The sequence below is a fragment of the Methylorubrum thiocyanatum genome, assembly GCA_014138645.1.
Classification (GTDB): Bacteria; Pseudomonadota; Alphaproteobacteria; order Rhizobiales; family Beijerinckiaceae; genus Methylobacterium; species Methylobacterium thiocyanatum.
Genome location: JACJIB010000004.1, coordinates 1 through 112080 on the forward strand (window position 1 = coordinate 1; position 112080 = coordinate 112080).

The 112080-nt window shown below is 70.0% G+C and carries 105 protein-coding genes, 2 tRNA genes and 2 pseudogenes (1 of these 109 only partly in view); 51 read left to right on the forward strand and 58 right to left on the reverse strand.

From position 1 onward, the window contains the following. Window positions 1-207 precede the first annotated feature (207 nt). The 7 genes and pseudogenes from HNR51_RS11230 to HNR51_RS11260 form a co-directional block, all read right to left on the reverse strand. Window positions 208-2205, reverse strand: coding sequence for a hypothetical protein (locus HNR51_RS11230; protein ID WP_182555000.1), 1998 nt, complete (start codon window positions 2203-2205; stop codon window positions 208-210). Window positions 2206-2228: 23 nt separating this feature from the next. After that, on the reverse strand, window positions 2229-3032 hold the full coding sequence (locus HNR51_RS11235) for a sugar phosphate isomerase/epimerase family protein (RefSeq protein ID WP_182555001.1): 804 nt from the start codon (window positions 3030-3032) through the stop codon (window positions 2229-2231). Next, the gene (locus HNR51_RS11240; RefSeq protein WP_182555002.1) at window positions 3029-3787 is read right to left on the reverse strand and encodes an NAD-dependent epimerase/dehydratase family protein; all 759 of its coding nucleotides are present in this window, start codon (window positions 3785-3787) and stop codon (window positions 3029-3031) included. The genes HNR51_RS11235 and HNR51_RS11240 overlap by 4 nt, the downstream gene beginning before the upstream one ends. A 3-nt stretch (window positions 3788-3790) precedes the next feature. Next, entirely contained in the window at window positions 3791-4900 is a 1110-nt protein-coding gene (locus tag HNR51_RS11245; RefSeq protein ID WP_182555003.1) for an FAD-binding oxidoreductase/lyase, read from the reverse strand. A 606-nt stretch (window positions 4901-5506) separates the two neighbouring features. Next, window positions 5507-5725, reverse strand: coding sequence for a hypothetical protein (locus HNR51_RS11250; RefSeq protein WP_182555004.1), 219 nt, complete (start codon window positions 5723-5725; stop codon window positions 5507-5509). A 598-nt stretch (window positions 5726-6323) separates the two neighbouring features. After that, a pseudogene (locus HNR51_RS11255) lies at window positions 6324-7161 on the reverse strand (IS5 family transposase). A 171-nt stretch (window positions 7162-7332) separates the two neighbouring features. Continuing rightward, complete coding sequence (locus HNR51_RS11260; protein WP_182555005.1) at window positions 7333-7926, reverse strand: hypothetical protein; 594 nt, start codon at window positions 7924-7926, stop codon at window positions 7333-7335. A gap of 80 nt (window positions 7927-8006) precedes the next feature. On the opposite strand from HNR51_RS11260, the gene HNR51_RS27000 reads away from it, so the two are divergent. Together HNR51_RS27000 and HNR51_RS11275 are read left to right on the forward strand one after the other, a co-directional pair. Then, complete coding sequence (locus tag HNR51_RS27000; protein WP_239681485.1) at window positions 8007-8972, forward strand: hypothetical protein; 966 nt, start codon at window positions 8007-8009, stop codon at window positions 8970-8972. A 27-nt stretch (window positions 8973-8999) separates the two neighbouring features. Further along, window positions 9000-9422, forward strand: coding sequence for a thioredoxin domain-containing protein (locus tag HNR51_RS11275; protein ID WP_182555008.1), 423 nt, complete (start codon window positions 9000-9002; stop codon window positions 9420-9422). A gap of 80 nt (window positions 9423-9502) precedes the next feature. Here the strand turns inward: HNR51_RS11275 and HNR51_RS11280 are convergent, their stop codons facing one another. From HNR51_RS11280 to leuC, 5 genes and pseudogenes are all read right to left on the reverse strand, one after another. Then, complete coding sequence (locus HNR51_RS11280; RefSeq protein ID WP_182555009.1) at window positions 9503-10741, reverse strand: site-specific integrase; 1239 nt, start codon at window positions 10739-10741, stop codon at window positions 9503-9505. Beyond that, the gene (locus HNR51_RS11285; RefSeq protein WP_182555010.1) at window positions 10741-10995 is read right to left on the reverse strand and encodes a hypothetical protein; all 255 of its coding nucleotides are present in this window, start codon (window positions 10993-10995) and stop codon (window positions 10741-10743) included. The genes HNR51_RS11280 and HNR51_RS11285 overlap by 1 nt, the downstream gene beginning before the upstream one ends. Before the next feature lie 12 nt (window positions 10996-11007). Then, window positions 11008-11142: pseudogene (locus HNR51_RS26960) on the reverse strand (DUF6538 domain-containing protein); the annotation flags it as partial. Window positions 11143-11230: 88 nt separating this feature from the next. After that, a tRNA-Leu gene (locus HNR51_RS11290) sits at window positions 11231-11315 on the reverse strand. Window positions 11316-11468: 153 nt separating this feature from the next. After that, window positions 11469-12878 (reverse strand): 3-isopropylmalate dehydratase large subunit, encoded by a 1410-nt coding sequence (leuC, locus tag HNR51_RS11295; protein WP_182555011.1) that lies wholly within the window; start codon window positions 12876-12878, stop codon window positions 11469-11471. A 375-nt stretch (window positions 12879-13253) separates the two neighbouring features. Here leuC and HNR51_RS11300 point away from each other — a divergent pair, with 375 nt between their 5' ends. Beyond that, window positions 13254-14225: a 2-hydroxyacid dehydrogenase gene (locus HNR51_RS11300; protein WP_182555012.1), complete on the forward strand. Its 972-nt coding sequence runs from the start codon at window positions 13254-13256 to the stop codon at window positions 14223-14225. After that, on the forward strand, window positions 14225-15097 hold the full coding sequence (locus HNR51_RS11305; protein ID WP_182555013.1) for an AprI/Inh family metalloprotease inhibitor: 873 nt from the start codon (window positions 14225-14227) through the stop codon (window positions 15095-15097). The genes HNR51_RS11300 and HNR51_RS11305 overlap by 1 nt, the downstream gene beginning before the upstream one ends. A gap of 74 nt (window positions 15098-15171) precedes the next feature. Here the strand turns inward: HNR51_RS11305 and HNR51_RS11310 are convergent, their stop codons facing one another. Together HNR51_RS11310 and HNR51_RS11315 are read right to left on the reverse strand one after the other, a co-directional pair. Then, complete coding sequence (locus tag HNR51_RS11310; protein ID WP_182555014.1) at window positions 15172-15924, reverse strand: sulfite exporter TauE/SafE family protein; 753 nt, start codon at window positions 15922-15924, stop codon at window positions 15172-15174. Window positions 15925-15959: 35 nt separating this feature from the next. After that, entirely contained in the window at window positions 15960-16214 is a 255-nt protein-coding gene (locus HNR51_RS11315; protein ID WP_182555015.1) for a hypothetical protein, read from the reverse strand. Between the two features lie 189 nt (window positions 16215-16403). On the opposite strand from HNR51_RS11315, the gene HNR51_RS11320 reads away from it, so the two are divergent. Further along, window positions 16404-17354 (forward strand): LysR family transcriptional regulator, encoded by a 951-nt coding sequence (locus HNR51_RS11320; RefSeq protein ID WP_182555016.1) that lies wholly within the window; start codon window positions 16404-16406, stop codon window positions 17352-17354. Between the two features lie 76 nt (window positions 17355-17430). Here the strand turns inward: HNR51_RS11320 and exaF are convergent, their stop codons facing one another. The 3 genes from exaF to pedF form a co-directional block, all read right to left on the reverse strand. Continuing rightward, window positions 17431-19194 (reverse strand): lanthanide-dependent ethanol dehydrogenase ExaF, encoded by a 1764-nt coding sequence (gene exaF, locus HNR51_RS11325; protein ID WP_012456567.1) that lies wholly within the window; start codon window positions 19192-19194, stop codon window positions 17431-17433. Between the two features lie 283 nt (window positions 19195-19477). Then, window positions 19478-20350 (reverse strand): substrate-binding periplasmic protein, encoded by an 873-nt coding sequence (locus HNR51_RS11330; protein ID WP_182555017.1) that lies wholly within the window; start codon window positions 20348-20350, stop codon window positions 19478-19480. Between the two features lie 14 nt (window positions 20351-20364). Continuing rightward, window positions 20365-20787, reverse strand: a complete 423-nt coding sequence (gene pedF, locus HNR51_RS11335) for a cytochrome c-550 PedF (RefSeq protein ID WP_141953851.1) — start codon at window positions 20785-20787, stop codon at window positions 20365-20367. A 196-nt stretch (window positions 20788-20983) separates the two neighbouring features. Here pedF and HNR51_RS11340 point away from each other — a divergent pair, with 196 nt between their 5' ends. From HNR51_RS11340 to HNR51_RS11360, 5 genes are read left to right on the forward strand one after another with little or no spacing between them, the layout of a single operon-like run. Next, entirely contained in the window at window positions 20984-22210 is a 1227-nt protein-coding gene (locus tag HNR51_RS11340; protein WP_182555018.1) for an ABC transporter substrate-binding protein, read from the forward strand. 47 nt (window positions 22211-22257) lie between these two features. Then, window positions 22258-23271 (forward strand): YVTN family beta-propeller repeat protein, encoded by a 1014-nt coding sequence (locus HNR51_RS11345; RefSeq protein WP_052300075.1) that lies wholly within the window; start codon window positions 22258-22260, stop codon window positions 23269-23271. After that, complete coding sequence (locus HNR51_RS11350; RefSeq protein WP_182555019.1) at window positions 23271-25376, forward strand: 4Fe-4S binding protein; 2106 nt, start codon at window positions 23271-23273, stop codon at window positions 25374-25376. Before HNR51_RS11345 ends, HNR51_RS11350 begins: the two co-directional genes overlap by 1 nt. Window positions 25377-25386: 10 nt before the next feature. After that, complete coding sequence (locus HNR51_RS11355; RefSeq protein WP_210279995.1) at window positions 25387-26361, forward strand: FAD:protein FMN transferase; 975 nt, start codon at window positions 25387-25389, stop codon at window positions 26359-26361. A gap of 15 nt (window positions 26362-26376) precedes the next feature. After that, on the forward strand, window positions 26377-27234 hold the full coding sequence (locus HNR51_RS11360; RefSeq protein WP_239681487.1) for a DUF1194 domain-containing protein: 858 nt from the start codon (window positions 26377-26379) through the stop codon (window positions 27232-27234). Window positions 27235-27324: 90 nt separating this feature from the next. On the opposite strand, the gene HNR51_RS11365 is transcribed toward HNR51_RS11360, so the two are convergent. From HNR51_RS11365 to HNR51_RS11385, 5 genes are all read right to left on the reverse strand, one after another. Then, window positions 27325-27398: transfer RNA gene (locus tag HNR51_RS11365), tRNA-Gln, on the reverse strand. A 338-nt stretch (window positions 27399-27736) separates the two neighbouring features. Next, the gene (locus HNR51_RS11370; RefSeq protein ID WP_182555021.1) at window positions 27737-28939 is read right to left on the reverse strand and encodes a glycosyltransferase family protein; all 1203 of its coding nucleotides are present in this window, start codon (window positions 28937-28939) and stop codon (window positions 27737-27739) included. An 82-nt stretch (window positions 28940-29021) separates the two neighbouring features. Next, window positions 29022-29840, reverse strand: a complete 819-nt coding sequence (locus HNR51_RS11375) for a glycosyltransferase family 2 protein (RefSeq protein ID WP_012456558.1) — start codon at window positions 29838-29840, stop codon at window positions 29022-29024. A 187-nt stretch (window positions 29841-30027) separates the two neighbouring features. Further along, window positions 30028-30819 carry a LuxR C-terminal-related transcriptional regulator gene (locus HNR51_RS11380; protein ID WP_012456557.1) on the reverse strand — a complete coding sequence of 264 codons (792 nt, stop codon included), beginning with the start codon at window positions 30817-30819 and terminating at the stop codon, window positions 30028-30030. A gap of 192 nt (window positions 30820-31011) precedes the next feature. Next, window positions 31012-31659, reverse strand: coding sequence for a response regulator transcription factor (locus HNR51_RS11385; protein ID WP_182555022.1), 648 nt, complete (start codon window positions 31657-31659; stop codon window positions 31012-31014). Window positions 31660-32360: 701 nt separating this feature from the next. Here HNR51_RS11385 and HNR51_RS11390 point away from each other — a divergent pair. Continuing rightward, on the forward strand, window positions 32361-33521 hold the full coding sequence (locus HNR51_RS11390) for a sensor histidine kinase (RefSeq protein ID WP_239681488.1): 1161 nt from the start codon (window positions 32361-32363) through the stop codon (window positions 33519-33521). A gap of 1 nt (window position 33522) precedes the next feature. Beyond that, window positions 33523-34233, forward strand: coding sequence for a response regulator (locus HNR51_RS11395; protein WP_012456554.1), 711 nt, complete (start codon window positions 33523-33525; stop codon window positions 34231-34233). Between the two features lie 114 nt (window positions 34234-34347). On the opposite strand, the gene HNR51_RS11400 is transcribed toward HNR51_RS11395, so the two are convergent. Continuing rightward, the gene (locus tag HNR51_RS11400; RefSeq protein ID WP_182555024.1) at window positions 34348-34908 is read right to left on the reverse strand and encodes a TetR/AcrR family transcriptional regulator; all 561 of its coding nucleotides are present in this window, start codon (window positions 34906-34908) and stop codon (window positions 34348-34350) included. Window positions 34909-35133: 225 nt separating this feature from the next. On the opposite strand from HNR51_RS11400, the gene HNR51_RS11405 reads away from it, so the two are divergent. From HNR51_RS11405 to HNR51_RS11460, 12 genes are all read left to right on the forward strand, one after another. Next, window positions 35134-36300, forward strand: a complete 1167-nt coding sequence (locus HNR51_RS11405) for an efflux RND transporter periplasmic adaptor subunit (RefSeq protein WP_182555025.1) — start codon at window positions 35134-35136, stop codon at window positions 36298-36300. 8 nt (window positions 36301-36308) lie between these two features. After that, window positions 36309-37439 (forward strand): efflux RND transporter periplasmic adaptor subunit, encoded by a 1131-nt coding sequence (locus HNR51_RS11410; RefSeq protein WP_182555026.1) that lies wholly within the window; start codon window positions 36309-36311, stop codon window positions 37437-37439. Between the two features lie 39 nt (window positions 37440-37478). Beyond that, window positions 37479-40550 (forward strand): efflux RND transporter permease subunit, encoded by a 3072-nt coding sequence (locus HNR51_RS11415; protein ID WP_182555027.1) that lies wholly within the window; start codon window positions 37479-37481, stop codon window positions 40548-40550. 361 nt (window positions 40551-40911) lie between these two features. After that, entirely contained in the window at window positions 40912-42246 is a 1335-nt protein-coding gene (locus tag HNR51_RS11420) for an MFS transporter (protein WP_041372174.1), read from the forward strand. A gap of 110 nt (window positions 42247-42356) precedes the next feature. Beyond that, the gene (gene cyoA / locus HNR51_RS11425) at window positions 42357-43499 is read left to right on the forward strand and encodes a ubiquinol oxidase subunit II (protein WP_041371743.1); all 1143 of its coding nucleotides are present in this window, start codon (window positions 42357-42359) and stop codon (window positions 43497-43499) included. Window positions 43500-43538: 39 nt separating this feature from the next. Continuing rightward, window positions 43539-45542: a cytochrome o ubiquinol oxidase subunit I gene (cyoB, locus tag HNR51_RS11430; RefSeq protein WP_182555028.1), complete on the forward strand. Its 2004-nt coding sequence runs from the start codon at window positions 43539-43541 to the stop codon at window positions 45540-45542. Window positions 45543-45589: 47 nt separating this feature from the next. Then, complete coding sequence (gene cyoC / locus HNR51_RS11435) at window positions 45590-46198, forward strand: cytochrome o ubiquinol oxidase subunit III (protein WP_041372173.1); 609 nt, start codon at window positions 45590-45592, stop codon at window positions 46196-46198. Further along, entirely contained in the window at window positions 46195-46590 is a 396-nt protein-coding gene (cyoD, locus tag HNR51_RS11440; RefSeq protein ID WP_182555029.1) for a cytochrome o ubiquinol oxidase subunit IV, read from the forward strand. The genes cyoC and cyoD overlap by 4 nt, the downstream gene beginning before the upstream one ends. Window positions 46591-46651: 61 nt before the next feature. After that, complete coding sequence (locus HNR51_RS11445; protein WP_182555030.1) at window positions 46652-47368, forward strand: SURF1 family protein; 717 nt, start codon at window positions 46652-46654, stop codon at window positions 47366-47368. Window positions 47369-47524: 156 nt separating this feature from the next. Continuing rightward, the gene (locus tag HNR51_RS11450) at window positions 47525-47935 is read left to right on the forward strand and encodes a hypothetical protein (RefSeq protein WP_182555031.1); all 411 of its coding nucleotides are present in this window, start codon (window positions 47525-47527) and stop codon (window positions 47933-47935) included. A gap of 178 nt (window positions 47936-48113) precedes the next feature. After that, a complete protein-coding gene (locus HNR51_RS11455; protein WP_182555032.1) occupies window positions 48114-48812 on the forward strand; it encodes a TVP38/TMEM64 family protein in 699 nt (232 codons plus the stop codon). 115 nt (window positions 48813-48927) lie between these two features. Next, window positions 48928-50481 carry a phospholipase D-like domain-containing protein gene (locus tag HNR51_RS11460; RefSeq protein ID WP_182555033.1) on the forward strand — a complete coding sequence of 518 codons (1554 nt, stop codon included), beginning with the start codon at window positions 48928-48930 and terminating at the stop codon, window positions 50479-50481. 286 nt (window positions 50482-50767) lie between these two features. On the opposite strand, the gene HNR51_RS11465 is transcribed toward HNR51_RS11460, so the two are convergent. Then, window positions 50768-51835: an asparaginase gene (locus tag HNR51_RS11465; protein WP_182555034.1), complete on the reverse strand. Its 1068-nt coding sequence runs from the start codon at window positions 51833-51835 to the stop codon at window positions 50768-50770. Between the two features lie 80 nt (window positions 51836-51915). After that, window positions 51916-52710 carry an endonuclease/exonuclease/phosphatase family protein gene (locus tag HNR51_RS11470; RefSeq protein WP_182555349.1) on the reverse strand — a complete coding sequence of 265 codons (795 nt, stop codon included), beginning with the start codon at window positions 52708-52710 and terminating at the stop codon, window positions 51916-51918. A gap of 312 nt (window positions 52711-53022) precedes the next feature. On the opposite strand from HNR51_RS11470, the gene HNR51_RS11475 reads away from it, so the two are divergent. The 7 genes from HNR51_RS11475 to HNR51_RS11505 all read left to right on the forward strand — a co-directional run bounded on the left by HNR51_RS11475 (window position 53023) and on the right by HNR51_RS11505 (window position 59477). Further along, window positions 53023-53910, forward strand: a complete 888-nt coding sequence (locus HNR51_RS11475; protein WP_182555035.1) for an N-acetylmuramic acid 6-phosphate etherase — start codon at window positions 53023-53025, stop codon at window positions 53908-53910. Between the two features lie 26 nt (window positions 53911-53936). Beyond that, window positions 53937-54950, forward strand: coding sequence for an SIS domain-containing protein (locus HNR51_RS11480; protein ID WP_182555350.1), 1014 nt, complete (start codon window positions 53937-53939; stop codon window positions 54948-54950). 105 nt (window positions 54951-55055) lie between these two features. Continuing rightward, window positions 55056-56249: an N-acetylglucosamine-6-phosphate deacetylase gene (nagA, locus tag HNR51_RS11485; RefSeq protein WP_182555036.1), complete on the forward strand. Its 1194-nt coding sequence runs from the start codon at window positions 55056-55058 to the stop codon at window positions 56247-56249. Between the two features lie 60 nt (window positions 56250-56309). Continuing rightward, a complete protein-coding gene (locus HNR51_RS11490; protein WP_141953806.1) occupies window positions 56310-56564 on the forward strand; it encodes a hypothetical protein in 255 nt (84 codons plus the stop codon). Between the two features lie 111 nt (window positions 56565-56675). After that, complete coding sequence (locus tag HNR51_RS11495; RefSeq protein WP_141953804.1) at window positions 56676-58583, forward strand: glycoside hydrolase family 15 protein; 1908 nt, start codon at window positions 56676-56678, stop codon at window positions 58581-58583. A gap of 148 nt (window positions 58584-58731) precedes the next feature. Continuing rightward, window positions 58732-58980, forward strand: a complete 249-nt coding sequence (locus tag HNR51_RS11500; RefSeq protein ID WP_141953802.1) for a hypothetical protein — start codon at window positions 58732-58734, stop codon at window positions 58978-58980. 83 nt (window positions 58981-59063) lie between these two features. Continuing rightward, entirely contained in the window at window positions 59064-59477 is a 414-nt protein-coding gene (locus HNR51_RS11505) for a PilZ domain-containing protein (RefSeq protein WP_012456532.1), read from the forward strand. A 164-nt stretch (window positions 59478-59641) separates the two neighbouring features. Here the strand turns inward: HNR51_RS11505 and HNR51_RS11510 are convergent, their stop codons facing one another. Continuing rightward, window positions 59642-60064, reverse strand: coding sequence for an HIT family protein (locus HNR51_RS11510; protein ID WP_182555037.1), 423 nt, complete (start codon window positions 60062-60064; stop codon window positions 59642-59644). Between the two features lie 182 nt (window positions 60065-60246). Between HNR51_RS11510 and HNR51_RS11515 the strand changes: the two genes are divergently transcribed. Further along, window positions 60247-61281 carry a cation diffusion facilitator family transporter gene (locus HNR51_RS11515; protein WP_182555038.1) on the forward strand — a complete coding sequence of 345 codons (1035 nt, stop codon included), beginning with the start codon at window positions 60247-60249 and terminating at the stop codon, window positions 61279-61281. A 4-nt stretch (window positions 61282-61285) separates the two neighbouring features. Here HNR51_RS11515 and ada read toward each other — a convergent pair whose 3' ends face one another. The 3 genes from ada to HNR51_RS11530 all read right to left on the reverse strand — a co-directional run bounded on the left by ada (window position 61286) and on the right by HNR51_RS11530 (window position 64878). Continuing rightward, the gene (ada, locus tag HNR51_RS11520) at window positions 61286-62368 is read right to left on the reverse strand and encodes a bifunctional DNA-binding transcriptional regulator/O6-methylguanine-DNA methyltransferase Ada (RefSeq protein WP_182555039.1); all 1083 of its coding nucleotides are present in this window, start codon (window positions 62366-62368) and stop codon (window positions 61286-61288) included. 135 nt (window positions 62369-62503) lie between these two features. Beyond that, entirely contained in the window at window positions 62504-63661 is a 1158-nt protein-coding gene (locus tag HNR51_RS11525) for a M20 aminoacylase family protein (protein ID WP_182555040.1), read from the reverse strand. Next, window positions 63658-64878: a GNAT family N-acetyltransferase gene (locus HNR51_RS11530; RefSeq protein ID WP_012456527.1), complete on the reverse strand. Its 1221-nt coding sequence runs from the start codon at window positions 64876-64878 to the stop codon at window positions 63658-63660. Before HNR51_RS11530 ends, HNR51_RS11525 begins: the two co-directional genes overlap by 4 nt. Before the next feature lie 255 nt (window positions 64879-65133). On the opposite strand from HNR51_RS11530, the gene HNR51_RS11535 reads away from it, so the two are divergent. Beyond that, complete coding sequence (locus HNR51_RS11535) at window positions 65134-65862, forward strand: SOS response-associated peptidase (protein WP_182555351.1); 729 nt, start codon at window positions 65134-65136, stop codon at window positions 65860-65862. A 9-nt stretch (window positions 65863-65871) separates the two neighbouring features. On the opposite strand, the gene HNR51_RS11540 is transcribed toward HNR51_RS11535, so the two are convergent. Further along, window positions 65872-66876, reverse strand: a complete 1005-nt coding sequence (locus HNR51_RS11540) for an alginate O-acetyltransferase AlgX-related protein (protein ID WP_182555041.1) — start codon at window positions 66874-66876, stop codon at window positions 65872-65874. Window positions 66877-67137: 261 nt separating this feature from the next. On the opposite strand from HNR51_RS11540, the gene HNR51_RS11545 reads away from it, so the two are divergent. Further along, complete coding sequence (locus tag HNR51_RS11545) at window positions 67138-68418, forward strand: glycosyltransferase family 61 protein (RefSeq protein WP_210279996.1); 1281 nt, start codon at window positions 67138-67140, stop codon at window positions 68416-68418. 75 nt (window positions 68419-68493) lie between these two features. On the opposite strand, the gene HNR51_RS11550 is transcribed toward HNR51_RS11545, so the two are convergent. Together HNR51_RS11550 and HNR51_RS11555 are read right to left on the reverse strand one after the other, a co-directional pair. Further along, window positions 68494-69807, reverse strand: coding sequence for a class I SAM-dependent RNA methyltransferase (locus HNR51_RS11550; RefSeq protein WP_182555042.1), 1314 nt, complete (start codon window positions 69805-69807; stop codon window positions 68494-68496). Then, window positions 69797-70546: a TlyA family RNA methyltransferase gene (locus HNR51_RS11555; protein WP_012456522.1), complete on the reverse strand. Its 750-nt coding sequence runs from the start codon at window positions 70544-70546 to the stop codon at window positions 69797-69799. The genes HNR51_RS11550 and HNR51_RS11555 overlap by 11 nt, the downstream gene beginning before the upstream one ends. A 225-nt stretch (window positions 70547-70771) precedes the next feature. Here HNR51_RS11555 and HNR51_RS11560 point away from each other — a divergent pair, with 225 nt between their 5' ends. After that, a complete protein-coding gene (locus tag HNR51_RS11560) occupies window positions 70772-71377 on the forward strand; it encodes a superoxide dismutase family protein (protein ID WP_012456521.1) in 606 nt (201 codons plus the stop codon). Window positions 71378-71423: 46 nt separating this feature from the next. On the opposite strand, the gene dxs is transcribed toward HNR51_RS11560, so the two are convergent. From dxs to ygfZ, 6 genes are all read right to left on the reverse strand, one after another. Further along, window positions 71424-73400, reverse strand: a complete 1977-nt coding sequence (gene dxs / locus HNR51_RS11565; protein ID WP_182555043.1) for a 1-deoxy-D-xylulose-5-phosphate synthase — start codon at window positions 73398-73400, stop codon at window positions 71424-71426. 89 nt (window positions 73401-73489) lie between these two features. Beyond that, window positions 73490-73771, reverse strand: a complete 282-nt coding sequence (locus HNR51_RS11570; protein WP_096487043.1) for an exodeoxyribonuclease VII small subunit — start codon at window positions 73769-73771, stop codon at window positions 73490-73492. A gap of 98 nt (window positions 73772-73869) precedes the next feature. Beyond that, window positions 73870-74382 carry a tyrosine phosphatase family protein gene (locus HNR51_RS11575; RefSeq protein WP_182555044.1) on the reverse strand — a complete coding sequence of 171 codons (513 nt, stop codon included), beginning with the start codon at window positions 74380-74382 and terminating at the stop codon, window positions 73870-73872. A 189-nt stretch (window positions 74383-74571) separates the two neighbouring features. After that, window positions 74572-75162, reverse strand: coding sequence for an HD domain-containing protein (locus HNR51_RS11580; protein WP_182555353.1), 591 nt, complete (start codon window positions 75160-75162; stop codon window positions 74572-74574). A 38-nt stretch (window positions 75163-75200) separates the two neighbouring features. Beyond that, complete coding sequence (locus HNR51_RS11585; protein WP_182555045.1) at window positions 75201-75842, reverse strand: DNA-3-methyladenine glycosylase I; 642 nt, start codon at window positions 75840-75842, stop codon at window positions 75201-75203. Next, entirely contained in the window at window positions 75839-76696 is an 858-nt protein-coding gene (gene ygfZ, locus HNR51_RS11590; protein ID WP_182555046.1) for a CAF17-like 4Fe-4S cluster assembly/insertion protein YgfZ, read from the reverse strand. Before ygfZ ends, HNR51_RS11585 begins: the two co-directional genes overlap by 4 nt. Before the next feature lie 134 nt (window positions 76697-76830). Here ygfZ and HNR51_RS11595 point away from each other — a divergent pair, with 134 nt between their 5' ends. Beyond that, on the forward strand, window positions 76831-78171 hold the full coding sequence (locus HNR51_RS11595; RefSeq protein WP_182555047.1) for a dihydroorotase: 1341 nt from the start codon (window positions 76831-76833) through the stop codon (window positions 78169-78171). 188 nt (window positions 78172-78359) lie between these two features. Here HNR51_RS11595 and HNR51_RS11600 read toward each other — a convergent pair whose 3' ends face one another. The 5 genes from HNR51_RS11600 to HNR51_RS11620 form a co-directional block, all read right to left on the reverse strand. Next, complete coding sequence (locus tag HNR51_RS11600) at window positions 78360-78614, reverse strand: hypothetical protein (protein ID WP_012456513.1); 255 nt, start codon at window positions 78612-78614, stop codon at window positions 78360-78362. 183 nt (window positions 78615-78797) lie between these two features. Next, window positions 78798-79253 carry a TIGR02301 family protein gene (locus tag HNR51_RS11605; protein WP_012456512.1) on the reverse strand — a complete coding sequence of 152 codons (456 nt, stop codon included), beginning with the start codon at window positions 79251-79253 and terminating at the stop codon, window positions 78798-78800. Then, entirely contained in the window at window positions 79250-79729 is a 480-nt protein-coding gene (locus HNR51_RS11610) for an NUDIX hydrolase (RefSeq protein ID WP_152278515.1), read from the reverse strand. Before HNR51_RS11610 ends, HNR51_RS11605 begins: the two co-directional genes overlap by 4 nt. After that, window positions 79726-80877: a hypothetical protein gene (locus HNR51_RS11615; protein ID WP_182555048.1), complete on the reverse strand. Its 1152-nt coding sequence runs from the start codon at window positions 80875-80877 to the stop codon at window positions 79726-79728. Before HNR51_RS11615 ends, HNR51_RS11610 begins: the two co-directional genes overlap by 4 nt. Beyond that, a complete protein-coding gene (locus HNR51_RS11620) occupies window positions 80870-81592 on the reverse strand; it encodes an SDR family NAD(P)-dependent oxidoreductase (protein ID WP_012456509.1) in 723 nt (240 codons plus the stop codon). The genes HNR51_RS11615 and HNR51_RS11620 overlap by 8 nt, the downstream gene beginning before the upstream one ends. Window positions 81593-81946: 354 nt before the next feature. Here HNR51_RS11620 and HNR51_RS11625 point away from each other — a divergent pair, with 354 nt between their 5' ends. Continuing rightward, complete coding sequence (locus HNR51_RS11625) at window positions 81947-82330, forward strand: response regulator (RefSeq protein ID WP_182555049.1); 384 nt, start codon at window positions 81947-81949, stop codon at window positions 82328-82330. A gap of 16 nt (window positions 82331-82346) precedes the next feature. Here the strand turns inward: HNR51_RS11625 and pdxH are convergent, their stop codons facing one another. Beyond that, complete coding sequence (gene pdxH, locus HNR51_RS11630; protein ID WP_182555050.1) at window positions 82347-82991, reverse strand: pyridoxamine 5'-phosphate oxidase; 645 nt, start codon at window positions 82989-82991, stop codon at window positions 82347-82349. 86 nt (window positions 82992-83077) lie between these two features. Here pdxH and HNR51_RS11635 point away from each other — a divergent pair, with 86 nt between their 5' ends. From HNR51_RS11635 to fabI, 3 genes are all read left to right on the forward strand, one after another. Continuing rightward, entirely contained in the window at window positions 83078-83629 is a 552-nt protein-coding gene (locus HNR51_RS11635; protein WP_182555051.1) for an RT0821/Lpp0805 family surface protein, read from the forward strand. A 147-nt stretch (window positions 83630-83776) separates the two neighbouring features. Next, window positions 83777-84721 (forward strand): DnaJ C-terminal domain-containing protein, encoded by a 945-nt coding sequence (locus HNR51_RS11640; protein ID WP_012456505.1) that lies wholly within the window; start codon window positions 83777-83779, stop codon window positions 84719-84721. A 284-nt stretch (window positions 84722-85005) separates the two neighbouring features. Next, window positions 85006-85833 carry an enoyl-ACP reductase FabI gene (gene fabI, locus HNR51_RS11645; protein ID WP_012456504.1) on the forward strand — a complete coding sequence of 276 codons (828 nt, stop codon included), beginning with the start codon at window positions 85006-85008 and terminating at the stop codon, window positions 85831-85833. 55 nt (window positions 85834-85888) lie between these two features. On the opposite strand, the gene HNR51_RS11650 is transcribed toward fabI, so the two are convergent. Both HNR51_RS11650 and HNR51_RS11655 read right to left on the reverse strand, forming a co-directional pair. After that, window positions 85889-86572, reverse strand: a complete 684-nt coding sequence (locus HNR51_RS11650; RefSeq protein WP_182555052.1) for an MOSC domain-containing protein — start codon at window positions 86570-86572, stop codon at window positions 85889-85891. 121 nt (window positions 86573-86693) lie between these two features. Then, window positions 86694-87680 (reverse strand): polyphosphate kinase 2 family protein, encoded by a 987-nt coding sequence (locus HNR51_RS11655; protein ID WP_182555053.1) that lies wholly within the window; start codon window positions 87678-87680, stop codon window positions 86694-86696. A gap of 159 nt (window positions 87681-87839) precedes the next feature. On the opposite strand from HNR51_RS11655, the gene HNR51_RS11660 reads away from it, so the two are divergent. Continuing rightward, window positions 87840-88436: a histidine phosphatase family protein gene (locus HNR51_RS11660; protein ID WP_141953752.1), complete on the forward strand. Its 597-nt coding sequence runs from the start codon at window positions 87840-87842 to the stop codon at window positions 88434-88436. Between the two features lie 78 nt (window positions 88437-88514). Here the strand turns inward: HNR51_RS11660 and HNR51_RS26710 are convergent, their stop codons facing one another. Beyond that, on the reverse strand, window positions 88515-88643 hold the full coding sequence (locus HNR51_RS26710; protein ID WP_276325580.1) for a hypothetical protein: 129 nt from the start codon (window positions 88641-88643) through the stop codon (window positions 88515-88517). Window positions 88644-88748: 105 nt separating this feature from the next. Continuing rightward, the gene (locus tag HNR51_RS11665) at window positions 88749-89852 is read right to left on the reverse strand and encodes a tyrosine recombinase XerC (RefSeq protein WP_141953751.1); all 1104 of its coding nucleotides are present in this window, start codon (window positions 89850-89852) and stop codon (window positions 88749-88751) included. A 112-nt stretch (window positions 89853-89964) separates the two neighbouring features. On the opposite strand from HNR51_RS11665, the gene HNR51_RS11670 reads away from it, so the two are divergent. Beyond that, the gene (locus tag HNR51_RS11670) at window positions 89965-90360 is read left to right on the forward strand and encodes a VOC family protein (protein ID WP_012456498.1); all 396 of its coding nucleotides are present in this window, start codon (window positions 89965-89967) and stop codon (window positions 90358-90360) included. 12 nt (window positions 90361-90372) lie between these two features. Here the strand turns inward: HNR51_RS11670 and HNR51_RS11675 are convergent, their stop codons facing one another. Continuing rightward, window positions 90373-90741, reverse strand: a complete 369-nt coding sequence (locus HNR51_RS11675; RefSeq protein ID WP_182555054.1) for a hypothetical protein — start codon at window positions 90739-90741, stop codon at window positions 90373-90375. A 154-nt stretch (window positions 90742-90895) separates the two neighbouring features. Between HNR51_RS11675 and HNR51_RS11680 the strand changes: the two genes are divergently transcribed. Beyond that, window positions 90896-91639 carry a hypothetical protein gene (locus tag HNR51_RS11680; RefSeq protein WP_182555055.1) on the forward strand — a complete coding sequence of 248 codons (744 nt, stop codon included), beginning with the start codon at window positions 90896-90898 and terminating at the stop codon, window positions 91637-91639. Here HNR51_RS11680 and hrpB read toward each other — a convergent pair. Further along, a complete protein-coding gene (gene hrpB, locus HNR51_RS11685; protein ID WP_182555056.1) occupies window positions 91596-94076 on the reverse strand; it encodes an ATP-dependent helicase HrpB in 2481 nt (826 codons plus the stop codon). The two genes, HNR51_RS11680 and hrpB, sit on opposite strands and share 44 nt — an antisense overlap. Before the next feature lie 182 nt (window positions 94077-94258). On the opposite strand from hrpB, the gene HNR51_RS11690 reads away from it, so the two are divergent. From HNR51_RS11690 to HNR51_RS11700, 3 genes are all read left to right on the forward strand, one after another. Further along, a complete protein-coding gene (locus HNR51_RS11690) occupies window positions 94259-94576 on the forward strand; it encodes a hypothetical protein (protein ID WP_141953745.1) in 318 nt (105 codons plus the stop codon). 184 nt (window positions 94577-94760) lie between these two features. Beyond that, window positions 94761-97508: a DNA mismatch repair protein MutS gene (gene mutS, locus HNR51_RS11695; protein WP_182555057.1), complete on the forward strand. Its 2748-nt coding sequence runs from the start codon at window positions 94761-94763 to the stop codon at window positions 97506-97508. Between the two features lie 204 nt (window positions 97509-97712). Further along, entirely contained in the window at window positions 97713-99830 is a 2118-nt protein-coding gene (locus HNR51_RS11700) for a protein-disulfide reductase DsbD family protein (RefSeq protein ID WP_182555058.1), read from the forward strand. Window positions 99831-100060: 230 nt separating this feature from the next. Here the strand turns inward: HNR51_RS11700 and wrbA are convergent, their stop codons facing one another. Further along, window positions 100061-100660, reverse strand: a complete 600-nt coding sequence (wrbA, locus tag HNR51_RS11705; protein WP_012456491.1) for an NAD(P)H:quinone oxidoreductase — start codon at window positions 100658-100660, stop codon at window positions 100061-100063. Between the two features lie 134 nt (window positions 100661-100794). Here wrbA and HNR51_RS11710 point away from each other — a divergent pair, with 134 nt between their 5' ends. From HNR51_RS11710 to HNR51_RS11720, 3 genes are all read left to right on the forward strand, one after another. After that, the gene (locus HNR51_RS11710; RefSeq protein WP_182555059.1) at window positions 100795-101673 is read left to right on the forward strand and encodes a LysR family transcriptional regulator; all 879 of its coding nucleotides are present in this window, start codon (window positions 100795-100797) and stop codon (window positions 101671-101673) included. Between the two features lie 334 nt (window positions 101674-102007). Beyond that, window positions 102008-102712 (forward strand): DUF1013 domain-containing protein, encoded by a 705-nt coding sequence (locus tag HNR51_RS11715; RefSeq protein WP_012456489.1) that lies wholly within the window; start codon window positions 102008-102010, stop codon window positions 102710-102712. Between the two features lie 152 nt (window positions 102713-102864). Beyond that, complete coding sequence (locus tag HNR51_RS11720; RefSeq protein ID WP_182555060.1) at window positions 102865-103455, forward strand: hypothetical protein; 591 nt, start codon at window positions 102865-102867, stop codon at window positions 103453-103455. A gap of 92 nt (window positions 103456-103547) precedes the next feature. Here HNR51_RS11720 and HNR51_RS11725 read toward each other — a convergent pair whose 3' ends face one another. Continuing rightward, window positions 103548-105026: an MFS transporter gene (locus HNR51_RS11725; RefSeq protein ID WP_141953734.1), complete on the reverse strand. Its 1479-nt coding sequence runs from the start codon at window positions 105024-105026 to the stop codon at window positions 103548-103550. Window positions 105027-105212: 186 nt separating this feature from the next. On the opposite strand from HNR51_RS11725, the gene HNR51_RS11730 reads away from it, so the two are divergent. Then, on the forward strand, window positions 105213-105446 hold the full coding sequence (locus HNR51_RS11730; RefSeq protein ID WP_301549744.1) for a hypothetical protein: 234 nt from the start codon (window positions 105213-105215) through the stop codon (window positions 105444-105446). Here HNR51_RS11730 and HNR51_RS11735 read toward each other — a convergent pair. The 5 genes from HNR51_RS11735 to HNR51_RS11755 all read right to left on the reverse strand — a co-directional run bounded on the left by HNR51_RS11735 (window position 105422) and on the right by HNR51_RS11755 (window position 110365). Next, complete coding sequence (locus HNR51_RS11735; protein ID WP_182555062.1) at window positions 105422-106543, reverse strand: ABC transporter permease; 1122 nt, start codon at window positions 106541-106543, stop codon at window positions 105422-105424. The genes HNR51_RS11730 and HNR51_RS11735 overlap by 25 nt on opposite strands. After that, window positions 106540-107463: an ABC transporter permease gene (locus tag HNR51_RS11740; protein WP_141953728.1), complete on the reverse strand. Its 924-nt coding sequence runs from the start codon at window positions 107461-107463 to the stop codon at window positions 106540-106542. Before HNR51_RS11740 ends, HNR51_RS11735 begins: the two co-directional genes overlap by 4 nt. Then, window positions 107460-109058: a peptide ABC transporter substrate-binding protein gene (locus tag HNR51_RS11745; RefSeq protein ID WP_182555063.1), complete on the reverse strand. Its 1599-nt coding sequence runs from the start codon at window positions 109056-109058 to the stop codon at window positions 107460-107462. Before HNR51_RS11745 ends, HNR51_RS11740 begins: the two co-directional genes overlap by 4 nt. Before the next feature lie 296 nt (window positions 109059-109354). Continuing rightward, window positions 109355-109792: a GlcG/HbpS family heme-binding protein gene (locus HNR51_RS11750; protein WP_182555064.1), complete on the reverse strand. Its 438-nt coding sequence runs from the start codon at window positions 109790-109792 to the stop codon at window positions 109355-109357. Between the two features lie 120 nt (window positions 109793-109912). Continuing rightward, window positions 109913-110365, reverse strand: a complete 453-nt coding sequence (locus HNR51_RS11755) for an OsmC family protein (protein ID WP_012456479.1) — start codon at window positions 110363-110365, stop codon at window positions 109913-109915. Window positions 110366-110503: 138 nt separating this feature from the next. Here HNR51_RS11755 and HNR51_RS11760 point away from each other — a divergent pair, with 138 nt between their 5' ends. Then, window positions 110504-111220 carry a dihydrofolate reductase family protein gene (locus HNR51_RS11760; protein WP_182555065.1) on the forward strand — a complete coding sequence of 239 codons (717 nt, stop codon included), beginning with the start codon at window positions 110504-110506 and terminating at the stop codon, window positions 111218-111220. Window positions 111221-111306: 86 nt separating this feature from the next. Here the strand turns inward: HNR51_RS11760 and HNR51_RS11765 are convergent, their stop codons facing one another. Continuing rightward, window positions 111307-112080 carry the 3' portion of an alpha/beta hydrolase gene (locus HNR51_RS11765; RefSeq protein ID WP_182555066.1) on the reverse strand. The gene runs 255 nt beyond the window's last position, so the window shows 774 of its 1029 coding nt (coding positions 256-1029); the start codon falls outside the window, past its right edge; its stop codon occupies window positions 111307-111309.

Sequence of the window (112080 nt, forward strand, 5' to 3'; positions counted from 1 at the left end):
GATCTGCTCTTCGCTGAATCGCTCTTCTTCATCGTCCGTCTCCTGCTCGACGGACCCTAGCTTCAGAATGAGGGCAGACCAGGGGGCAAGGTCACATCCGACTCCACGTCCTCGACACCCGGTCGTCAGACCTGACGCCAAAATCAGCGATAATCCGGCCATAATATAGGCCTGTTGGCAACGTGTTTGCGGCTGGGACTGAAGGCACTAAGCTCGCGCTTGTGACGGATATGTTGTACGAGCACGATTGATGGCAGCGAGTATGCTGGGAAATACAACAGTCTCATCAACGATAAAATCTTCAGGATGCGGAATGCCGTGAGCAGGTGCGGGATCTGTGCGAGGAGGGTCTAGAGGGAGATCTTGGACTTCGTCGGCAGTGTTGAAGGTCAGCGGAGCGAATGGCGGCTCCATATGCTCCGAGCTATCGTAGGCGTGTAGCAGCAGGCAGCGCTCGATATTTGTCCTACTTATGAGTATATACCCCGGAACATTGAGTGCCCAACGAAGTTTTGCGAGGCCGCCACCCATCGGGGCCACAAAGAAAGATGATTGCTGCATCCAGAATAGATTCTGGATGATTGGCATTCCAACGCAATTAATTATATGGATGTCGGAATTTTCGAAAGAAGAAATGAATTCGTTCGCCCATCTGCGCTCCTCATTCAGAGCCTCAGATCCGTCTCGGTAAATCGTGTTGAACTCCAAACTCGACGACATTCTGCCGTTAAAGATCGAGGCCGCAGCCTGCCCAGGATCGGAACTGCCGTTGATGCCGTCGAGAACGAGAATGAATGGCCCAATCGTTTGACGAAGGTAGCGCGCTAAGCGAACATAAAGGCCAAGGAATTCGGACGGCCTACGGTTGGACAGGCGTATGCCGAAGGTAATCAGCGGGGCATCAAGGCCAACCACAGATCGCACCTCAGCCAATTGAGTGTGCCATCCTTGCCTCTCGGCCGAACGACCAATAAGTTTCTGAATACGATTACGAGTCGTCCAAGTTGCGCGCTGCCCATCGCGCATCACGACGCCAATACCGCACTGAATCGCCCGGGCGAACACATTCCAGTAGCCCGTCTCACGGATGATTCTTCCGTCGAACTCTGGGTAAAGAGCTTCAACAGGAGAATACAGGTCCATTCCCGTGAAATCGCTTGAGGCGAGCAACCACGGACGAACCGGGCTCCTTTCGGCCGATTGAGCAAATCTTTCAAGAGCTTGGAATTCGTCCCAGATTGCGTGTCCGAAATTGGCTATGCCATAGGTCATGAGGCCGAGGCCAACCGTCCGGTCCGGCAACGCCCACACTCCGATCCGCGACAGACCGAACGCAACGTGCGACAGCGCATTGTTTAGCTTATTTAGCGATGCTGAGGAGTATTCTGGTGACGATTCCCTCTTAGTAATGAACAGATTGTCGTTCGGGAAATACAGGGACGCTGTGGTGCCGGGACCTTGTATGAGGTAAAATTCTATTTCTCCGCCAACGTCTTTGCAAAAATATGTTCCCCTATTTCCATCGACGTCTACTAACAGCGCTCGTTGCACGAACGCCCCTCGTTTGATGAGAGATGGGATAGCCACCAAGCCTCTCTCTGCTGAGTCTTCGATCCACCTTGTGTTGTGCTCAAGGGTTTGCCCGATATCTGATGGATGTACTTCTATAGATCCATGAAGGCCCGTGAGAAAAACGGGCTCCTCAAACGTGTCAATACAAAAAGTCTGAGCAGAGCTGCTGGCGAACGTCAGATACGTCTTCAGCAAATCGCCTCCAATCGATACGAACGTTTCGGAGCCGAAAGGGGGATCAATCGTGAGGTTATGTCTCAGCGCCTTTGCGAAAGCATTGGCCGATGCTCGCACCGCGGCGTTGAGTGCGAGATCCACGTTCTCATTCAGCCACGCCAGATCACAGACAAACCGAAGCCCTGGCGTCAGCACCCAACCAGCTGAGACGCCGTCATCGGTTCGCAGAAGTAGGATGAAGCCATGGCCGTCAAGGTCCAGGCAAGATGCTGCAGTCCAATTCGATAACAGTGTTGCAGGCCCACCTCCGTCCTGGCGGATAACTGTCCGTTTGGTCCCGTGAAGCTCAATCTGCCATGCTTCGCCGTGCTTTGACACTTTCCGGTAAGTGCCGTAACAAGTCTTCGCCTCGAAATTCTTGGCTTCGAATCCTAATGGCAGCGCAGAATTGATCATAAGTGTTCCCAGGTCACTGCATTTTATAGACGTATTGCGGAGATTGCTTCGCCAATGACTTTCAGAGGATCGTCGGCCTCCCGCATCTCAATCGCAGCCCAGCTGGAATATCCAACATCGTCTAGATTCGATAACAGTGGCGCATATATCGGCGCATCCGCTTCAACGATCGGCGCTAGTTTTGGTTTTGAGAGATGCACGTGTGCAATAATATCGTGGTGCTCTCTGATGATGTCCTGTGCACTTTCTCCGGTGAACGCCAGACAGCCGCTGTCGAAGTGAAGTCCGAAGGACGGATGGCTGACAGCCCGCACCATCGCAGCGCATTGTGCAGTCGTTGCCAGGAAGTCCCCACCATACTCTTCAGGAGCAGCCTCAAGGACAATAGTGAAGCCGGTTGCGGCTACAGCTTCCGCTAGGCACCTAAAGCGTTGCACTCCAAGCTCGAAGGCATTCTCGGATGTGAGTTGCCCACGTTGTCGGTTGCGAGGCGCGCCAAAGACGCCGGCTCCCCCTCTGCTCAAATGCTCGGCAAAAGTCGCCACTCGCACCGTATGCTTACGCATCGCTTCGAATGAAGCAGCATCGCCGAGAAGTTGGCAGTCCGGCCGGTCGAAATAGAGTGCTTGGTACGAGCTGACCTGGAGCCCAGCTTGACGAATTCTATCTCCCTCAGCTCGAGCGAGCTCCTCAGTGAGATCCTGCCAAGGCGCAAGTTTCGTAGGGGCGATTTCAAGTCCGGCGACTCTTGCGTCAGCGAGCAAGGCATAAACTTGATCGCTGAGGTCTGTTGGCCACGCGATGTTGGAGATTGAGAGGCGGGTCATTCACCGCTCTCCAAGTAGTTACCGATGCCGTTGAGAACAGACTCGCTATCGAAGTGGTAGGGATCGGTGCCCCCAAGGACACCCGCGTGGATCGTCCGCATATCATAGGAGGCAGCAGGCTTGTTCAGGTCCGCTTGGCGGAGCTTACCAGGGAAAAATCGTTGGGCGATCGCGGACATGCTGACGGGCTCCGGTGCAATGTTGACGAGGGTCAAGTTTGCATCCGTGATTCTTGCCATATCGCGCTCCAAGCGGCGGACGTCGTACCATTGGAAGCTGCCGCGAGGGTCGATCGCATCAACCATATTGTCGTAGCGCAGATCGAAGATCGCATTCTTCTTTAGCCCTCGCCCATAGAGTGCTGGGAGCCGGATAATGAGGTGATTGGCGAATGTTCTGGCAACGAAGCGTTCGAATGCTGCCCTATGGGTACCATAAGGCGCGCCCTCACTTGATGCAGGATCGCGCTCGGTGACGTCTAAGGCGGGCTGATACACGTCGATTGTCGACAGTAGCACGAAGCGGTCTGCCGTAACGTGTTTTAGGTTCTCAACGAGGACATTGATGGCAGCCTTGTCGGTCTCTGGCTCTTTGTTTGCCTTCCATTTCACGGCGGAAATACCAGCGCATACGACCTCCTGAAAATGGTAGCCGCGCATGGTTTCGCTGTTGCTGGAATTAAATAACGCGTCATACCTCCCGGCATGAATAAGATTGCCTCCGACGAAGCCGGTATGTCCAATTAATGCGCGCATATACTAGTCCAGTTTCAGCCCGATTGACTCGACCTTCGCTCGGATGGACGCAGGCAGCGACGAAGGAACGTCGGCAGCACTTTCGTCTTGATCCGCTTCAATCATCGAGAGGATTCGTTCTGTCGCAAAGAAAATCGTATCGATCTTGCCGGACATGACAGTGAACACACGCCCATCTCTGCCAACGTAGCAGCTGCGATCGTCACTATTGCCGATTGGCTTGGTTTTAATCGAAATTTGCGGCCCTATAAATTTATAGATATCAAGAAACTCTGGCACGTTCTCCTGCGCTTGTTCGATCATCAGGCTGCGCTTAGCCTCGATTTGCTCGGAGTTTACACGGTCGCGCACTGAGCGCGCTTCTTCAGACCTAGAAAATCGGCCTAAGGGCGTGTGCGGGACGCTCGATAATGTGTAGATTGTCTCGACTTCCGTAGGATAGATCGAGTACAACGGTCCATCTACAAAGGTGACCGCAGGCAGCCCAGCCGCCGCCTCAAAGTACAGAAGTAGTGTCGGCTCATAGTATGTCGATACAATATTTCTCCCGAAGTGCCCCCATGTGGCATCAATCACGTAATCGAACCGCTCTCCATTTACTAAGATGTATTTAGCGAATTGCTCGATTGATTTGATTTGAACCGACATGCTTATCACATGCCGCAAGTGGTGCTGAAAATAGTATCGAGCTTTATCGATTAGTATGACGCGCTCTTCAGCGCGTATCATTCCATCGATATTTGTCAGGCCGAGGCTGCATCGATCAACGGAACGATAAGGTATTCCCGTTGCAGTCATGATGAGCTTATATGTATCGAAATCAATAAGTGACGTATCTTTGGGGACGGCATATATATTTTCCGAGATTGGTTTGCTTAGATCTCCGTACCGTTCAATAAATCGGGAAAATCCGTCGCGCGATTGTATGCGTGTGCCTGCGTGCCTAGGATAGTGAAATCCGAGATGAAGCCTGAACTGGTTGTTCCCTGAGGCTTCATGTAAGAGCCTTTCATTTTGCTCGTACAATCGAACCGTGAAGCCCAGGGCTATCATCGACGAGGCGATATGGCAGCCATACCAACCTCCTCCGATGATCGCGATGCGCTGACTCATTCCTCGGCCTCCTGGCCCTGTGAGCAAACCCAGATGCAAGCGTCGTGCTTGCAGCCTAGGTCGTGGCTCTATCGCAGGCAGAGCCGACGGGGAAGCGCTTGCGCCGAATAGCTCAGGTTTGAGGTTCCCACGGGAGCATGCCGCCCTTCGACCGCTCACCTACACATCACGTTCGCAGGTTCATTGTTGTTCTTCGATATGCTCAGCCAATCCCAGCCTCGCAGCTGGCGCGAATGGCCGTGGTTGGCTCTAGACAAGCGATCTGACGAGGGCTGAGATAGTCCTGTTAGCGGCCTATCCAGAGGCGGATGCGCCGCCGTCGCTCGACGAGCTATCACGCGCAGAACGCCCGTGGCGGCGTCTTCAATTATTCGACATTCGTCGGTGGCCGCCATCATAGCGACAGCCTCGCCTACGTTCCTGTCGGCCGGACCGAGAGCCACTTCGAGGACATGCCTTGTCGAACCCGCACATCCTCCGTCAGCGGAACAAGGTGGCCTGTGGCGTTCCCGTGGGTGTAGATCGGGTTGTGCTCGGTCTGCGCCAACCGAGGCGGTGGGTTAATTTTTCGATCATGGCTGCCGAAGTGGGGGCGGATGATGTTCGTCATAGCCATCGTTCGTCGATGTCGGTCGCGTTGTATTCCGCGAGCGGCTGATGCTCATCGCCTTCCGCGAAGATGGCCACATCGTCGGGTCCAATGTTGTGCTTGGCGGTGCGATCCCAGCGCCGATGGATCATCACCGGTCCGCCCCAGATCCGGAAGGCGTTCCAGTAGCGGTCGTCCTTGAAGCCGATGTAGTGGACGCAGCGGGGAGGAAGCATTCCGCAGCCTACGGGCGGGGCTCGGGCTGCGCGAGAGGTTCTTGCTGCCGCCGCTCGCCCTGCGACCATGAAGACGCGCCCTGAGTCGCGGTAGCGCCTCAACTTCGCTCCAGACGCACCCCGCCCGTGCCGGGCCGAGGGGAAAGCATGTTCGGGGCAGAAGTTTTCGTGATGCTCGCAGGGATCGTCGGAGCCATTGCCTTCATGCTGGCAGGACGGCCCGCTTCCGACCGCTTCCTACCATGGTAAGGCGGATGCGCTTCAGCCGAAGAGGGCCCGATGGGGCACGACTGGATTGAGACTTGCCCGAGCGGGATGCGCGGGCCACGTTGAGGAGATGTAGCCGACCGAGGGGCCGACGAACGACAACCGGCAGAAGCCAGCGCCGAAGTGGGAAGACACCCCGCTCGGCAAGCGGGTGATGCTGTGCGTGTCGTTGGTCGTGATCGCGGCGGGTCTTTAATTTATGCTGAAGGTGCTCAGCGGCACGCAGTGGCTCGGGCTGGTCATCACACTTGCCGTCGCCTTCGTCGGGATGCTGATTGCTGGCATCTATCGCCTGATCGTTCACGGCCGGTCCTAGGGCGTCTCTGCAAAGTCATGTGAGCCAGAGCATGGTCATGCCGAGGGTGACCATGGCGAGGTAGTTGGTCGCCCGTTTTTCGTAGCGAGTGGCGATGCGGCGGTACTACTTGAGCCGGCCGATCAGCCGCTCGACCTTGTTGCGCTCGCGGTAGGCGGCCGTGTCGAAGTCGGGCTGGCGCGGTTGGTCCTTGCGGGTTGGGATGTTCGGTTCGATCCGCCGCGGCCTGTGGCGGCGACGTGCCGGCGGACTGGCATAGCCCCGGTCGCCTGCCGTCCGGCGGGGACGCAGGCGTGGGCGGCCTCGCCCTTTGCGGGGCACCGCCCCCTTGTCCATCAGGGCGTCCAAGGCGAACGGCTCGTGGCGCTCGCCCGCCGTCAGCACCGCCGTGATCGGCTTACCCCCGCCCTCGGCACGCAGATGCAGCTTGGTCGAGAAACCACCCTGGCTACGCCCGAGCGCCTCGCCCACGCCCTCGACCGTCGCCTCACCCCCCGATGGCGCCGGACCGGCGTGCCCCGGCGGCGTGCTGGTGGGCGCGCACCACCGTCGCGTCCACGAAGTGCAGGTCCCAGTCGAGCTCCCCGCGCGCATCGGCCTGCGCCTGAAGTCGCTGCAGCACCCGGTCGAACACACCGGCCTTGCGCCAGCGGTAGAACCGGCTCGACACCGTGCCGACTGCGCCGTAGCGCGCGGGTAGATCCTCCCACGGCGCGCCCGTGCGCAGGATCCAGAGCATGCCGTTGAGGACTTGGCGGTGATCCTCCGCGGGCCGGCCCGTGCGCGGCTTCTGCGGAGGCAGCAGCGGGGCGATCTGCTCCCACTGCGCGTCGGTCAGTTCAAAGCGTCGCATCCAGCCCACATGGGGCCGACCACCCAGTCTGTGAACCCTTTGCAGACACGCCCTAGCCCACGTACTCGCCAGCGGCATCGAAACTGAAGGCTCTCTCGTAGCCGAAGGCATTCCATATTTGATCGAAGATGGGCTTCAAGATTGATGCCTCGCTTTGCTCCGCATCGTTAATCACCACCTCCGGCAGGATGATAGCTTCAAGCTTCGTAGAGCGCTGTCTTTCAAACCTGTGGTTCGCCATACCCAGGGGTAGTTACCTCGCACACCTATCAGCGTGACGAAGACATAGAGCGGCATACTGATATCTTTCTCAGCCAACTTGGCTCGGTATACCCTTAGGCTCGATATTAGATCCCTCTCGACTGATGGGAGCGGAAGGCGGTTGCTTCCCTCCATGCGCCGGCCGAGCGATGAAACCGCCTCGATAGCGCCAGTGCGGAACAACATGGCGTAATCCTCAACGCTAGTCTGCTCGTCTCCACCGCTTGGGAGACTGGCTAAGCCCTCCAGCGTCCAGCGTGCGTTCGCGTAGTCATCAGCTCCAAGCGGGAGCAGGATGTCATTCGGCTTTGTGATTTCGATCCGCCGATCTGATGTGAACGCCTCAAGCGACACGACATGCAGGATCACCTTCGGGCCGGGCCACATTGAGACCACGCTGTCATCAGCGTCGATGATGCCGAGCCGTTCATTCCTGAAGCGGCGGATACTCTGGTGAAGGCCCTCGGTGGCCAGGAAGGCGGCCCGCAGCTCGCCCACGTCCATGGAGGTCTTCCCGGCATTGGTCCAGCCATAAAAGTGGCCGTGGCCGCGGAAGGTCACTCGATGCGGTCCTAAGTAGCTCCGTGGCGCCCGCAGGATCAAGAGCCCCTTGCCGTCCGTCCCCGGCAGCCACCGCAGTTCCACCCGGGCAGGCGCGGCTCAAGGCCAGTTCGCAGGATGCTCTCAAGGCGCAAGACCTCCGCATCAGGGTCGGGCAGCTCGAAGCCAGGCGCACCCGTGGCCTCGCCCTGAGCCTCCGTGATGCCGAACACGATGTCACCGCCGGCTGTGTTGGCGAGGGCGGATACGTCGGCCAGGAACTCCCGCTTGTCGTCATCCTTGCCGCCCACCGGGGCTTGCTTGAGATCCAACGTGCGGCCCTCGCGGAGACCGCCCGCCTCCACCATTGCCGCCACGTCGGCGAAGTGACGTGGCCCAACGTTCATGTGGAGGCTGACCTGGGGCAGACCAGCCTCGGTCTAGCTCCGCTCCAGACCGTGATCGCGGCGTTCGAGGCCAGCACCGACCACTTCTGTATGGTCTCGCCAGTTCGGGAGCCGGATTACCGCGTGCAGCAGCTCACCTGCGACAAGCCGGACGGTCGCCCCGCCATCTCCGCCCAACTCCGCTACGCTGACAACCTCTACGTCCTCACTGACCTCAAGATTGGCGGTCGTTCGCTCACGGGACCAGCTGCGGCTAGCTTCTTGAAGAAGGTCGTGCCCATCGAGACCATGCTCGACAAGTTCCGCATTTTGGCGATCGCGCCCAAAGTCGGCCCTGTCGACCTCGGCACGCTTACCCAGATCCGGAAGAACCTCGCGGTCACCAACCAGGGTTCATCTTGCACGCCGAAGGAGCGACAGGAGGCGATGCTCTACGACGTCGAGTGCTCGGTGAACTCCCACACCTATAGCTTCGTCCTCAAGAACAACGGCTTCGGCAACCTCGTGCTCTCCGACCTCCAGCGCGACGCCAGGCCCCTCAACAGCGGGCAGCGGGCCGACGCGTTCCGCGACCTGTTCGACGTCGACCCGAACCACCCCTGATCCGCTCGGCTCGACGAGGCTCCTCCCATGACGCGATCTGCGCTCGTTATCTTTGCGGCCCTCGTCTGCGCTGCGCCCGCTCGCGCGGCCGAGGACGCACTGAGCTGGCCCATCCAAACCCTGTCCGACGACTTCCGCGAGGTCCAGCTCGGCACCCTCGAACAGCTCACCCGAAAGTTCCTGCAGGTCGGCGGACAGACCTGCCTCTGCGAGACCGAGCGGGACAAGGGCGACGCCGTCGCACACTACGACGTGAACTGCTTCTCGCGTGGCGTAGGGGACGACTACACATTCATCCTCATGCCGAATGAAAACGAACGGCTGCACAAGAAGTACCTGGCCATCCAATACTTCAAGAAGAACGATGGACTGATGCCGCCCAAGGAGCGGGAGGCCATGTTCCGCAAGCTCGGCCGCATCCTGCCGCCCAGCCCACCCGAACGCCCCTGAGGCGACCCTTTCGATTCACCACGGTCCGACCCCGCGCTTGCGCTCCCGGATGTCGCCAAGCCGGAACCAAGGAAGACCGACTACACCTTGACCCAGGCCAACCGGTTGATCACATCAGCACGGGCCTTCAGCGACACGCCGCCGTAACGTTCCGCCACCGATTTCGCCGACCATCCACACAGCGCGTTGGTATCCTTCTCGCCGGTGTTGAGGTCCGTCGCCAGATAGCTGAAACGGTGCCGCCAGCCGTGATTCGGTGCCACCCCGGGGTCGCTCACCTGCTCGCGCCCGAACTCCGCTAGGCGGTTCTTCACCCCCTGCAATGGGCCTGTGATCCCCCCGGTCTCGTCGGGAACGAGGAACAACCGCTCCTTCCTGACGCTCGCCGCGAACTCGGGGAACCCCAGCGCGACGAGTTGCGGGTGCAACGGCACCTCCCGCAGCTTCTTCGTCTTCACCGTGCCCGCCTCTGGCGTGATCGTCAGTACCCACGTCCCGCCAGGGTGCCCGTCCAACTCGACCCTACGCAGATCCTGCTTGCGCAGTTGCACAAGTTCTCCGACCCGCGCGCCGGTGAACGCCATCAGCCACGGCACCCAGCGCTTGGCCGCGAAGGTCTCGGGCAGCTCCTCGCCTTGTTGATGCTGCAAGGCTGCCCGCAGGATCCGCACCGCCTCCTCGTCCGTGAACCACTTGTCCCGCGTCTCGGTCCTGGCGACCTTCATCACGCTGATGCCAGTGGCGGGGTTCGCCGGCAGCTGGCGGTTCGCCGCCGCCCATCCGAACACCGACTTCAGCCCGGCGAGGTCGCTGTTCTTGACCGTTTGCGGTGAGATCGGCTTACCCCCACGCCCGACGCTTTTCAGACGGTAGTCCTTGTAGGCGATCACGTCGTCAGCGGTGACACGGGTCGCGTCGTCGTGCTTCAGGAACGCCACGAGGCCGCGCATCGTGTTTGTGTACGACTCGCGGGTGGAAGCGGACTTGCCCGTCTTCTCGGCCTCCGCCCACCATCCCTCCACCAAGCCAGTCAGTGTCACCCGCGCTTTGCCCCGAACCGAAGCCGCACCGTTCCGCGGTGCCGGCCTGGGCGCTGCAATCTGCTGCGCAGCCGGTGTCCGCATCGGCGCAGTGGCCGCTGGCCGGGCATAGCCGTCAGGCATCTCGCCCCGGGCCATCCGCTGCAGGGTCAGGCTCGCGCGCTGCACCGCCGCCCCGACTGCCCGGGCGAGCTTCCTGCGGGCGTCCTCGTCGACGACGAGACCGCGCTCCCGCACCGCGCGATCAGCGCCTTCGTAGCACCACTGCTCCAGAGCCATCAGCCGCCCGAGATCCGGGACGTCGCAGGCCATATCCACGGCCGACTTCGACGCGTCGAGTGGCGGGCGGGTGAAGCAGCGCCCCCCACATCGACCGGCCAGAAGGTCTGGGCGCTCGGCTCGTCGGCATGCCGGGTCAGCCACGCATCATGCACTGCTGCCGCGATCTCGTGGGCCTCGCGCTCGCTCAGCGTCTGCGGTCCCTTCCGCAATGCCGCCCAGCGGGCTTCGAGCTTCACCAACTGCTCGGCCATCAGGCGCTTAGCCTCGGCCGGGTCCTTCGTCTTCAGGCTGAGGGTGACCTCCCGACGGCCGACGACGAGGTCAGCGGGTACGTGCCGGCGTAGGCGGTACGTGTGCGAACCCGAGCGGAGTTGGGGTCGAGGCATCGACAAGACCATGCGTGTACCCAACGGGCGTACCACGCGAGGCCCGCTAACTACATGATCTATCGGAACTTCTTTGCGGATCAGCGCTTTATGCGGCTGATGGTGCCCAGGAAAGGACTCGAACCTTCACCTCTTGCGAGACTGGTACCTGAAACCAGCGCGTCTACCAATTCCGCCACCTGGGCGCCGGACCGTTGCCGGTCGGCGATGGGGTTCGTTTAGGGGGCGGCGGCGAAGGCGTCAATCGCTGTTTCGCCGCCGATGGCCAAAAATCCCGAAGCCGGCTTTCGGCGCGGCGTGGGAGCAACAGGCCCGCGCCGCGCGTCGCGGACGACGCCTTAGCCGCGCCACTCACGGATGTCGACGAAGCGGCCGGCTACCGCTGCCGCCGCCGCCATGGCCGGGGAGACGAGGTGCGTGCGCCCGCGCGGACCCTGTCGGCCCTCGAAGTTGCGGTTCGAGGTCGAGGCGCAGCGCTCGCCCGGCCGCAGCTTGTCCGGGTTCATCCCGAGGCACATCGAGCAGCCGGGCTCGCGCCAGTCGAAGCCCGCGTCCTTGAGGATACGATCGATCCCCTCGGCCTCGGCCTGCGCCTTCACCAAGCCGGAGCCCGGCACCACCATCGCCGAGACGCCGTCATGGACCTTGCGGCCCTCGACCATCTTGGCGACGATGCGCAGATCCTCAATGCGGCCGTTGGTGCAGGAGCCGATGAACACCCGGTCGAGGGTGATGTCGGTCATCCGCATGCCCGGCGTCAGGCCCATATAGGCCAGAGCCTTCTCCTTGGACTGGCGCTTGTTCTCGTCGGCGATCTGCGCCGGATCGGGCACGGTACCGAGGATCGAGACGATGTCCTCGGGGCTGGTCCCCCAGGAGACCAGCGGGGGGAGGTTGGCCGCGTCGAGCCGGATCTCGCGGTCGAACTGCGCGCCCTCATCGGAGACGAGGCTTTCCCAGTAGCGGCGGGCCGCATCGAAGGCGGCGCCCTTGGGCGCCTTGGGGCGGTCCTTGACGTAGGCGTAAGTCGTCTCGTCGGGCGCGACCATACCGGCCCGCGCCCCGCCCTCGATCGACATGTTGCAGATCGTCATCCGGCCCTCCATCGAGAGGGCGCGGATCGCCTCGCCGGCATATTCGATGACGTGGCCGGTGCCGCCGGCGGTGCCGATCTCGCCGATGATGGCCAGCACGATGTCCTTGGCACTGACGCCCGGCGGCAGCGTGCCGTCGACGGTGACGCGCATGTTCTTGGCCTTACGCTGGATCAGCGTCTGGGTGGCGAGCACGTGCTCGACCTCCGAGGTGCCGATGCCGTGGGCCAGCGCGCCGAAGGCGCCGTGGGTCGAGGTGTGGCTGTCGCCGCACACGATCGTCTGGCCCGGCAGGGTGAAGCCCTGCTCCGGTCCGATGATGTGGACGATGCCCTGGCGTCGGTCGAGGGCGTCGTAGAACTCGATGCCGAAGTCGCGCACGTTCTCGGCGAGCGCCTCGAGCTGCGTGCGGCTCTCCGGATCCTCGATGCCCTTGGAGCGGTCCGAGGTCTGGACGTTGTGATCGACCACCGCCAGCGTCTTGTGGGGCGCATGGACCTTGCGGCCGGCGACGCGAAGCCCCTCGAACGCCTGGGGGCTCGTCACCTCGTGCACGAGGTGGCGGTCGATGTAGAGGAGGGCGGAGCCATCCGGCCCAACATCGACGACGTGGTCGTCCCAGATCTTGTCGTAGAGGGTGCGCGGCGCGGTCATGGTGCAGCTATTCTGACGGGTTGAAGGCTCCATCGCGGAAAACGCCCCGGCCGGGCCGCGGGAAACCGTGCGGCCGGATCGCGGGGAATATCCGGAAGAAGTCCTTGTGTAATGCTCCGCGGGCGATTTCGGAAGGGCAGCGGCGCACATGACAGTTTTGCCGTGCGCTCGCCGCGCCGGCCGGGCTCGGCTGGACCGGGGCGCGGCGCGGCATTACTCCGGCTCAGATCAAGCTTGCAGAGAAGCCGAGCGAGACTCGGCTTCTCTGCGTCCGGCGGACGCCCGCCGCCCCGCATTCGCGGGGGCAACCGGCGATGCGCGATCGTCATCGCCGGTTGATATCCCTGATTTGTCGAGCCGGGAGGCCGTGAGCCTGTGCCGCCAGCCGAGACCCCCGACATCCTGCTGATCCGGCAGACCCGCCCCGACGTGGCCGGCCGGCTCGCCGAGCGCTTCCGACTGCACCGGATGGAGGAGGCGCCCGACCGCGAGGCCTTCCTCGATGCGGTCGGGCCGCGCATCCGGGCGCTCGCGGTCGGTGCCATGTGCCCGATCGATGCCGCCCTGTTCGACCGGCTGCCGCGGCTGGAGATCGTGGCGAGCTTCGGCGTCGGCTACGACACCATCGACGCGGTGGAGGCGCATCGCCGCGGCATCGTCGTCACCCACACGCCGGACGTGCTCTCCGACGAGGTCGCCGACCTCGCTCTGGGGCTGCTGCTCGCCACCCTGCGCCGGATCCCGCAAGCCGACCGCTACCTGCGCGCCGGGCACTGGCGGGCGGGCAGCTTCCCGCTCACCACGAGCCTTCGCGAGCGCCGGGTCGGCATCCTCGGGCTCGGGCGGATCGGACGGGCGATCGCCCGGCGGCTGGAAGGGTTCGGCGTGACGATCGCCTATCACGGCCGCACGCCTCGGGCGGACGTGCCTTACGCCTATCACGACAGCCTGCTCGGGCTGGCGCAGGCGGTCGATACGCTGATCGTGGCCGCCCCCGGCGGGCCGGGCACGCAGGGGATCGTCGATGCCGAGGTGCTGGCGGCGCTGGGGCCTGACGGCATCGTCGTCAACATCGCCCGCGGCAGCGTCATCGACGAGCCGGCGCTGATCGCCGCGCTCCAGGCGGGGACAATCCTCGGAGCGGGGCTCGACGTGTTCGCGAACGAGCCGCAGGTGCCGCAGGCGCTGATCGACCTCGATCAGACCGTGCTCCTGCCGCATGTCGGCTCAGGCTCGCACCACACCCGCGCGGCGATGGGCCGGATGCTCACCGACAACCTGTTCTCCTGGTTCGACGGCAAGGGGCCGGTGACGCCGGTGCCGGAAACGCCCTGGACGGGCCAGTAATGAGGGGCCCAATCATGACGCGCATCGCTTTGGCCGGGGCCCTGGCGCTGTTGGCGCTGACCGCGGCCCAGGCGCAGGAGAGCCCGCCGGAGCCGGCGCCCGCGACAGCGCCTCCTGAGAGCGGGGGGGCCGTGCCGCCCGGCCTCGCGACCCTGCCCACCACCCTCGCGGGCGCGGCGGGCACCTGGGACCTCTCCCTGGAGGGCGGGCGGCGGCGCTGCGTGCTGACGCTGGCGATGGAGACCGGACCGAGCGGGCGCGCGGCGCGCTTTCCCGCAGGCTGCCGCCGGGCCCTACCGCTCATGGCCGGCATCGGCGGCTGGCTGTTCACCGGCGAGACGTTGCGCCTCGTGGACCGGAACCTGCGGCCGATGCTGATCTTCGCCCGAAGCCCCGATGGGCTGAGCCTCGGCGCCACCGCCGAGAACGGCGAGCGCTACAACCTCGTGCCGCTGCAGATCGCGGCGATGCAGCCGCCCGCCGCCGCCGGAACCGCCACCGTCACGCCAGCGGCGCAGGGCGATGCACCGCCGACCGCCACGGCGCCGGAAAAGCCGGCGGAAACCTCCGTCCAAGGGCCGGCTCCCGGCCTCTACGCCCTCGACCGCGCCGCGCAGAAGGACGTCTGCCGCCTCGACTTCTCACCGTCCCCTGACGCCGGGAAGGACACAGCCCCCGTGCGGGTGCTGCCGGATTGCCGCGACAGCGGGATCACCGTGTTCGATCCGGTGAGCTGGCGCTTCGCCAACGGCCACCTGACGCTGAAGGCGCGGCGCGGCCATGCGGTGAACCTCGTGGCGATCGGGGAGGGGCGCTGGCGGCGCGATCCCGAGATCGGCGCGCCCCTGGTGCTCCGGAAGGTCGAGCCGTAAGCGAGCCGCGCTCCGAACGCTCGTCGTCGCATCGTCTGCCCCGAAAGCCCGCCATCCCCGTTCGGGACGAGGCTTCAGAACAGCGGCCGCAGGACGAGGTGCAGTCCGAGCCCCAGCAGACCGACGAAGAAGCAGCGGCGGAACACCCGCTCGCTCACCCGGCCCCGCACCCAGCCGCCGAGGACCATCCCGAGCAGGGCCGGGACGAGGGCGATGAGGGAGGAGCCGGCGACGCTGAGCGAGAGGGCGCCGCCGCCGGCAAGCGCAACCGCGAGCGCCACGGTCGAGACGGTGAAGGACAATCCCAGCGCCTGGATCAGGTCATCCTTCGTCAGGCCGAGCGCGCCGAGATAGGGCGCGGAGGGAAAGGACGAGACGGCGGTGGCCGCGGTCACCAGCCCCGTCGCGGCACCGACGAGCGGTCCGAGCCAGCGCTCCGCGGCCGGCGGAACGTGGAGCCGCAGGGCGGCGAGGCCGACGACGGCGTAGGCGATCAGGGCGAGCCCGAGGAAGACCGTGGCCTCGGCGCCGTAATCGCCGTGAAGGATCCCCGCCGCGACCAGGGTACCGACCACGCTTGCCGCCAGCATCGGCCAGAGCCGGCGCAGCAATGTGCCGAAGCGCGGGCCCGCCGCGAGCTGCCAGACATTGGTGACGAAGGCCGGCACCACGAGCAGGGCCGCGGCCTGGACCGGCGCCATGACGAGGCTGAGCAGCCCCATGGCGACGGGCGGCAGGCCGAGCCCGACCATGCCCTTGACGAAGCCGGCGAGCAGGAAGGCCGACGCCGCGACCGCGAGGGGGAGGGGGTCCAGGGACAAGGACATGACCGCGTTCTGATCTTCCGAAGGAGGGGTGAGGGTCAGTCGTGGAGCAGCATGTCGCGCAGCGTCGCCTGCTGGGCGGCCTCCGCTTCCGTCTCCTGTGCGGAGGGCGGTGCTGCGATGGGCCCGATGGCCGGTGCCGGCCGGGCGGCCGCGCGCGGCGCGGCGCAGACGGTTGCCGCCGCATCGGAGCGGGCGATGGCGACGAGCGCGGTGAAGGCCGCGAGGAGAAGGGCGGCGGCTTCGAGGCGGGTGTCGCCCGGGCGGGTCGTGGTTTGCGCGTTCCGTGCCATGGCCCGACTGTGTCAGCGTGACAGCGCGGGACAATGCGGAAGTGGGCCGGGGCAGCCTTCGGCTCAGCCGAAGCCTATAGCGGCTGAGCTTCTGGCCGGGAGGCGCTCGTCCGCCGAGAATGCTCTCGCTTTTCGTTTCGGCATCGTCTTTTTCCCGAAAGCCGGCGACCCCTTTCGGGAGCAGACTCGATGCGCTTCGACCTGACCGACCTGCGCCTGTTCCTCCACGTCGTCGAGGCGGAGAGCATCACCCGCGGCGCGGAGCGGGCCGGAATGGCGCTGGCCTCGGCAAGCGAGCGGATCCGCGGCATGGAGACGGATGGCGGCGTGCCGTTGCTGGAGCGGCATGCCCGCGGGGTGCGCCCGACACCGGCGGGCTTGGCGGTGGTGCATCACGCCCGGCTCGTGCTGGGTCAGCTCGAACAGATGCGGGGCGAACTCGGTCAATACGCCCACGGCCTGCGCGGCCATGTGCGCCTGCTGTCGATCACCGCGGCGGCGGCCGCCTTCCTGCCCGACGCGCTGGCGGGCTTCCTCGCAGCGCATCCGAGCATCGATATCGATCTGGAGGAGCGCACGAGCCGCGAGACCGTCGACGCCCTGGCAGGCGGGCTCGCCGATATCGGCATCGTCGCCGACACCACCGATCTCGGCGCGCTCGAAACCGTGCCGCTCCACCTCGACCGGATCGTCCTCGTGGTGCCCGCAGGCCATGCCCTTGCCCAGCGCGGCGGCGTCGCGTTCCGGGAGGTGCTGGACGAGCCGCTGGTCGGCCTCAGCCACGGCCGGGCGTTGCAGACGCATCTGGCGACCCACGCCGCCCGCGCCGGCCGGCCGTTCAAGCTGAGGGTGCGGCTGAACGGGCTCGACGCGGTCTGCCGCATGGTCGAGCGGGGCGTCGGCGTGGCGATCGTGCCCGAGGCGGCGGCGCGGCGCGCGGCGGAGACGCTGGCGATCCGCGCGATCCCGATCGACGAGCCCTGGGCGCTGCGCCGCCTGCGGCTCTGCGCCCGCCGCTTCGCGGCACTCCCGCCGCATGCCCGCCAGCTCGTCGAGCACTTGGTCGCGCATCTCGGCGCGACCGAAGATCCAGGCTTCGAAAGGACTGGTCCTATCGCGGGTCCAGGGCCAGAGCCCTGAAACAGGAAAGCCGGGGCTCTGCCCCGGCTCCCCGCCAAAGGGATGATCCCTCTGGAAACCCGCGATGGACGCCGCTTCAGCGAGAGGCGAGGGCCTTCGGAAGGCGGAAGGCCCAGAAGCTGCCGCCCTGGTTGATGCCGGCGGTGGTCTTGGCGACCTCGCCGCCCCAGAGCGGCACCGCGCCACCCCAGCCGGCCGCGACGCCGATCCACTGCTCGCCGTCCTGCTCCCAGGTGATCGGCGAGGCGACGACGCCGGTGCCGACCTGGAACTTCCAGACTTCCTCGCCGGTCTTGGCGTCGAATGCCTTCAGGAAGCCCTCGGGGGTGCCGGTGAAGACGAGGTTGCCCGCGGTGGTGAGCACGCCGGCCCAGAGCGGAGCCTTGTTCTTGTACTCCCACACGACCTTCTTGGTCGCCGGGTCGATCGCCTTGAGCGAGCCGATATGGTCCTCGAAGGTCGGCTTGATGGTGAAGCCCGCGCCGAGATAGGCGGCGCCCTTCTTGTAGTTCACCGGCTCGTTCCAGATGTCCATGCCCCACTCGTTGGAGGGGACGTAGAACAGCTTCGTGTCGGGGCTGTAGGCGATCGGGTTCCAGTTCTTGCCGCCGAGGAAGCCCGGCGTGGCGTAGACCGACTTGCCCTTCTTGCCGTCCTCGGACTTGGCCGGGTCGCCGGGGCGGTTGGCCTCGTCGTAGATCGGGCGGCCGTTCTCGTCGATGCCCTTGGCCCAGTTGATGTTGGACACGAACGGCGTGGCCGACAGGAACGCCCCGTTGGTCCGGTCGAGGACGTAGAAGAAGCCGTTGCGGTCGGCGGTGGCACCGGCCTTCACGGTCTTGCCGTCCTTCTGCATGTCGAAGGGCACGAACTCGTTGACGCCGTCGTAGTCCCAGCCGTCATGCGGCGTGGTCTGGAAGCCCCAGACGATCTCGCCGTTGTCGGGGTTGATGGCCAGCCGCGAGGCCGACCACTTGTTGTCGCCCGGGCGCAGGGCCGAGTTCCACGGACCCGGATTGCCGGTGCCGAAATAGATCAGGTTCAGTTCGGGATCGTAGGTGCCGCCGAGCCAGGTGGCGCCGCCGCCGAACTTCCATGTGTCGCCGGGCCAAGTCTCGTTGGTCTTGCCGGTCATGGTCGAGGGCTTGCCGTTCAGCTCGCCCATATGGCCCTCGATGACGGGGCGCTTCCACACGATCTCGCCGGTCTCGGCATCGCGCGCCTCGACGCGGCCGACCACGCCGAATTCGCCGCCCGACACGCCGGTGATGATCTTGCCCTTCACGATCATCGGCGCGGCGGTGTAGCTGTAGCCGGACTTGAAGTCGTCGATGTCCTTGCGCCAGACGACCTTGCCGGTCTTCTGGTCGAGCGCGACGAGCTTGGCGTCGAGCGTGCCGAAATAGACCTTGTCCTTGTAGAGCGCGGCGCCGCGGTTCACCACGTCGCAGCAGGGCAGGATGCCCTCGGGCAGGCGGGCGTTGTATTCCCACTTCTTCTCGCCGGTTCGCGCATCGACGGCGTAGAGGCGCGAATAGGAGCCGGTGACGTAGAGCACGCCGTCCTTGACCAGCGCCTGGCTCTCCTGGCCGCGCTGCTTCTCGCCACCGAAGGAGAACGACCAGGCCGGGACGAGGCCCTTGATGTTCTCACGGTTGAGCGTCTTGAGCGAGCTGAAGCGCTGTGCCTGCGGGCCGAGGCCGTAGGTGACGACGTCTTCGGGCGTCTTGGCGTCGTTGAGGATGTCCTGCTCGGTCACCTCGGCGATCGCGGGAAGGGCGAGGCCGACGCTGAGGGCGGCGAGCCCCACCGCCGCCAGGAACTGGTTCCGCATTCTCATCGGGCATGTCCTCCATCGTACCGGACCCGGTTTTCCGGGACCCGCGGGGCTTTGCCGTCCCGCAGAATCGGCGGGGCGCCCCTTGGATTCGGAGCGTAGAGCGCTTCTCAGGAAACGCTTATTGGCCATTGGTCGAAGGTCGGCGGAGCGCGTTCGCAGGACTTGTGCAAACAAGAGCAAATGCCGCCGCAAGCAACGGTGCACCGAGAGCATTCCCGGGCGAACTGACCCGCAGGTCGCATGGCGATCCGGCGCTCATCGCTCCGATGAGCGTGGAACGATTTCAATACCCTTGCGGCGGCGCGTAGGTGACGCCGTAGGTCGCGCAGATCGTCTTGAGGCGTCCCTCCTGCGCCAGGGCGGCGAGGGCGTCGCCGACCGCGTAGGCGAGGTCGCGGGAATCGCTGCGGACCGCGCCGCCGATCTCCCACCGCGTCCGCACGAGGCCGGGGATCGGCACCTCGACCACGGGGTTGTCCTCCCCCGCAACGCCGGCCGCGGCGAGCGCCGCCTCGATGCCGGCGCGGGTGCCGGCGAGGATCGGGGTCTCGCCCGCGAGATAGGCTTTCGCCGCCTCGTCGAAGCTGCGGAAATGCCGGACCTGGCCGCGGAAACGGCCGCCTTCGGCGTTCATCAGCAGGCTGTCGGAGGCGCTGGTGCCCTCGACCGCGACGGCGTTGCCCTCCAAGTCGCGCACGCCCTCGAAACCCTCGATCCGGCCGCGATGGTAGGCGAAGGCGAGGCGCTGCTCGAAATAGGGATTGGTCAGGAAGATCTGCTCGTTGCGGGTCGCGAGGATGCGGTCGTGGGGGACGTGCAGCATCAGGTCGGCGAGCGGCGTTCCCGCGAGATCGCCGCGCCACAGGTTGAGCCGGAAGTCGCCGTCGACGTTCTCGCCGGCATCCACCACCCGCAGGTCGAGCTTCAGCTTGAGCCGCTCGGCGATCGCCCGGGCGAGGTCCGCATCGATGCCGCGGGGGCCCGCCTGTGCCGCCTCGGAGAAGGGGCGGTTGTCGTCGTAGATCGCCACGCGCAGAACGCCGGAGGCCATCACCTCGTCGAAGGGACGCGCGAATACCGGCCCGATTGCGAACGCTCCGGCGACGGTCAGGCCCGCGAGGGCGGCGGCGAAGCCGCGGCGGGACAGGGCACGCATCGGCGACAGGTGTCCTACTCCTCGTGCTTCGACTCGATATAGGTGCGGATCGACCACAGGGCCTCCTGCGACAGCACGCCCTCGAAGGCCGGCATCTTCATCACGCCGTTGGTGGTCGCGCCGTGGCGGACGCGCTCGACGAAGTACTCGTCGCCCTCCTTGCCGAGCGGCAGGTAGCGCAGGTCCGGGGCCAGCCCGCCCGAGATCACCTGCAGGCCGTGGCAGCGGGCGCAGTTCTGGTTGAAGCCGGAATCGCCGATGGCGATCGCCTTGGCGTCGCCGCGATAGGGGTTCTCCTCGCGCCACGTCTCGCCCAGCGGCGCGAGGCCGGTGGTGTCGACGGGCTGCGGCTGCACGTCGCCGTGGCCGAGGGCGGCGGACACGGACAGGACAAGGCCGACGGCAAGAAGCCCGCCCTTGAGGGGTGCAGCCTTCATTCTCATTCCTCCCATTCTTAGGCTCATTCTTAGGAAGGACGGTTAGCAAGCGGGCCCGGCCGAACCCATTGTGCTTTGGTACGGGGCCGGGAGGGCGGTGAGCGGCAGCCGCCGCTAGCACCTTGGTCCAATACCGGCAGCGCCCCGTTCGCCGGTATCACTCGTCCAACAACAATCGGGAGGCGAGCAGGGCGCGATGCTGGCGCGGCTCGGGACACGGCAAGGCGGCCCTCTCCGGGTGACGCCGCCGCGGCGCAGGACGCGCCGCGTCGGCCTGATCCTGCTCGGTCTGCTGGCCCTCCCGGCGCAGGCCGAGCCGCTGGCGATCCACTATCTCGAGCGGCGCATCGAGCGCCCGACGCCCCTCAACAACGAAGACCCGATCCCCGACGACGAGGGGCTGAAGGGCGCCGAACTCGGGCTGAAGGATTCGAACGCCACCGGCCGCTTCGTCGCCCTGAATTTCACCCTCGACAGCCGCGTCGTCGAACCCGGTGAGGATCTTCGCGCCGCGTTCCGCGCCCTCGGCGAGCGGCCCCGCTTCGTCGTGCTGAACGCGCCCGCCGAGGACGTGCTGGCGCTCGCCGACATGCCCGAGGCCAAGGGCACCGTGTTCCTCAATGTCGGCGCGCCGGATTCACGCCTGCGCGAGGCCGATTGCCGGCCGCGCCTGCTCCACGTTCTGCCTTCGCGGGCGATGCTCGCCGATGCGCTGGTGCAGTTCCTCGCCTACAAGCGCTGGACCCGCATCCTGCTGCTCTCCGGCCCGGCTCCGGCGGATGCCCTCTATGCCGAGGCCCTGAAGACGAGCGCCAAGAAGTTCGGCGCGCGGATCGTCGCCGAATCCCGCTTCGACCCGCAGGGGGGCGACACCCGCGACACGGCGCTGCGCGAATTCGTGCTGCCCACCCGCGGTCCCGAGCACGACGTGGTCGCGGTCGCCGACGAGGCCGGGGCGTTCGGGGCGAACCTCGTCTACAACACCGCCGCGGCGCGTCCGGTCATCGGCACGCAGGGGCTCACGCCGGCCGCCTGGGGCCGCCCGGTCGAGGCCTGGGCGGCGGTGCAGCTCCAGAGCCGGTTCCGCCGCCTCGCCGGCCGGGCGATGCGCCCGATCGATTATGCCGGCTGGATGGCGGTGCACGCGCTCGGCGAGGCGGCGGTCCAGGCGCGCAGCACCGATTCCGACACCGTGGCGGCACTCGTGCTCTCGCCGCGCTTCGAGGTCGGCGGCTTCAAGGGGCGGCCCCTGAGCTTCCGCGCCTGGGACGGACAATTGCGACAGCCCGTCTTCCTGCTCTGGCCGGGCGCGGTGACCGCCACCGCTCCGATCGAAGGCTTCCTGCATCACCGCACCGAACTCGACACGCTCGGCCCCGACGAGCCGGAGAGCGCGTGCCGGGCCTTTCGGAAGCCGGGCTGATGCGCGTGCCGTCCGCTGACGCCGTAACCGAGAGTGGGACCCGCCTCATGAACCGCGCTGCGACCGCACGCCTCCTCCTCTGCGCCGGCCTGCTCGGTCTCGCCGGATCGGCAAAGTCGCAGGAAATCTTCGTCTCGAACGAACGCGACAACACCGTCTCGGTGATCGACGGAGCAACCCTCGAGGTCACGCGCAGCTTCCCCGTCGGCCGGCGCCCCCGCGGGCTCACCTTCTCGCGCGACGGCCGGACGCTCTATGTCTGCGCCAGCGATTCCGACGCGGTGCAGGTGATCGACCCCGATACGGGCGCGCTGCGCCACAACCTGCCCTCCGGCGAGGACCCCGAGCAGTTCGCGCTGGCCCCCGACGACCGCACCCTGTTCATCGCCAACGAGGAGAACGCCACCACCACCGTGGTGGACGCGCAGACGCGAAAAGTGCTGGCCCAGATCGATGTCGGCATCGAGCCCGAGGGCATGGCGGTGAGCCCGGACGGGAAGACCGCCGTCACCACCTCCGAGACCACCAACATGGTCCACTGGATCGACGTGCCGACGCTCACTGCCACCGACGCGACCCCGGTGGGCCAGCGCCCGCGCGCCGCCGCCTTCTCCGCGGACGGGCGGATGCTGTGGGCCTCCTCCGAGATCGGCGGCACGGTCGCGGTGATCGACGCCGCCACCCGCAAGGTGGTCGAGACCATCGAATTCGCGGTGAAGGGCATCGCCGCCGACCGGCTCCAGCCCGTGGGCATCACCCTGACCCGGGACGGACGCTTCGCCTTCGTCGCGCTCGGCCCCTCCGACCGGGTCGCGGTGATCGACGCCAAGACCTACAAGGTCGTGAATTACATCCTCGTCGGCCGACGGGTCTGGCAGCTCGCGATGACGCCCGACGAATCGCGGCTCTTCACCACAAACGGCGTGTCGGGCGACGTCACCGTGATCGACGTGGCGACCCAGCGCCCGATCCGCAGCGTCAAGGTCGGCCGCTTCCCCTGGGGCGTCGCCGTGCGCCCCGCTTCCGGCACGCCCGAGCGGTCGGCGGGCGCCGCCCCGTGATGGCGGCTCGACGCGCCACGGACCTCCTGCGGCCGGCACTCCTCGCGCTTCTCGCCCTGCTCCTGGCCGTCCCGCTCGCCGCGGCGGGCACGCTCGACCGGGCCGGAATGGAACGCTACTTCCCCGCACCGCTGGTGGTCGGCGAGCGCGACGCGACGCTGCCGGTCTGGCCGATCCTGAAGCAGGAGGCCGGCAGCTACGAAGTCTTCGCCTATGCCTTCGAGTCGATCGACCTCGCACCGATCCCCGGCTTCGGCGGCACGCCGCCCGATCTCCTGGTGGCGCTCGCCCCCGACGGGACCTTCCGCGACGTGCGGGTCGTCTCCCATCACGAGCCGGTCTTCCTCGAAGGTCTCGGCTCGGAACCGCTCTTCGCCTTCGTCGAGCAATATGTCGGGATGTCGGCCCGCCGCCCGATCCGGGTCGGGCGCCCGAACGCCCGCGGCTCGGGCGCCGCGCCCCAGACCACGGTCGACGGCATCTCGATGGCCACGGCCTCGACCCGGGTCATCAACGAATCGATCCTCGCCGCCTCCCTCGCCGTGGCCCGGGCGAAGCTCGGCTTCGGGGCCGCCAATGTCGGGTTGAAGGTCGAGGCGCGTCCCGATACCGGCGAAACCCCGACGGTGGCCGAGCTGACCGCGCGGGGCTGGCTCCGGCGCCTCACCGTCAGCAACGAACGGGCCGAGACCGCCTTCCGCGACGCGGGCGTGGCGGGCGCCGGTGACGGACCGGCCGCGGCGCCGCTGATCGATCTGACCTTCGCCTATCTCAACGTGCCGGCGATCGGCCGGACCCTGCTCGGGGCCGAGCGTTTCGCCGCGCTGACCCGCGAACTCGGCCCCGGCGACCATGCCGTGATGGTGGTGAGCCACGGTCCCGAGACCCCCCTCGGCGAGGATTTCGTGCTGGGCTCGATCCCCGACCGGCTGACGGTGACGCAAGGGGGCCTCGCCGTGAACGCCCGGGACATGGCGATCGAGCGGCGCGGCGCCGCGCCCGCCCTGCCGGACGGAGCCTGGACGATCCTGCGGATCACGGGCGCGGCGGGCTTCGACCCCTCCGCCCCCTGGACCCTGACGACGAAGCTCGTGCGCGAGCGCGGCCAGATCTTCCCGGAAAAGATCGCCCGCGAGTTCTCCGCCGATTACGCGCTGCCCGCCGATCTCTTCGTCCGCGAGGCGGCGGAGGCGGGACCGAGCTGGACCGATCCGTGGCGGGCGCGCGGCGTCGAACTCGGCATGATCGCGCTGGCGCTGGCCGGGCTGGTGCCGGTGCTGGCGCGCCAGCGCGGGCTCGTGGCCGACCGGCGCCGCTTCCCCATGTTCCGGCTCGCCTACCTTGCCTTCACGCTCCTCTTCATCGGCTGGTACGCGCAGGCGCAGCTCTCCATCGTCACCCTGGTCGGCCTCGTGCGCGCCGCCACCGTGACGCACGACCTCGCCTTCCTGCTCTACGACCCGCCCTCGCTGCTGCTCTGGGCCTTCGTGATCGCCACGCTCTTCGTCTGGGGCCGGGGCACCTTCTGCGGCTGGCTCTGCCCCTTCGGCGCATTGCAGGAATTCGTCGCGTGGTTGGCCAAGCCCCTGCGCATCCGTCAGGTCACGGTACCGCCGCGGCTCGACCATACCCTGCGGCTGGCGAAATACGTGGTGCTGGCCGGCATCCTTGTCGCGGCGGCGACAGGCTCGCCGCTCGCCGACAGCCTGTCCGAGGCCGAGCCGTTCAAGACCGCAATCACCCTGTATTTCGTCCGTGCCTGGCCGTTCGTCGCCTACGCGCTCGGCCTGCTCGTCCTCAACCTCTTCGTCTACAAGGGGTTCTGCCGATACCTGTGCCCGCTCGGCGCGAGTCTGGCCGTCCTCGGCCGGCTGCGGCTGCTCGATTGGATACCCCGGCGGGCCGAATGCGGCAGCCCGTGCCAGCTCTGCAAGGTGCGCTGCCGCTACGGCGCGATCCGCGCTGACGGCCGCATCGACTATCCCGAGTGCTTCCAGTGCATGGATTGCGTCACGATCATCCACGATCCCGGGCAATGCGTGCCGGAGGTCGTCGCGCGCCGCCGCGGACGGCGGATCGCGCTGCAGCCGGTCGCGGCGGAGTGAGGCCGTGCCGATGACGCCCCCTCCGTCCCGGCGCCGCGCCCTCCTCGGCATGGCCGGGCTCGCCGGCCTCGCGGCCCTGAGCGGCCCCGCCGCCTTCCGGACGCTCGCGGCCGCGCGGGGCCTCGCGACCCGCACCCGCGCCGGCCTCGCCTTCGGCACCACCGTCGCGCTCACCGCCGCCGGCACCGACCCGGCCGCGCTCGACGCCGGCCTCGCTGACGGGTTTGCCGCCATGCGCGCGGTCGAGGCCGCCGGGAGCCTGTTTCGCGCCGACAGCGCCCTGTCGCGCCTCAACCGCGAGGGGCGGCTCGACGCGCCGCCGGCCGACCTCGTGGCGATGCTGCGCTTCGCCCTCGACCTCGCGGAGCGGACGGACGGGGCCTTCGATCCCACCGTGCAGCCGCTCTGGCCGGTCTGGTCGGATTTTTCCGCACGCGGCGAGAGGCCGGATCCGAGCGCCCTGCGCGACGCGCTCGCCCGGATCGGCTGGCGCCGGGTCGCGCTCACGCCGGAGCGGATCGTTCTGGAGCCTGGCACGGCGCTGACGCTGAACGCCCTGATCCAGGGCCACGCCGCCGACCGGGTCATGGCGGCCCTGCGCGCACAGGGCATCGCGGACGCCTTCGTCGATACCGGCGAGTTCGGCGCCATCGGCGCCCATCCCGACGGTGCGCCGTGGCAGCTCGGCATCGCCGATCCGCGCCGACCGGAGGCATTGTCGGCGGTGATCGCCCCGTTCTCGGGCTTCGCCGCGACGTCGGGCGATTACGGCATGAGCTTCTCACCCGATCGGGCCGACCACCACATCTTCGATCCCGCCACCGGACGCTCTCCGCGCGGCCTCGCCTCCGTGACCGTCACCGCCGGAACCGGCCTCGTCGCCGACGGCCTGTCGACGGCCTGCATGGTGCTCGGGTCCGAGGAAGGGGGCCGGCTCGTGGCCGGGTGGCCGGGCTGTACCGTCCGCTTCACCGGCAAGACCTGATTCCGAGCCCCGCTGATGTGGCCATTCCGATCCCGTCCCCGCCGGCTGCGTCCGGCAACCGGCCACCGCGTGGGCTCCGGCCGGGGTCTGCGCCGCCTCGCCCGCATCGGCCTCGCGGCTGCCGCGGCGCTCCCGGCCCTCCAGGCCGCCGGGGGCGCGCGGCCCGAACAAACGGCCGCGGTCGCCCTCGTCGTCTCCGTCGACGTGTCGCAATCGGTCGATGACAGCCGCTTCCGCCTGCAGATGGAGGGCATCGCGGAGGCGCTCGAGGATCCCGGCGTGATCGCGGCGATGACCGGCCATCCCGGCGGCACCCTGTTCGCGATGGTCACCTGGGCCGACCGCGCGGGCCTGGCCCTGGGCTGGCGGCGGATCGCCACCCGCGCCGACGCCCTGGCGACCGCGGCCCAGGTCCGCGCCACACCGCGGCAGTCGGGCGAATTCACCTGCCTCGGCCAGATGTTCCGCACCGTCACGGCCAGCGTGATCCCGGCCCTGCCGGTGCCGGCCGAGCGGATCGTCGTGGACGTCTCGGGCGACGGCATCGACAACTGCACCGATCCGGACGATCTCGAGGCCGAGCGGACGGCGCTGCTCGCCACCGGGGCCACGATCAACGGCCTGCCGATCCTGGTACCGGGCGAGAACGACGTGGTCGGCGCCGGTGCCTACCGGGCCCCCGGCTACGGGCTGCGCGCCACGCCGCTGCCGCAGGAGCGGACGGATCTGGCGCAGTGGTACGGAGCCCACGTCGTCGCCGGGCCCGGCGCCTTCCTGCTGAAGGCAGCGGGATACGGCGATTTCTCGCGCGCCCTGCGGCGGAAATTCGTGATCGAGGTCAGCGGCCTCGCGGCCGGCAAGCGCGAGGAGTGACGGCACACGTTGCCGGGCGGGTCAAACCGCGCAATCCGATCGGACAATGGAAAAACCCGCCGGATCGATGATCGGGCGGGTGAACATGGATGGCTGGGGGACCTGGATTCGAACCAGGACTAGCGGAGTCAGAGTCCGCGGTTCTACCGTTAAACTATCCCCCACCGGAGCCCTTGCATCGCAGGCCGGATCGGCCGGATGCGAACGGGGAACCATCTGCCGGATCCCCGCGCTCGGTGCTGGCGTCAGATAGGCTGTGAGGCGCGCCGCGTCAACACGGATGAGAGCGGGATTGTCGGAGTGCGGCCAAGTTGCCACGCTGACCCGGGGGCGAGACTCTCCGGCAAGGATGCCCGCACTCCGGCAGCGCGGCGGCGCCAATCCGGAGAGGGCTGCGTTCGGAGCGCGGTCCGACGGAGCGGAACCCGTCTCGTCGAGGGGCCGGCGCGTGGACCCGAGGCGCGGGAGGCTCCGGCCTGAGGCGATCCGGTCGGATACGGCCCTAGGAGGGGTGCCGGTGGCCGGCTTCGGCCGGGATAAGCGCTTCCTCCGGCGGAGCGGAGGGGGCGGGGCGGGGGGCCGGGCCCAGCGCCAGCGTCTCGGCGATCACGTAACGGGCCAGCGCGTCGAAGGTGTAGACCCGTGTCACCAGGGCCTGCGCCGCGGCGGTCATCCGATCGACCGCCGCGTCGTCGGTGCGCAGCAGGCTGTCGAGGGCGCGCTCCAGATCCTCCTGCGGATCGAGGTAGAATCCCTCGCGGCCGTGCAGGAAGGGTTCGATGCCGGTCAACGGGCGGGTGTCGAAGATCGGCACGCTGCCCAAAGCCGCCACCTCGTAGTGCCGGTAGCAATCCCAGCCGACACCGCCCGGCGACAGGCAGAACCGGCTCCGGGTGATCGCGTCGGCGAAGGCCTCCCGGCTCAGGCGATGGGTCGGCGCGTGGACGCGCCAGCCGCGGGTAGCGAGCCGCGGCAGGATGCCGGCCAGGGTTTCGCGGAAGGCGATCCCCTGCGCCGAGCCGGCATAGAACAGATCATAGCGGCGCGCGGAGGCCGGGACCGGCGGCTTCAGCGCCGCGGCCTCGATTCCGAGGGCGAAGGGGCGCAGCTTGGCCCGGAGGGCGAGGCAGGCGGGGTCCTGCCGGGCATGGCCGGCGCAGGCGCCGCGGGGCAGCACCGTCTCGAGGGTGTTCCACGGGTTGGCGGCGAGTTCGCGCTTGAAGAACAGGTCGCAGCGCCGGAGGAAGGACCGGTCGCGCGGGTGGATCGTGAGATGGTCGGTGACGTCGAGGATCGCGAGCCGGACGCGGGGCCCCCGGGCGGCGAACAGAACGAGCCCGCGGAAGGCGAGTCCGAGCAGGCTCAGGGCCGCGTGGACGGGCATCGCGCGCCCGGCGCTGTTCACGGGGCCGACGCAGCGGGCCACGACGATGTCGTAGTCCTGGACGAGACAGGCATGGCCGATGCCGGCGACCCGGCGCGCCAGCCTCAGCACCCGCGCGGCCAAGCTGCCGGACCGCGGCGCGCGCGTGCGGACATCGGCCCAGCGCAGCCGGGTGTCGAGGAACGTCGTGCGCTCGGGAAAAGCGTTGGTCACGAGCGGCATCAGGCCGAACTCGAGGATCCGCGGCGGATCGGGCCGGGCCTCCGACGGCGCCTCCGACGCCTTCGACGTCGGGCGGGAGCGGTCGTTCAACGTCTCCATGACGGCTCCGTGGCGGCTGCGGGGCCGCGCCTGCGACGGCCCCCGCCCTTCCGGCGGGATCGAGGGGAGCCCGTGCGGGACATCAGAAATGAGCGTGGGGCTGAAGCTTCAGCCGGCTGCGGCCGAGATCGAGCTGCTTGCTGACGAGCCAGTCCGGGTTGCGGGCGTTGAAGTAGCCCTTCAGCGCGTAGCGCCAGAACCGCTCCTCCGCGCGGGAGGACGGCCCGTGCACGGCTTTCACGCGGGCGACTTCACCCAGCGCCCGCGCCTTGTGGGCGAGGTTGGCGCTGTTGTTCTGCCCCGTGCGGCGGAAGCAGGCCACCGGGCGGCCGACGCGGGCATAGGGCTCCCGCGCCAGGGCCCGGCAGAACATCTCGTAGTCGCCGCAATCCTTGAAGGCGTGATCGAACCCGCCGAGTTCGGCGTAGAAGTCGCGCGAGATGTAGGTCGCCATGTGCATCACCGGGTTCCAGCCGAGGCACACGAGCATGCGCGGCGTCATCCAGTTCGGCGGGGCCGCGAGCCCGCCCAGGCCCCGGCCGCGCCCGTCGATCCAGCGGATGCCGCCGACGACCCAGCGCCGACGGCTGCCCCGGTAGGCCGCGACCACGGCCTCCAGGCCGCCCGGGAGCAGCACGTCGTCGGCGCCGAGAAAGCCGAGCAGCTCGCCGGACGCGGCGAAGGAGCCCTTGTTGATCGCGTCGAAAATGCCGCGATCCTTGCCCTGGAGCACCGTGGCGCCGAGGCTTCGGGCGAGTTCCACGGTGCCGTCGGTGCTGCCCGCATCGACGATCATGTGCTCGACCTCGATGCCGTTGCGGGCGCTGGCGCGCGAGGATTCGATGCATTCGCGCAGGTATTCGACGCCGTTGAGCGTCGGCGTGACCACGGACACCTTCATGGCCGTCTTCCTCGTTCTGGCTCGTTTCTGATTTCGATCGCACAAAGGGCGTAGAAGGGACGCAGGGAGGAGCGCCCTCGGGAGGGCGCGCAGGCGCATCCGCAGCAGCATCCGCACGCGCATAGGGTCCCGCGCGCGAGATCTTGGGGACGGACGGCGCCGGGGCCCTTGCGGCGCCGCGCGAGCGTCAGGCGACGGCCGCCAGAGCGCCCGACGACAGGGCGTTGGAGGAGAAGCTGTCGCGGCCGCCGACCAGGGGGAGGGGCGGGACGAGGCCCCCGAACCGCTCGGTGGGGACGCTGCCGTTGCTGACGATGCCCTTGTTCATCGCCCAGACCGCGGCCTGCGTCCGGTTCTTCACCCGGACCTTGCGCAGGATCGCCTTGACGTGGACCTTCACCGTGGCTTCCGCAATGTCGAGATTGCGGGCGATGACCTTGTTGGACTCGCCGAGTGCGAGGCCTTCGAGGATGTTGACCTCGCGGCTCGACAGGGAGGAGAGCGAGGTTCCGTCCGCACGCTGGAGTCCGGTGAGCGCGGCGACCGGGCCGGGGGCCCGCACCGGCTCGGCCGCGAGGCACAGGCGTCCGAGGAAGCTCATCGGCAGCACCGCGCAATCGGCGATCACCACCTCCAGGGTCTTGAGAAGATCGGCTGGGGAAACGTCCTCGGTCAGATAGGCCGAGGCCCCGAGCTGAAGGCTGCGTAACATCAGCCCTTCGGTGTCGCGCAGCGCGAGCGCGACGATCCGGACCTCGGGCAGCGCCTCGGCGACCTGCCCGATCATGCCCGCCGCCTCCTCGTCGATGACCACCAGCGCCAAGCGTGCCGCCGCGAGCCCCGACTCCAAACCCGACAGGTGCAGCGCAGGGCTGGCTGCGACCTGCCGTACCGTGAAGCGCGTACCGGACAGAAGCGCAACCAAGCTCTCTCTGACCATGCGATTGTCGCTGACAATCAGCGTGTCGATATGTTCCATCGGAGCTACTCCCCTCATCTGCCGACAACCTCCCGCGCCCGATACTCCCGACCGCCACGTTCTATTCGGGTCGTTCGCACAGTCATATTGTGCGCCGCAGGATGTTAGGCACAAATTAACTAGACCGAATGGAAGCTTTCCTGTCATGTCAGAAAAAACTTGGACACCCCAACAGGACCTATCCCATTGGTACTAGACTTGACCCTTCAGGATGGTCGGCGCCAGGAGAGCAGCCTCTGTGCGATTTCTGACTCCGAGCATTCGGATCACGGCGGAGACATGAATCTTCACCGTTGCCTCGGCGATGCTCAGGGCCGCCGCGATCTCTCGATTGGATAAGCCCTTGCCGATCAGGGCCAGAACCTCGCGCTGACGAAGAGTCAGTCCGAACGTCCGCGTTCCGCGCTCGGGCTGGCGCATCGCCGGCGCGGCGGCCGTCGGCTTCACGGCGAGGATGGCGTCGGGGGCGTAGAGCCGGCCCTCGAGGGTCGTGCGGATCGCCTCGAGCATCTCCTCGTGGCGCTGCCGCCGGAGAACCAAGCCGTGGAAGCCGAGGCTCAAGGCGTCCTGAAACAGGTCGGCCGAGGCATGGGGGACGACGAGCAGGAGGCGCACGGCTCCGGCCGCACGCTTCAGCGCGGCCAGATAAGTCGGATCACCAGCGGGAAGGAGACGCGACCCGACGATGACGAGGTCGGTCTTCAGTGGAGATCTGAGAGCGTTGATCAGATCGGAGGGGTTGGAGACTTCGACGACAACGCCACTGAGATTCGATTCCAGACTCCTGCGCAGCACAGTGCGGAAGCTTTTCTGCTCATCTGCGATGATGATCCGCAACATAACCGCGCATATACTCCCAATTTGGGCGACATCGCTCCAGACCGCTTCGTGACAAGGCGATGTCTGCCGGAATCATTGCACGGAGCATTCATCGAAGTCTTCGACACACGAGCAACCCGCCAATGCGACAATGCGGGCAACGCGGATCAGACTACGATACTTCGATTATGTACTTTCGGGCGGCTTTGTTACCGCACCGCAGGATGCGAACCGGTTAATGCCTAGCATACAGGCCGCAGGCAACAAGTTACCCTCAAGAGATTACCCTATATAGGCGCAAATTATTTTGTACTATCGACTCAGCAGCGCATTCAGACGGCAACTTGCGATTGGCCTCCGGTCATCGATTGAATACGACCTTCGGACTATCAACAATTAGGTATCCGCGAACCTCTTTTGTTATATACCGCGCTGCAGCGGAAGCCTATCCTACAATCCTACGGTGGCTCGGGCGGAATTGATCTGATGCTCCGATTATAACTCGGATGGATCATCCTGCCACGGTTGCCGAAGGTGAGGGGGGCGTCGATGTCTTCAGTAATCGCGGCAGCCGACTTCGATTCGACCAAGATGCCGGCGTGCGCACGAGCACGCCGAAATCGCCCCGAACCTGTTTTAATGAGTCCCTCATATGATAGAACGACGCAGTTAAGTGTGCGAAGCCGCTGACGCGTCGAGGGCCTCCGTCGATGGATCAGGGCGTGGCAACGACGGCGGCTCGTCCGTCTCCGCTGACGGTGGAGGCGGAACGGGCTCTGGAAGCGGTCGGCGATCCAATCCTGATCGTTGCCCGGTCCGGATCCGTCGCCTACGCCAACGCACCCGCCCGCCAACTCCTGACGCAGGTGGATTCCGCCCGGCTCCACATCGCCGGCAAGGCGTCGACGGCGTTCCTGACCCGGGCCAGGGCGACGCGGACGCCGGTGCCCGGCGTGATCGCGCTCAAGCGGGGCACAGGGGTGCGGCGCTACCGCTGCCACGGCTGCCGCCTGAACCGGGAGAGCATCGATCCGCTGGTCCTGCTGCGGCTGCTGCCCGCGCGCGACACGCGCTTCAACCTTCTGGCGAGCGAGGCGGTCAGGCTGCGGCGTGAACTCGCCGAGCGGGAGCGCTATCAGCAGCGCCTGCAGACGCTGCTGTGCGAGCGCGACCTGCTGCTCGCGAACCTGCGCAGCACCGCGCAGGCCCGCGCCCGGGCCGAGCGCGACCGGGACGCGGTCCTGGCCCGACTCTACCGGGCGCATCAGGCGGAGCGGGAATGCCTCGCCCGCGAGCTGCACGACGAGGCCGGCCAGCAGCTTGCATGGCTGAAGCTCCGTCTCGACCGCCTGCGGCGCGCGCCCTCGCCGACGGAAGTCGAGGCGATGCTGAAGCAGGTCGATGCGATCTCCGCCAGCCTCCGGCAGGTGGTCCGGGAACTGCGCCCGGGCACCCTGACCGAACTCGGCCTCACCCTCGCCCTCGGCGGCTTGGTGCGCGAATGGTCCGACCAGAGCGGCATCGCCATCGAGTTCCAGCTTTCCGGAACACGGACGCCTCTGACGCCGGAGATCGAGGTGACGATCTTCCGGCTCGTCCAAGAGGCGCTCACCAATGTGGTGAAGCACGCGCAGGGGACGCGCCACGTCTCCGTGACCCTGCAATACGCGGAGGCCGGCGTCACCCTGGCGGTCGAGGACGACGGGCCCGGCTTAGCGGCCGAGGCCATGACGGAAGAGCATCGCGCGGAGAGCGGGTTCGGACTCACGGGCATGCGCGAGCGGCTGACGCTGCTCGGAGGGACGCTCGTGATCGAATCGTCTCCCGGCGGCGGGACCACGATTTTGGCACGTTTGCCGATGACGCCGATAACAGGGGGATGATGTGGGAACGGCGAAGACACGGATCAGGGTTGCCCTGATCGACGATCACCCGATTTTTAGAAGCGGTGTGCGCGGCTTGCTGGGAGAGACGGCCGGCATCGAGGTCGTCGGAGAGGCCAGCGACGGCCGGCACGCCCTCGACCTCGTGCATCGGACGCGCCCCGACGTCGTCGTCATGGACATCACCATGACCGGCCTGAGCGGCCTCGCGGTGGCGCGTGCGCTGCGCGAGGCGGGCTCCGCGGCGCACATCATCTTCCTCACGGTCAACGAGGATCTGGCCTTCGTCGACGAGGCGCTGAGCGCGGGCGCCCAAGGCTACGTCCTGAAGCGTTCCGCCGGCACCAGTCTGCTGGAGGCGATCGAGGCGGTTGTCTCCGGCGGTCGCTACATCGATGCCGAGATGCGCGCTCCGCCTGCTCCTGCCAGCCGCACGGAGGCCGGCCCACCCGTCCCCCAGCCCGGTGAGGAGGGCGGTCTCACCGCCCGGGAGCGCGAGGTGCTCCGGCTCATCGCCCTCGGCCTGACGATGAAGGAGGTCAGCCTCGCCATCTCGATCTCGGTGGCCTCGGTCGATACCTACAAGATCCGCGGCTGCAAGAAGCTCGGTCTCCGTTCCCGCGCCAGCATCGTCCGCTACGCCCTCGGACAGGGCTGGCTTGAGACCGAAAATAAGCGACTTTCGTCGGATCGGCCACCATCCTTGGTGTGACTTTTTCAAAAACACCGTTTCGTTCTCGACGCCTCCAGATCCGTTCGAAGCCGTCCATGACCCGATCATGCGCCCGATTCCGCTCTCGGTGCGCCATTTCAGCCGGGTTGCTGCTCAGTCGAGTTCTCGTGCCGCGCGCTCCAGCGCGCCCAGCAGCGGTTCGACCTGCCCCTGGCTCAGATCGTGGAAGCCGAGGGTCCGGCCCATCACGATGCCGAGCAGCGCGAAGAACAACGCCGCGCCGACGCCCGACGGCCCTTTCGCCGCATCGAATCGCGCCAGCCGCTCGGCCACGAAGGCACGATAATCGGCGAGCGCCTCCGGATTCTCGGCCGAGGCCAGGAGCAGGGCGCGGGTGAACTCGTCCTCCTCGCAATAACTGCGGCGCAGGTGCTCGATCATGCCGAGTGCCAGCCCCGCAGGCCCCGGCGGATGCTCCGCCTCGCAGGCGGCGATCCCGCTGCGCAGCTCCGCAAGCTTGCGGGCGACGAGGGCGAGGATCAGCGCGTCCTTCGAAGCGTAATGGTGCAGCACGCCGCCCTTGCTCAGACCCGCCTGTGCCGCCACCGCGTCGATGGTCAGCGCCCGCCCGCCGCCCCGGCGCAGCACCGCGCCCGCCGCGTCGAGAATCACTCCCGCACGGTCATCGCGCCGGCTGCGCGTCCTCTGCGACATGGTCGCCCCTGCTCCCTCACGCCGTCCAGGGCACCATAACCGGCACCTCGCCCTAAATCACTGCCATACATCGGCTTTCCGGCGGGACCGGAAAGGTCTTCCGAGGCAGGCGAGCTTAAAAACCGTCTGGACGGTCGGTACGATAGGCGATAAGCCTGCACGGCGAAAGCCACCCGGCCGGAATACGGCCGCACGCCTCGTCCCCGCCGCCCGGAAACTCGGCCGATGTCCCCAGGGCTCCGCTCCGTCCTCGCCGCCACGGTCGTCCTCTCGGCTCTCGTCGCGCCTGTCCTCGCGCGCGCGGCGCAGCCGGGGGAGGCACCGGCCGCGCCCGCCGTTCCGGAGGCGGAAGACCCCTCTCTCGTGCTGGTGCGGGTGGTGAAGGCGACGAAGGGGCCCGTCACCTCGGACGTGGTGCTCACCGGCGACATCCAGGCCCAGGCCCAGACCAACGTCGCCTTCCGCACCAACGGCAAGGTCGCCGAACGCCGGGTCGAGGTCGGCGATCACGTCGGCGCCGATCAGGTGCTCGCGGTGCTGGAGCCGCTGACCCAGCGGGCCAATCTCGACAATGCCCGCGCCGCCCTGGTCTCGGCGGAGGCGCAGCTCACCCAGGCCAAGGTGACCTTCGAGCGGCAGAAGCAGCTCATCAGCGGCGGCTATACCACGCGGCCCTCCTACGACAACGCCGAGCAGCAATTGCGCACCTCCCAGGCCGCAGTCGATTCGGCCAGGGCGGCGCTCGGCACCGCCGAGGAGCAGCTCTCCTACACCGAGCTGCGCGCGGGCGTGCCCGGCATCGTCATGAGCCGCACCTTCGAGGTGGGGCAGGTGGTGCAGGCGGGCCAGGCGGTCATGGTGCTGGCCCAGGACGGACCGCGCGACGCGGTGTTCAACGTCTACGAGGCGCTCACCGCCCATCCGCCCGGCGACAAGACGATCCACATCACGCTCCAATCCGATCCCGCCGTGGCGGCGACGGGCCATGTCCGCGAGATCTCGCCGACGGTGGATGCGGCGAGCGGCACGGTGCGGGTCAAGGTCGGGCTGGAGCGGACGCCGCCCGCGATGTCGCTCGGCGCCGTGGTGATCGGCCGGGGCCGCTTCGCCTCGCGCGAGGCGGTGGTGCTGCCCTGGTCGGCGCTCTACCGCTACGACGACCGCCCGGCGGTGTGGATCTACGACAGCGCCGCGCGAACGGTCTCGGTCCGCCGCATCGAGATCGACCGCTACGGCTTCGACGACATCGTGCTGAAGGCCGGCGTCGAGCCCGGCGAGACGGTGGTGACCGCCGGCATCCAGTTCCTGCGTCCCGGCCAGCGCGTGGCGCTGGCGGCGCAGGACGCCGGCCGGGCCCCCACGCAATCCGCGGCGGGGGAGGGCGGACGATGAGGCCGACGATGAGGCGGGTGCTTCGTGTCTGCGCCGTCGTTGCCGGCGCCGGTTCGCTCGCGGCCTGCCAGCCGTCGCAGGAGACGCCCGCGCCGCCGCCGGTGCGGCCGGTCCTGACCACCCTGGCGCAGCCCACCGACAGCGAGATCTTCGGCCCCTTCGCCGGCACGGTCGAGCCGCGCTACCAGTCGCAGCTCGGCTTCCAGATCGGCGGACGGGTGGTGGCGCGCGACGTCACCGTCGGCGACGTCGTGAAGAAGGGCGATCGCCTCGCCGCCCTCGATCCGATCGTGTCGCGGTTCGATCTCAGCCGCGCCGAGGCGGAACTCGCCGATGCCAAGGCCCAGGCCGAGAACGCGACGGCCACCGAGGCGCGCACGAGGCGGCTGATGGAGGGCGGCAACGTCACCCAGGCCCAGCTCGACGCGGCAGTGGCCCGGCGCGACACCGCCCAGGCCCGCCTCGCCCAGGCCGGGGCCAGCCTGCAGAAGGCCCGCGACCAGATCGGCTACACCGAGCTGCACGCCGATTTCGACGGGGTCGTCACCCAGCGCCTGGCCGAGATCGGGCAGGTGGTGAGTCCGGGGCAGGGGATCGTGGCGCTGGCCCGGCCCGAGACCCGCGAGGCGGTGGTCGACATCCCCGAGACCCTGGCCGGCGCCATGCCCAAGGACGGGCTGTTCACCGTCGTGCTCCAGAGCGCACCGGAGATCACCGCCCGCGGCCGGGTGCGCGAGGTCGCGCCCTTCGCCGAATCGGGCACCCGCACCCGGCGCGTCCGCCTCACCCTGGAGGAGCCGGGCCCCGCCTTCCGGCTCGGCGCCACCATCACCGTCGCGCTGGAGCGGCACACCGAGCGCCGCTTCGTCCTGCCCGCCACCGCGCTCCTCGATGCGGACGGGCGCCGCTCGGTCTGGATCGTGCCGGAGGCCGCTCAGCCGGGGGACGCGGAGGCGGGCGAGCGGCAGGTTGAGCGGCACGTCGCGCGCCGGGAGGTCACCCTCGACGGGGACGGGCCGGACCGGCACGGGCGCATCGCGGTGCGCACGGGGCTGAAACCCGGCGAGCGGGTGGTCGTGGCGGGCGTCCACTCCCTGCGCGACGGCCAGGCCGTCCGTCTGGCCGACGACCGGAACTGAGCCGGAAACCGGCAAGACAAGCTGCAAGGGTTTTCGCGCGTGAAGGACTTCAACCTCTCCGACTGGGCGCTCGGCCACCGTTCGCTGGTCTGGTTCCTGATGCTCGTCTGCCTGGTGGCCGGCGTGATGGCCTATTCCCGGCTCGGCCGCGAGGAGGATCCGCCCTTCGCCATCAAGACCATGGTGGTGCAGGCGAGCTGGCCCGGCGCCACGATCAAGGACACCCTCGATCAGGTCACCGACCGGATCGAGAAGGAACTCCAGCAGATCAACGCGCTCGATTACGTGCGCAGCTACACCACGCCGGGGCAGGCGACGGTCTTCGTGCAGTTCCGCGACACCACGAAGAAGGAGGAGATCCAGCCCGCCTTCTATCAGGTGCGAAAGCGGCTCGGCGACATCCAGCACACCTTTCCGCAAGGGGTGCAGGGCCCGAACTTCAACGACGAGTTCGGCGACGTCTACGGCAACGTCTACGCCTTCACCGCCGACGGCCTGACCCACCGGCAATTGCGCGATTACGTCGAGGGCGTGCGCACCGAGGTGCTCAAGGTGCCCAATATCGGCAAGACCCTGCTGATGGGGGTGCAGGGCGAGACGATCTATCTCGACTTCTCGACCCGCAAACTCGCGGGCTACGGCATCGACCTCCAGGCGCTGATCAAGGCGCTGCAATCGCAGAACGCGGTGGCCGCCTCCGGCGTGGTCCAGGCGGGCCCGGAACGGGTGTCGTTGCGGGTGAGCGGGCAGTTCACGTCCGAAGACTCGCTGCGCAACGTCAACCTGCGCTTCAACGACCGCTTCTTCCGCCTCGCCGACGTCGCCGAGATCTCCCGCGGCTACGAGGATCCGCCGGCCGCCCTGTTCCGCGTCGACGGCCAGCCGGCGATCGGGCTCGCCATCGCCATGCGCCCCAATGCCAACCTCCTGAAGTTCGGCGAGGATCTGAAGGAACGCATGCACGTCATCGAAGGCAAGCTGCCCATCGGCGTCGGCATCCACCTCGTCTCGGACCAGCCCAAGATCGTCGAGGAGGCGGTCGGCGGCTTCACCAAGGCACTGGTCGAGGCCGTCGTCATCGTGCTGGTGGTGAGCTTCGTCAGCCTGGGCCTGCGCGCCGGGCTCGTCGTCGCGGTCTCGATCCCGCTCGTGCTCGCCATCGTCTTCGTGGTCATGCAGATCATGGGCGTGACGCTGCAGCGCATCTCGCTCGGCGCGCTCATCATCGCGCTCGGCCTGCTGGTGGACGACGCGATGATCACCGTCGAGATGATGGTGGCCCGCCTCGAACTCGGCGACAACCTGAAGAAGGCGGCGACCTTCGCCTATACCTCCACCGCCTTCCCGATGCTCACCGGCACCCTGGTGACGGTGGCGGGCTTCCTGCCGATCGGCTTCAACGGCTCGTCGGCGGGCGAGTACACCTACTCGCTGTTCGTGGTGATCGCCGCCTCACTGCTGGTCTCCTGGGTGGTCGCGGTGCTGTTCGCGCCGCTTCTCGGCGTCACCATCCTGCCCAAGACCATGAAGCACCATTCGGAGAAGCAGGGCCTGTTCACCCGCGCCTTCATGGCGACCTTGCGCGTCGCGATGCGGCTGCGCTGGATCACGGTGATCGCCTGCGTGGTCCTGATGGGACTGGCGGTGGTCGGGATGGGCCACGTGCAGCAGCAGTTCTTCCCGTCCTCCGACCGCTCGGAGGTGCTCGTCGACCTGACCCTGCCGCAGAACGCGACCATCGCCGAGACGCGGGTGCAGATGGACCGCTTCGAGGCGAACCTGAAGGACGACCCCGATATCGAGCGCTGGTCCTCCTATGTCGGCCAGGGCGCAGTGCGCTTCTACCTGCCGCTCGACCAGCAACTCGCCAACGCCTTCTTCGGGCAGGTCGTGATCGTCACGAAGTCCCTGGAGGTGCGCGACGCGGTAATCAAGCGCCTGCAGCGGATCGGCCGGCGCGACTTCGTCGGCACCGATGTGCTGGTGCAGCCGCTCAACCTCGGCCCACCGGTCGGGCGTCCGATCCAGTACCGCCTCTCCGGACCGGACGTGCAGGAGGTGCGCCGCCTCGCGCTCACCCTCGCCGACGTGGTTGCCACCGACAGGCGGCTGGCGGTGCCCACCTTCGACTGGAACGAGCCCGGCAAGGTGCTGCGGGTCGAGATCCTTCAGGACAAGGCGCGCCAGCTCGGCGTCACCAGCCAGGACATCGCCGGCATCCTCAACGGCATCGTCGGCGGTCAGGCGATCACGCAGGTGCGCGATTCGATCTACCTCGTGAACGTGGTCGGCCGGGCCCGCACCGTCGAGCGCACCTCGCTCGACACGCTCCAGAGTCTCCAGGTCGCCCTCTCCAACGGCTCGGTCGTGCCGATCCTGGCATTTGCCAAGATCGACTACGACCTCGAGCAGCCGATCGTCTGGCGCCGTGACCGGGTGCCGACGGTGACCGTGCGCGCCACCATCAACGACGCGACCCAGCCGCCGACCGTCGTCGCCGCGCTCCAGCCCGCCATCGACGCCTACATCAAGGCGCTGCCGGAGGGCTACACGCTGGCGACCGGCGGCGCGGTCGAGGAGGCCGGCAAGGGCCAGGGGCCGATCGCCGCCGTGGTGCCGGTGATGCTGCTGGCCATGGCCTTCTTCCTGATGATCCAGCTCCAGAGCTTCCAGAAGCTCTTTCTGGTGTTCTCAGTCGCGCCCCTCGGCCTGATCGGCGTGGTGCCGGCCCTGCTGCTCTTCGACAAGCCGATGGGATTCGTGGCGATCCTCGGCATCCTGGCGCTGATCGGCATCATCGTGCGCAACGCCGTGATTCTGGTGAGCCAGATCGAGGAATGCGAGGCCGAGGGGTTGAGCCCCTGGGACGCCGTCGTGGAAGCCACCCGCCACCGCATGCGGCCGATCCTGCTCACCGCCGCGGCGGCGAGCCTCGGCCTGATCCCGATCGCCCGCGAGGTGTTCTGGGGCCCGATGGCCTATGCGATGATCGGCGGCATCCTGGCGGCGACCGCCCTGACGCTGCTGTTCCTGCCGGCCCTCTATGTCGGCTGGTACCGGATCAAGCCGCCGCCGCGCGGCACCGCGCCGCGCCCGGCCGCCGGCCACTGAGCGGCCGGTTACAGCGCCCGCAGGCGGGTGCGGCGGACGCGCACGGCGCATCCGCCACGCTCGCGATCCGCGTTCGTGAACAGACGACGAAGAGAATCGCCGAATGCCCTATGATGGTTTTCCGACCATCGGAGGAGGCGGATTCGGTGATCCCACCTGACCTATTATGCAGTTCGCGCGGGGATTCGCGTCCAGTACGCGCGTAAATGTACAATCTCTGCTCTGGTTGCATGGCGGGCCTGTGCGACCCTCCGCGACGCCAAATTCTCTTTGCGGATGTCAACCCATCCGCTAGGCACGTGCCGAACGCCGCGGCAAGGCGGCGGCCTCGATGTACCTTCAGGCGAGCCGGCTGCCCGCGATGACCACCGACCACGCCACGGCCAATTCCCACCCGCTCGAGCGCGACGCGCAGGTGGCCATGAGCCACCACGACGTCAGCCCCAACGACATCGCGCTCGGCGTGGTGATCGGGCGGGCCTCGGAATATTTCGACTTCTTCGTGTTCGGCATCGCCTCGGTGCTGGTGTTCCCGAAGGTGTTCTTCCCCTTCGCCGACCCGCTCAAGGGGACGCTCTACTCGTTCGCCATCTTCGCGCTCGCCTTCGTCGCCCGCCCGATCGGGTCGATCTTCTTCATGTGGGTCCACAAGCGGCACGGTCGCGGGGTGAAGCTCACCGCCGCCCTGTTCCTGCTCGGCGGCTCGACCGCGGCGATCAGCTTCCTGCCGAGCTACAACTCGATCGGCGCCGTCGCCATCGAGTTGCTCGCGGCGCTGCGCGTCGCGCAGGGCTTCGCGCTGGGCGGCGCCTGGGACGGCATGGCCTCGCTGCTCGCGCTCAACGCGCCGCGGGAGCGCCGCGGCTGGTATGCGATGATCCCGCAGCTCGGCGCGCCGATCGGCTTCATGGTGGCGAGCGCCCTGTTCGCCTTCTTCGTCGTCAACCTCACCGAGGCCGACTTCACCGATTGGGGCTGGCGCTTCCCGTTCTTCTGCGCCTTCACCATCAACGTGGTGGCCCTGTTCGCCCGCCTGCGCCTCGTCGCGACGCCGGAATTCACCCGGCTGCTCGACAAGGGCCGGCTGGAGCCCGTGAGCGTCGTCGACCTCGCCCGCCACCACGCCCTCGACGTGTGGATCGGCGCCTTCGTGCCGCTGGCGAGCTTTGCCCTGTTCCACCTCGTGACGATCTTCCCGATCGCGTGGCTCGCCCTGTCGAGCGAGCGCTCCGCCGGCGACTTCCTCATGGTGCAGTTCTCCGGCGCCCTGATCTGCGCCGGCGCGGTCGCCGCCTCCGGCCTGATCGCCGACCAGATCGGACGCCGCAACGTGCTGCTCATCAGCGCCGGGCTGATCGCCGTCTTCGCCTGCGGCAGCATCCTGGCGCCGCTGATCTTCGGCGAGAACGCCATCGGTCAGACGATCTACGTCAATATCGGCTTCATGCTGCTCGGCCTGTCCTACGGCCAGACCGCCGGCGCGGTGACGTCCCGGCTCGGGGCGCGCTACCGCTACACCGGCGCGGCGCTCACCTCCGACCTCGCCTGGCTGTTCGGCGCCGGGTTCGCCCCCCTCGTGGTGCTGTACCTCTCGACCGAATACGGCCTCGCCATGGTCGGCGTGTACCTGCTGTCCGGCGCGCTGGCGACGCTGCTCGCCCTCGCGCTCGACCGCTCCGAGATGCGCCAGATGTGATGTTTTCCTTTCGCCGGCGGGCCAAGCCCGCCGACGGAAGCCGAACCGTATCGTTGCCGTGCGGGCCAGAGACCCGCGCGGCCCTTGCGATGGAACGAAGATTCGTGGCCATGACCGCCGACCGTTCATTGAGAGCCCGTGCCGGGGCCGGCTCCGCGCGCCGGATCCTGCGGAGCCTTGTCCTGCTGCCGCTGTTCGGCCTTCTCGCCGGCTGCAACCTCGTGGTGATGCAGCCCTCCGGCGACATCGCCATGCAGCAGCGCAACCTCGTCCTCGCCTCGACGGGCCTGATGCTGCTCATCATCGTTCCGGTGATCGTGCTGACCCTGCTGTTCGCGTGGCGCTACCGCGCCTCGAACACCGCGGCCCGCCACGATCCCGACTGGGACCACTCGACCGGGCTCGAGGTGGTGATCTGGACCGCGCCGCTGATGATCATCATCGCGCTGGGTGCGCTGACCTGGATCAGCACCCACACCCTCGACCCGTTCCGGCCGCTCTCGCGCATCGAGCCCGGCAAGCCGGTCGCGGCGAATGTGAAGCCGCTGGAGGTGCAGGTCGTCGCCCTCGATTGGAAGTGGCTGTTCTTCTACCCCGAATACAACGTCGCCACCGTCAACGAGCTGGCCGCGCCGGTGAACCGGCCGATCCAGTTCAAGATCACCGCTTCCTCGGTGATGAACGCCTTCTACGTCCCCGCGCTCGCCGGCATGATCTACGCCATGCCGGGCATGCAGACGCAGCTCCACGCCGTGATCAACAAGGCCGGCGAGTATGAGGGCCTGTCCTCGCACTACAGCGGCAGCGGCTTCTCGCGCATGACGTTCAAGTTCCACGGGCTTGAGGGCGACGGCTTCGACCAGTGGGTTGCCAAAGTGAAGCAGCAGGGTTCGGACCTGACCCGCGATGCTTATCTTGAACTCGAGCGCCCGAGCGAGCGGGTGCCCGTCACCTACTATTCCTCGTTCGCCGACGGGCTCTTCGACAAGATCGTCGGCATGTGCGCCGTGCCCGGCAAGATGTGCATGCACGAGATGATGGCCATCGACGCCAAGGGCGGCGCCGGCAAGGAGAGCCGCGAGAACGCCGAGCGGCTCCAGTACGACAACCGCCACACGCAGCGCGGCGACGAGCCGCCGGGCGCGACGACGCCCGCCTCGCACCGCGCGCCCAAGAGCGAGTCGCCCGACGCCGACAAGACCCACGAGGGGAGTGGCCAAGGCCACTCCGCTCCCGACCAGACCAACAACTGATCCGTCGCCGCCTCAGGATTCACGGACGAGCCTCATTCCATGTTCGCAAACACGGACCTGCAGCACCTGCTGCTCGGGCGCCTCACCCTGGAGGACATCCCGTTCCACGAGCCGATCCTGCAAGTCACTTTCGCAGGCGTCGCCATCGGCGGGATCGCGGTGCTCGCCGCCATCACCTATTTCCGCTTCTGGGGCCCGCTCTGGCGCGACTGGCTGACCTCGGTCGACCACAAGAAGATCGGCATCATGTACGTGGTGCTCGCGCTCGTGATGCTGCTGCGCGGCTTCGCCGACGCGCTGCTGATGCGCTCGCAGCAGGCGATCGCCTTCGGCGCCAACGAGGGCTACCTGCCGCCGCACCACTACGATCAGATCTTCACCGCCCACGGCGTGATCATGATCTTCTTCGTGGCGATGCCCTTCGTCACCGGCCTGATGAACTACGTCGTGCCGCTGCAGATCGGCGCCCGCGACGTCGCCTTCCCATTCCTGAACAACTTCTCGTTCTGGATGACGGTCTCGGGCGCGGTCACGATCATGATCTCGCTGTTCGTCGGTGAGTTCGCCCGCACCGGCTGGCTCGCCTATCCGCCGCTCTCCGGTGCGGACATGAGTCCGGGGGTCGGCGTCGACTACTACATCTGGGGCCTGCAGATCGCGGGCATCGGCACGACGCTGTCCGGCATCAACCTCGTCGCGACCATCGTAAAGATGCGCGCGCCCGGCATGTCGATGATGAAGCTGCCGATCTTCACCTGGACCTCGCTGTGCACCAACGTGCTCATCGTGGCTGCCTTCCCGATCCTGGGCGCCGTTCTCGTGCTGCTGACGCTCGACCGCTACGTCGGCACGCACTTCTTCACGAACGACCTCGGCGGCAATCCGATGATGTACTTCAACCTCATCTGGATCTGGGGCCACCCGGAGGTCTACATCCTCATCCTGCCGGCCTTCGGCGTCTTCTCCGAGGTGACCTCCGCCTTCTGCGGCAAGCGCCTGTTCGGCTACACCTCGATGGTCTACGCGACCGTCGTCATCACGATCCTGTCCTACCTCGTGTGGCTGCACCACTTCTTCACGATGGGCTCGGGCGCCAGCGTGAACTCGTTCTTCGGCATCACGACGATGATCATCTCGATCCCGACGGGTGCGAAGATCTTCAACTGGCTGTTCACGATGTATCGCGGCCGCATCCGGTTCGACGTGCCGATGCTGTGGACCGTGAGCTTCATGGTCACCTTCGTCATCGGCGGCATGACCGGCGTGCTGCTCGCCGTGCCCCCGGCCGACTTCGTGCTGCACAACTCGCTGTTCCTGATCGCGCACTTCCACAACGTGATCATCGGCGGCGTGCTGTTCGGCATGTTCGCCGGCGTGAACTACTGGTTCCCGAAGGCCTTCGGCTTCCGCCTCGACGAGTTCTGGGGCAAGGTCAGCTTCTGGTTCTGGACCATCGGGTTCTACGTCGCCTTCATGCCGCTCTACGTGCTCGGCCTGATGGGCGTCACCCGCCGCGCCCAGCACTTCGACGATCCCTCGCTCCAGCCCTGGTTCGTCGTCGCCGCCATCGGCGCCGGCCTGATCGCGCTGGGCATCGGGGCGATGATCGTCCAGTTCGCGGTCTCGATCAAAAACCGCGAGAAGCTGCGCGACGTCACCGGCGATCCGTGGCAGGGCCGGACGCTGGAATGGGCCACCTCCTCGCCGCCGCCGGACTACAACTTCGCCTTCACGCCCGTGGTGCACGGCCTCGACGCGTGGTGGGAGATGAAGGCCCGCGGCTTCCAGCGCCCCATCTCGGGCTACAAGCCGATCCACATGCCCAAGAACACCGCCACCGGCGTGATCCTGGGCGCCATCAGCATCGCCTTCTCCTTCGCGATGATCTGGTACATCTGGTGGCTTGCCGCCCTGGCCTTCGTGGCGACCCTCGTCGTCGCGATCGGCCACACCTTCAACTACAACCGCGACTTCTACATCCCCGCTGACACGGTCGCCCGGACCGAGCAGCGGCGGACCGAGGCGCTGGCGGCGCGGGTCTGAGCAGCATCATGGCAACCCACGCGACCCACACCCTCGTCGGCGAACGGATGTCCGACGCCGACGCGCCGAACTTCCTCGATCTCGAGGGCGAGCATCACCCGGAAGGGAGCACGATGCTCGGCTTCTGGATCTACCTGATGAGCGACTGCCTCATCTTCGCGGTCCTGTTCGCCACCTACGCCGTGCTCGGCCGCAGCTACGCGGCCGGGCCCTCGCCCAAGGACCTGTTCGACCTGCCGATCGTGGCGGTGAACACGTCGATGCTGCTGTTCTCCTCCATCACCTACGGCTTCGCCATGCTGGCGATGGAGAAGGACGACCTGTCCAAGACCCAGCTGTGGCTCGCGGTCACCGGCCTGTTCGGCGCGGCCTTCGTCGGCCTCGAATTGTGGGAGTTCTCCCACCTGATCCACGAGGGCGCCACGCCGCAGCGCAGCGGCTTCCTGTCGGCGTTCTTCACCCTGGTCGGAACCCACGGCCTGCACGTCACCTTCGGCCTGATCTGGCTCGTCACGCTGATGGTCCAGACCCGGTGGAAGGGCCTGATCCCGGAGAACAAGCGCCGGCTGATGTGCCTGTCGATGTTCTGGCACTTCCTCGACGTCATCTGGATCGGCGTCTTCACCTTCGTGTACCTGATGGGAGTCCTGCAATGAGCGGGGCAGCGCACGCCGACGATCACGCCCACGGCCATGGCGGCCACGGGCAGGATGCTCACGGGCACGGCTCGTTCAAGGATTACGTGACGGGCTTCGTGCTCTCCGTCATCCTGACGGCGATCCCGTTCTGGCTGGTGATGGGCAACGTCATCGAGGACAAGGTCGTCACCGGCGTCGTCATCCTGGCGCTGGCCGTGGTGCAGATCGTGGTCCACATGATCTACTTCCTGCACATGAACACGAAGTCGGAGGGCGGCTGGACCTTCCTGGCGCTGATCTTCACGATCACCCTCGTGGTCATCACCCTGTGCGGGTCGATCTGGGTCATGCACCATCTCAACACCAACATGATGCCGATCTCGGCCGAGGAGATGCGTCACGCCCCCTGACGCGTCCCCGGACCGTGCATCCCCGAACCCCGCCGGCCCCGCGACGGGCCGGCGGCGCCCGTTGCTCGCCCGGATCGTGCTGGTCCTGGCGGGCCTCGCCCTGACCGGCGTGTTCCTCGGCCTCGGCACGTGGCAGGTCGAGCGCCGGGTCTGGAAGCTCGCCCTGATCGACCGGGTCGAGGCGCGCATCCACGCCGAGCCGGTCCCCGCGCCGGGGCCGGAAGAATGGGCCGGCCTCACCGCGGCTTCCGCCGAGTACCGCCGGGTCCGGCTGACCGGCCGCTTCGCCCACGACCGCGCCACGCTGGTCCAGGCCCTGAGCGAGCGCGGCGCCGGCTTCTGGGTGCTGGTGCCGCTCGTCACCGATCGCGGCTTCACCGTCCTCGTCAATCGCGGCTTCGTGCCCACGGAGGCGCGCGAGCGCTCCGCCCGCGCCGCCGGCGAGCCGGAGGGAGAGGTCACGCTCACCGGCCTGCTGCGCCTGTCCGAGCCCGGCGGCGGCTTCCTGCGCCGCAACGATCCGGCAGCCGACCGCTGGTACTCCCGCGACGTCGCCGCCATCGCCACGGCCCGCGGCATCGACGGCCCGACCGCGGTCGCCCCCTACTTCGTCGATGCCGACGGCGCCCCCAATCCCGGCGGCCTGCCGATGGGCGGGCTCACGGTGGTGGCGTTCCACAACAACCACCTCGTCTATGCGCTGACATGGTACGCGCTGGCTCTGATGACCGCCGGTGCCCTGATCTTCGTCCTCAGGCAGCCGTCCGCGGCGCGGTGAGCGCCGGCACGTCCGCGCTCAGGAAGATGTTTTTAATCCGCCGGCGTGAAATCCTTTTCGAAAACATTGCTTAGGTTATTATTCCGGCTGGGATCCGGCTGTAGACCGAATAGCGTCGCGAATCGCGCCTTCCATCCCGGAATGAGCGGAGCTGCTATGGAAGTCGCCCTCGGCAGAGCTGGGCCCGACGGCCTCGTCCGTCCCGACAGGGAGGAAGCCTCCCGCCGTGTCCCGCAGCCCCTCGCAACTCTCGTCGCGGCCATGGAGCGCACCCTCGCCACGCTGGCGGGGGAGGAGGGCGGGCGCAACGAACTGCATGCCCTGCGCAACATCCTCTCCGATCTCTGCGTGCTGACCGAGGAGACGCCGCCGATCCGGCGTGCCGTGGATCGCCTCGTCGCCGCCGGGGATCGCCTCGGCGAGTCGGTGGTCGCGCCGCGGGGTTACGAGCGCCGCTGGCGCGGTCCCCGGCTGGGCAAGGCACGCCAGGCGCTCGCCGCCCTCGAACGGGCGCTGGCCGGGGCGCGGCCGAGCCGGATCGCGGTGCGGCTCGACCGCGACTGGTGAGGAGCGGACCGCGCGTCCGGCCACTGCGCTGAGGGTGGGAGCGGCGGCCGGGAGCAGCGCGTACGGTCGCCCGAGAGTCGTCCGGGGGCAAAAACGGCCGAGCTTGGCGGGAACAGTTACGCCGGCCAACGGTTTGGGGACGCGGGCGACCAGCGCGCCGACCCCTTCGAGCCCCTGAATGGACAAGACCAGCCGCCCGGCCCACACGAGGCCGGTCCAGACATGGGCCGCCATGGCCGGCGCCGCCGCCCTGGCGGTCGCGGCGTGGTATCTCCTGCCGGTCGAGGAGGGGCTGCGGGCCTTCTCCGACTGGGCGAACGGCCTCGGCCCGTGGGGCCTCCTCGCCTTCGGCGTGCTGTTCTTCCTCGCCACCCTCCTCGTCGTGCCGGGCACGCCGCTCACCATCGCCGGAGCCGTGGCCTTCGGCTGGGCGGTGATGCCGGTGGTGCTGGTCTCCGCGACCCTGGGGTCCTGGCTCGCCTTCGTGGCGGCCCGCACGCTGCTGCGTGACCGGGTGCGCCGGCTGATCGAGCGCCGGCCCGCGCTCAACGCCACCGTCGAGGCGGTGGGCGACGGCGGCTGGCGGCTCATGACCCTGATGCGGCTCAGCCCCTTCGTGCCGTTCAACGCCCAGAACTACGTCCTCGGGGTGACGGATGTCCGCACCCCCGCCTATCTGGTCTCCACGGTGATCGGCATGCTGCCGGGGACGGTGGTCTGCGTCTATCTCGGCGTGATCGGCCGCCATGCCGGCAGCGACGAGCCGACCCACTGGATCACCCTGGGTCTCGGGCTGCTCGCCACCCTCGCGGCGGTGGAACTCACCCGGCGGCGGGTGCGGGCGAAGCTCGAGGGCGGAAGGGCCGGGGCCCGATGAGCGGCTCCGGTTCGGCACCGATCCGGCGGGGCCGGGCGACGCCCGCGCGAATGCTTAATCGGATGCCGGGGCGAGGGAACCCGCCGCCGTCAGGGCGCGATCGGTCGGAATGCGGATGAGGATGGATCTCGGAGTGGGTGAAGGATCGGCCGAGAGCTGGCTGCGGCCCGGGCTCACCTGCTGGCGCCGGGAGCGGGCGCGGCGGGCGGCGGTGCTGCACGACGGCGCCGCCTATTTCGCCGCTGCCCATGCCGCGCTCCTGCGGGCCCGGAAGAGCGTCACCCTGATCGGCTGGAGCTTCGACCCCCGCGCGCGTCTGCTGCCGGGGACGTCGCCCGATGCCGGGGAGACCCTGGCGGAACTGCTGCGGCGCCTGAAGGCCGAGCGGCCGAACCTCGCCATCCGCATCCTGATCTGGGACATGCCCTGGCCGATCTCGGCGGGCAACGACCACACGCCCGACAGCGTGCGCGCGAGCCTCGGGCCCGACATCGACTTCCGCATCGACGGGACGCTGCCCTTCGGCGCCTGCCAGCACCAGAAGATCCTGGTGATCGACGACGCGATCGCGTTCAGCGGCGGCAGCGACTTCGAAGTGAACCGCTGGGACACGCCGGCCCATCGCGACCGCGATCCCCGCCGCCGCCTGCCCTCCGGCGAGGACTACCCGCCCCGGCACGACGTGATGATGCTGGTCGACGGCTCCGCCGCGGGGGCGCTCGCGGAACTGGCCCGCGAGCGCTGGCGCCGCGCCACCGGCGAAACCTTTCCGCCCGCCGCGGCCGGCTCCGATCAGGATTCCGATCAGGATTCTGATCAGGATCCTTGGCCCCCCGCCCTCGCGCCCCATCTCACCGACGTGACGGTGGGCCTCGCCCGCACCGATCCGCCGCTCGCCGGGCGCCCGGCCGTCACGGAGAGCGCCGCGCTCTACCGCGCCTCGATCCGGGCGGCGGAGCGCTTCATCTATCTGGAGAACCAGTACCTGACCTCGCCGGTGGTGGCGGAGGCGCTCGCCGCCCGCCTCGCCGAGCCGGAGGGGCCGGAGATCGTCATCGTGCTGTCCGAGCGCAGCCCGAGCGGCTTCGACCGCCTGACCATGGACAGCGCCCGCCGCGGCCTGATCCGCCACTTGCGCCGCGCCGACCGGTTCGACCGCCTGCGGATCGTGGCGCCGCATACGGAGAAGCGCCGGCCGATCCTGGTCCACGCCAAGGTCGCGATCATCGACGAGCGCCTGATGCGGATCGGCTCGACCAACCTCAACAACCGCTCCTTCGGCTACGACACCGAGTGCGACCTCGCCGTCGAGGTGCCCGCGGGCGACACGGAGGCCCGTGCCGCCCTGCGCCGGCTGCTGATCCGGCTGCTCGCCCATCACGGCGGCTGCCCACCGGACGTGTTCGCTCAGGCCTTCGAGGCGCGCGGCTCCCTGCGGGCGGTGCTCGACGATCCCCGGCTGATGCCGGGCTCGCGGATCTGCCCGCTCATCCCCTCCCGCCGCGGCCCCGTGGCCCGCCTCGTTGAGGCGTTCCATCTCGGCGATCCGGCCAGCCCCGCCGATGCGTGGCGGCCCTGGCGCCGACGCAAGGCGATGCGCCGGGTCGCCGACGCCGCAGTCTCGGAAGCCGGCGCGTCGCCGCAAGGGGCAACCCTGGAGGTGTCATAAGTGCCCCTTCGAGCGTCCTCTTCCGGCAAACTCGTCGGTCCTCATGCTGAGGTGCCGCGCGAAAGCTCGGCCTCGAAGCCCGCCTGAACGGTCGATCCGAGGCACAGGTCTGCTTGGGGAAGCGCCGTGGCGTGCTTCGAGGCGGCTGGCGCAGCACCTCAGCATGAGGAGCGTTGTGGACGCCAGAATGCGCCGAGGGGGAGGGCCCAAGAAAGCGGACCAGAGCGGACCAGAGCGGCCCCACGAAGTCGGGCGATCGGTCCGCTAGCGGCGCCGTCGACCGAAGCTACCGGTCGAACACGGCCTGCAGCGCCGCCCGGTCCTTGCTCGCAGGCAGTGCTAGGAGGGTGAGGATGCGTGCCTTGTCCGGCGTGAGGTCGCCCGCGAACACCGCGCCAGCCTTGCGCAGGGTGTTGCCGCCGCCCTTGAAGCCGTAGACCGGGAGCGCACGGCCGTCATGGACCTTGGTCGCCACGATCACCGGCACGCCCTTGGCGATGACCTCGGCGATGGCATCGTGCATCTCGGCGTTGACGTTGCCCCAGCCATAGGCCTCGACGACGATCGCCTCGGCCCCGCTCTCGGCGGCGTGACGCACCTGGGAGCCGTCGGCGCCGGCATACATCGCCACGAGATCGACCCGCGGCAGGCGCTCGGGCAGCGGCAGGGTCTGGCGTCGCAGGGAGCGGCGGCCGAACACCACCCGGTCCTCGTCCACGTAGCCGAGGATGCCGGCCTCGCCCGAATTGAAGGTCTCGACGTTGCTGGTGTGGGTCTTGCGCACCTCCCGCGCCGCATTGATGCGGTGGTTGAGCGTCACCGTCACGCCCTGGCCCGCCGCGCCCTCCGCCAGGATCTGGCGCGCGGCGTTGAGGAGGTTGCGAGGGCCGTCGGCGTCGGCGTCCGAGGCGTTGCGCTGGGCGCCCACCAGCACCACCGGCTTGTCGCTCTTCAGGGTCAGATCGAGGAAATAGGCGGTCTGATCGAGAGTGTCGGTCCCGTGCAGGACGATCGCCCCGCGGATGCCCGGATCGGCGAGCAGCGCGTCGAGCCGGGCGGTCAGCGCCGGCCAGCGGTCCGGGCCCATATAGTCGCTCGGCACGTTGCTGAATTCGGTGACCTCGATGGTGGCGATGTCCTTGAGCTTCGGCACCGCCGCGACGAGATCCTCGCCGGACAGGGCCGGGACCGGCGCGTGGGTGTTGGGGTCGAGCTTCATCGCGATGGTGCCGCCGGTGGCGACCACGGCGATGCGCGGCGGCTCGGCCAGGGCCGGCGCGGATCGCGTCGCAGCTGTCAGCGCGATCAGGCCGGCGAGACCGAGAGCGGTCCGGTATCCAAGCGTCTTCGTCATCGCGCGGCGCATCCTCTCACCTGACACGGCCGGTCGTCCGTGCCGGCCCGGAGCAACCCTGCGCGCACCCACGCCGAGCCTCAAGCGGAGTCTCGGGCCGGCCCGATCCGGATCTCCGCCAGGACCGGCAAGTGGTCCGAGGCCAGCCGCGCGAGCGGGGTGTCCACGACCGTGATCCGATCGACCCTCACGCCCTCGCTCACGAAGACATGGTCGATGCGCAGCAGGGGCAAGCGGCTCGGGAAGCTCGCTGTGCCGCGCCGCCATCGGCGCTCGCCGGTGAGTCGGCGCGCATCGGTGAGGCGCCGGCCCAGCCGGCGGTAGGCCCGCGACCAACCGGTGGCGTTGAAGTCGCCGAGCAGCACCACCGGCTCGCGGCAGGCCGGGTCGCCGAGCCAGTCCGGCCCGAGCAGCGCCTCGGCTTGAGCGATCCGCTCCGCCCCGAGCAGCCCGAAATGGGTGGTGAGCACCTGAAGCCGCGCCGTGCCGACCGTGATCTCGGCCCAGAGCGCCCCCCGCGGCTCCAGGCCGGGGCGCCGGACGAGGCCGGGCAGGGCGTCCGCCCGGCGCAGCCGCGACGGCAGGTGGGTCAGCAGGGCATCGCCGTAGCGCTCCTCCTCGACATGGAGCGCCGGATGGAAGTGCGAGGACATGCCGACCAGCCGGGCGATCGCCTCGGCCTGATCCAGGCCGCCGGTGCGCGCGCGCCCGACATCCACCTCCTGGAGGGCGACGATGTCGGGCTCCAGCGCGGCGATCACCCGCGCGACCCGCTCCGGCGCGACCCGTCCGTCGGTGCCGCGGCAATGGCGGACGTTGTAGGTGAGGAGGCGCAAGGGCCGCGAGCCCGCCGGCTCCGGCGCACCCGCCGCGATGCCCGGCCGCTCGGCGACCTGCCCCCCGATGTCTTCCTCGACTGGCCCCTCGTGCACGTCCTCTCCCCCGGCCGGTGTGCGGCGCGTCCGTCGGCGAAGAGACGGAGAGGCGCGCGCCAACCGAACGCCGGGCCGGGCCAACCGATCCCTGACCGGGCCGGGCGCGATGCGGCCCGATCCCGCCCTGCGCCGTTTTCCTCTCGCGGCGGAACCGCACCGGGGATGACCTCTTTCGAAGAGGCGAGGCGATTGACGCCCCGCCGAGAGTGGGACCGGATGGACGACGATGCGGACGAGAGGGGCAGGGCCGTCATGAGGACCGAGGACGCCAGCGCCCGCTACGTCGATCTCGACGCCTGGGGCGGACTCGATATCCTCCAGGCGCTCTGGGAGGGCCAGCTCGCGGCGGTCGCGGCGGTGGGGCCGGCCCTGCCCGCGCTCGAGGCGGCGGCACGCGCCGCCGAGCCCGGCCTGCGCGAGGGCGGACGGCTGGTCTATGTCGGGGCCGGCACCTCGGCCCGGATCGGCGTCCAGGACGGGGCGGAGCTGCCGCCGACCTTCGACTGGCCGGAGGCGCAGCTGGGCTTCGCCATCGCCGGGGGGGAGGGGGCGCTCCTGCGCGCCGTGGAGGATGCGGAGGATTCCGGTGCCGACGGCGCCGCCTGGATCGCCCGAGCCGAGGTCGGCCCCCGCGACGTGGTGGTGGGGCTGGCTGCCAGCGGCATCACGCCCTTCACCGTCGAGGCGCTCAAGGCCGCCCGCACCCGCGGCGCCGTCACCATCGGCATCAGCAACAACCCCGAAGCCCCGATCCTGCGCGAGGCCGCCCATGGCATCCTCGCCGCGACGGGGGCCGAGGTGCTGGCCGGTTCCACCCGGATGAAGGCGGGCACCGCGCAGAAGGTGATCCTCAACCTGTTCTCGACGCTGGTGATGATCCGGCTCGGCCGGGTCTATCGCGGGCGCATGGTGGCGATGCGCGCGACCAACCGGAAGCTGCGCGCCCGCGGCGTCGCCATGGTCTCCGAACTCGCCGGCTGCCCGGCGGACACCGCCGCCGACGCCCTGGCGCGGGCCGAGGGCGACATCAAGCGCGCGGTGCTGCTCGCGGGGGGCATGAGCCAGGCACGGGCCGACGACCTGCTCCTGCGCCACGACGGCAGTCTGCGCCGGGCACTTCGCGAGGTGGGGCGATCATGAGCGCGACGACCTTGGACGCGACGATCTTGGGCGCAACGACCTTCATGGCGCGGGAAATCGCCGAGATTCCCGCCGCCGCCGACGCGGTGCTGGCAGCGGGCGAAGCCGCCCGGATCGGCAAGGCGCTCGGCGCCAGGGATTTCCCGTTCGTGGTCGTGTGCGGGCGCGGAAGCTCGGGCCATGCCGGGGTGCATCTGCGCTACCTCATCGAGACGCGGCTCGGCCTGCCGGTCTCGGCCGCCGCGCCCTCGGTGGTGACGGGCTATGCCCGGCCGCCCCAGGTCGCGGGCGCGCTCTTCGTCGTGGTCTCGCAATCGGGCCGCTCGCCCGACCTCGTGGCGGCGACGGAGGCCGCGCGGGCCGGCGGGGCGCTGACGCTCGCCCTCGTCAACGATCCCGATTCGCCGGCCGCGCGGGCGAGCGACCTCGTCCTGCCGATCCTCGCCGGGCCGGAGCGGGCGGTCGCCGCCACCAAGACCGTGACGAACTCGGCCATCGCGGGGGCCGCCCTGGTGGCGGCCTGGGCCGGCGACGGGGATCTGGAGCGGGGCCTTGCCGCCCTGCCGGAACGGCTCTACCGCGCCCTTTCCCTGGACTGGTCGGCGTGGAGCGCCGACCTCGACGGCGCCCCGGCGGCCTTCATCACCGGGCGCGGTCACGGGCTCGGGCCGCTGCGGGAGATCGCCCTCAAGCTCGCCGAGACCCTGCGCCTGCCGGCACTCGGCTACTCGGCGGCGGAGCTGCGCCACGGTCCCCGCGCCTCCCTCTCCGCCGCGACGCCGGTCCTGGCCCTGCGCCAGGCCGATCCGCTCGCTGAAGGCGTAGACGAACTCGTGCGCGACCTGACCCGCGACGGCCTGCGGGTCCATGCCTGCGGCGGTCCCCTCGGCACCCTGCCCTGGCTCGGCGACGGCCACCCGGCCTGCGATCCCATCGCCATGCTGGTGCCGGCCTACCGCGCCATCGAGGCGGAGGCCCGCCGCCGCGGCCTCGACCCTGACAAGCCGGCCGGCCTCACCAAGGTCACGGAGACGCTGTGATGACGCGTTCGGGTCTTGAGAAGGCGAGCCTTTTCGCCGGTCCGGGGCAGGGCCCTGAATGGATGCCGGGGCGCGGCCCCGGCACCCCGCCAAAGGGATGATCCCTTGGGATCTCAAGATCATTACGCGCTGGCAGCAGGGCGGGTCTTCGACGGTGAACGCTTCCTGCGCGACCGCACCGTGGTGGTGCGCGAGGGGCGGATCGCCGATCTCGCCGCCGAACCGCCCGCGGGCTTGCCCGTGACGCGCCTGGCCGAAGGCACGATCCTGGCGCCGGGCTTCATCGACCTGCAGGTCAATGGCGGCGGCGGGGTGCTCCTCAACGACAATTCCAGCGTGACCGGCATCGCCCGGATCGCGGCAGCGCACCGGCGCGGCGGCACCACCGCGCTCCTGCCGACCCTCATCACCGACACCCGCCCCGCCATCCGCGCGGCGATCGCGGGCGTCGCGGCCGCCATCACGGCGGGCGTACCGGGCATCCTCGGCATCCATCTGGAAGGGCCGTTCCTGAGCCCGCAGCGCATCGGCATCCACGATCCCGCGCGGCTGGCGGAGTTCGGCCCCGGCGATGCGGCGCTGCTGACCGGATTGGGCGCGCGCGGCCTCACCCTGGTGACGTTGGCGCCCGAGCGGGTGCCGCCCGGCGCGGTGGCCGATCTCGTCGCCCGCGGCGCCCGCGTCTGCGCCGGGCACACGGCGGATACCGGCGCCGCGATCCGGGCGGCGCTCGGGGAGGGGCTGACCGGCTTCACCCACCTGTTCAACGCCATGTCGCAGCTCGGACCCCGCGAGGCCGGCGCCGTCGGCATCGCCCTCGCCGAGGCGGCCACCTTCGCCGGAATCATCGCCGACGGTCACCATGTCGGCGACGACCAGCTCCGGCTCGCCCTGCGCCTCAAGGGAAGCGGCCGGCTGATGCTCGTCACCGACGCCATGCCCCCCGTCGGCGACGGGCGGGCGGACGCGTCCTTCACCCTGTTCGGCCGCCGCATCACCTGCGTCGGCGACCGCCTCACCGGCCCGGACGGCACGCTGGCCGGCGCCGCGATCACCATGGCCCAGGCCGTGCGCCACATGAGCAGCCGTGGGGGCGCCTCACTCGAAGAAGCCCTGGCCATGGCCGCGCTGACGCCGGCCCGGTTCCTCGGGCTCGACGCGCGGCTCGGCCGGATAGCCCCCGGCTACGCCGCGGATCTCGTCGCCCTCTCCGACGACCTCATAGTGCTCGGCACTTGGATCGGCGGCAAGAGCAGCGAGGAGAGCGGCGAGGAGAGCGGCGGGGAACAAGCCCCCTGAACCGCGGTTCGCTCCCTCACAAAGCCCCAGCGGGCTGTGATGTCTCGAAGGATTCGAACCATGAAGCTTCCGCTTCGAAGCGGCCTCGTCGCCCTTGCCGCGACGCTCTTCCTGGCCGTGGCCGGCCCGGCCGGCGCGCAGGATGCCAGCAGCAATGCGGGCAGCGGCCTCTCGCCGTCATCGAGCGCCACCGGCAATGACCGCTCCGCCGGGGTCAACAACGGCAACTATCGGCGGCCCGGCGGCTACGGCACGCGGCGTGCTCACCGCCCGGTCAAGAAGCGGCGGATGATGCGCGGCGCCCCGCGCTTCTGAGCGCGATTCGCGCTCGGTCATCCGGATCCGCTCGCCGGTTCGCCGATGTCGCAGGGTCGAACCCTGCCCGCCTCGGAACGTTGGCGCGGCGCCACTCGACCGGAAGCGACCGTGACGGACAAACCCATCGCCGACTACGCCGTGATCGGCGATACCTGCACCACGGCCCTGATCGCCCGCGACGGTTCCCTCGACTGGCTGTGCTGGCCCCGCCACGACGGGCCGGCGGTCTTCCTCGCCCTGCTCGACCGCGAGCGCGGCGGCACCTGCCGCCTCGCCCTCGACGGTCTGACCGAGGTCACGCGCCGGTATCTGCCCGGCACCAACATCCTCGAGACCACCTTCGTCACCGCCACCGGCCGGGCGGTGCTCACCGATTTCATGCCGCTCCATCCCCACGAGGCCGTGCCGGAGGAGGGGCCGGACGGCCATGCCCAGGGCCGGGTGGTCCGCCGTCTCGCCTGCATCGCCGGCCGCGTATCCGGCCACTGGTTCCTGCGTCCGACCTTCGACTATGCCCGCGCTCCGACCGAAGCGGTGGTGGCGAGCGAGACACAGATCCGCTTCCACGGCGGCGGCGACGCGATCCGCGCCGCCTGCGCCGTGCCGCTCACCCTCCGCGAGGGCGCGGCCGAGGGCGGATTTGCGCTGACGTCCGGCGCCCGCGCCGACCTCGTGATCGCCCACGGCGCCAAACATCACGGCGCCGAGAGTGAGGACGACGCGGCGGGGGAGGGGCTCACGGCCGAGGTCGATGCCTCGCTCGCCGCCACCCGCGCCTATTGGGAGGCCTGGTCCGACCGCTGCACCTACGAGGGGCCCTACCGCGAGTCGGTCCTGCGCAGTGCCCTGACCCTCAAGCTCCTCACCCACGGCCCCTCGGGCGGGATCGTCGCCGCCGCGACCGCGGGGCTGCCCGAGGCAGTGCCGGGCAACCGCAACTACGATTACCGCTACGTCTGGATGCGGGACGCGAGCTTCACCGTCACTGCCTTCGTCAATCTCGGCTACGACCGCGAGGCCGCCGAGTTCCTGCGCTTCCTGCGCGAGGCCGATACGAGCCGGGGCCGCGACCTCCACCTGATGTACGCCCTCAAGGGCCCGGTGCCGCAGGAGGAGACCCTCGATCACCTGCGCGGTTGGCGCGGCGTCGCGCCGGTGCGGATCGGCAACGCGGCGGCGGACCAGGACCAGTACGACATCTACGGCGAGTTCCTCGTCGCCCTCCATGGCTACCTCGAGGCGGTCGAATACGACCCGCCGGTGAAGGTCAACGACCACCTGCCCGAGGCCCTCGGCCACCTTACGGGTCACATCCTGCGCGCCCGCCATGCCCCCGACCACGGCCTGTGGGAGATGCGGACGGAGAAGCGCCAGAGCCTGCACACCAAGGCGATGCTGTGGGTCGGCCTCGACCGCGCCGTGCAGATCGCCCGCGCCGATCCGAAGCACCGCCTCGCCGACGCGGCGACGATCGCGACGTGGGAGCGGGCCGCCGCCGAGATCCGGGCCGAGTACCATGCGCGCGGCTGGAATCCGTCCCGCGGCGCCTACACCATGGCCTACGGCTCGGACGATCTCGACGCGGCGGTTCTGCGCGCCGCTCTGTTCGATGCCTTCGACCCGCACGATCCGCGGGTCGCGGCGACCCTGGAGCGGGTCGCCGCGGAACTCGGCGCGGGCGACCTCGTCTACCGCTACCGGATCGAGGACGGGCTGGAGGGCGACGAGGCGACCTTCACCGCCTGCGCCTTCTGGCGGGTCGGCTGCCTCGCCCTGGCCGGCCGCAACGCCGAGGCCGCTGCCCTGTTCGAGCGGCTGCTCGCCCGCGGCAATGATCTCGGCCTGTTCGCCGAGGAGATCGACGCGCGGACGGGCGAGCAGCGCGGGAACCTGCCGCAGGGCTTCACCCACATGGCGGTGATCAACCACGCCGTCCGCCTCGCCGCCGCGCGCGACGGCCAGACCCGGACCGACGAGCCCGATTGCCGGGCCGACGCCCAGACCGTCCCGGCCTGAGCCCCGCGGACGGACACCGCGCGGCGTTCGCGCGAGACCGGCCTCCGTCCTCCCGGAGGATTGATCGGTTCGATGCCGCGCGACACAAACCGGACCGATTGTCGGGTTAACTCTCTTCGCGAGGGTGCAGCGTTGCGAAGGCGATCCGATGCGAAGCTACAACCTGTTCCGCCGCCGGGGCCAGGAGTCTCTCCTGTGCGCGGTGCCGGAGAGTTGCGCCGTGCCGCGCTTCGTCGGCGGGCGCCGCTGGACCTTCGGCGGCCGGATCGACGCCGGCGCGAACCCGCCCCCCGGCTTCGACGACCGCGCCGCGGCGACCGCCGTGCGCTTCAACGGCTTCTACCTGTTCCAGTGCCTCGACGAGGGCGGCACGCGCCGCGGGGCCGACGACCCGTGAGGGCGGGCGTGATCGCGTCGAGCATTCCTTAACGGCCGGAATGCTAGACCGGGCGGGCCGTTCGGAGGGGCCGGAGACCGATCATGATCAGCGAGAAGCGCCAGGAGACCCGCAAGCGGACCTTCCTCAAGGGACGGATCCACTTCAACAAGGGGGCCTCCAGCATGGATTGCCTCATCCGCGACTTCTCGGAGATGGGCGCACGGCTGGAGCTGAGCGAGACCAACACGCTGCCGGAATCGTTCGACCTCTACATCCCGCAGAAGGAGATCACCCTCCGCTCGAACCTGCGCTGGCGCCGCGGCGACGCGGTCGGGGTCGCCTTCTCCGAGGCGCACAAGCCCGCTGCCGAGCCGGCCCCCGCCGCGGTGACGGATCCGTCGCTCGCCGTCCTGCTGCGCCGCATCGGCGAGCTGGAGGCCGAGAACGCCGCCCTGCGCTCGGTGCTCGCCACGATGGGCGCACGCCCCGAAGCCGGGACGCCGACCCTCGCCTGAGGCAAGGGGCGGTTCCGATCACCGGGACGACGTGCGAGCCTGTTTTCCTGACTTCGTAATTTTCCGAAATCCGGCAGCCGCATTCGTGTCTCTCACAAAACTTCCGCCGCGCTGTCCTCGCCAGAGCGAGAACGGTCGGTGACCGGGAGTTTTGTGAGGCACTCTTAGTCCAGGGCCGCCCGGATGCGCGCGGCGTGCTCGGCGAGCACGGCGTTGTCGGCCATGCCGCCCTCGTGGCGCTTCAGCGGCACGCCGTCGTGCCGCGGCACGAGGTGGAAATGCAGGTGGAACACCGTCTGCCCGCCCGCCGGCTCGTTGTACTGGAACAGCGTCAGCCCGTCCGCGTCGAACGCCGCCTTCACCGCACGCCCGACCCGCTGCACCGTGCCGATCAGAGCCGCGAGCGTCTGCGGCTCGGCATCGAGCAGCCCGCGCGAGGGCGCCTTCGGGATCACCAGAGTGTGGCCCTCGCCCTGGGGCATCACGTCCATGAAGGCGAGGCTGTGCTCGTCCTCGTAGACCTTGTGGGCGGGAATCTCCCCGCGCAGGATCTTTCCGAAGATGTTGTCCGGATCGTAGGGCGTCATCGCACGGTTCCTCGCAGAAGCGGGCGGCAGGTTGCACAGGCAGCCCCGCGCCGTCCACCGCCGGAGCCCGGATCCGGGCGTCCGTCCAAAGCCGTCCCGGCGGCCGGCCGTCACCGGGCAACCTTGGCCTCCACGGCGGCGTTGAGCCCCCCGTGACGGCGATGCGCGCCGGGGAGCGGAACATGGCCGAGAGCACGGGTGCGATCTACACGGCGGCGGGCGCCAACCTCGCCATCGCGGCGGCGAAGTTCGTCGGCGCCTTTCTCACCGGTTCAACGGCGATGCTGGCCGAGGGCGCGCACTCGCTGGTGGACACCGCCAACCAGCTCCTGTTGCTGGTCGGGCTGAAGCGCGCGAAGAAGCCGGCGGACGCCAAGCATCCCTTCGGCTACGGGCGCGAGGTGTATTTCTACGCCTTCATCGTCGCCCTGTTCATCTTTCTCGGCGGCGGCATCTTCGCGATCTACGAGGGCGCCCACAAGATCGAGCATCCCGAGCCCGCCGCCGACGCCACCGTGTTCGGCGTCCAGCTGTCCGGCTTCTGGGTGAACGTCTCGATCCTGGGCTTCGCGATCCTGGCGGAGGGGTATTCCTGCCTCGTCGCGGTCAAGGCGTTCTGGGCCGAGAAGGGCGAGCGCAGCGCGATCACCGCGATCCACCGAAGCAAGGATCCGTCGCTCTACACCATCCTCGTCGAGGACGTCGCCGCGCTGATCGGCCTCGTCATCGCCATGACCGGCGTGGTGCTCGCCCACGTCCTCGACATGCCGGTGCTGGACGGCTGGGCCTCGATCGGCATCGGCCTCGTGCTGATCGGCATGTCGATCTTCCTGATGATCGAGACCCACGGCCTGCTGATCGGCGAGGCCGCCGACCCGGAGGTGGTGCGCACGATCCAGGCGGCGGTGCGGGAGGAGGCCGCCGTGCAGCACGTCAACGAGGTGCTGACCCAGCATCTCGGCCCCTCGGACATCCTCGTGAACCTCAGCCTCGACTTCGCCGACGACGTGCCCGCGGGCGAGGTCGAGCGGACGGTCGCCCGGCTGGAACAGCGCATCAAGGCCAAGAGCCACAACGTCACCCGCGTCTTCATCGAGATCCAGTCGCGGAAAGGGCCTACCGCCGGACGCGCACCGGCCGCGGCACCCAAAGATTCGGACATGGGATCGGACACGGGTTCGAACGCGGCCCCGCCCGGCTCGGCCGTGCCGGCCTGATCCCCTACCGCTCCCCCTCGCGGGCGAGCAGCGCCGCCTTCCGCGCCGTGCCCCAGCGATAGCCCGACAGCGCCCCGTCCGAGCGTACCACCCGGTGGCAGGGAATCGCCACCGCCAGCGCGTTGGCGCCGCAGGCCATGGCCACCGCCCGCACCGCGGCCGGTGCGCCGATGGCGCGGGCGATGTCCGCGTAGGTCGCGGTGGTGCCCGCCGGGATCGCCCGCAGGGCCTGCCACACCCGCTGCTGGAAGGCGGTGCCGCCGATATCGAGGGGCAGGGCGAGGCCGGCTCCGGGCGCCTCGATCAGACGGACCACTGCGGCCACCGTCGCGGCGAAGTTCTCGTCACCGGCCGCGATCTCCGCCCTGGGGAAGCGCGCCGCGAGATCGCGCCGGAGCGCCTCGGCCTCGTCGCCGAGGAGGATCGCGCAGATCCCCCGACCGGTCGCCGCCACCAGCACGAGCCCGAGGGCGCAGGGTGCGGTGGCGAAGGCGATGCGCTCGCCCGCGCCGCCCTTGCGGTAGGCCGACGGGCTCATCCCGAGCCGCTTCGCGCCGTCGGCATAGAACCGGCTCGGCGCGCCGTAGCCCGCCGCGTAGAGGCTCCCGGTCACGGATTCGCCCGCCGCGAGGCTGTCGGCGGCGCGGCCCGCGCGGTGGGCCTGCCCGTAGGCCTTGGGCGTCACCCCCGTCACGGCCTTGAAGGTCCGGTGGAAATGGAACGGGCTCAGGCCCGCCGCCCGGGCCAGCGCGTCGAGGGAAGGCGGCGTCTCCGCCGCCTCGATCAGCCGGCAGGCACGGGTGATTTTTTCCGCCTGCTGCTCGGACAGGGCCGGCTCGTCCGGCCGGCAGCGGCGGCAGGGCCGGAAGCCCGCGGCCTCGGCCTCCGCGGGATCGGCGTGGAAGGAGAGGTTTTCCGGTCGCGCCGCCCGCGACGGACAGCCCGGCCGGCAATAGACGCCCGTGGAGCGCACCGCGTAGACGAAGCGCCCGTCGAAGCGGGCATCGCGCGCGGAGACGGCGGACCGCATCCGCGCCTCGGTGAGCGGCGCTTCGTCGGGGGCGATGGCGTCGAATTCGGCGAGCACGGGCTTCCTCCGGGACGGGCGGATGAGGCGATCCTGACGGATCAGCGTGGCGCGCGCATCCCGTCCCTTGCGGTCAAATCCCGATGCCGTCGCAAGCCCCCTCTCCCCGCATGCGGGGAGAGGGAGGCCCATCCTTCACGCCGACGCGCGGCGCTCCACCATCCGCGCGAGATAGGCCGCGCCGAGCGGGATCAGGCTGTCGTCGAAGTCGAAGCTGGCATTGTGCAGGCCCGGCCCCGGCTTGGCCCCGAGCCAGGCATAGGCGCCGGGCACCGCCGCGACCATGTCGGCGAAATCCTCGCTGCCCATGCGCGGCACGGTGTTGGCCTCAACCTTGTCGGAGCCGAACAGCTCCGTGGCAATCTCGGCGGCGGCGGCCGCCTGTTCGGGATGGTTGTCGAGCACCGAGAACACGTCGCGCAGATCCACCTCGATGGTGGCGCCGTAGGCCGCGGCGAAGCCCGCCGCCAGTTCGCGGATGCGGGTGGCGATCAGCTTGCGCAGCTCCGCATCGAAGGTGCGCACGGTGCCGGCGAGATGCGCCCCCTCGGGAATGACGTTGTAGGCCGCGCCCGCGTGGAATTGCGTGATGGAGACCACGGCGGATTTCAGCGGGTTGCTGTTGCGGCTGACGATGGACTGCATCGCCTGGGCCAACCCCGTGGCGATCACGATCGGGTCGATGCCCTGATGCGGCATCGCCGCGTGCGCGCCGCGGCCGGTAATGCGGATGTCGAAGAAATCGGCCGCCGCCATGATCGGGCCGGGCTTCACCTGAAGGACGCCGTGCGGCCCGTGCGGCGCGTTGTGGATCGCGTAGATCTCGTCGACCGGGAATTTCTCGAACAGGCCGTCGGCGATCATCGCGCGGGCGCCGCCCAGGCCCTCCTCCGCCGGCTGGAACACGAATACGGCGGTGCCGTCGAAGTCGCGGGTCTCGGCGAGGTAGCGGGCGGCACCGATCAGCATCGTGGTGTGCCCGTCATGCCCGCAGGCATGCATCTTTCCCGGCACGGTGGAGCGGTAGGGGAGGTTGGTCTCCTCGGTGATCGGCAGGGCGTCCATGTCGGCGCGCAGGCCGATCCGGCGGGCGCCCGGCCGCCCCTGCAGAACGCCGACCACGCCGGTCTTGCCGAGGCCCCGGTGCACCTCGATGCCGAATTTTTCGAGGTGTTCGGCGACGATGCCGGAGGTGCGGACCTCCTCGAAGCCGATCTCGGGATGGGCGTGGAGATCCCGCCGCAAGGCGGTCAGCTCGTCGGCGTATTCACGGATGCGGTCGATCGCGTTCATTCGCTGGAATCCTCGCAGGTTCGGCGGAAGGGCGACATCGCCTCGTATTCGGCGATCGCCGCGCGCACGTGGCTGCGCTCCCGCTTCAGATAGTCGGCGACGGCGCGGGCCAGCGCCGGATCGGCGATGTCGTGGGCCGAATGCATCGGCACCGGCCGGTAGCCGCGGGCGAGCTTGTGCTCGCCCTGGGCGCCGGCCTCGACCCGCTTCAGCCCCCGCGCAATCGCGAAGTCGATGGCCTGATAGTAGCAGACCTCGAAATGCAGGAAGGGGTGATCCTCGATGCAGCCCCAGTTGCGCCCGTAGAGCGCGGTATCGCCGATGAAGTTGATGGCTCCCGCAATCGGCCGGCCCGCATTCCGGGCGATGACGAGCAGGATGCGGTCGGCCATCCGCTCGCCGATGAGCGAGAAGAACGTTCGGTTGAGGTAGGGCCGGCCCCATTTGCGGGCGCCGGTATCCTGGTAGAACGCGTAGAAGGCGTCCCAGTCGGCTTCCGAGATGTCGGCGCCGGTCCTGTGCTCGACGGTGATCCCCTCGCTCAGAGCCTCCCGCCGCTCGCGCCGGATCGCCTTGCGCTTGCGCGAGGCGAGCGCCCCGAGGAAATCGTCGAAACCCGCATAGCCCTCGTTCACCCAGTGGAACTGCTGGTCGGTGCGCGGCAGCATCCCGAGGGCCGCCGCCTGCTCCGCCTCGCGCGCCCGCATGAAGGTGACGTGGACCGAGGAGGCTTCCGTCTCGGACCGCAGGGCGCGCAGGCCCGCGACGAGGGCCGCGGCCGCCGCGTCGGGATCCTCGCCGGGGGCGATCAGGAAGCGGGGGCCCGTCACGGGGGTGAAGGGCACGCTCACCTGGAGCTTCGGATAGTAGCTGCCGCCGGCCCGCTCGTAGGCATCGGCCCAGCCGTGGTCGAACACGTACTCGCCCTGGCTGTGGGACTTCAGGTAGCAGGGCGCGGCGGCGACGAGCCGTCCCTCGCGCTCGACGCGGACATGCAGCGGCAGCCAGCCGGTGCGGCGGGAGACGCATCCCGCCTCCTCCAGCGCCGAGAGGAAGGCGTGGCTGGTGAAGGGGTTGAAGGTCTCGTCGCCGGAGGCGAGGGTCTCGGGGGAGGTCGCGAGCGCGTCCCATTCGGCCGCGTCGAACCGGGCCATGCCCGGCACGGCGCGCACCTGCAGGACGGGCTCGGACGCGTTCGCCGTCGCGGGGGTGGTCATGGGCGCCAAGGTAGGGCGTCCGGGCGCGGATGTGGATACCGGTTCTGCACAGGCGAGGCGCGACATACTGGGACGGCTCCGACACGCGCCCTCATCCCGAGGTACGGAGCGAAGCGGAGCCTCGAAGGATCCTTCGAGGCCCGCTGGCGCGGGCACCTCAGGATAAGGGGGAGGGGTGGATCTCCGTCGTCATCCCTGTGGCCGAGGCCGGATCCCGCCTTGATCCCGAACCGGCCCCGCGCCCATATCCGCCTCATGTGCGGACGCTTCTTCATCGGCCAGCCGCCGGAGGTCTACCGCGCCTTCTACGGCTACTCCGAACAGCCGAACTTCCCCGGCCGCTTCAACGTGGCCCCGACCCAGCCCGTGCCCGTGGTGGTGCGGGAGCAGGGCGAGCGGCATTTCCGGCTGATGCGCTGGGGCCTGTGGCCGGCTTGGCTGAAGGACCCGTCGGGCTTCCCCGTCCTGTTCAACGCCCGCATCGAGACGGCCGCCGAGAAGCCGGCCTTCCGCGGGGCCCTGCGCCACCGCCGCTGCGTCTTCCTCGCCGACGGCTTCTACGAATGGCGCCGCGACGGGGAGGGCCGGACCGCGACGAAGACGCCCTTCGCCGTGCGCCGGGCCGATGGGGCGCCGATGGCGTTCGCCGGCCTGTGGGAGCCCTGGATGGGGGCGGACGGCTCGGAGGTCGACACTGCCGCCATCGTCACCTGCTCGGCCAACGGGACGCTCAGCGCGATCCACGAGCGGATGCCCGCGATCCTGGCGCCGGAGGCGATCGCGCCGTGGCTCGACGCGGCCGTGGATGCCCCCGAGGCGGCCCGCCTGTGCCGGCCCTGCCCCGATGCGTGGCTCCGGCTCGATCCCGTGAGCGAGCGCGTCAACAGCGTGCGCAACGACGATGTCGGGCTGCCCGAGCCGGTGGCCTCGGCCGCACCCGCGGGCCGGACGACGGCCGCCTCGCTCCAGGGCGAACTGTTCTGAGCGCGCCCGTCAGGCCGCGGCACTGCCGCCGACCGCCTCCTCGCCGAACCGTTCGGCGGCGTAGGCCTCGAGGTCGAAGTCGTCGTCGGGCACGCGGAACATGAACCGTTCGGCGATCTCGGTCAGCAGGATGTCGGGCCGCACCCGCTCCACGTAGGGCCAGTCGATCGCGGTGCTCCAGACGAAGTGCACCTCGGCGAAGGTCTCGGCCAGCATGATGGTCAGCATCAGCGGCGCGAAATGCGCGTAGGAATCCCCGAACAGGACGAGGCGGCGCGGGTCGCGGGGCGCGGCGTTGCGGTAGATCACGTGCGAGCCGACATGGAGCGTGTCCGCCCGCCCCGCCGCCTCCCGCGCGGCCACGACCGGGCTCGCATAGTGGCGCACCGCGTCGCGTTGGAGATCGTGGATCCGGGTCCGCTCACTGCGGGGCGGATCGAACCGGCTGCCGAGATCGCCGGAGATCTCGGTCTCGCGAGAGCCGCGCTCGGCGAGGTCCGGGCAGGGCGCGGCACCCAGGGCGCGGCAGATCTCGCGATAGGCGAGATGGCAGCCGGCGAAGGTCCAGTGGCTGTCGGTGCGGTAGAACAGGTCTTCGCCCCCGCGGGCCGCCCGCATCGGCCCGACGAGGTCGACGCAGGTCCGCCGCAGGATGCGGGTGACCGGCCAGTCCCGCAGCCGGCCCTTCAGCCGGGAGAGCCAGCGGCGGCGCGGCAGGCCGCGGATCAGGCGGCGGGCCGGGGAGAGGCGGGGATCGACCGCGATCCCATCCAGGAAATCGTCGTAGATGCTGAGCTTTTCCGGGACGACGACGTGGCGGTAGGCGATGCCGAGCCCGTGTGCCCGCGTCGCGCGGGCGGCGATAAGCCGGCGCCACAGCTCGCTCTGGTGGGCCATGAAGCCCGACTCGTTGAACTGGGCGATGACGTTGTTGCTGCCGGCGACGAGAAAGAGCCAGCCGTCCTTGCCGATATGGATGTGATCGGTGGTTTGATCGGTGGCCGTGTCCGACACGCAGTCCCGCCCTTCCTCAACCGTCTTCGCCGATGCCGAACGTGTGGGCGGGCCGGGGCTCCCTACAGGCCTCCGCGGTCCCAAGGCAAATCGGGCCGGGAGCGGAGGACATGCGTGCGCATCATCGCGAAGGCTGGTCTCCGGCTTTCGCGATGATGCAGAGACAAAAGCCTCGCGCCTTGTCCCGGATCCGATATCCAGGACGATGCGCAAGTGAGGTTGAAAATCCCTTGAGCGGACGTCGATCCGCGAGGAGCCGGTTTGGACGGGTCGAGTGTGGGCGGGGCGCGTGTGGACGGGGCGGGAGCGGAGGCGGCTGCGGCGCATGCCCGGCTGATCGAGGACAACCTCGTCCTCACCTGCGCGGCGGAGCGCCTCTATTCCGACGGCGGGTTTGCCGGCGATGCCGCCCTGCTCGACCGGCTGCGGGGCCGCGTGAGCCGGCAGACCCAGGTGCTCGGCGAGGTGTTCCCCGGCTTTCCCGCCCACGATCCTGCGCCGCCGCGCCTGTTCGGCGGCAGTGACGCCTTCCGCGACAAGCAGGGCGCCGCCCTCGCCGCCCGGCGCCCGGCCGGGCCGCCGACGCTCCTGTGCGAGACCCGCGACGTCCACCTCGCCGGCAACGCCCTGTTCCACGTCGAGGACGGCCGGCCGCAGGTGCTGTTCGAGACCTATCGGCCCCAGGAGCGGCACGTGGTCACCGGCCCCGGCCCCGATTTCGGGCGCGTGGACGAGACGATCGACGGGGAGGAGCTCGTCTTCCTCCTCAACTCGGCCGGCTCGTTCAATTACGGACACTGGCTGATCGACGACCTGCCCCGGCTGCGCGGCCTCGCGCGGCTGCGCGAGCGCCATCCGCGGGAGCCGGTCACCGTGGCGCTCGTCTCCTATTTCCCGCATCTCGACGCGGCGCGGCGGCACTCGATCGAGCTTCTTCTCGGCCGCCGACGCGGCGTCTCGATCCGCTTCCTCGACCGGTCCAAGACCTACCGCTTCGCCCGCCTGCACCACACCACGCCGTGCAGCCTGCCGAGCACGGGTAAGTCCCCCTACGCCATGGACGATCTCACCCGGCAGATGCGCGCGCGGACGCGCCTGCCGCGCGGGCTGTTCGCCCTGCGGGCGCTCACCGGTCGGGGACGTCGCCTGTTCGTCGATCGGCATCCGGGGCGGGGGCGGGGGCTCGCCAACCGCGAGGCGGTGCTCGCTCGGCTGCGCGACCTCGGCTTCGAGGCGTTCGACCCCGAACTCACCAGCGTGCGGCAGCAGGTGGTTCGCTTCGCGGGTGCCGAGATCGTGGTCGGCATCGCCGGGGCGGGCATGGCCAACACGGTGTTCTGCCGGCCCGGCACGCCGGTCATCCACCTCGTGCCGGAGGGCTGGGAAGACCTCTTCTACGGCGAGATCGCCACCGCCTGCGGCCAGAACTATCGCGCGGTCTTCGGCCCGCGGATCCCGTCGGACGCGCCCGAATATCTTCGGGATTTCGCGATCGATCCCGAGCCCCTGTGCGCGGCTCTCGCGGCTGCGGGTCTGCGGTAAGGTCCCGGGTTTCCAAAGGGATCATCCCTTTGGCGGGGCGCCGGGGTGGAACCCCGGCTTCCCTTCAACCAGGGCTTAGCGCGGGCGCCGCAGCGTCTTCCCCGCCGGCTTGCGCGCCGCCTTGCGGAACACCCCGACCAGCTCGACATGGGCCGACCATGCGAACTGATCGACCGGCGTGACCCGCTCCAGCCGGTAGCCGCCGGCGATCAGGGTCGCCGCGTCGCGGGCGAAGGTGCCGGGATCGCAGGCGACGCCGACGACGAGGGGCACCTTCGATTCCGCGATCCGGCGGGCCTGCGCCTCGGCCCCGGCCCGGGGCGGATCGAACACCACGGCGTCGAGCGCATCGAGTTCCGGGCCGAGCAGGGGGCGGCGGAACAGGTCGCGGGCCTCCGCCGTGATCCGGGCATAGCCGGCCCCGGCCCGGTAGGCGCGGGTGAGGGCGGTGATCGCCGCCGCCTCGCCCTCGGCGGCGTGGACCTCGCGGCCGCCCGCGGCGAGGGCCAGGGCGAAGGGACCGCTGCCGCAGAACAGGTCGCCGACGCGCCGCACCTTAGCCTTCCCCTCGTCCATCGCCTCCAGCACCAGGGCGGTCAGGGTCGCCTCACCGGCCTGCGTCGCCTGGAGGAAGCTGCCGGGCGGGGGCACGCGCCGGGCCGGCCCCTCGCCGATCTCGGGCGGGCGGCGCTCGACCACCACGTCGCCATGGATCGAGAGCCGGGCGAGATCGAGTTCGCCGGCGAGCCGGGTCAGCACGCCGCGCACGCCCTCGCTCACGGGCCCATGGCCGCGGATGTCGATGTCGAGCCCGGTGACGGTGGCGGTGGCGGCGATGTCGAGGGGCTTGCGCCCGTGCCCGAGCGGGGCGGCCAGCGCCTCCGCCACCGCGGGCGCCCGGTGCAGGCCCGGCACGGTGATCGGGCAATGGTCGATCGCCACGAGCGCGTGGCTGCGCGCCGCCATCAGCCCGGCCTTCGCCCGGCCCTCGATCTCGCGCACATGCAGCGTGATGCGGCGCCGGCCGGCACCGCGCGCATCGACGAGCGGCGCAAGCTGCGTCTCGATCCGCGCCTGCGCCAGCGCGCCGGCGACCAGACCGCGCTTCCATTCGGCGTAAGGGGCGGGGGCGAGGTGCTGCACGGCGCAGCCGCCGCAGGCGGAGAAGTAGGGGCAGAACGGCGCGATGCGGTCCGGCGAGGCCTCCTCCACGGCGATGAGCGTGCCGACGCGGTCGCCGCGATGCACCCGCACCCGCTCGCCGGGCAGGGCGCCGGGCACCGCCAGCCCGCCCTCGGTGAGGCCGTCGCCGCGGGCGCCGAGCCGGGCGATGGTCAGGGTCTCTTCGACCGGGGATTCTCGGGTTACGTCGGACATGTCATTCATCATGAGCGGAGCGCCTCGCGGCGACCAGAAACTCGCGGTTGCCGTCGCCGCCCTCGATCGGGGAGGGGATCGGTCCCGATACGGTGAAGCCGAGGCCGACGAGCACGGCGCGCACGCCCTCGCAGACCTCGGCATGAACCTCCGCGTCGCGCACGATCCCGCCGCGCCCGACCCGCTCGCGACCGGCCTCGAATTGCGGCTTGATCAGCGCGGCGAGCGCCGCCTCCCCGGCGAGCTGCGCCGCCACCGCCGGCAGGACCAGCCGCAGGCCGATGAAGCTGACATCGATGGTGGCGAGCCGCGGCGCGGGCTCGATCGCGCCGGGGGCGAGGGTGCGGATGTCGGTGCCCTCCAAGCTGGTCACCCGCGGGTCGGCGCGCAAGGCGGCGTCGAGCTGGTCGCGGCCGACATCGACGGCGTGGACATGGGCGGCGCCGCGCCGCAGCAGCACATCGGTGAAGCCGCCGGTCGAGGCGCCGACGTCGAGACAGCGCAGGCCGGCGGGGTCGAGGCCGAACGCGTCGAGCGCGGCCGCAAGCTTGAGGCCGCCGCGGGAGACGTAGGGGTGGGGGGCCGAGGCCTCGATCCGCGCGCCCGCGCCGATGAGGTCCGAGGGGCGGGTGACGAGGGAGCCGTCGGCGCGGACGAGGCCGGCTTCGATCGCCGCCCGCGCCTGCGCCCGGCTGCGGAAATGCCCGTGCTCGACCAGGAACCGGTCGGCCCGCAGCCGCTCGCCCGTCATCGGATCTCCCTTCCGGAAAACGCCCGGCCGCGTCATGGTGACAGAGATGGAAGCGGCTTGTCCCCTGTCGAAAGGTGCCGCTTCGCGTTACCTACAGCATCGCCCGAGACGGGGCGGGCCGGAACCGCCGGCCGCGGTAGCCCGGATCTCGTACCGCCTCAAGCGGTGGCGCGGCGCCGGACGGGGTGCAGCAACGGAGTGAGTCAGTTCATGAGAGGTGCCATCATGCGAGGGGCCACGACGCCTGCCATTCGACGCCTTCCGCGTTCGATCTCCTTTGCCGCGGCCCTGATCGCGGGCCTGGCCGGACCCGCCTTCGCGCAGGACGCCAAGGAGGCCCCGAAGGAGCCGGCTCCCGCCAAGACGGAGGCGGCCGGCGCGCCGCAGACCTATGAGAGCGGGATCACCAACGGCAAGGGCGAGACCATCGGCAAGATCATGATCCGCGACGGGGCGAACTCGCTCGTGATGCGGGTGATGATTGGGGCCGGCGGCCTGCCTCCGGGCTGGCACGGCATCCATTTCCACGCGGTCGGCGACTGCTCGGACACCGAGAAGTTCGAGAAGTCGAAGGCCCACGTGAACCACGACCAGAGCAAGCACGGCCTGCTCAACGCCGACGGTCCGGACGAGGGCGACCTGCCCAACGTCTTCGCCAACGCCGACGGCTCGGTGAATGCGGAGGTGTCGAGCGAGACCCCGCTGACCGGCGAGGGCGGCCTGCGCGATGGCGACGGTTCGGCGCTGATCATCCACGCCAACGAGGACGACCACACCAGCCAGCCCATCGGCGGCGCGGGGCCGCGCATCGGCTGCGCGGTGATCAAGTAGTCTCCGAAAGCCCTCCCCCGTCGAGGGGGAGGGTCGGGTGCGGCGGTTACCGCTTCAGGTTCACCACGCTGCCTTCGCGCTGCACCGCCTTTTCCGGCAGGGCGGCGCGGACGGCCTTGAGGATGCCCTCGGCGTCGAGACCGGCCTCGGCGTACATCTTCTCCGGCTTGTCGTGGTCCTGGTAGACGTCCGGCAGCGTCAGCGTCCGCACCCGGACCCGGCCCGCATCCAGAACGCCGCGCTCCGACAGCAGGTGCAGCACCATCGCGCCGAAGCCGCCGACCGAGCCTTCCTCCACCGTCACCAGAACCTCGTGGCTGTTGGCCAGATCCACGATCAGCTCGGCATCCAGCGGCTTGGCAAAGCGCGCATCCGCCACGCTCACCGCAACACCCTCCGCCTCCAGCGCGTCGGCCGCCTTCAGCGCCTCCGACAGGCGCGTGCCCAGCGACAGCAACGCCACCCGCGCCCCTTCCGGACGGCGCACCACACGCCCGCGGCCGATGGCCAGCGGCTCGCCGGTCTCCGGGAGCTCGACGCCGACCCCCTCGCCGCGCGGGTAGCGCAGGGCGATCGGCCCCAAGTCATGCGCATGCGCGGTGGCCACCATGTGCACCAGCTCGGCCTCGTCGGCGGCCGCCATCACCGTCATGTTCGGCAGGCAGCACAGATAGGCCAGATCGAACGCGCCCGCATGGGTCGCCCCGTCCGCCCCCACCAGACCGGCCCGGTCGAGGCAGAACCGCACCGGCAGGTTCTGCAAGGCCACGTCGTGCACGACCTGATCGTAGGCCCGCTGCAGGAAGGTCGAGTAGATCGCCACGAACGGCTTGTAGCCCTCGGTCGCCAGACCGCCGGCAAAGGTCACCGCGTGCTGCTCGGCGATGCCGACGTCGAAGGTCTTATCGGGATGCGCCTTGCCGAACAGGTCGATGCCGGTGCCGCCGGGCATGGCCGCGGTGATCGCCACCACCTTCGGATCGGCATCCGCCGCCTTGATCAGGCTCTCGCCGAACACCCGCGTATAGGCCGGGGCGTTCGCCTTGGCCTTGGCCTGCACGCCTGAGACCACGTCGAACTTGACCACGCCGTGGTAGCGGTCGGCCGAGGCCTCGGCCGGGGCGTAGCCCTTGCCCTTCTGCGTCACCACGTGGAGCAGGATCGGACCCTGATCCGAGTCGCGCACGTTCTTCAGAACGGGGAGCAGGTGGTCGAGGTTGTGCCCGTCGACCGGCCCCACATAGTGGAAGCCCATCTCCTCGAACATCGTGCCGCCGCCGACGATCAGCGAGCGGGCATATTCCTCGGCCGCCGCCGCGCGCTGGTAGAGCGCCTTCGGCAGCAGTTTTCCCAGCTGCTTGGCGGTCTCGCGCAAGCTCCGGTAGGTGCCCCCCGAAGCGAGCCGTGCGAGATAGGCCGACATGGCGCCGACGGGGGGCGCGATCGACATGTCGTTGTCGTTGAGGATGACGATCAGGCGCGAATGCAGCGCGCCGGCATTGTTCATGGCCTCGTAGGCCATGCCCGCCGACATCGAGCCGTCGCCGATCACCGCGATCATGTTGCGGCGCTTCCCCGGCGCCTCGCCCTTCGCCTTGGCCTCGGCATCGTCGAGATCGCGCGCGACCGCCATCCCGAGCGCGGCCGAGATCGAGGTCGAGGAATGCGCCGCGCCGAAGGGGTCGTACGGGCTCTCCGAGCGCTTGGTGAAGCCGGACAGGCCGCCGCCCTGGCGGAGCGTGCGGATGCGGTCGCGGCGGCCGGTGAGGATCTTGTGCGGGTAGCACTGGTGGCCGACGTCCCAGACGATGCGGTCGTCGGGGGTGTCGAAGACGTGGTGGAGCGCCACCGTCAGCTCGACCACGCCGAGCCCCGAGCCGAGATGGCCGCCGGTGATCGACACGGCGTCGATCATCTCGGCGCGCACCGCGTCGGCGACCCGCTGCAGCTCGCTCTCCGGCAGAAGCCGGAGACGATCCGGCGTCTCAAGACCCTCGAGGATCGTCGTGTCCGCTAGTGCCACCGGACCAGCCTCATGCCCGAAGTGAAGAAAAGCGCGCAAAGCTTTGCGTGCGATGAGTTTCGTTGGAAGTGAACCCGCACCCGGCCCGCCTACTCGACGTCGAGCGGGGCGGTGCCGGCGGCCCGCCCGTCCGGGCCGATGGCGATCTTCTGGATCCGCGCCTCGGCCCGCTTCAGCAGGGTTTCGCAGTGACGCTTGAGCGCCTCGCCGCGCTCGTAGATCGCCACCGACTCATCGAGGGGAACGTCGCCGCGCTCCAGCCGGCGCACGATCTCCTCGAGCTGCTCCATCGCACGCTCGAACGGCAGATCGTCCGGCGTCTGCGCCGCAGCGGCGTCGGGTGCAGATCCGTCGGGTGTCTGATCGTTCATCCGGATTCCCTTTGGGGCGGGTTATGACGGGCGACGTGCGGTCGCACAAGTCCGGGTCGATTGCGTGCGACCGATCTCCGCGGTCCGCAGACGTCAGGTCACGCCAGGGTGAATTGGAACGGCGTTCCCTCGAAGGCCTCCGCCCCGCGCCCGATTTCGGCGATGGCCGCGCTCATCCGTCCCTGGCGTCCGAGCAGGCGGTCGGCGATCTCCACGAACAGGCGGTTCGGCGTGGCGCTCGGCGCGAGCCGCCGCAGCTCCCGCGCGAGTTCGGCCTCGTCCCGGTCCGGCTGCAGGGCGCAGGAAGCGGCGAAGGCCGCGGCCGTCGAGCGGCTGATCCCGGCATAGCAGTGGAGCACCATCGGTTTTTCGCGCGGCCACGCCGCCACGAAATCGAGCACGGCCCGGACATGCGCCTCGCCCGGCGGCAGGTGGCCCTCCATGGGCGCGACGATGTCGCTGAACCCAACCCGCAGGTGGTGCTCCGGGCGGATCGCGGCCGGGCGCTCGACCGTGCTGCCGAGGGTGGCCAGCGTCACGAGATGGCTCGCGCCGGTGGCGGCGACGGTCTCGGGCAGACGGGAGAGGGGGCAGATGTGGAGGGTGGGCATTGTCTTGCCAATCTCACACGGTTTCCGGCTAATCGGTTCGTTTCAACCGACCCAACGTCATTCCGGGGCGCTGAAAAGCGAACCCGGAATCCACGGCCGGCCTCGACATGGCCGTGGGCCCCGCGTCACGGGTGGATCCCGGGTTCCGCTGCGCGGCCCCGGGATGACGGAGGAGCCGGTATCGAGGCATCAACTGAAAACGGCCGACGCACCGCGCTGGAGCGTCTCGAAGCGGGCGAGATAGCACGCCTCCGCCTCCGCCGTCGGCCATCCGGCGATCAGCCGCTCGATCTCCCCGCGAACGGGCTCGGGCAGGGCCGGCGGGCAGCCGAAGATCCCGTCGGCCTCCGCGCCTGAAAAGCCCGCGAGCCGGGTCGCCTCGATCGCGGCGGCGATCCGGTCGGCGCGCTTGACGAGGCGCGAGAGGGCCGGCGAGGGGGCGGAGAGGCCGAAACGCTGGCGGATCGCCGCGAGCAGGCGCCGCTCGACGCTGCGATAGGCATCGCCGATGGCGGCCTTGAGCGGCGAGATGATGTCGCCGATCACGTATTCCGGCGCGTCGTGCAGCAGCAGTTCGAGGCGCTCCGGGCCCCCGAGCCGCGGATCGAGGGCGCCGCCGATCGCCTCCACCAGCAGCGAGTGCTGTGCCACGGAGAAGACGTGCGGCCCCGCCGTCTGCCCGTTCCAGCGGGCGACGCGGGCGAGCCCATGGGCGATGTCGGTGATCTCGACATCGAGCGGCGAGGGGTCGAGCAGGTCGAGGCGGCGGCCCGACAGCATCCGCTGCCACGCCCGCGGCTGTTTCTTCGCGGGGACCGTCACGGATGGCGCCCCTCACGCAACGCGGCACCGAGGGTGGCGCAGGCGGCGTGGCGGTGGCAGCCGGTGAGATGGTCGTTGACCATGCCGACCGCCTGCATGAAGGCGTGAACGATGGTCGGGCCGCAGAAGGTAAAGCCCTTCGCCTTCAGAGCCTTGCCCATCTTTCGCGACAAATCGGTTTCGGTGGCGATCTCGGCGCGGGTGGCCGCGTTTGTCTGGATCGGGCGGCCGTCGCAAAAGTCCCAGAGAAAGGCCGAGAAGCCCGGACCCGCCTCCTCGATGGCGAGCCACGCCCGGGCGCCGGCGATCGCGCCGCGGATCTTGGCGCGGTTGCGGATGATGCCGGTGTCGCCCATCAGCCGCTCGACATCGGCCTCGGTGAAGCGGGCCACGCGCTCCGGCTCGAAGCCTTCGAAGGCCCGGCGAAACCCCTCGCGGCGGCGCAGGATGGTGATCCACGACAGGCCCGCCTGGAACCCGTCGAGGATCAGCTTTTCGTACAAGGCGCGGGAATCGGTCTCCGGCACGCCCCACTCGGTGTCGTGATAGGCGACATAGAGCGGGTCGTGCCCTGGCCACCAGCAGCGCGGGCAGCCGTCGGCATGGCCGGTGATCAGTCCGGAGGCGGCTTCGCTCATCCGGCCGCGGCCGTGTCGGTGGGGAAGGCGAAGGTCGCGAAATCCGGCTTGCCCACGGCCGCGACGGTGCCGCCCGCCCGCACCGGCTCGTCGGCGGCCAGCGCATCGCCGAGACGGTCGAGGCGGATGGTGGCGAGCCCGCGATGGCCCGCGGCACTGCCCGTCGTGCCGAGGCTGCGGGCACCGGCCGTCACCTCGGTGCCGGGCGCCGGGGCCGGACCGTCGCGGTAGACGATCGGCAGGATGCGGGTGCGGGCGGTGCCGCGGTGCTGCATCCGCGAGACGACCTCCTGGCCGACATAGCAGCCCTTCTTGAAATCGACGCCGCCGAGCTGGTCCATCAGCGCCTCGTGCGGGAAGGCGTCACTGAGCGCGAAGTCGCGCCCCCCCTCCGGCACGCCGAGGCCGATGCGGTGGGCGTGGTAATCCTCCTCCGTCGCGTCCGCCGAGAAGGCACCTTGCGAAAAGTACAGCCGCTCGCCCAAAGCGGGGAGGCGCCCGTCGCGCACCCGCACCGTGTCGGCAGCCGTCTCGGACCCGTCCCACGCGGCCGCGACGCCGAGCGTCGGGTCGGCGGCCACCGTCACCTTGGCCCGCAGGCGGTAGAGACCGAGCCGCTTGAGGAGATCGGGGACGCGCTCGGCGGCCACATCGAGCCTGAAACCGTCACCGCCGTCGCGAGAGAGCAAAAAATCGAACTGGATCTTGCCCTGGGGCGTCAGCAGCGCGCCGAGCCGCGCCTCACCCTCGGGAAGCGTCTCGACATTGCAGGTGAGGATGCCTTGCAGGAAGGCGGTCGCATCCGGCCCCGACACGGCGACGACGGCTCGGTCCGGCAGCAGGGCGATCGGCATGGCATCTCCTTCGGGGCGCGGGCGAGGCACGGGTGGCGTTGCGCGTGTGGGACGCCTGACATAAGCCGCGGCTATCCTCGTCTCAATCGCACCCTTGCGCACCCCTGCGCACCCTCGCGAACCGGGAGAGCCCGATGGAAGCGCCTTTCGACCTCGTCCTGTCCGGCGGCACGGTGGTGAACCACGACGGCGCCGCCCTCGCCGACCTCGGCATCCGCGGCGGACGGGTGGCGGCCATCGGCGACCTCGCGGGCGCGGCGGCGCAGGAGCGGCGGGACTGCCGCGGCCTGCATCTCCTGCCCGGCGTAATCGACAGCCAAGTGCATTTCCGCGAGCCCGGCCTCGATCACAAGGAGGATCTTGAGACGGGCTCGCGCGCAGCGGTGATGGGCGGCGTCACGGCGGTGTTCGAGATGCCCAACACCAACCCGCAGACGACCAGCGCCGCGGCGCTCGCCGACAAGGTCGCCCGCGCCCATCACCGGATGCATTGCGACTTCGCCTTCTGGGTCGGGGGCACCCACGAGAACGCGGCGGAGGTGGCCGAGCTGGAGCGGCTGCCGGGGGCGGCCGGGATCAAGGTGTTCATCGGCTCCTCCACCGGCTCGCTCCTGGTCGAGGACGATGCCGGCGTGCGCGCGATCCTGAGCCGCATCCGCCGCCGGGCCGCCTTCCATTCGGAGGACGAGCCGATGCTGCGCGAGCGCAAGGAGCTGCGCGTGCCGGGTGACCCGTCTTCGCACCCGGTCTGGCGCTCGCCAGAGGTAGCGGTGAAGGCCACCCGCCGCCTGATCGCGATCGCGCGGGAGACGGGCGCGCGCATCCACATCCTGCACATCTCGACCGCGGACGAGATGCCGATCCTGGCGGACGCCAAGGACGTGGCGAGCGTCGAGGTGACGCCGCACCACCTCACGATCGACGGCGGCGAGGCCTACGCCCGGCTCGGGACGCTGGTGCAGATGAACCCGCCGGTGCGTGACGCCGGGCATCGCGACGGGATCTGGCGCGGTCTTGGCGACGGCGTCGTCGACGTGCTCGGCTCCGACCACGCGCCGCACACGCTCGAGGAGAAGGCCAAGCCCTATCCGGATTCCCCCTCGGGGATGACCGGCGTGCAGACGCTGGTGCCGATCATGCTCGACCACGTGAATGCCGGACGGCTCTCGCTCGCCCGGCTCGTCGATCTCACGAGCGCCGGCCCCAAGCGCCTGTTCGGCATCGCCCGGAAAGGGCGGCTCGCCGTGGGCTACGACGCCGACGTGACGGTGGTGGACCTCAAGCGCCGCGAGACCATCCGCAACGCGTGGATCGCCTCGAAATGCGGCTGGACGCCCTATGACGGCGTCACCGTCACCGGCTGGCCGGTGGGCACCGTGGTGCGCGGCACCCCGGTGATGTGGCAGGGCGAATTAACCAACCCGTCCCGGGGCGAAGCGGTCGTGTTCGAGGAGGCGCTGCCGGCCGCGGGTTAACGACCGGCCGGCCCTCTCACCCAAAACCTCACGCTGAAGCGCTGGGAAGCGGCCTCGAGGGGTCTTCCCGTGCGCGATCGCTGGACGATCCTTCGAGGCCTCCGTTTCGCGGCGGCACCTCAGGACGAGGCGGCGTATGGGATGTGCGGTGTCGCGGCGACACTCGCCCGCGCGGCCGGCGTCGCCTCTCAGTGCTGAAGCGTCGTGGTGAAGCCGCCGCCGCGGATGCGCTCGGGCAGGGATTCGGCGTAGCGGGCGGTGGCGTCCTCGCCATAGGTCGCGACCAGTTCCTGGAACGCCGCGAACAGGGCGGCCTGAGCCATGCAGTCGCCGTCGATCCCGTCGAGACAGCCTTCGGCGAAGGCCTCCGTCACGAGTCCGAGCGCGAGGCGCTTGCTCTCCGCATCGACGTCGAAGGGAGCGGTGTCGGAGTCGTGGATCATGGCGGGTGGCTTCACTTCTCGGCCGGAACAGTGCCGGCAAGACATCGCCACGATACGGCAGCCTTCACGGGCCGGGAAGCAGGGAATTGCGAAGAGGTTAATGCGACCGCGCGATTGCGAAGGTTTTTTGCAACGGACCGGCACTGTGGCGCGCCTGCCACAAACGCTTCTGCCCGGCGACATCTACCCCCCGAACCGCCCGGCGATGGCATGCGAGAGCCGTTCGCCCTCGGCGATGTAGCGGCGGGCCGCCTCGCCCGCGGCGGGGGTGCAGATCCGGTAGGTCAGGCTGTAGCCGCGAAAGCCCCGGTTATAGGCGCCGGCCAGCCGGTCGCGGCGATTCGGGGTGACGCCCTCGGTGTCGAGGATCGCCTTCATCCGCGCCGGCCACTCGGCGGCGTCCGGCTCGGTGCAGAGGCTGCGCAGGAAGGCGAGCGCCCCGACGATCTCGGACAGCCGCATCAGGTCGCGGTCGTAGGGCGCGGGCGGCGGCTCGGCCGGGGGCGGCGGCTCCTTGTCCTTCTCGGACGGCTTCGGGGCGGACTTGGCCGTGCCGGAGCGCTGCTGCGCGAATGCCTCCGCCGCAGGCGTGAGGGCGAGCAGGGCGGCGAGAGTCAGGCGAACGAGTCCCGTTCTCATACCGAACCTTCTGAACCTTCCACCGAGCCCACGCGGGAAAACGCCTCACGCAGGGTGTCGATCAATCCCGGCGTCGTCTGCAAACCCTCGACCTCGTCGAGCCTCGCCCAACGCACGGCGAGCGCTTCCGGCCCCGGTGCCGGCTCGACGGCGCGCCAGAGCGCGGCGTGGGGATGGATCACGTAGTGGTGGCGGATGCGGCCGGCCTCGTCGCGCAGGATGATCTCGGTCGGCGTCAGGCTCGGGCCGACCACCTCGGCGCGCACGCCGACCTCCTCCTGCAACTCGCGCAGCGCCCCCGCGGCGAGGGTCTCGCCCGCCTCCACGAGGCCGCCGGGCAGGGTCCAGACGCCGCGCATCGGCTCGTTGGCGCGGGCGGCGAGCAGCACGCGCCCCCCGCGGATCACCGCGATCGACACGCCGATCAGCGGGCGGGCCGGAAACAGCCGCCCGTCCTCCTGCCCCGCTTCGTTCACGGAACCGACACCGCGACGAGGCGTCCGTCGGCCAAGCCCACGAGGATTTTCTTCGCGGTTCCGCCCGCGTCGAGCACGGCGAGGCCGTGGGCGGCCGGAGCGGGCAGGGGGATGCGCGCACGCTCGACGGGGCGGCCGTCCTTCAGCGCCACCACCGCGACGGCGCCGCGGCCCGCCGCCGGCAGGGCGAGGTCGGGCGGGTTGCCGCCGCGGGGGACGAGGGCGGCAAGCTCCGCCTCCTCGCCCGCCGCCGCGCCGGCATATCCCGGCGCCTCGCCGGCAAGAGTGAGGGCCCCTTCGGTCAGGGCCCCGTCGGCGATCCGCCAGAGCTGGAGCACGCCCTCGCCGTCGGGGGCGCGGATCGTGGCGATCTGCGGCGTGCCGGTCCCGGAGAAATCGGCGAGGCCGGCGAGCGCCAGCGGCGCCGTGCCCGGCCCTTGGCCCGCCTGGGGCGGCGTCTGCGCGGCAAGCGTCCAGGCCCCGTCCTTGCCCTTCACAGCGAGCGCCAGGCCGGAGCCGGCCGCGCCCTGCGCGGTCACGGCGACCACCGCCGGGCGGCCGTCGAGGCGGGTGATGCGCGGCGTGCGGCCGGCAAAGACCCGGTCGCCCCCCGGCGCGAGGGTGTGCGTCGTCACCGGCACCGCCTTCGGCTCGGCGGTGACGCCGAGCGGCTGGCGTTCGCGTAAGGTGAGCACCGTGCCCTGCCCGGGCGCGCCGCCGAGCGCGCGGGTCGGTCCGGTGAGATAGGCGCTCAAGGGTCCGTCGAGGGCGCGGCGCGAGCCCGGCACGGCGCCGCGCGGCGTCTCGGCGGCGGCAAAGCCCTTAATCGCCTCGGCGCCGATCAGCGTGGTGCGCAGCGTCGCGCCGTCGAGGCTGAGCACGGCGCCGCCGCCCTCGCCCCAGACCACGACGACGGGCGGCGGCGCCGTGCTGGCCGTGGCCTTCGGGTCGGCGCTGGCGGGCGCGCGGGCGACCGGCAGCAATCCGGAAGTCGCCACCGAGAGGGCCACGTCGCTGCCGGGGCCGCGCATCGCCTTGACGGCAAACGGCAGCGCCACCGGCTCGACCCCGCTCCCCTCCTCCGCCGCGAGGGCGGGGAGGGCGATCAGCGACAGCAGGGCGGCGAGAACCGCCCGGCGGTCAGACATGCTGGCCGCCGTTGATGTGGAGTTCGGCGCCGTTCACGTAGGAGGAGGCCTCGGTGCAGAGGAAGTAGATCGCCTTGGCGACCTCGTCCGGGGTGCCGAGCCGGCGCTGCGGGATCTGCTGCACCAGCTTGTCGGTGCCCGGCGACAGGATCGAGGTGTCGATCTCGCCCGGCGAGATCGCGTTCACGCGCACGCCGAGTGGCCCGAAATCCGCGGCCATCTCGCGGGTAAGGCCGGCGAGCGCCGCCTTCGAGGTGCCGTAGGCCGCCCCGGCGAAGGGGTGGACCCGCGAGCCGGCGATCGAGGTGACGTTGACGATGGAGCCGCGCGCCCGGGTCAGCTCGTCGGTGAGGCCCCGCGCGAGCAGGATCGGCGCGAAAAAGTTCACCTGGAAGACGCGGGCCCAGTCCTCGTACTCGGTGGTCAGCGCCCCGAGCCGCTCGCCCTCCGGGCCCTTGGGCGAGATGCCGGCATTGTTGACGAGCGCGTGCAGCAGGCCGCCCTCGGCGGCGAGCCGCTCGGCCACCTCGCGCACGCCGCGCACGGTGTCCTGCGCGTCGGCGAGATCGACCTGAAGGTGGTCCTCCGGCCCCATCTCCCACGGGCAGTTCTCGGGGAAGGGATGGCGCGAGCAGGTGATGACCCGCCAGCCCGCGGCGGAGAAGCGCTTGACGGTGGCATGCCCGATGCCGCGGCTGGCGCCGGTGAGCAGCATCACCCGTCGACGTTCGTTGGATGAGGCCAAGGCCGGTTCCTCGCTGCCCGCGACGCGGCCCGCGAAAGAGCGGGCCAGGGCGGATCTTCGCCTCAAGGGATAAGCCGCGCCCCGCCGGAAATCCAGGGCCGCGCTGCATTGCGAAAGACGGCGTGGGGATCGGCGGGACGGATCGCCGCCGGGGCGGCGCGCAGCCCCTCATGCAATCGGCGCTGGGCTCCCGGCCAAGCCATGAGTTGGCCTACGTTTTGCGCGCTTGTCCTGTGTCCGCCTTCATGCGACCCGGAGTGGGACGCGCGTTCTCGGGACCGTGCCGACGGATCGAGCCAAGGACGAGCGAAAGATGCGACGCGCGTGAGCGAGGCGGAAGCGAAATCGACCGTCCTCGTCGTGGAAGACGACGCGGTGATCCGTCACGCCGCGGTCGCGATGGTGACCGATGCCGGCTTTGCCGTGCGCGAGGCCACCAACGGCAACGAGGCGATCCGCATCCTCGACGACGGGCTGGACGCGGGCGAGGCGGTGTGTGTCGTGGTGACCGACATCGACATGCCGCTCGGGATCGACGGCATCAAGCTCGCCGCCTGCATCAACCGGCGCTGGCCGGGCATCGGCATCGTCATCACCTCCGGCAAGGTGCGGCCCGCGCCCGGCGACGTGCCGAACGACGGGCTGTTCATCCGCAAGCCCTACACCGAGGAAGGCCTGATCGCGGCGATCCGCTCGGTGATGCCGTGACCGAAGCGCCCTCCCGTCAGGGATAGAGCCGCGCACGGGTCCAGCCGTCGCCCGCGCGGGTGAAGCGCACCCGGTCGTGCAGGCGATAGGCGCCGTTCTGCCAGAATTCGAGTTGAACGGGAGCGATGCGGAAGCCGAGCCAGTGCTCGGGGCGCGGCACCGGGCCGTTCTCGTACGTCTCCGACAGGGCGGCGACCTCGGCCATCAGGGTCGGGCGGTCGGTCAGCGGGCGCGACTGCTGGCTGGCAATGGCGCCGATGCGGCTGTCCCGGTGACGACTGGCGAAATAGGCGTCGGCCTCCTCGCGCGTCACGGGGGAGACCGGGCCGCGGGCGCGGATCTGCCGGCCCAGGGACTTCCAGTACAGCACCGTCGCCGCCTGCGGATTGGCCATGAGCTGCTGGCCCTTGGCCGACTCGGCATTGGTGTAGAAGACGAGGCCGCGGTGATCGAGCCCCTTCAGCAGCACCACCCGCACGTCGGGCAGGCCGTCCGGTCCGGCAGTGGCGAGCGCCATGGCGTTGGCGTCGCAAGGCTCGGAGGCTTCCGCCTCCGCCATCCACGCGGCGAACAGCGCCCAGGGGTCTGACGACAACGTGAAATCCTGCGGGTCGACCGGCGGCGCGCCCGCATCACCCTCTCTTAACCGATCGATGGCCATTTTCGTCCCTGTGGCAGCCGGGTCGGGGGGCACCGACGTGGGCAGCACACCCCGCCGGACCCCCGTCTGTCTCGAGTTCAGGTGTAATGCGTCTGCGTCCGTGTAAAGCCCTCGGTAAGGCCGTCGCCCGAACGCTCTGCGTCCGGGAGGGCGCCGCGACACGCGGGCCGGCGACACGACACGGGATCGCGGGCCGGGTCGCGGGCCTCCTGACGCTGGGTCTCGCTGCCCTCTCCTGCGGCGGCTGCAGCGGCCCGATCCTCTCGTTCAAGGCGGAGGAGGCGTCGGCCGCACCGGAGCCGCTCGTCACCGGCAGCATCCCGAAGCGGCCCGCGAGCTTCGGACGCGACCTCGACGGCGAGGATTGGCGCCGGGCCCACGCGGCGCTCTCCGTCGCCCTCGATCCGCAGGGCAACGGGCGCCCCGTGAAGTGGGAGAACCCGGAGACCGCCATGCGCGGGGCGATCAACCCGACCGGCCTGCCCTACGTCGCGGGCGACGAGATCTGCCGCGACTTCCTCGCCACTGTCGTCGGCGGCCCCAACAGCCGCTTCGTGCGCGGCACCGGCTGCAAGCCCTCCGGCGGTGAGTGGGAATTGAAGCGGCTGCGCGCGTCCAACGCCGGCGCCAAATCCTGACGGTCCACAGGGGGCCGCGAAAAAGCGATCGCGGAACGGTGAGATCGTGTACAGGGGTGTTGCAGAACCGCAACGCCCTTCCCACGTTGTCGCCACGCGGCCAAGGCCGTATCCCTACACGGTTGCGACCCCCACAAAAGAATCCCGATGCGAAACCCCTACGACGTTCTGGGTGTGCCCAAGGGCGCGGGTGAGGCCGAGATCAAGAAGGCCTTCCGCAAGCTCGCCAAGGCGTATCACCCCGACAGCAACAAGGATCCGAAGGCCGCCGAGCGCTTCGCGGAGGCGAACACCGCCTACGAGATCCTCGGCGACAAGGAGAAGCGCGCGCAGTTCGACCGCGGCGAGATCGACGCCGAGGGCAAGCCGCGGGCGACCGGCTTCGAGGGCTTCTCCGGCTTCGGCGGCGGGCGCGGCGGCGGCGGCTTCGATTTCGAGGGCTTCACGCGCGCACGCGGCGGGGCCGGCGGGGCGGGTCCCGGCGGCGTCGGCGAGGACTTCATCAGCCACATCTTCGGCGAGGCGTTCCGCGCCGGCGGGGCGGGGCCCGGCGGGTTCGGGCGCGGCGGTCCGGTCCGCGGCGAGGATGTCGCGGCCGAACTCAGCGTCACGCTCGAACAGGTGGCGGGCGAGGAGAAGATGCGCATCGGCCTGCCGGGCGGGCGCGACGTCGACGTGATGATCCCGAAGGGCGTCGTCGATGGCCAGACCATCCGCCTGCGGGGTCTCGGCGGCGCGGGCGGCCCCCGCGGCGAGCCCGGCGACGCGCTCCTGACCATCCGCGTCCTGCCGCATCCGCTGTTCAAGGTGGACGGGGCGGACCTGCGCGCCACCGTCGATCTGCCGCTGGAGGATGCGGTGCTCGGCGGCGCCTTGCGGGTGCCGACGCTGACGGGCGCCGTGGAGATGAAGGTGCCGGCGATGACGAGTTCCGGCCGCACCTTCCGCCTGCGCGGCAAGGGTCTGCCGAAGAAGGACGGCAGCCGCGGCGATCTCTTCGCCACCACCGCCATCGCTCTGCCGGCCGACGACGATGCGGCGCTGACCGAGTATGCCCGCCGCCGCCGCGAGGCGAGGGCCGGGACGGCGTGAGGCGCGGCCTCGAAGCGCTCAGGCCGACGGTGATGCTGCCGAATGGCCGGCGCCAAGCGCGCCCGCGGAGCGGGCCTCGGCCCTGTGCCGGGGCGTCGCGCGAAGCGGGGGCCTGAGGCCGCGGCGGCGGTCCCGGTGATCGAGGCCAGGCGACAAACAGGGGTCGCTGCCAAGCGATCCCGAACGCCTTGAGGCTTCCCCCTCCGGCCACCCTCCGCTAAGGAAGCCCCCGGCGCAGGGCCGTCCCTCGAGAGGCGCCCGCGCGGCCGAAGCGAAGGTGACGCATGTCGGAACAGAAGCCGGGCGGGCTGCTCGCGGGCAAGCGCGGGCTGGTGCTGGGAGTGGCCAATAACCGCTCGATCGCCTGGGGCATCGCCCGCAGCGCCGCCGCGCACGGAGCGGAACTGGCCTTCACCTATCAGGGCGAGGCGCTGAAGAAGCGCGTCGAGCCGCTGGCGCGCGAGCTGAACGCGCACGTGGTCGGCCATTGCGACGTGACCGACCCGGCCTCGATCGATTCCGCCTTCGCGGCCACCGCCGAGGTTTTTCCGGAAGGGATCGATTTCGTCGTCCACTGCATCGCCTTCTCCGACAAGGACGAGCTGACGGGCCGCTACCTCGAGACCTCCGAGGCGAACTTCACCAAGTCGCTCCTGATCTCCTGCTACTCGTTCACCGCGGTGGCGCAGCGGGCGGAGAAGATCATGCGCGAGGGCGGCTCGATGCTGACCCTGACCTATTACGGCGCCGAGAAGTGGATGCCGCACTACAACGTCATGGGCGTCGCCAAGGCCGCGCTGGAAGCCTCTGTGCGCTACCTCGCCGCCGACCTGGGTCCCAAGCAGATCCGCGTCAACGCGATCTCGGCCGGACCGATCAAGACGCTGGCGGCCTCGGGCATCGGCGACTTCCGCTACATCCTCAAGTGGAACGAGTACAACGCGCCGATGCGCCGGACCGTGACCATCGAGGAGGTCGGCGAGACGGCGGCCTATCTGTTCTCCGACATGTCCCGCGGCATGACCGGCGAGATCCTGCACGTCGATGCGGGCTATCACGTCGTCGGCATGAAGAACCCCGACGCGCCGGACATCACCCGCGAGCGGGATTAGCGCATCGTCTTTTTCCGAAAGCCGGCAACCACCTTTCGGGACGATGCTGGAGGGTTCAGCCCTCTTCCCCGAGCCGGCGGCGCCAATCCTCCACCGCGCCGCTCGCGAGCCTGCGGGCGGCGATCCTGCGCCAGGACTCCGCGAGGGGCGCCAGGGCGGCGATCGCGCGCAAGGCCGCCGTGTCGAGGCGGTCCACGTAGAGATGGTGCAGGAGCCGCGACAGCGGCCAGTCCGGATGCCGGCGCTCGACGAGGGTCAGCGTCGCGCCTGCCGTCACGAGGCCGGGCTCGATCACCCGATAGTACCAGCCGGTTCGTCCGCTGGCCTGAACCCGCCGGGCCATGTCCGGCACGCCGAAGCGCAGGTTCAGCTTGAAGCAGGGCTGGCGCGCCTGCGAGACCTGGAGGAGGGTGCTGCCCGCCCGCCACAGGTCGCCGACGCAGACGTCGCGCTCCGTCAGCCCGAGACCCGAAAAGTTCTCGCCGAAGGCGCCGGGCCGTTCCAGCAGATCGGGCAGGCCGGGCAGGTCCGCGCGCCACGCCGCGGCATGATCGAGGGCGTAGTGGTGGACGGCCTTGTCCGGCCCGCCATGGACGCGGTGGTCGGCCTGCTCGTCGCCCGCGAGCCCGAGCGGCCCCACCGCGACGGACCCCTCCACGGGTGCCTTGGCGATGGCGCTCGTCGCCGTCCCGAGAGGTGCGACGCGCCCGGTGAGCACGGCCCCGATCACCACCTGCACGGCTCAGTCGTCCTCATCAGGCAAGTCGCCGGCCGCTTCTTCGAACCGAAAGCGACTGAGCGTCAACCGAGCTGGACGACGATACGTAAAAAGCTCGCCGGAAGTGGAACGCGGTCAAAGATCAATCCGGCACCGTGATCCCCTCCAGCCCCTTGCGCGGCTCGGGAAAGCGCGGGTCCATCGCCTCCAGGGTGTCGGCGATGGTGCGGGCGACCATGACGTTGCGGGCCCATTTGCGGTTGGCCGGCACCACGTGCCAGGGCGCGTAGGGCGTCGAGCAGCGGGTGAGCGCGTCGTCGAAGGCGGTCTGGTAGGCGTCCCAGCTCTTGCGCTCCATGAGGTCGGCCGGGTCGAACTTCCAATGCTTCTCCGGGTCGGCGAGGCGCGCCTCCAGGCGTTCCTTCTGCTCGTCCTTGGAGATGTGCAGGAAGAACTTGAGGATCACGCACCCTGAGAGCGTCAGCAGCCGCTCGAACTCGTTGATGAGCCCGTAGCGCTCGCGCCAGGTCTCCTCCGGCACGAGCCCCTTCACCCGCACCACCAGCACGTCCTCGTAATGGCTGCGGTTGAACACGCCGATCAGGCCGCGTCCCGGCGTGCGCCGGTGGTAGCGCCAGAGGAAATCCTGATCGAGCTCCTCCGGGCTCGGCACCTTGAACGACCAGACCCGGCAGCCCTGGGGGTTCACCCCCTCCAGAACATTGCGGATGGTGCCGTCCTTGCCGCCGGTATCGATCGCCTGGAACACCACGAGCAGGGAGCGGCGATGCTCGGCATAGAGCTTCTCCTGCAAGCTCCTGATGCGCGTGCGCTGCGCGTCGAGGGCGGCCTTGGCCTCGGCCTTGTCGAGCCCGCCGGTGGCATCGGGATTGATCGCGGCGAGGCTGAAGGCCTGACCTGGCCCAACGGTGACGATGCCCGGCGCGGCCGGCGGCGGGATCAGGTGGAGATGCGGCGACAGGCTCGGCGCCGTGCCGCTGCCCGCGATCGCGGCGCGAGCCCACCCGGCGAAGGACGGCGGATGGTCGCTCCACGGCGCCTGCGACCTTGTTTCCTCCGCTTTGTCATCCCTCGCGCCGTTGCCATCCTTGCCGTTCTTGCGTGCCATGCCGAAGATTACCCGCTCACGAGCCGATCACGAGGCCGCCGGCGCGGCCCCGCAGGAAGGGAAAAGCTTGGAGCCCCAACAGATGCGCCGCCTTCGCCGTTCCCGATCCGGCGCGTCGGGGTTCCCGAGGGGATGGGCCGGTTGCGGCGGGGCGGCCGCATGAGCGCAGTGCCGACCATCTGGTTCGTGCGCCACGGCGAGACCGACTGGAACGCGGAAGGGCGCCTCCAGGGGCATCGCGACACCGATCTCAACGCCAGGGGGCTCGCCCAGGCGGCGGAGGCGGCCGAGCGGCTGCGCCGCATCGCCGGGGCGGACCTGCCCACGGCCGATTACGTGGCGAGCCCGCTCACCCGCACCCGGCGGACGATGGAGATCCTGCGCGCGGGCATCGGCCTGCCGGCGGCGGGCTACCGCGCCGACCTGCGGCTGCGGGAGATCGGTTTCGGTGCCTGGGAGGGCCGGACCTGGGCCGAGATCCGGCGGCGCGACCCGTCGGGCGCCGCCGCGCGCGACCGCGACCGCTGGGGCTACCAGCCCCGCGGGGAGGGGGCGGAGAGCTACGCCATGGTCGAGGCGCGGGTGGAGGAGGTGGTGGCGGAGCTACGCCGCCCGACCGTGATGGTGGCCCATGGCGGCGTCGCCCGGGCCCTGTTGGTCATCCTCGGCCATCTCGACATCTACGCCGCCCCGCGGCTCGGCATCCGCCAGGGCAGCATCCTCGTCATCGAGCCCGCCGGCTGGCGCTGGGCATGACGGGCGCCCGAGGCGGGGCGCGCGGCCTCCGCCGTGTCCCGTCCCGATGGGCCGCGATGGGGCGGACCCGTGGGTCCGTCAGGCCCGGGCGGCGCGGCCGCGGGCGAGCAGCCGCACGGCGGTGACGGGGAGGAGCAGCGTCCTCACCGTGGCGGTGACGGCGAGGACCGCGAGGACCGGCAGGATCGCGAGACAGATTCCGCTCACGCGCATCGGACACTCCTTGAAGCTGCTGACCCGGCGGCTTGCGACCGCCCTGTTGATGACAATCCGCCACTCAATCGCGGCAAGACCAAGGTAAACGGAGCGCAATCACGCATTTCTGCGCTCCGAGGGGACGCTGGAGCGGACAACATATCCCGCGCGGGAGCTTGGGCTTTGCTCTGAATCAGTGCCGTCCGGCGGCCCCGATGTTTTTTCGCGCCGCGGCTCCGGCAGCCGCCGGGCGCGGGGATGGGCGTCCTCGAAGGCACTCATCAGGCGGGCGGCATCGACCTTGGTGTAGATCTGCGTGGTCGAGAGCGAGGCGTGGCCGAGCAGCTCCTGGATCGCGCGCAATTCCCCCTGGCGGGCGAGCAGGTGCGTCGCGAAGGAGTGGCGCAGGGCGTGCGGGGTCGCGCTCTCGGGCAGGCCGAGCGCGCCGCGCAAAGCCGCCACCGCGTACTGGACGACGCGGGGCGAGAGCGGACCGCCCTTCACCCCGACGAAGAGCGGGCCCTCCGGATCGAGGGGATGCGGGCAGAGCGACAGGTAGGCGGCGACCGCCTCGGCCACCGCCGGCAGCACCGGCACGGCGCGGACCTTGCCGCCCTTGCCCGTCACCCGCACCTCGTCGATGCCCGGCACCGGCGCGTCGCGGGCGGCGAGCCCCAGCGCCTCGGAGATGCGCAGGCCCGAGCCGTAGAGCAGCGCGATCACCGCCGCGTCGCGGGCGAGCACCCAGGGCTCGCGGCTGTCATCGGGGCGGGTTCCGGGTGCGGTCATGGCCAGCGCGGCCGGCACCGGCAGCGGGCGCGGCAGGCGCCGCTCGACCTTGGGCGAGCGCACGGCGCCCAAAGCCGCGACGCTGCCGTGTCCCTCGCGCTCGAGGAAGCGGGCGAAGGAGCGCAAACCCGCCAGCATCCGCATCAGGGAACGCCCGCCGATGCCCTCGGCCCGGCGCGCGGCCATGAAGGCGCGCAGGTCGCGGGGTTTGAGGGCGATCAGCCCGGCGATGGTCGGCGTGCCGAAGCGGGCGGCGCGGTAGGCGAGGAACTGGCGGAGATCCCGCTCGTAGGCCTCGACGGTGTTGGCCGCCATGCGGCGCTCGCGGGCGAGCGCCTCGCGCCAGCCGAGCATCGCCGCGCGCAGGGCGGCGTCGCCCGGCGGCAGCAGGGCCTCGGCATCGACGGCGTGAGGGGACGCGGCGCGCATCATCGGCGGCAGCAAGCGCCCGGTAGGGTTGATGAAGGGTAAACGGCCAAGACCCTTTCCACCCGGCCGTCCTCGCGCCAGATGTGCGCCCATCCGCCAAAGGGAGAGAGGGCCGATGGCCAAGCCCGTCCACACCATGATCCGCGTCCGCGACGAGGCGCGCTCGCGCGATTACTACGCCCGCGCCTTCGGCCTCGAACCGGCCGACCGCTTCGACTTTCCGGACTTCACGCTGCTCTACCTGCGCGACCCGTCCTCGCCGTTCGAACTCGAACTGACGGTCAACAAGGACCGCTCGGAGCCCTACAATCTCGGCGACGGCTACGGCCATCTCGCCTTCGTGGTCGAGGACGCGGAGGCCGAACATGCCCGCTTCGAGCGCGAGGGATTCCCGGTCACGCCGGTCAAGACCCTCAAGCACGGCGAGACCGCGCTCGCGACCTTCTTCTTCGCCACCGACCCGGACGGCTACAAGATCGAGGTGATCCAGAAGGGCGGCCGCTTCGCCTGACACCTCAGGGCTTTACGGGGTCTTCTCCAGCCGCTCCAGGGCGGCCAGCGCCTTCTCGCAGGAGGCCGGAGAGGGCGCCGGCAGGCTCGTTTCCAGGCGCATCGCGTCGTCGAGCGACAGGACGTAGCGCTCCTCGGTGAGCGCCCGGCCGACCGCCGCCAGCATGCGCGCGCGGCCGGCCCGCAGCACGCGCTCGACCCGCTCGCGCTCGGCACCGCAGGCCAGCGCCCGACCGAGGGTCTTGCCCTCGCGCTCGCCTTCGGCCTGGGGAATGACCAGCGGCCGGGCATGGCCCGCATCGGGCGGCGTCTGCGCCCAGGCCGCGAAGGCCGCGAGGACGGCGAGCGTGAACGCGCAGACGCGACAGACCGCTGAACGCATCGAACCGTTTCCTTCCTGTCTCGCGCCTGTCTCGCGCTCGTATTGCGACGTGCCGTCTCGAAGATCGCGCGGCCGTGACAGGCCGCGTGCGTTCCCTCACGCTCTCGGGAGCGAATCTCGGCCACGGTCAAGCTGGAAACGACAGGGGGCGGCAATGAGTCCTTCCGGCAGCGTGGCGGTGGCGACGGACAGTGGGGTCGAGAGGGCGCGCGAGAAGGCGCGCCGCGGACGCATCCCGTTGAGCCTCAAGCTCGCCTATTCGGCCTTCATGGCGGTGCTGGTCCCGGTCTACCTCTTCCATTACGGGCCCACGAACTTCCTGTATTTCTGCGACATCGCCCTGATCCTGACCCTCGTCGGCCTCTGGATGGAGAGCGCGCTGCTCGTCTCGGTCTGCGCGGTCGGCATCCTCGCGCCGCAACTGCTCTGGAACGTCGATTTCCTGGTCCAGGCCACGGGCCATCCGCTGACCGGCATGACCGCCTACATGTTCAACGCGCAGACCTCGCCGTTCCTGCGGGGGCTGTCGCTGTTCCACGGCTGGCTGCCGTTCCTGCTCGTCTACCTCGTGTGGCGGCTCGGCTACGACCGCCGCGCCTGGGGCGCTTGGTCGGCGCTGGCCGTCGTCGTCCTGTGCGTCTGCTTCTTCCTGATGCCGCCGCCGCGGCCCGATCCGGGTCTGACCCCGGTCAACATCAACTACGTCTGGGGCATGAGCGACCATGCCGCCCAGACCTTCATGCCGGCCTGGGCGTGGTTCGCGGGCCTCGCCGTCGGCATTCCGGCGCTGATCTGCTGGCCGACCCACCGGCTCCTGATCCGGCTGATGCCCGAGGCGCCCGCCCGATCCCCGATCACGTCCCTCTCGGCTTCGCCCGCCGGGTCGGGGCCTCGCTGAGCGGGTCCTCCGGCCAGGGGTGGCGCGGGTAGCGGCCGCGCATCTCGGAGCGGACCGCGGCCCAGGAGCCGCGCCAGAAGCCCGGCAGGTCGCGGGTGATCTGGATCGGGCGGTGGGCCGGCGAGAGCAGGTGGAGCACCAGCGGCACGCGGCCCCCGCCGAGGGTCGGGTGCCGGTCGAGACCGAACAGCTCCTGCACCCGCACCGCCAGCACCGGCTCGGGGCCGGATTCGTAATCGACCGGGATGCGCGAGCCCGTCGGCACCTCGATATGGCTCGGCGCCTCCGCCTCCAGGCGGGCGCGCAGGGTCCAGGGCAGCAGGCCCTGCAGGGCTTGGCCGAGATCGTCCGCGGTGACCGCCGCCAGCGCGGTGCGGCCGACGAGGGAGCGCGCCAGCCAGTCCTCGACGCTCTCGGCCAAGGCCGCGTCGGAGAGGTCCGGCCATTCCCCGCCCTCGGCCTCGTGGAGGAAGCGGATCCGCGCCCGCCACTGCGCCAGGGCGGGCGTCCAGGGCAGGCGGTCGAGGCCGAGGCCGGCGATGCCGCGGGCCAGCACCCGCGCCGCTTCCGCGTCGGCGGGAACGGGCATCGTGCGCTCGTCCAGCGTGACGGCCCCGAGCCGGCGGCCCTCGCGGGCGCGCAGCGCACGGGCCTCACGGTCGAAGCTGACGCTGCGCACGGTCGCGATGCGGTCGGAAAATAGCGCGTCGATGGACTCGGAAGACATCGCGGCCGCAGACAGGATGCGGGCGGAGGCCGCGGCGCCGGTGAGGTCGGCGACGACGATGAAGGGCTCGCGGGCGAGCGGACTCGCCGGATCGACGAGGCCGGCGCGGCCATTGGCCATCAGGAAGGCGCCGTCGCGGCCCCGCGCCCGCGCCACCCGGTCGGGATAGGCGAGCGCCAGCAGGGCGCCGGGCTCGGCGAGCGCCGGATCGGGCTCGGCCACGGCCCCCGCTGCCTTGGCCGCCTGCCGCGCCCAACCCTCGGCGAGGCGGCGCATGTCGGCGGCCCGGCCGCCACGGTCGCGGCGGAAGCGGTCCAGGCGCTCGGCGAGATCGACCGCATCCCCGCCCAGCCCGCGCTCGACCAGCACCGCGGCGAGATCCGCGGCGGCGCGGGCCTGGCCGGATTCGGCGGCGCGGGCGACCATCCGGGCGAGCCGGGGCGGCAGCGGCAGGCTGCGCAGGGTGCGGCCGGTGGCGGTGAGCCGCCCGTCGGGATCGAGGGCGCCGAGATCGGTCAGCATCGCCCGCGCCTCCGCGAGCGCCGGCGCCGGCGGCGGGTCGAGGAAGGGCAGGGCGGTCGGGTCGGTCACGCCCCAGGCGGCGCAGTCGAGGGTCAGACCGGCCAGGTCGGCGGACAGGATCTCCGGCCGGGCGAAGGGTTCGAGGGAAGCGGTCGCCGCCTCCGGCCAGAGCCGCCAGCACACCCCCGGCTCGGTGCGCCCGGCGCGGCCCCGGCGCTGGTCGACCGAGGCGCGCGAGGCCCGCGCGGTGACGAGCCGGGTCATGCCGTTGCCGGGCTCGTAGAGCGGCACCCGGGCGAGCCCGGAATCGACGACGATGCGCACGCCCTGGATCGTCAGCGAGGTCTCGGCGATGGAGGTCGCCAGCACCACCTTGCGCCGCCCCGGTGGCGCCGGGGCCACCGCCCGGTCCTGCTCGCCCGGGGTGAGCGCGCCGTAGAGGGGGGCGAGGTCGGTGTCGTCGGGCAGGCGCTCCGCCAGCCGCTCGGCGGTGCGGCGGATCTCCGCCTGGCCCGGAAGGAAGGCCAGGACCGAGCCGGGATCGGCCCGCAGCGCCCGCAGGATCGCGGCGGCCATCGCATCCTCGATGCGCTCGCCGCCCTCGCGGTCGAGATGGCGGGTCTCGACGGGAAAGGCACGCCCCTCCGACTCCACCACCGGCGCGTCGCCGAGGAGCCCCGCGACGCGGGCGCCGTCGAGGGTCGCCGACATCGCCAGGATCCGCAGGTCCTCCCGCAGCGCGCCCTGCGCGTCGAGGGCGAAGGCCAGCCCGAGGTCGGCGTCGAGGGAGCGCTCGTGGAACTCGTCGAACAGCACGGCGCCGATGCCGGCCAGTTCCGGATCGTCGAGGATCATCCGGGTGAACACGCCCTCGGTGACGACCTCGATCCGGGTGCGGGCCGAGATCTTCGAGCCGAGCCGCACCCGCAGGCCGACCGTCTCGCCGACCCGCTCACCCAAAGTCGCGGCCATGCGCTCGGCCGCGCCCCGCGCCGCGAGCCGCCGGGGCTCCAGCAGGATGATTTTCTGCGCCCCGAGCCAGGACTCTTCGAGCAGGGCAAGCGGCACGCGCGTGGTCTTGCCGGCGCCGGGCGGGGCCACGAGCACGGCGGAGGCGCGTTCGGACAGGGCCGCTCGCAGGGCGGGAAGGGCGGCCTCGATCGGGAGCGTGGGGACAGGCGAGGACATGGTCCGCGAGGTGCCGCGGTTCGGGTCCGGGCGCAACTGTTTCGCTAAGGTTCTGCCGTCTCGGACCGCGGGTCGAGACCCACGAAGATTTGTTAACATATCTTGGGATTTTTCGGAACGGACGGACGGATCGCGACTTGTGGGCTTGGCGTGCGGCACGTGCACGCGACGGAGACACGACGATGCGTATTGCCCTGACACTCGCAGCCGGCGCGCTGCTCGGCAGCCTTGGCCTGGGAGCGGTGTCGGCCTCCGCCGCCCCCGCCATGCCGGCGCCCGACGCCATCGCCGGCCGCACGGCCGAGACCGTGCGCGACCAGCACCACGACCATTGGCACCGCCCCCACCGGAGCGTGCTCGGTCACCACCATTCGACCAAGGCCGAGCGCCACCGCCGCCGGATGAACACCCACCATCACGGCAATCCGAACGCCCGCAACCCGGAGCGGCCCGGCTACCAGCAGCAGCTCGGCGGCACCACGGGCGGCCCGCGCTACTGAGCGCGCCGATCCGCCGACCGCTTCTGGGGCCCGCCCGGCACGATGCCGGGCGGGCCTCCGCCGTTCTCGGGTCGGTCCCGCGGCCACCCGCGCTTGCGACGGCTGGGGAGAGCGCCCACTTGTCCACGGACTTCACGGTTGCCCGGCGGTGCCCGGCCGGGGCGGGGCTGCTAGCCTCTCTCCCATGCCCAGCCCCAAACGCTCCCAACCCCTCGAACGGCGTGCCCAGGCGGCGGATACGGTGACCTCCTCGCCCCTCGACATCCCCGGCGCCACGCCGATGATGGCGCAGTACATCGAGATCAAGGCCGCCAATCCGGACTGCCTGCTGTTCTACCGGATGGGCGACTTCTACGAGCTGTTCTTCGAGGATGCGGAGATCGCCTCCCGCGCGCTCGGCATCGTCCTGACCAAGCGCGGAAAGCACGGCGGCGCCGACATCCCGATGTGCGGCGTGCCCCTGGAGCGGGCCGACGACTACCTGCACCGGCTGATCGCTTTGGGCCACCGCGTCGCCGTCTGCCAGCAGACCGAGGACGCGGCCGAGGCCAAGAAACGCGGCCCGAAATCGGTGGTGCGGCGCGAGGTGATCCGCCTCGTCACGCCGGGCACGCTCACCGAGGACCGCCTGCTCGACCCGACGCGGGCCAACCTGCTGCTCGCCATCGGCCGGCGGAAGGTCTCCGACACCCGCGACGCCTACGGACTCGCTGCGCTGGATATCTCGACCGGCCGCTTCTCCTTGAGCGAGGTGGAGGGCTCCGAACTCGCCGCGGCCATCGCCCGGCACGAGCCGCGGGAGATCGTGCTCTCGGAGGTCATCCACGCCGATCCAGGCCTAGCCAAGCTGTGGCGGGAGACCAAGGCCGCGGTCGTGCCGCTGGCCCAGGGCGAGCTGGAGCCGGCCTCGGCCGAGCGGCGCATCCGCGAGCAGTTCGGCGTCAAGACGCTCGACGGGTTCGGACATTTCAGCCGGGCGGAGATCGCCGCCGCCGGAGCGGCTTTGCTCTATCTCGAACGGACGCAGCTCGGCACCCGCGTGCCGCTCTCCGCGCCGAGCCGGGAGGCGACGGGGGCGACGCTCGCCATCGACGCGGCCACCCGCGCCAACCTCGAACTCACCCGCACCCTGTCGGGCGAGCGCAAGGGCAGCCTGCTCGACGCCATCGACCGCACGGTGTCGGCCGGCGGCGCCCGGCTGCTCGCCGAACACCTCGCCGGGCCCCTGACGGACCTGACGAAGATCGGACGGCGGCACGATGCCGTCGCCTTCCTGGCGCAGGACGGCGCGCTGCGGGTGCAGCTTCGCGACGCGCTGCACGCCGCCCCCGACATCGCCCGGGCGCTCTCGCGGATCGGCCTGAACCGGGCCGGCCCGCGCGACCTCGCGGCGCTCCGCGACGGGCTCGCCGCCGCCGCGACGATCAGCGAGCGGCTGTCGTGCGAAGACTTACCGGACGGGCTCGCCCGCCTCGCCCGCCGCCTCGACAAGGCCGACCGGGCGCTCACGGAAGAACTGGCCGCCGCGCTCAGCGACGACCTGCCGCTCAACCGCCGCGACGGTGGTTTCGTGCGCGCGGGCTACCACGCCGAGATCGACGAGGCCCGTCTCCTCGGCCAGGATTCGCGAAAGGTCATCGCCGCGCTCCAGGCGCGCTATGCCGAGGCCACCGGCTGCCGGACGCTCCGGATCAAGCACAACAATGTGCTCGGCTACTACATCGAGGTGCCGCAGGCGGTGGGCGAGGCCTGCCTCAAGGGCCTGATGCAGGACTTCGTGCATCGCCAGACCATGGTCGATGCGATGCGCTTCACCAGCGTCGAGCTCGGCGAGTTGGAATCGAAGATCGCGGGCGCCTCCGACCGGGTGCTGGCGCTCGAATCGGCGGTGTTCGATGCCTTGAGCGCGCGGGTCAGCGAGGGCGCGGAGGCGATCGCCGACATCGCCGAGGCGCTGTCGGGCCTCGACGTGGCGGCGAGCCACGCCGAACTCGCCGTCGAACTCGCCTGGACCCGGCCGGTCATCGACGAGAGCCTCGCCTTCGAGGTCAAGGGCGGGCGCCATCCCGTCGTGGAGGCGGCGCTGACGAAGGCGGGCGAGGCCTTCATCGCCAATGCCTGCGACCTGTCCGGCGACGAGGCCGGGCGCATCCGCCTCGTGACGGGCCCGAACATGGGCGGCAAGTCGACCTTCCTGCGCCAGAACGCGCTGATCGCCGTGCTGGCGCAGATGGGCGCCTTCGTGCCGGCGGCCTCCGCCCGGCTCGGCGTGGTCGATCGCCTATTCTCCCGCGTGGGCGCGGCCGACGACCTCGCGCGGGGCCACTCGACCTTCATGGTCGAGATGGTCGAGACCGCCGCGATCCTCAACCAGGCGACGCGCCGCTCGCTCGTGGTGCTCGACGAGATCGGGCGGGGCACCGCGACCTTCGACGGCCTCTCCATCGCCTGGGCCTGCCTGGAGCACCTGCACGAGAAGAACGGCTGCCGGGCGCTGTTCGCCACCCACTTCCACGAGTTGACGGCGCTGAGCCAGCGCCTGCCGCGCCTCGACAACGCGACCCTGAAAGTGGCCGAGGATCGGGGCGACGTGGTGTTCCTGCACGAGGTGGTGCCGGGCGTGGCCGAGCGCTCCTACGGCCTGCAGGTCGCCCGCCTCGCCGGCCTGCCGCCGAGCGTGGTGGCACGCGCCGGCGCGATCCTGAAAGGTCTCGAAAGCTCCGAGCGCGAGCGCCCCGCCCGCCGCAAGATCGACGACCTGCCGCTCTTCGCAAGCCTCGCCGCCGCACCGCCCCCGCCGCCGGAACCGGTGAAGCCCGAGCCCGACGACCGGCTCGGCCGATTGATCGACGACCTCGATCCCGACGCGCTGACCCCGCGCGAGGCGCTCGACGCGCTCTACCGGCTGAAGAAGGAGCGGGCCGCGGGGTGAGGGCGGCTCCGACGCGCGCGGCGCGGTCCGAGGCCGCGGGACCGTGCGGCTCACGGGACGGAACAGGTCTGCTATAGAGCCTTGCGCAGATGCCGGCCCCGCTCCGGCCCGACCGTCGTCTCTTCCCCTCGCGATCCTGGGCCAGCCCGGGATTGGGAGATCGCACGGGGGAGGGGGCACCGGGCCGCTCGGAAACAGATCTCGATGCTCCGTCTCGTCCTCGCCCTCCTCCTGACGCTCAGTGCTCCCGGCCTCGCCGCGGCGCAGGGGGCGATGACGGCGGTGAAGGCCAAGGATCTCGTGCGGGCGAGTCTGGTGGCCGAGCGCGAGGCGCTGGTGCCCGGCGGCACGGTGATGCTCGGCCTGCACATGGCGATGAAGCCGGGCTGGCACGTCTACTGGCGCAATCCCGGCGATTCCGGCCTGCCGCCGGAGATGGCGTGGCGCCTGCCGGAGGGCTTTGCCGTGGGCGCCGTGCAGTGGCCGGTCCCGGAGCGCATCCCGGTCCAGACCCTGATGAATTTCGGCTACGAGGGCGCCGTCACCCTGCTGGTGCCGCTCACAGTGCCGGAGAACGCCAAGGTTGGCGGGACGGTGCGGCTCGCCGGCACGCTCTCCTACCTCGTCTGCGAGGAGATCTGCATTCCGGGTTCGGCGGAACTGAGCCTCGACCTGCCGGTGGCGAGCAGCGCCGAGCCCGCCTCGGGCCAAGCCGCCCTGTTCGCCCGCGCCCGCGCCGCCCTGCCCGAGGCCGCGCCCGGCCCCCACCGCACCACCCGCGCGGGCGACCGGCTGGTGCTGCATCTCGACCGGCCGGGCCTCGCGGGCGTCAGCGGCGCGGCGTTCTTCCCCTATGCGGAAGGCGCGCTCGACAACGCCGCCCCGCAGGATCTCGCCGTCGACGAAGCCGGACTGCGCCTCACCCTCACGCCGGGGGACGCGAAGGCGGCGCCCGAGGCGCTCGCCGGCGTGCTCGCCTTCACCGAGGACGGCACGCGCCGGGCCTACGCCCTGGGACCGGAACCCGCGCCCGCGCCGACGGCGTCCGCTCTCGCCGCACCCGAGGCGCCCCCCGCCCCGGCGAGCGAAGAAACCCTGACGCTGTGGAGCGCCGCGGGTCTGGCGCTTCTCGGCGGGCTCCTGCTCAATCTGATGCCCTGCGTCTTTCCCGTGCTCTCGATCAAGGTGCTCAGCCTCGTGCGGCAGGCGGGCGAATCCGCCACCCGCGTGCGGCTGCACGGGCTCGCCTACACCGCGGGTGTGCTCGCGAGCTTCCTCGGACTCGCCGGGCTGCTGATCGCGCTGAAGGCCGGCGGCGCCGGGATCGGCTGGGGCTTCCAGCTGCAGTCGCCGGTGGTGGTGGCGCTGCTGGCCTACGGGCTGTTCGCCATGGGCCTCAGCCTGTCGGGCGTGGTGCATCTCGGCGGCGGGATCGCCGGGCTCGGCGACGGCCTGACCCGGCGGGCGGGCTATCAGGGCTCGTTCTTCACCGGCGTGCTGGCGACGCTCGTCGCCACGCCCTGCACCGCGCCGTTCATGGGCGCGGCGGTGGGCTTCGCCCTGACGCAATCGCCGCTCACGGCGCTCACCGTCTTCGCGAGCCTCGGCCTTGGGCTCGCCCTGCCGTTCCTCATGCTCACCCTGTTCCCGCAGGCGCTGCGCCTGCTGCCCCGGCCCGGCGCCTGGATGGACGTACTGAAGGGCGCGCTCGCCTTCCCCGTCTACGCCACCGTGGCGTGGCTGGTCTGGGTGCTGGCGCAGCAGGTCGGGCCGGACGGGCTGCTCGCGGGGCTGACCGGTCTCGTGCTGGTGGCGCTGGCCGCCTGGGCCTGGGAGCGCGCCCGCCATGCGGGGCGGCTCGGCACGGGTCTCAGCCGCGCGGCGGCCCTCGTCGCACTCGCCGCCTCCCTCGGCCTCGTCGCGATCCTCGACGGCGACCGCGCCACCGCGCGCACCGCTCTGGCCCAGGGCGAGGAAGCGTTTACACAGGCCCGCCTCGACGCGCTCCGCGCGGAGGGACGCACGGTGTTCGTGGATATGACGGCGGCGTGGTGCATCACCTGCCAGGTCAACGAGCGCACCGTCATCGCCCGCGCGGGCGTGCAGGCGGCGTTCCGGGCGGGACAGGTTGTCTACCTGAAGGGCGACTGGACCAACCAGAACCCGGAGATCACCCGCCTCCTGGAGCGCTACGGCCGCAGCGGCGTGCCGCTCTACCTCGTCTATCGCGGCACAAGCGAGGCGCAGGTGCTGCCGCAGCTCCTGACCGAGGGAATCGTGCTCGCGGCGATCGGACAGAAGGACGTCGCGGCGGCGCAGTAGGGCCCTATCACGGTTCAGCCCATCCCCTCTCCCCGCACGCGGGGAGAGGGCCGCGACGACCCCGTCGTCGGCGCGGCGAGGCGGCAGCCGAAGGTGAGGGGGCTTGGCCGAATGAGCCTCATCCTGAGCCGCCCCCTCACCGCCGCTCCGGCTACGCCTCCGCTTCCTGTCTGCACGACAAGGTGCAGACAGGCCTCTCCCCGCACAGCGGGGAGAGGGGGGAGCCCTGATCAGCCCGCGAGCTTGGCGGCGATGCCCGCTACGTGGCGGCCCTGGAAGCGGGCGCCGTCGAGTTCGACCTGGGAGGGCTGGCGCGAGCCGTCGCCGTCGGCGATCGTGGTGGCGCCGTAGGGCGAGTTGCCCTTCACCTGCTCGACGCCGTTCTGGCCCGCGAAGCTGTAGGGCAGGCCCACCACCACCATGCCGTGGTGGAACATCACCGTGTGGAAGCTCGTCAGCGTCGTCTCCTGGCCGCCGTGCTGCGAGGCGGTCGAGGTAAAGGCCGAGCCGACCTTGCCCACCAGCGCGCCCTTGGCCCACAGGCCGCCGGTCTGGTCGATGAACTGCTTCATCTGCGAGGCCATGTTGCCGTAGCGGGTCGGCGTGCCGAAGATGATCGCATCGTAATCGGCCAGTTCCTCGACGGTGGCGATCGGCGCCGCCTGGTCGAGCTTGTAGTGGAACTGCCGGGCGACCTCTTCCGGCACCAGTTCCGGCACGCGCTTGACCGCGACCTCGGCCCCGGCCTCGCGGGCGCCCTCGGCCACGGCGTTGGCCATCTGCTCCACATGCCCCCAGGACGAGTAATAGAGCACCAGAACCTTCGCCATCGTCGTCTCTCCCGTTCATGGGGCCCGCAGATCGGGCCCGAGCGTCGAATGCACCACTCCTATGGAGGTTCGCGCCATTTGCAGAAACGCCCTGCCGTGCAAGATTGCTCTTGCATCACTGCAAGGAGTTTCCGGTGCCGGTGGCCTGGGACGAGTTCCGCCTCGTGCGGGCGATCACCGAGCGGGGGGCGCTGGCCCCGGCCGCGGCGTCTCTCGGCATCAATCCTTCCACCGCCTTCCGCCGGCTCGCCGCCATCGAGGCGGAGCTCGGCACGCGCCTGTTCGAGCGCCACCGCTCCGGCTACGTGGCGACGCCCGCGGGCGAGGCGATGGCCGTGGCTGCCGCGCGGATGGAGGAGGAGGTCGCCCGGTTCGACCGGGAGGTCGCCGACCGGGCGCAGACCCCCTCGGGGCTGCTGCGCGTCACCGCCGCGGCGCCCCTGGTCACCGACCTGCTGATGCCGATGCTCGGCCGCTTCCGGACGCGCTACCCGAAGGTCCAGATCGAACTCGTCGTCTCCGAGGAGGCGCTGAACCTGTCCCGCCGCGACGCCGACGTGGCCTTGCGCGCCACCCGCGACCCGCCGCCGAACCTCGTCGGGCGGAAGCTCGCCACCATCGCCTGGGCGGTCTACGGGCCGGCACGGGGGGACGCGGACGGCGCGAATGCCGTCTGGGTCAGCCCGAGCGAGGCGGTGGCCGGCGGCCTGTTCGCGCGCTTCGTCGCCGCCCGCGCCGGACCGGAGCGAGTGGCGATGCGCCTCAACACCGTGCAGGGCCTGTGCGAGGCGATCTGCGAGGGGATCGGCATCGGCCCACTGCCCTGCTACCGCGGCGACCGGATCGCCGGCTTGCGCCGCCTCTCGGGACCGGATCCGGAACTGGCCGCCTCGCTCTGGCTCCTGACCCATCCGGACCTGCGCCACGCGGCGCGGGTGCGCGCCTTCATGGATCACGTGGCCGCCGAGGTCGCGCCGCTGCGCCCAGCCCTCGAAGGGCGCCAAGCCGGATGATCCTCAGAGGTCAGAGCCGTCGCTCGAAGCCGTGTCAGCGGCTTCGCGGCGCAAAGAGCGCCGCGCGGAGCGGGAGCCTCGAGCCCGCGGAGGCAGGCGCCGGCGATTGAGGCCCGTCAGAAAACCAGGGTGATCGCTTCAAGCGATCGCCCTGGTCCGAGCGCTCGACGCAATTGCGCAACGCCCGGTCCCGCCTGTATAAGAGGCAATCCCCTCATTCATCGCGACATGGGATCCTTCGGGCCTGACCGGGCCGGAGGCCGCGGGAAAGCCTTTTGCAAAATCCCGCGTCTGTCCTGCCGCGAACCCCGAAAACCGCCTGGAGCTTTGTCCGATGTCCCAAGGTCCGCTGATGCCCAAGGCGACCGCCGTGTGGCTCGTCGAGAACACCTCGCTGGCCTTCGAGCAGATCGCCGACTTCTGCAAGCTGCACCCGCTCGAGGTGAAGGGCATCGCCGACGGCGAAGTCGCCGCCGGCATCAAAGGCCTCGACCCGATCACCACCGGCCAGCTCACCCGCGACGAGATCGAGAAGGCGCAGAAGTCGCCGAACTACCGGCTCAAGGTCGCGGTCTCGAAGGTGAAGCTACCTGAGGTCAAGCGCACCACCAAGGGCCCGCGCTACACTCCGCTGTCGCGCCGCCAGGACCGGCCGAACGCGATCCTCTGGCTGATCCGCAATCATCCCGAGCTGAAGGACGCGCAGGTCATCCGTCTCGTGGGCACCACCAAGGCGACGATCCAGCAGATCCGTGAGCGGACCCACTGGAACTCCGCCTCGCTCCAGCCGATGGACCCGGTGACGCTGGGCCTTTGCTCGCAGATCGACCTCGACTTCGAGGTCCAGCGCGCCGCCAAGGACCGCCCCGCCGTGCTGCCGACCGACGGCGGCGCCAAGCTCCTGCCCACCGAGATCTCGACCGCCCCGGCCGCCGCGGAGCGCGAGGAGGAGCGCGACGAGGAGGATCTCAACGCCGACGCGGTCTTCGCCAAGCTCAAGGGCATGAGCCGCATCGACGAGGACGACGACGAGGACTGATCGTCCCGGCCTCGGGCCGCGTCCGGGCCGAGAACCCGCCGCCCGCGGACGGCATCAGGCCAGATGAAAGAAACTGCTCGCCCACTCGCGCTAAATGAGAAATAATGCCATCCGGCCGCTCCCGCGGAGCGGCGGCAGCGCGAGGACGTGGCATGATCCACGGTGGCCTGACCGAGAGTGGCTCTCCCCCGAGCGGCTCGAATCCCGGCGGCCTGGCGGAGGGCGGCATGACCGATCCCGCCCTGTCCGATCACGCCCCGGCGGCGCTCGACCGGCGAGCGGGCACCGATCGATCCGGCGAGCCGGTGACGCTCGCCGAATCCCTGATGAGCGAAGCGGGCTGGGGGCCGGAGAATTTCGGGCGTGAGGGCCCGAACCCGCCCTACCTGCGCATCGGCGGCAAGCTGTGGGTGTCGCTCACCGAATTCGAGCCCTGCTTCGCCTCGTTTCGCCGGGATCGCGGCCCGTTCCGCTCGAAGGTCGCGATCGCCGACCATCTCGCCAAATACGACGCGATCATGATCGATCCCCTGGCCTTCGAGGAGTGCTTCGGCCCCGGCGAGGGCACCGAGACGGTGTTTCCGTTCGGGGCATGGCTGACGATCCGCGGCGTCGGCTTCGGCGGGCTGGAGCTTTGGGGCAAACGCCAGGGCGCCGTGACCCTGCCGCTCGACGCGCTGGCGGTGGCCTCGGCGATCTGGCTGCGGCGAAAGGGATCGGAGCCGCAATCCGGGCCGACGTAGACTTCCGAGTTGTATTTTCGATCGATTGCCATTCCCTCTCCCCCGTGCGGAGAGAGGGAATACGCGTCCTATCGAGCGGCTTTTCCGCAGGCTCACGCCGCGGCCAGCGGCTTCGACACATCCTCCAGCGACTTGCCCTCGGCCGCGGTGCCCCAGATCGCGCCGACGACGGCCGCCACCGCCATCAGCGCCGCGCCGATGAGGTAGCCGACCAGCACGAGGTCGCGCGAACCGGTCTCGACCAGGGTGCCGAACAGGAGCGGGCCTGAGACGCCGCCGATACCGGTGCCGATGGCGTAGAAGGCGGCGATCGCCAGCGCCCGGATCTCGAGCGGGAAGGTCTCGGCCACCGTCAGGTAGGCGGAGCTCGCCGCGGCCGAGGCGAAGAAGAACACGCCCATCCAGGCCATGGTCTGGCCCCACGGGCCGAGCAGGTCGGCCCGGAAGACGAGGCCGACCACCGCCAGCAGCACCGCCGAGATGCCGTAGGTGGCCGCGATCATCGGGCGCCGCCCCACCGTATCGAACAGGCGGCCCAGCAGCAGCGGCCCGAGGAAGGAGCCGAGCGCGAAGGGCAGGAGATACCAGCCGACATCGCCGCCGGGCACGTCGTAGAAGCGCTCCAGAACCAGAGCGTAGGTGAAGAACAGCGCGTTGTAGAAGAAGGCCTGGGCGATCATCAGCGCGAGGCCGACGACGGTCTGGCGCCGGCTCGTGACGAACATCGCCTGCGCCACTTCCGCGAGCGGCGTGTGGCTGCGGACCTTGAGCCTGAGGCGGCGCGACGCGTCCGGCGGAGGCAGGGTGATGCCCTCGTCCGTAAAGCGCTTCTCGATGCCCGTCACCACCCGGTCGGCCTCCGCGGCGTAACCGTGGGTGACGAGCCAGCGCGGGCTCTCGGGGATCCAGGTGCGCAGGAGCAGGATCACGAGGCCGATGCCGCCGCCGACGAAGAAGGCGATGCGCCAGCCCCAGGCCGGGTCGATCCATTCGGGCCGCAGCAGCGCGATCGACAGGAAGGAGCCCAAAGCCGCGCCGATCCAGAACGAGCCGTTGATGACGAGGTCGGTCCAGCCGCGCACGCGGGCCGGGATCAGTTCCTGGATGGTGGAATTGATCGCGGTGTACTCGCCGCCGATCCCCGCCCCCGTGAGGAAGCGGAACAGGCAGAAGCTCCAGATATTCCACGACAGGCCGGTGGCCGCGGTGGCCATGAGGTAGAGGGCGAGCGTGATGAAGAACAGCTTCTTGCGCCCGATCCGATCGGTGAGCCAGCCGAAGCCGACCGCGCCGGTCACGGCGCCGATCAGGTAGGAACTCGCGGCGAGGCCCACGTCGAACTCGGTGAACGACATCGGCGCCTTGCGCAGGGCGCCGACCAGGGCGCCGGCCAGGGTGACTTCGAGCCCATCGAGCACCCAGGTGATGCCGAGCGCGACGATGACCAGGGTGTGGAAGCGGCCGAAGGGCAGGCGGTCGAGCCGGGCGGAGATGTCGGTGTCGATGACCGTGCCGGCCGCGACGCGCTCCGGGGCAACCGCCCCGGCCTGACCTTCCGCTCGGCTCGTCATTGCCCCTCCGTTTACCCTGACTCGGTAAAAGTGTTCGCAACCCCGGCCCGGTGAGGGCGGGCGGCGGCGTTCGGAAACGCTTCAGGTTGCGGAATGGCCCCATCCGCCGGGCCACCCGCCATGACTTTTTTCAAGCGTCTTTCCGTCCGAACCCTGTTTCCTCCGATCGCCGCCGGACTGGCCTCCATGGGCGCCGTGATCGCGATCTCCACTCTGGCCAGTGCGGGTGGAGCCGAGCGCTGGGCGCTGCGGCCCAAGGCCCTGAGCGCACCGGCCGCGCCGGCGGCCGCGGGCTCCGCACCGGTCGAGCCCGCCCCCGCCCTGCGCGGGTCGCGGGCGATCCCCGTCTCGGACCTGCCCGGCGAGCGACGCACGGTGCGCATCGTCTACCAGGGCTACCTGCCGGCCGAGTCCCGCTGATCCAAGCCCCGCTGGAGCCTCGGGTCGAGCGCCTCGCCGAGGCCGTCGCCGAGCCGGTTCAAGGCCACCAGGGTGACGACGAGGAAGCCCGCCGGTGCGGCGAGCATCCAGGGCGCCGATTCGAGCGCCCGCGACCCTTCGGCGATCAGCACGCCCCAGGAGGTCGCCGGCTCCTGCACGCCGAGACCGAGGAACGACAGGAAGCTCTCCAGCAGGATCACCCGCGGCACCAGCAGGGTCGCCGCCGCGATGATCGGCCCGAGCATGTTGGGCACGGCGTGGCGCAGCAGGATCGTGCCCGTGCCCGCCCCCAGGGCAATGGCCGCTCGGAAGAAGTCGCGGCTCTTCAGGGAGAGCGTCTGGGTGCGGACGATGCGGGCCATGTCGAGCCACTCGACCGCCGCCACCGCCACCAGCACCAGCCACAGCCCGGCGCGGAAGAACACCAGCAGCATGATGACGAAGAAGACGAAGGGCAGGGCGTAGAGGATGTCGAGGACGCGCATCATCAGCGCATCGACCGTGCCCCCGGCCAAGCCCGAGACCGCGCCGTAGGCGACGCCGATGAGGAGCGCGGCGAGCGCCGCGGTGAGCCCGATCAGCAGGGAGACCCGCCCCGCCGCGAGGCAGCGGGTGAGCAGGTCGCGCCCCAGCGCATCGGTGCCGAGAAGGAAGTACAGCCTTCGGATCGGCGCCTCGACCACGAGCCGGCGGCCGTCCGCGGACCGCTCCAGCACCTGCGCCTCGCCGAACAGTCCGGAGCGGGGCAGCAGGCGGAGGGAGCGCTCGTCGATGGGTTTGGGCGCCGTGAGCGTCAGCCGCACCCGCTCACCTTCCTGCGCCACGTCCTCCAGGGAGGCCCGCATCCGGAAGGCGAGGCGTTGAAGCGCCGGGCGCAATTCGTCGGAACGCGGATGGGCGGCGAGGCTCGGGGGCACCCGGACGAAATCCGGATAGATCCGCTCCGGTGGGTGGCCGGTCAGGAACGGGCCGATCAGGCAGGCGAGCGCGACCAGCATGAGGCTCGCCAGCGCGGCGAGCGCCGGACGGTCGCGGGCGAGGCGGCGGCGGGCGCGATGAGCCAGCGCCGCGCTCATGCCGAGAGCCTCACCCGCGGATCGAGGGCGGCGGCGATCAGGTCGGCGATCAGGTTGAAGACGATCACCAGAACGGCCACCAGCACCACCGTGCCCATCACCAGGGTGTAGTCGCGGTTGAGCGCGCCCTCGACGAAGTAGCGCCCGATCCCGGGCAGGCCGAAGATGGTCTCGACCACGACCGAGCCGGTCATCAGCCCCGCCGCCAGCGGCCCCAACGTCGCGACGACGGGAAGCAGCGCCCCGCGCAGCGCGTGCCGGGCGATGCGGGCCCGCGACAGGCCCATGGCGCGCTGCGTGCGGATATGCGGCTGGATCAGCACCTCGCCGAGCGAGGCGCGGGTGAGGCGGGCGATGCCCGCCGCGTGGGGCAGGGCCAGCGTGAGAACCGGCAGGACAAGGTTTCTCGGATTCCCGTCGGCCCAGCCGCCGATGGGGAGCCACGCCAGCCCGAGGCCGAACACGATCTGGAGCAGGGGCGCGGTGACGAAGTTCGGCACCGCGAGCCCGAGGGAGGCGGCGAGCCCCACCCCCCGGTCGGCGATCCCGCCGCGGTCGAACGCGGCGAGGCTTCCGAGCGCCAAGCCGAGGCCCAGCGCGAGAACGAGCGCGAGGCTGCCGAGCGTCAGCGAGACCGGCAGGCCGCGGGCGAACAGGTCGGTGACGGTGAGATCGCGAAAGGTGAAGGAGGGGCCGAGATCGCCCCGCAACAGGCTCAGGAGGTAGCGCCCGAACTGCACGATCAGCGGCTGATCGAGGCCGTAGACCCGGCGCAGGTTCTCCATCGCCGCCGGCGGCAGGGGCCGCTCCAGATCGAACGGGCCGCCCGGCGCCAGCCGGATCAGGAAGAAGCTGCCCGCCACCACGAGGAACAGGGTCGGCAGGCTCTGGGCGATCCGGCGCAGGATGAGGGCGATCACGGATCGAGCCGGAGGTAGCGGGTGGGGGCGACGTTGCGGATATTCGGGTGCATCCCGTGCAGCCGCGGCGAGACCAGCGCCTTCGAGCGGTAATGCAGCAGCGGCAGCCAGGGCAGTTCGTCGAGCACGATTTTTTCCGCGTCGAACAGCATCCGCGCGCGGGCCTGAACGTCGCGCTCCCCCGCCGCCCGCGTCAGCAGCCCGTCGAAGGCCGGGTTCGACCAGCGCCCGGCATTGAACCCGTCATTGCCGGTGCGCAGCAGGAACAGGAAGTTCTGCGGATCGGAATAGTCGGCGACCCAGGACATCCGGGCGAGGTCGAAGGTGCCGCCGTCGCGCAGATAGGCGAAATGGGTCTTGGCGTCGGTGGAGACGAAGCGGGTCTCGACGCCGATGCCGCGCCACGCGTCCGCCAGCGCGATCGCGGTGTTGCGGTTGTTGTCGGTGACGTTGAAGCGGTACTCGATCGCCAGCGGGTTGCCCGGCCCGTAACCGGCCTCCGCCAGCAGCCGCAGCGCCTCCTCCTCGCGATCGATCGGCCCGTCCTCGCGCCCCGGCAGGAGCGGGGGCGGCAGGGCGTTGTCGAGGCCCGGCGGGCAGAAGGAATAGGCCGGGGCCATGGTCTGCCCCCATACGATGTCCGCCAAGAACTCCCGGTCGATGGCGATCGACAGGGCGCGGCGCACCCGGACATCGTCGAAGGGTGCTTTTCGCAGGTTGAAGGCGATGGCGAGCAGGCCGAGCCCCGGCCCGAGCTGCACTTGGGTGCCGAAGCGCTGTGTCAGCGAGGCGATCTGATCGGCGGGCAGATCGGACAGCGAATCGATCTCACGGCCCGCATAGCGCCGCACCGCCGCGGCGAGGTCCGGGGTCGGGATGACGTCGACCCGCTCGATCGGGATCGCGGCGGCGTCGCGGTGATGCGGATTCTTGGTCAGGGTGATGCGGTCGTTCGGCACCCAATCGACCAGGGCGTAGGGGCCGTTCGAGACGAGGTTGCCGGGCCGCGCGAAGGCATCGCCCCAGCGCTCCAGCGAGGGGCGGTGGACCGGCAGCGAGGTCTGGTGGGTGAGGAGTTCGAGGAGATAGGGCACCGGCTCGGCGAGCCCGATCTCCAGCGTCCGGGCCTCGGGGGCGGCGACCGCGAGGGTCTCCGGCGGCTGCTCGCCCGCATTGACGGCGGCCGCCCCGCGGATCGGGAACAGCACCTCGGCGTATTTCGCCGCCGTCTTCGGATCGAGGATGCGGCGTAGCGAGAACAGGAAATCCTCGGCCGTGACGGCATCGCCGTTCGACCAGCGCCCGTCGGGCCGGAGATGGAAGCGGTAGGTGAGGCGGTCGTCGGAGACGGTCCAGCGCTCGGCCATGCCGGGGATGATGGTGCCGCGGTTGTCGTAGGTCAGCAGTCCCTCGAACAGGTCGCGCAGGATGTGCGCTTCGGCCACCGTCGAGGTCTTGTGCGGGTCGAGAGTCTCGGGATCGGCGTCGTTGCCGCGTCGATAGACGGGGGAGGCCGCCCGCGCGGGCGCGGGGAGGGCGAGCCCGGCGGCGAGCGCCGCGCCGGTCTGCAGGAGGGTGCGGCGGGGGAGGGTCATGGAACGGACCGGGCGCCGAGCGGACGCGGCGTCTCGTTGTACGCACGGGCCGTCGCTTCAGCCCGCTCTCCCCGCACGCGGGGAGAGGGCTTCGGCGACCTCGTCGTCGCCGAAGCGAGGCGGCAGCCGATGGTGAGGGGGCGGTGCCGGAAAAGCCTCATCCGGGGATACCCCCTCACCGCCGCTCCGGCTTCGCCTGCGCTTCCCGCAGGCACGACGGGGTGCCCGCGGGCCTCTCCCCGCCAAGCGGGGAGAGGGGAATTCCAGCATTCACGTCGAAGCGACACCGGAGACGCTCACGCCCCCGTATCCCCCTTCAAACCCGCCGCCTCGATGCCGGCCAGCGCGCAGATCTCGTCGTTGTCGGAGGTGTCGCCGGAGATGCCGACCGCTCCGAGCAGGCGCCCGTCGGAATCGCGGATCAGCACGCCGCCGGGCACCGGCACCAGCGCGTCCGGGCCGACGAGGTGGCTCACCGCGGCGACGAAATGCGGCTGCTCCTCGGCGCGCTTGGCGATGGCCCGCGAGCCCAGGCCGAGCGCCAGCGCGCCGTTGGCCTTGCCGCGGGCGATCTCGGCCCGGCGCAGGGAGGTGCCGTCCTCGGCGGCCAGGCATTTGAGGGCGCCACGGGCGTCGTAGACGACCACCGCCAGCGGCTTCAGGCTCCGTTCGCGGGCGGTCTTCAGGGCGGTCGCCACGAGGGTCTGGGCGGCGGCGAGCGTCAGGTCGGTCATCCGGATGTCCTCGAAGGGGCAGGTCGCAGGGGCAAGTCGAAGGGGTAAGTCGAAGGGGCAAATCGTCGTGAGGACATGCACCGGCGGGGGCGGTTTCGCCAAGCGGTGCGGAGCTTGGCTTCAGGCGACCGTCACCTCGGTGCGCACGGAATTGGCGATGAAGCAGGTCTCGTGCGCTTGCGTGTGGAGCGCGGCGAGCCGTTCCGCGTCGGGCGCCGCGCCAGCCCAATCGATGCGCGGATGCAGCACCACCCGCGTCACCGCCTGCCGGCCGGGGGCGATGTCTTCCATTCGGCCCTCGGCATGGTCGCGGTAGGCCTGCGCGACGAAGCCGGCCAGCCGCGCGACGTGGAGGAAGCTCAGCATGTGGCAGGAGGAGAGGGCCGCCACCAGCATCTCCTCGGGATCGACCGCCGCCGCGACCGCCCACTTGCCGACGACGTGGGGCGAGGCCGAGCCGGCGAGCTCCACCCCGCCGTCGAAGCGCAGAGTGTGGCCGCGGCTGTAGCGCCCGGCGGAAAAGTCCTCGCCCGCGGCGAGCGTCCAGCGGACATCCGCGGTGTAGGTCGCCATGCTCGGCCTCCTCGTTTTCGGCGCTCAGCCTATCCGCGGCGCGAAGCCCGGCAAAGGCGGGATGCTTCAGCCCTGGCCGGCGAGCGAATGCGGTCTAGTTGCGGCCTCCGATCCAAAAAACAGCAGGAAGCCGCCGCCATGGCCGAGACTTCGGAGCGCCCTTACGTCCTGTGCCACATGACCACCTCGGTCGATGGGCGCATCAAGGTCCGGCGCTGGACCACCATCGACGCGGATTCGCACTACGAGGTCGTCCACAAGCGCCTCGGGGGCGATGCCTGGATGTGCGGGCGCATCACCATGCAGGGCTACGCCGACAGCGCCGAGCCGCTCACATCCGCACCCGCCGAGGAGCCCGTGTCGCGCGAGGATCACGTCGCCCGCACCGATGCCCCGGGCTACGCGGTGGCGCTCGATGCCCGCGGCGCGATGGATTGGGGCGCGCGCAACGACATCGAGGGCGATCACGTCATCGTGCTCACCACGGGACAGGCCTCGGACGACCGTCTGCGCCGCCTGAAGGCCGGGGGCCAGTCCTACATCATCGCCGGCGAGCGCGCGGTCGACTTCGCCCTGGCGCTGGCCAAGCTCAAGCGCCTGTTCGGCATCGAGCGGCTTCTGGTCGAGGGCGGCGGGCGCATCAACGGCTCGATGCTGAAGGCCGGGCTCGTGGACGAACTCAGCCTGCTGCTGGCGCCCGCCGTCGATGGCGTGATCGGCACGCCCGCCCTGTTCGATTTCGAGGGCGGGGAGGCGGACTCCATGGGCTCGCGCCGCCGCCTCACCCGCACCGCCTGCGAGCCGTTCGACGACGGCACGGTCTGGCTGCGCTACCGGATCGAACCGGTCGGCTGATACGGTTTCGCTTGATCAAAGCGAAGACCGTATCAGCAAGCCCGCGCGGCGCCTGAGCGACGTCCAAATCCACCATCCCGAAGGGATCAAACGGATTTGGTATGATCCCGTTTCTCGCGGTGGGCGGCGAGGAAGGCGTCGTAGGCGCCCGTGACCGCCGCCCGGTCCTCGAAATGCGGAAAGGCGCCGGTGGGGAGCCGCAGGATCGTCCAGTTCGGACGCCCCGCCACCTCGCCGACATGGCGGTAATCGACGAAGTCGCCGCGCGCCCCGTGCACCATGAAGACGGGCAGGCGCAACGCCTCGTAGACCCGCGTCGTGTCGTCGGGGAACAGGTAGCCGGAGAGGAACGAGAACGGCGCGTGCTCGGCCCCGGGCTGGCGGGCCGAGAGCTGATCGTAGGCGAACAGGCCTTCGTCGATGTCGCGGCTGCCCCAGGTCTTTTCCAGGAAGAAGCGCATGCTCGGACGGCTCACCAGGGCGTCGAAGAGCGGGCGGCCCCAGAGCGGGAAGGCGGCGAGCCCACGGGCCAGCGGCTTGCCGCGGTTGGCATCCTCCGGTCCGCGGCCGGAGAGGCGGGCGTCGAAGCCGGTCGGGCTGATGAGGCCCAGCGTCGAGAACAGGTCCGGCCGCTCCAGTGCGGCGCGGGCGAGATAGGCGCAGGGCAGCGAGAGCGCGATGGCGTCGAGCGCCGCGCCGCCGTGACGTCCGGCGATCTCGGCCGCCGCATCGAGGATCGCGTCGGTCATCAGGCGGGGCGTGTAGATCCGGTCCGCCCGCTCGGAGAAGCCGAAGCCCGGCAGTTCGAGCGCGTAGACCGGGCGTCGGCCCCGGTAATGCTCGTAGAGCGGCTTCACCTC

What these genes read in the sequence shown, in the direction of transcription:
- HNR51_RS11230 (WP_182555000.1), bottom strand. Translation starts at nt 2,205, where the DNA reads ATGATCAATTCTGCGCTGCCATTAGGATTCGAAGCCAAGAATTTCGAG.
- HNR51_RS11235 (WP_182555001.1), bottom strand. Translation starts at nt 3,032, where the DNA reads ATGACCCGCCTCTCAATCTCCAACATCGCGTGGCCAACAGACCTCAGC.
- HNR51_RS11240 (WP_182555002.1), bottom strand. Translation starts at nt 3,787, where the DNA reads ATGCGCGCATTAATTGGACATACCGGCTTCGTCGGAGGCAATCTTATT.
- HNR51_RS11245 (WP_182555003.1), bottom strand. Translation starts at nt 4,900, where the DNA reads ATGAGTCAGCGCATCGCGATCATCGGAGGAGGTTGGTATGGCTGCCAT.
- HNR51_RS11250 (WP_182555004.1), bottom strand. Translation starts at nt 5,725, where the DNA reads ATGCTTCCTCCCCGCTGCGTCCACTACATCGGCTTCAAGGACGACCGC.
- HNR51_RS11260 (WP_182555005.1), bottom strand. Translation starts at nt 7,926, where the DNA reads ATGGACGTGGGCGAGCTGCGGGCCGCCTTCCTGGCCACCGAGGGCCTT.
- HNR51_RS11275 (WP_182555008.1), top strand. Translation starts at nt 9,000, where the DNA reads ATGACGCGATCTGCGCTCGTTATCTTTGCGGCCCTCGTCTGCGCTGCG.
- HNR51_RS11280 (WP_182555009.1), bottom strand. Translation starts at nt 10,741, where the DNA reads ATGGCTCTGGAGCAGTGGTGCTACGAAGGCGCTGATCGCGCGGTGCGG.
- HNR51_RS11285 (WP_182555010.1), bottom strand. Translation starts at nt 10,995, where the DNA reads ATGGCCGAGCAGTTGGTGAAGCTCGAAGCCCGCTGGGCGGCATTGCGG.
- leuC (WP_182555011.1), bottom strand. Translation starts at nt 12,878, where the DNA reads ATGACCGCGCCGCGCACCCTCTACGACAAGATCTGGGACGACCACGTC.
- HNR51_RS11305 (WP_182555013.1), top strand. Translation starts at nt 14,225, where the DNA reads ATGAGGGGCCCAATCATGACGCGCATCGCTTTGGCCGGGGCCCTGGCG.
- HNR51_RS11310 (WP_182555014.1), bottom strand. Translation starts at nt 15,924, where the DNA reads ATGTCCTTGTCCCTGGACCCCCTCCCCCTCGCGGTCGCGGCGTCGGCC.
- HNR51_RS11315 (WP_182555015.1), bottom strand. Translation starts at nt 16,214, where the DNA reads ATGGCACGGAACGCGCAAACCACGACCCGCCCGGGCGACACCCGCCTC.
- HNR51_RS11320 (WP_182555016.1), top strand. Translation starts at nt 16,404, where the DNA reads ATGCGCTTCGACCTGACCGACCTGCGCCTGTTCCTCCACGTCGTCGAG.
- exaF (WP_012456567.1), bottom strand. Translation starts at nt 19,194, where the DNA reads ATGAGAATGCGGAACCAGTTCCTGGCGGCGGTGGGGCTCGCCGCCCTC.
- HNR51_RS11330 (WP_182555017.1), bottom strand. Translation starts at nt 20,350, where the DNA reads ATGCGTGCCCTGTCCCGCCGCGGCTTCGCCGCCGCCCTCGCGGGCCTG.
- pedF (WP_141953851.1), bottom strand. Translation starts at nt 20,787, where the DNA reads ATGAAGGCTGCACCCCTCAAGGGCGGGCTTCTTGCCGTCGGCCTTGTC.
- HNR51_RS11340 (WP_182555018.1), top strand. Translation starts at nt 20,984, where the DNA reads ATGCTGGCGCGGCTCGGGACACGGCAAGGCGGCCCTCTCCGGGTGACG.
- HNR51_RS11345 (WP_052300075.1), top strand. Translation starts at nt 22,258, where the DNA reads ATGAACCGCGCTGCGACCGCACGCCTCCTCCTCTGCGCCGGCCTGCTC.
- HNR51_RS11350 (WP_182555019.1), top strand. Translation starts at nt 23,271, where the DNA reads ATGGCGGCTCGACGCGCCACGGACCTCCTGCGGCCGGCACTCCTCGCG.
- HNR51_RS11355 (WP_210279995.1), top strand. Translation starts at nt 25,387, where the DNA reads ATGACGCCCCCTCCGTCCCGGCGCCGCGCCCTCCTCGGCATGGCCGGG.
- HNR51_RS11360 (WP_239681487.1), top strand. Translation starts at nt 26,377, where the DNA reads ATGTGGCCATTCCGATCCCGTCCCCGCCGGCTGCGTCCGGCAACCGGC.
- HNR51_RS11370 (WP_182555021.1), bottom strand. Translation starts at nt 28,939, where the DNA reads ATGGAGACGTTGAACGACCGCTCCCGCCCGACGTCGAAGGCGTCGGAG.
- HNR51_RS11375 (WP_012456558.1), bottom strand. Translation starts at nt 29,840, where the DNA reads ATGAAGGTGTCCGTGGTCACGCCGACGCTCAACGGCGTCGAATACCTG.
- HNR51_RS11380 (WP_012456557.1), bottom strand. Translation starts at nt 30,819, where the DNA reads ATGGAACATATCGACACGCTGATTGTCAGCGACAATCGCATGGTCAGA.
- HNR51_RS11385 (WP_182555022.1), bottom strand. Translation starts at nt 31,659, where the DNA reads ATGTTGCGGATCATCATCGCAGATGAGCAGAAAAGCTTCCGCACTGTG.
- HNR51_RS11400 (WP_182555024.1), bottom strand. Translation starts at nt 34,908, where the DNA reads ATGTCGCAGAGGACGCGCAGCCGGCGCGATGACCGTGCGGGAGTGATT.
- HNR51_RS11405 (WP_182555025.1), top strand. Translation starts at nt 35,134, where the DNA reads ATGTCCCCAGGGCTCCGCTCCGTCCTCGCCGCCACGGTCGTCCTCTCG.
- HNR51_RS11410 (WP_182555026.1), top strand. Translation starts at nt 36,309, where the DNA reads ATGAGGCGGGTGCTTCGTGTCTGCGCCGTCGTTGCCGGCGCCGGTTCG.
- HNR51_RS11420 (WP_041372174.1), top strand. Translation starts at nt 40,912, where the DNA reads ATGACCACCGACCACGCCACGGCCAATTCCCACCCGCTCGAGCGCGAC.
- cyoA (WP_041371743.1), top strand. Translation starts at nt 42,357, where the DNA reads ATGACCGCCGACCGTTCATTGAGAGCCCGTGCCGGGGCCGGCTCCGCG.
- cyoB (WP_182555028.1), top strand. Translation starts at nt 43,539, where the DNA reads ATGTTCGCAAACACGGACCTGCAGCACCTGCTGCTCGGGCGCCTCACC.
- cyoC (WP_041372173.1), top strand. Translation starts at nt 45,590, where the DNA reads ATGTCCGACGCCGACGCGCCGAACTTCCTCGATCTCGAGGGCGAGCAT.
- cyoD (WP_182555029.1), top strand. Translation starts at nt 46,195, where the DNA reads ATGAGCGGGGCAGCGCACGCCGACGATCACGCCCACGGCCATGGCGGC.
- HNR51_RS11450 (WP_182555031.1), top strand. Translation starts at nt 47,525, where the DNA reads ATGGAAGTCGCCCTCGGCAGAGCTGGGCCCGACGGCCTCGTCCGTCCC.
- HNR51_RS11455 (WP_182555032.1), top strand. Translation starts at nt 48,114, where the DNA reads ATGGACAAGACCAGCCGCCCGGCCCACACGAGGCCGGTCCAGACATGG.
- HNR51_RS11460 (WP_182555033.1), top strand. Translation starts at nt 48,928, where the DNA reads ATGAGGATGGATCTCGGAGTGGGTGAAGGATCGGCCGAGAGCTGGCTG.
- HNR51_RS11465 (WP_182555034.1), bottom strand. Translation starts at nt 51,835, where the DNA reads ATGACGAAGACGCTTGGATACCGGACCGCTCTCGGTCTCGCCGGCCTG.
- HNR51_RS11475 (WP_182555035.1), top strand. Translation starts at nt 53,023, where the DNA reads ATGAGGACCGAGGACGCCAGCGCCCGCTACGTCGATCTCGACGCCTGG.
- HNR51_RS11490 (WP_141953806.1), top strand. Translation starts at nt 56,310, where the DNA reads ATGAAGCTTCCGCTTCGAAGCGGCCTCGTCGCCCTTGCCGCGACGCTC.
- HNR51_RS11500 (WP_141953802.1), top strand. Translation starts at nt 58,732, where the DNA reads ATGCGAAGCTACAACCTGTTCCGCCGCCGGGGCCAGGAGTCTCTCCTG.
- HNR51_RS11505 (WP_012456532.1), top strand. Translation starts at nt 59,064, where the DNA reads ATGATCAGCGAGAAGCGCCAGGAGACCCGCAAGCGGACCTTCCTCAAG.
- HNR51_RS11510 (WP_182555037.1), bottom strand. Translation starts at nt 60,064, where the DNA reads ATGACGCCCTACGATCCGGACAACATCTTCGGAAAGATCCTGCGCGGG.
- HNR51_RS11515 (WP_182555038.1), top strand. Translation starts at nt 60,247, where the DNA reads ATGGCCGAGAGCACGGGTGCGATCTACACGGCGGCGGGCGCCAACCTC.
- HNR51_RS11525 (WP_182555040.1), bottom strand. Translation starts at nt 63,661, where the DNA reads ATGAACGCGATCGACCGCATCCGTGAATACGCCGACGAGCTGACCGCC.
- HNR51_RS11530 (WP_012456527.1), bottom strand. Translation starts at nt 64,878, where the DNA reads ATGACCACCCCCGCGACGGCGAACGCGTCCGAGCCCGTCCTGCAGGTG.
- HNR51_RS11535 (WP_182555351.1), top strand. Translation starts at nt 65,134, where the DNA reads ATGTGCGGACGCTTCTTCATCGGCCAGCCGCCGGAGGTCTACCGCGCC.
- HNR51_RS11550 (WP_182555042.1), bottom strand. Translation starts at nt 69,807, where the DNA reads ATGATGAATGACATGTCCGACGTAACCCGAGAATCCCCGGTCGAAGAG.
- HNR51_RS11555 (WP_012456522.1), bottom strand. Translation starts at nt 70,546, where the DNA reads ATGACGGGCGAGCGGCTGCGGGCCGACCGGTTCCTGGTCGAGCACGGG.
- HNR51_RS11560 (WP_012456521.1), top strand. Translation starts at nt 70,772, where the DNA reads ATGCGAGGGGCCACGACGCCTGCCATTCGACGCCTTCCGCGTTCGATC.
- HNR51_RS11570 (WP_096487043.1), bottom strand. Translation starts at nt 73,771, where the DNA reads ATGAACGATCAGACACCCGACGGATCTGCACCCGACGCCGCTGCGGCG.
- HNR51_RS11575 (WP_182555044.1), bottom strand. Translation starts at nt 74,382, where the DNA reads ATGCCCACCCTCCACATCTGCCCCCTCTCCCGTCTGCCCGAGACCGTC.
- HNR51_RS11580 (WP_182555353.1), bottom strand. Translation starts at nt 75,162, where the DNA reads ATGCTGTCGGGCCGCCGCCTCGACCTGCTCGACCCCTCGCCGCTCGAT.
- HNR51_RS11585 (WP_182555045.1), bottom strand. Translation starts at nt 75,842, where the DNA reads ATGAGCGAAGCCGCCTCCGGACTGATCACCGGCCATGCCGACGGCTGC.
- ygfZ (WP_182555046.1), bottom strand. Translation starts at nt 76,696, where the DNA reads ATGCCGATCGCCCTGCTGCCGGACCGAGCCGTCGTCGCCGTGTCGGGG.
- HNR51_RS11595 (WP_182555047.1), top strand. Translation starts at nt 76,831, where the DNA reads ATGGAAGCGCCTTTCGACCTCGTCCTGTCCGGCGGCACGGTGGTGAAC.
- HNR51_RS11600 (WP_012456513.1), bottom strand. Translation starts at nt 78,614, where the DNA reads ATGATCCACGACTCCGACACCGCTCCCTTCGACGTCGATGCGGAGAGC.
- HNR51_RS11605 (WP_012456512.1), bottom strand. Translation starts at nt 79,253, where the DNA reads ATGAGAACGGGACTCGTTCGCCTGACTCTCGCCGCCCTGCTCGCCCTC.
- HNR51_RS11615 (WP_182555048.1), bottom strand. Translation starts at nt 80,877, where the DNA reads ATGTCTGACCGCCGGGCGGTTCTCGCCGCCCTGCTGTCGCTGATCGCC.
- HNR51_RS11620 (WP_012456509.1), bottom strand. Translation starts at nt 81,592, where the DNA reads ATGCTGCTCACCGGCGCCAGCCGCGGCATCGGGCATGCCACCGTCAAG.
- pdxH (WP_182555050.1), bottom strand. Translation starts at nt 82,991, where the DNA reads ATGGCCATCGATCGGTTAAGAGAGGGTGATGCGGGCGCGCCGCCGGTC.
- HNR51_RS11635 (WP_182555051.1), top strand. Translation starts at nt 83,078, where the DNA reads ATGCGTCTGCGTCCGTGTAAAGCCCTCGGTAAGGCCGTCGCCCGAACG.
- HNR51_RS11640 (WP_012456505.1), top strand. Translation starts at nt 83,777, where the DNA reads ATGCGAAACCCCTACGACGTTCTGGGTGTGCCCAAGGGCGCGGGTGAG.
- fabI (WP_012456504.1), top strand. Translation starts at nt 85,006, where the DNA reads ATGTCGGAACAGAAGCCGGGCGGGCTGCTCGCGGGCAAGCGCGGGCTG.
- HNR51_RS11655 (WP_182555053.1), bottom strand. Translation starts at nt 87,680, where the DNA reads ATGGCACGCAAGAACGGCAAGGATGGCAACGGCGCGAGGGATGACAAA.
- HNR51_RS11660 (WP_141953752.1), top strand. Translation starts at nt 87,840, where the DNA reads ATGAGCGCAGTGCCGACCATCTGGTTCGTGCGCCACGGCGAGACCGAC.
- HNR51_RS11665 (WP_141953751.1), bottom strand. Translation starts at nt 89,852, where the DNA reads ATGATGCGCGCCGCGTCCCCTCACGCCGTCGATGCCGAGGCCCTGCTG.
- HNR51_RS11670 (WP_012456498.1), top strand. Translation starts at nt 89,965, where the DNA reads ATGGCCAAGCCCGTCCACACCATGATCCGCGTCCGCGACGAGGCGCGC.
- HNR51_RS11675 (WP_182555054.1), bottom strand. Translation starts at nt 90,741, where the DNA reads ATGCGTTCAGCGGTCTGTCGCGTCTGCGCGTTCACGCTCGCCGTCCTC.
- HNR51_RS11680 (WP_182555055.1), top strand. Translation starts at nt 90,896, where the DNA reads ATGAGTCCTTCCGGCAGCGTGGCGGTGGCGACGGACAGTGGGGTCGAG.
- hrpB (WP_182555056.1), bottom strand. Translation starts at nt 94,076, where the DNA reads ATGTCCTCGCCTGTCCCCACGCTCCCGATCGAGGCCGCCCTTCCCGCC.
- HNR51_RS11690 (WP_141953745.1), top strand. Translation starts at nt 94,259, where the DNA reads ATGCGTATTGCCCTGACACTCGCAGCCGGCGCGCTGCTCGGCAGCCTT.
- mutS (WP_182555057.1), top strand. Translation starts at nt 94,761, where the DNA reads ATGCCCAGCCCCAAACGCTCCCAACCCCTCGAACGGCGTGCCCAGGCG.
- HNR51_RS11700 (WP_182555058.1), top strand. Translation starts at nt 97,713, where the DNA reads ATGCTCCGTCTCGTCCTCGCCCTCCTCCTGACGCTCAGTGCTCCCGGC.
- wrbA (WP_012456491.1), bottom strand. Translation starts at nt 100,660, where the DNA reads ATGGCGAAGGTTCTGGTGCTCTATTACTCGTCCTGGGGGCATGTGGAG.
- HNR51_RS11715 (WP_012456489.1), top strand. Translation starts at nt 102,008, where the DNA reads ATGTCCCAAGGTCCGCTGATGCCCAAGGCGACCGCCGTGTGGCTCGTC.
- HNR51_RS11720 (WP_182555060.1), top strand. Translation starts at nt 102,865, where the DNA reads ATGATCCACGGTGGCCTGACCGAGAGTGGCTCTCCCCCGAGCGGCTCG.
- HNR51_RS11725 (WP_141953734.1), bottom strand. Translation starts at nt 105,026, where the DNA reads ATGACGAGCCGAGCGGAAGGTCAGGCCGGGGCGGTTGCCCCGGAGCGC.
- HNR51_RS11730 (WP_301549744.1), top strand. Translation starts at nt 105,213, where the DNA reads ATGGGCGCCGTGATCGCGATCTCCACTCTGGCCAGTGCGGGTGGAGCC.
- HNR51_RS11735 (WP_182555062.1), bottom strand. Translation starts at nt 106,543, where the DNA reads ATGAGCGCGGCGCTGGCTCATCGCGCCCGCCGCCGCCTCGCCCGCGAC.
- HNR51_RS11745 (WP_182555063.1), bottom strand. Translation starts at nt 109,058, where the DNA reads ATGACCCTCCCCCGCCGCACCCTCCTGCAGACCGGCGCGGCGCTCGCC.
- HNR51_RS11750 (WP_182555064.1), bottom strand. Translation starts at nt 109,792, where the DNA reads ATGACCGACCTGACGCTCGCCGCCGCCCAGACCCTCGTGGCGACCGCC.
- HNR51_RS11755 (WP_012456479.1), bottom strand. Translation starts at nt 110,365, where the DNA reads ATGGCGACCTACACCGCGGATGTCCGCTGGACGCTCGCCGCGGGCGAG.
- HNR51_RS11760 (WP_182555065.1), top strand. Translation starts at nt 110,504, where the DNA reads ATGGCCGAGACTTCGGAGCGCCCTTACGTCCTGTGCCACATGACCACC.